The 115,343-nt window shown below is 45.5% G+C and carries 103 protein-coding genes and 1 other RNA gene (1 of these 104 running past the window's edge); 27 read left to right on the top strand and 77 right to left on the bottom strand.

All coding sequences use genetic code 11. The features are described 5' to 3' along the window. The 4 genes from rpoS to surE form a co-directional block, all read right to left on the bottom strand. Positions 1 to 840 carry the 5' portion of an RNA polymerase sigma factor RpoS gene (gene rpoS, locus ACO0K1_RS06875; protein WP_423024052.1) on the bottom strand. 207 nt of this gene lie to the left of the window's left edge, so the window shows 840 of its 1,047 coding nt (coding positions 1–840); its start codon is at positions 838 to 840; its stop codon lies off the left edge, out of view. Positions 841 to 1,014: 174 nt separating this feature from the next. After that, the gene (locus ACO0K1_RS06870) at positions 1,015 to 1,959 is read right to left on the bottom strand and encodes a peptidoglycan DD-metalloendopeptidase family protein (RefSeq protein ID WP_423024050.1); all 945 of its coding nucleotides are present in this window, start codon (positions 1,957 to 1,959) and stop codon (positions 1,015 to 1,017) included. A 73-nt stretch (positions 1,960 to 2,032) separates the two neighbouring features. Beyond that, positions 2,033 to 2,887, bottom strand: coding sequence for a protein-L-isoaspartate(D-aspartate) O-methyltransferase (locus ACO0K1_RS06865; RefSeq protein ID WP_423024048.1), 855 nt, complete (start codon positions 2,885 to 2,887; stop codon positions 2,033 to 2,035). Next, the gene (gene surE, locus ACO0K1_RS06860; RefSeq protein WP_423024046.1) at positions 2,884 to 3,621 is read right to left on the bottom strand and encodes a 5'/3'-nucleotidase SurE; all 738 of its coding nucleotides are present in this window, start codon (positions 3,619 to 3,621) and stop codon (positions 2,884 to 2,886) included. The genes ACO0K1_RS06865 and surE overlap by 4 nt, the downstream gene beginning before the upstream one ends. Positions 3,622 to 3,724: 103 nt before the next feature. Here surE and ACO0K1_RS06855 point away from each other — a divergent pair, with 103 nt between their 5' ends. Next, positions 3,725 to 4,705 (top strand): NADPH:quinone oxidoreductase family protein, encoded by a 981-nt coding sequence (locus ACO0K1_RS06855; protein WP_423024044.1) that lies wholly within the window; start codon positions 3,725 to 3,727, stop codon positions 4,703 to 4,705. Between the two features lie 156 nt (positions 4,706 to 4,861). Here the strand turns inward: ACO0K1_RS06855 and ACO0K1_RS06850 are convergent, their stop codons facing one another. From ACO0K1_RS06850 to ACO0K1_RS06775, 16 genes are all read right to left on the bottom strand, one after another. Next, positions 4,862 to 6,091, bottom strand: coding sequence for an HD-GYP domain-containing protein (locus ACO0K1_RS06850; protein ID WP_423024042.1), 1,230 nt, complete (start codon positions 6,089 to 6,091; stop codon positions 4,862 to 4,864). A gap of 96 nt (positions 6,092 to 6,187) precedes the next feature. Continuing rightward, complete coding sequence (locus tag ACO0K1_RS06845; protein WP_423024040.1) at positions 6,188 to 6,910, bottom strand: uracil-DNA glycosylase; 723 nt, start codon at positions 6,908 to 6,910, stop codon at positions 6,188 to 6,190. 95 nt (positions 6,911 to 7,005) lie between these two features. Further along, on the bottom strand, positions 7,006 to 7,620 hold the full coding sequence (locus ACO0K1_RS06840; protein ID WP_423024038.1) for a type II secretion system protein N: 615 nt from the start codon (positions 7,618 to 7,620) through the stop codon (positions 7,006 to 7,008). Between the two features lie 11 nt (positions 7,621 to 7,631). Continuing rightward, the gene (gspF, locus tag ACO0K1_RS06835; protein WP_423024036.1) at positions 7,632 to 8,849 is read right to left on the bottom strand and encodes a type II secretion system inner membrane protein GspF; all 1,218 of its coding nucleotides are present in this window, start codon (positions 8,847 to 8,849) and stop codon (positions 7,632 to 7,634) included. Positions 8,850 to 8,854: 5 nt separating this feature from the next. Then, complete coding sequence (gspE, locus tag ACO0K1_RS06830; RefSeq protein ID WP_423024034.1) at positions 8,855 to 10,285, bottom strand: type II secretion system ATPase GspE; 1,431 nt, start codon at positions 10,283 to 10,285, stop codon at positions 8,855 to 8,857. 3 nt (positions 10,286 to 10,288) lie between these two features. Further along, complete coding sequence (gspD, locus tag ACO0K1_RS06825) at positions 10,289 to 12,433, bottom strand: type II secretion system secretin GspD (protein ID WP_423024032.1); 2,145 nt, start codon at positions 12,431 to 12,433, stop codon at positions 10,289 to 10,291. A gap of 29 nt (positions 12,434 to 12,462) precedes the next feature. Beyond that, entirely contained in the window at positions 12,463 to 13,245 is a 783-nt protein-coding gene (locus ACO0K1_RS06820) for a type II secretion system protein N (protein ID WP_423024030.1), read from the bottom strand. 9 nt (positions 13,246 to 13,254) lie between these two features. Then, positions 13,255 to 13,755 carry a type II secretion system protein GspM gene (gene gspM, locus ACO0K1_RS06815; protein ID WP_423024028.1) on the bottom strand — a complete coding sequence of 167 codons (501 nt, stop codon included), beginning with the start codon at positions 13,753 to 13,755 and terminating at the stop codon, positions 13,255 to 13,257. Further along, complete coding sequence (gene gspL, locus ACO0K1_RS06810) at positions 13,755 to 15,008, bottom strand: type II secretion system protein GspL (protein WP_423024026.1); 1,254 nt, start codon at positions 15,006 to 15,008, stop codon at positions 13,755 to 13,757. Before gspL ends, gspM begins: the two co-directional genes overlap by 1 nt. Before the next feature lie 7 nt (positions 15,009 to 15,015). After that, the gene (gspK, locus tag ACO0K1_RS06805; protein WP_423024024.1) at positions 15,016 to 16,035 is read right to left on the bottom strand and encodes a type II secretion system minor pseudopilin GspK; all 1,020 of its coding nucleotides are present in this window, start codon (positions 16,033 to 16,035) and stop codon (positions 15,016 to 15,018) included. A gap of 2 nt (positions 16,036 to 16,037) precedes the next feature. Continuing rightward, entirely contained in the window at positions 16,038 to 16,718 is a 681-nt protein-coding gene (locus tag ACO0K1_RS06800) for a PulJ/GspJ family protein (RefSeq protein ID WP_423024022.1), read from the bottom strand. After that, a complete protein-coding gene (gene gspI / locus ACO0K1_RS06795) occupies positions 16,708 to 17,088 on the bottom strand; it encodes a type II secretion system minor pseudopilin GspI (RefSeq protein WP_423024020.1) in 381 nt (126 codons plus the stop codon). Before gspI ends, ACO0K1_RS06800 begins: the two co-directional genes overlap by 11 nt. 1 nt (position 17,089) lies before the next feature. Then, positions 17,090 to 17,551, bottom strand: a complete 462-nt coding sequence (locus tag ACO0K1_RS06790) for a GspH/FimT family pseudopilin (RefSeq protein WP_423024018.1) — start codon at positions 17,549 to 17,551, stop codon at positions 17,090 to 17,092. Between the two features lie 10 nt (positions 17,552 to 17,561). Then, a complete protein-coding gene (gspG, locus tag ACO0K1_RS06785; protein ID WP_423024016.1) occupies positions 17,562 to 18,035 on the bottom strand; it encodes a type II secretion system major pseudopilin GspG in 474 nt (157 codons plus the stop codon). 273 nt (positions 18,036 to 18,308) lie between these two features. Then, positions 18,309 to 20,576 carry a molybdopterin cofactor-binding domain-containing protein gene (locus ACO0K1_RS06780; RefSeq protein ID WP_423024014.1) on the bottom strand — a complete coding sequence of 756 codons (2,268 nt, stop codon included), beginning with the start codon at positions 20,574 to 20,576 and terminating at the stop codon, positions 18,309 to 18,311. Between the two features lie 103 nt (positions 20,577 to 20,679). Then, positions 20,680 to 20,868 carry a DUF1289 domain-containing protein gene (locus tag ACO0K1_RS06775; RefSeq protein WP_423024012.1) on the bottom strand — a complete coding sequence of 63 codons (189 nt, stop codon included), beginning with the start codon at positions 20,866 to 20,868 and terminating at the stop codon, positions 20,680 to 20,682. A gap of 402 nt (positions 20,869 to 21,270) precedes the next feature. On the opposite strand from ACO0K1_RS06775, the gene ACO0K1_RS06770 reads away from it, so the two are divergent. Next, positions 21,271 to 21,873 (top strand): MarC family protein, encoded by a 603-nt coding sequence (locus ACO0K1_RS06770; RefSeq protein WP_423024010.1) that lies wholly within the window; start codon positions 21,271 to 21,273, stop codon positions 21,871 to 21,873. Between the two features lie 245 nt (positions 21,874 to 22,118). On the opposite strand, the gene ACO0K1_RS06765 is transcribed toward ACO0K1_RS06770, so the two are convergent. The 5 genes from ACO0K1_RS06765 to ACO0K1_RS06745 all read right to left on the bottom strand — a co-directional run bounded on the left by ACO0K1_RS06765 (position 22,119) and on the right by ACO0K1_RS06745 (position 27,431). Next, positions 22,119 to 23,360, bottom strand: coding sequence for a CaiB/BaiF CoA transferase family protein (locus ACO0K1_RS06765; RefSeq protein WP_423024008.1), 1,242 nt, complete (start codon positions 23,358 to 23,360; stop codon positions 22,119 to 22,121). A gap of 147 nt (positions 23,361 to 23,507) precedes the next feature. After that, complete coding sequence (gene recR / locus ACO0K1_RS06760) at positions 23,508 to 24,104, bottom strand: recombination mediator RecR (RefSeq protein ID WP_423024006.1); 597 nt, start codon at positions 24,102 to 24,104, stop codon at positions 23,508 to 23,510. 2 nt (positions 24,105 to 24,106) lie between these two features. After that, a complete protein-coding gene (locus tag ACO0K1_RS06755) occupies positions 24,107 to 24,433 on the bottom strand; it encodes a YbaB/EbfC family nucleoid-associated protein (protein WP_423024004.1) in 327 nt (108 codons plus the stop codon). Between the two features lie 123 nt (positions 24,434 to 24,556). After that, positions 24,557 to 26,767 carry a DNA polymerase III subunit gamma/tau gene (locus tag ACO0K1_RS06750; RefSeq protein ID WP_423024002.1) on the bottom strand — a complete coding sequence of 737 codons (2,211 nt, stop codon included), beginning with the start codon at positions 26,765 to 26,767 and terminating at the stop codon, positions 24,557 to 24,559. Between the two features lie 37 nt (positions 26,768 to 26,804). Further along, positions 26,805 to 27,431, bottom strand: coding sequence for a TetR/AcrR family transcriptional regulator (locus tag ACO0K1_RS06745; RefSeq protein WP_423024000.1), 627 nt, complete (start codon positions 27,429 to 27,431; stop codon positions 26,805 to 26,807). A gap of 108 nt (positions 27,432 to 27,539) precedes the next feature. Here ACO0K1_RS06745 and ACO0K1_RS06740 point away from each other — a divergent pair, with 108 nt between their 5' ends. Then, on the top strand, positions 27,540 to 29,189 hold the full coding sequence (locus ACO0K1_RS06740; protein WP_423023998.1) for an isovaleryl-CoA dehydrogenase: 1,650 nt from the start codon (positions 27,540 to 27,542) through the stop codon (positions 29,187 to 29,189). Positions 29,190 to 29,217: 28 nt separating this feature from the next. Here ACO0K1_RS06740 and ACO0K1_RS06735 read toward each other — a convergent pair whose 3' ends face one another. The 3 genes from ACO0K1_RS06735 to ffs form a co-directional block, all read right to left on the bottom strand. Beyond that, a complete protein-coding gene (locus ACO0K1_RS06735; protein ID WP_423023996.1) occupies positions 29,218 to 30,051 on the bottom strand; it encodes a potassium channel family protein in 834 nt (277 codons plus the stop codon). Between the two features lie 344 nt (positions 30,052 to 30,395). Then, positions 30,396 to 30,857, bottom strand: a complete 462-nt coding sequence (locus ACO0K1_RS06730; RefSeq protein WP_423023994.1) for a cache domain-containing protein — start codon at positions 30,855 to 30,857, stop codon at positions 30,396 to 30,398. Positions 30,858 to 31,100: 243 nt separating this feature from the next. Then, positions 31,101 to 31,199: signal recognition particle sRNA small type (gene ffs, locus ACO0K1_RS06725), an RNA gene on the bottom strand. Positions 31,200 to 31,475: 276 nt separating this feature from the next. Between ffs and ACO0K1_RS06720 the strand changes: the two genes are divergently transcribed. From ACO0K1_RS06720 to ACO0K1_RS06710, 3 genes are all read left to right on the top strand, one after another. Further along, positions 31,476 to 32,393 (top strand): ABC transporter ATP-binding protein, encoded by a 918-nt coding sequence (locus ACO0K1_RS06720; protein ID WP_423023992.1) that lies wholly within the window; start codon positions 31,476 to 31,478, stop codon positions 32,391 to 32,393. A 9-nt stretch (positions 32,394 to 32,402) separates the two neighbouring features. Continuing rightward, entirely contained in the window at positions 32,403 to 35,978 is a 3,576-nt protein-coding gene (locus tag ACO0K1_RS06715; RefSeq protein ID WP_423023990.1) for a M1 family aminopeptidase, read from the top strand. Between the two features lie 135 nt (positions 35,979 to 36,113). Further along, on the top strand, positions 36,114 to 36,524 hold the full coding sequence (locus tag ACO0K1_RS06710; protein ID WP_423023988.1) for a hypothetical protein: 411 nt from the start codon (positions 36,114 to 36,116) through the stop codon (positions 36,522 to 36,524). Between the two features lie 110 nt (positions 36,525 to 36,634). On the opposite strand, the gene ACO0K1_RS06705 is transcribed toward ACO0K1_RS06710, so the two are convergent. Then, the gene (locus ACO0K1_RS06705) at positions 36,635 to 37,513 is read right to left on the bottom strand and encodes a LytR/AlgR family response regulator transcription factor (RefSeq protein ID WP_423023986.1); all 879 of its coding nucleotides are present in this window, start codon (positions 37,511 to 37,513) and stop codon (positions 36,635 to 36,637) included. Between the two features lie 244 nt (positions 37,514 to 37,757). Between ACO0K1_RS06705 and ACO0K1_RS06700 the strand changes: the two genes are divergently transcribed. Next, complete coding sequence (locus ACO0K1_RS06700; RefSeq protein ID WP_423023984.1) at positions 37,758 to 39,521, top strand: FAD-dependent oxidoreductase; 1,764 nt, start codon at positions 37,758 to 37,760, stop codon at positions 39,519 to 39,521. A gap of 182 nt (positions 39,522 to 39,703) precedes the next feature. Here the strand turns inward: ACO0K1_RS06700 and purL are convergent, their stop codons facing one another. From purL to ACO0K1_RS06595, 21 genes are all read right to left on the bottom strand, one after another. Next, positions 39,704 to 43,705 carry a phosphoribosylformylglycinamidine synthase gene (gene purL / locus ACO0K1_RS06695; protein ID WP_423024091.1) on the bottom strand — a complete coding sequence of 1,334 codons (4,002 nt, stop codon included), beginning with the start codon at positions 43,703 to 43,705 and terminating at the stop codon, positions 39,704 to 39,706. Between the two features lie 135 nt (positions 43,706 to 43,840). Then, positions 43,841 to 45,313 carry an ArnT family glycosyltransferase gene (locus tag ACO0K1_RS06690; RefSeq protein ID WP_423023982.1) on the bottom strand — a complete coding sequence of 491 codons (1,473 nt, stop codon included), beginning with the start codon at positions 45,311 to 45,313 and terminating at the stop codon, positions 43,841 to 43,843. Positions 45,314 to 45,654: 341 nt separating this feature from the next. Next, on the bottom strand, positions 45,655 to 46,869 hold the full coding sequence (locus ACO0K1_RS06685) for an EAL and HDOD domain-containing protein (RefSeq protein WP_423023980.1): 1,215 nt from the start codon (positions 46,867 to 46,869) through the stop codon (positions 45,655 to 45,657). Between the two features lie 43 nt (positions 46,870 to 46,912). Continuing rightward, on the bottom strand, positions 46,913 to 47,545 hold the full coding sequence (gene cheZ / locus ACO0K1_RS06680; protein WP_423023978.1) for a protein phosphatase CheZ: 633 nt from the start codon (positions 47,543 to 47,545) through the stop codon (positions 46,913 to 46,915). 27 nt (positions 47,546 to 47,572) lie between these two features. Then, complete coding sequence (gene cheY / locus ACO0K1_RS06675; RefSeq protein ID WP_423023976.1) at positions 47,573 to 47,968, bottom strand: chemotaxis response regulator CheY; 396 nt, start codon at positions 47,966 to 47,968, stop codon at positions 47,573 to 47,575. Between the two features lie 99 nt (positions 47,969 to 48,067). Next, positions 48,068 to 49,147, bottom strand: a complete 1,080-nt coding sequence (locus tag ACO0K1_RS06670) for a protein-glutamate methylesterase/protein-glutamine glutaminase (RefSeq protein WP_423023974.1) — start codon at positions 49,145 to 49,147, stop codon at positions 48,068 to 48,070. A gap of 77 nt (positions 49,148 to 49,224) precedes the next feature. After that, on the bottom strand, positions 49,225 to 49,833 hold the full coding sequence (gene cheD, locus ACO0K1_RS06665; RefSeq protein WP_423023972.1) for a chemoreceptor glutamine deamidase CheD: 609 nt from the start codon (positions 49,831 to 49,833) through the stop codon (positions 49,225 to 49,227). Continuing rightward, positions 49,830 to 50,726, bottom strand: coding sequence for a CheR family methyltransferase (locus ACO0K1_RS06660; protein WP_423023970.1), 897 nt, complete (start codon positions 50,724 to 50,726; stop codon positions 49,830 to 49,832). The genes cheD and ACO0K1_RS06660 overlap by 4 nt, the downstream gene beginning before the upstream one ends. Positions 50,727 to 50,802: 76 nt before the next feature. Then, complete coding sequence (locus ACO0K1_RS06655) at positions 50,803 to 52,512, bottom strand: methyl-accepting chemotaxis protein (protein WP_423023968.1); 1,710 nt, start codon at positions 52,510 to 52,512, stop codon at positions 50,803 to 50,805. Positions 52,513 to 52,575: 63 nt separating this feature from the next. Then, complete coding sequence (locus tag ACO0K1_RS06650; protein ID WP_423023966.1) at positions 52,576 to 53,091, bottom strand: chemotaxis protein CheW; 516 nt, start codon at positions 53,089 to 53,091, stop codon at positions 52,576 to 52,578. A 38-nt stretch (positions 53,092 to 53,129) separates the two neighbouring features. Next, positions 53,130 to 55,178, bottom strand: a complete 2,049-nt coding sequence (cheA, locus tag ACO0K1_RS06645; RefSeq protein WP_423023964.1) for a chemotaxis protein CheA — start codon at positions 55,176 to 55,178, stop codon at positions 53,130 to 53,132. A gap of 52 nt (positions 55,179 to 55,230) precedes the next feature. After that, the gene (locus ACO0K1_RS06640; protein ID WP_162020889.1) at positions 55,231 to 55,596 is read right to left on the bottom strand and encodes a response regulator; all 366 of its coding nucleotides are present in this window, start codon (positions 55,594 to 55,596) and stop codon (positions 55,231 to 55,233) included. A 56-nt stretch (positions 55,597 to 55,652) separates the two neighbouring features. Next, complete coding sequence (locus ACO0K1_RS06635) at positions 55,653 to 56,201, bottom strand: chemotaxis protein (protein ID WP_423023962.1); 549 nt, start codon at positions 56,199 to 56,201, stop codon at positions 55,653 to 55,655. A 49-nt stretch (positions 56,202 to 56,250) separates the two neighbouring features. Continuing rightward, positions 56,251 to 57,180 carry a flagellar motor protein MotB gene (motB, locus tag ACO0K1_RS06630; RefSeq protein WP_423023960.1) on the bottom strand — a complete coding sequence of 310 codons (930 nt, stop codon included), beginning with the start codon at positions 57,178 to 57,180 and terminating at the stop codon, positions 56,251 to 56,253. Positions 57,181 to 57,201: 21 nt separating this feature from the next. Beyond that, the gene (gene motA / locus ACO0K1_RS06625; RefSeq protein ID WP_423023958.1) at positions 57,202 to 58,062 is read right to left on the bottom strand and encodes a flagellar motor stator protein MotA; all 861 of its coding nucleotides are present in this window, start codon (positions 58,060 to 58,062) and stop codon (positions 57,202 to 57,204) included. Positions 58,063 to 58,199: 137 nt separating this feature from the next. Further along, on the bottom strand, positions 58,200 to 59,006 hold the full coding sequence (locus ACO0K1_RS06620; protein ID WP_423023956.1) for a class I SAM-dependent methyltransferase: 807 nt from the start codon (positions 59,004 to 59,006) through the stop codon (positions 58,200 to 58,202). Positions 59,007 to 59,024: 18 nt separating this feature from the next. After that, on the bottom strand, positions 59,025 to 59,579 hold the full coding sequence (gene flhC / locus ACO0K1_RS06615) for a flagellar transcriptional regulator FlhC (protein ID WP_423023954.1): 555 nt from the start codon (positions 59,577 to 59,579) through the stop codon (positions 59,025 to 59,027). 33 nt (positions 59,580 to 59,612) lie between these two features. After that, complete coding sequence (flhD, locus tag ACO0K1_RS06610; protein ID WP_176801927.1) at positions 59,613 to 59,930, bottom strand: flagellar transcriptional regulator FlhD; 318 nt, start codon at positions 59,928 to 59,930, stop codon at positions 59,613 to 59,615. 632 nt (positions 59,931 to 60,562) lie between these two features. Further along, entirely contained in the window at positions 60,563 to 61,273 is a 711-nt protein-coding gene (dnaQ, locus tag ACO0K1_RS06605; protein WP_423024089.1) for a DNA polymerase III subunit epsilon, read from the bottom strand. 56 nt (positions 61,274 to 61,329) lie between these two features. Next, positions 61,330 to 62,724 (bottom strand): tRNA lysidine(34) synthetase TilS, encoded by a 1,395-nt coding sequence (tilS, locus tag ACO0K1_RS06600; protein WP_423023952.1) that lies wholly within the window; start codon positions 62,722 to 62,724, stop codon positions 61,330 to 61,332. Beyond that, a complete protein-coding gene (locus ACO0K1_RS06595) occupies positions 62,721 to 63,695 on the bottom strand; it encodes an acetyl-CoA carboxylase carboxyltransferase subunit alpha (RefSeq protein WP_423023950.1) in 975 nt (324 codons plus the stop codon). The genes tilS and ACO0K1_RS06595 overlap by 4 nt, the downstream gene beginning before the upstream one ends. A 564-nt stretch (positions 63,696 to 64,259) precedes the next feature. On the opposite strand from ACO0K1_RS06595, the gene ACO0K1_RS06590 reads away from it, so the two are divergent. From ACO0K1_RS06590 to ACO0K1_RS06570, 5 genes are all read left to right on the top strand, one after another. Then, positions 64,260 to 65,306, top strand: a complete 1,047-nt coding sequence (locus ACO0K1_RS06590; protein ID WP_423023948.1) for a L,D-transpeptidase Cds6 family protein — start codon at positions 64,260 to 64,262, stop codon at positions 65,304 to 65,306. After that, the gene (locus ACO0K1_RS06585; protein ID WP_423023946.1) at positions 65,306 to 66,574 is read left to right on the top strand and encodes a L,D-transpeptidase family protein; all 1,269 of its coding nucleotides are present in this window, start codon (positions 65,306 to 65,308) and stop codon (positions 66,572 to 66,574) included. Before ACO0K1_RS06590 ends, ACO0K1_RS06585 begins: the two co-directional genes overlap by 1 nt. Positions 66,575 to 66,686: 112 nt before the next feature. Beyond that, positions 66,687 to 67,277, top strand: a complete 591-nt coding sequence (locus ACO0K1_RS06580) for a peptidylprolyl isomerase (RefSeq protein ID WP_423023944.1) — start codon at positions 66,687 to 66,689, stop codon at positions 67,275 to 67,277. Between the two features lie 56 nt (positions 67,278 to 67,333). Beyond that, a complete protein-coding gene (locus ACO0K1_RS06575; RefSeq protein ID WP_423023942.1) occupies positions 67,334 to 67,822 on the top strand; it encodes a peptidylprolyl isomerase in 489 nt (162 codons plus the stop codon). A gap of 39 nt (positions 67,823 to 67,861) precedes the next feature. Further along, on the top strand, positions 67,862 to 68,647 hold the full coding sequence (locus tag ACO0K1_RS06570) for a UDP-2,3-diacylglucosamine diphosphatase (protein WP_423023940.1): 786 nt from the start codon (positions 67,862 to 67,864) through the stop codon (positions 68,645 to 68,647). Here ACO0K1_RS06570 and ACO0K1_RS06565 read toward each other — a convergent pair. Further along, positions 68,644 to 69,354, bottom strand: a complete 711-nt coding sequence (locus ACO0K1_RS06565) for an ABC transporter ATP-binding protein (protein ID WP_423023938.1) — start codon at positions 69,352 to 69,354, stop codon at positions 68,644 to 68,646. The two genes, ACO0K1_RS06570 and ACO0K1_RS06565, sit on opposite strands and share 4 nt — an antisense overlap. Between ACO0K1_RS06565 and ACO0K1_RS06560 the strand changes: the two genes are divergently transcribed. Together ACO0K1_RS06560 and mnmH are read left to right on the top strand one after the other, a co-directional pair. Next, a complete protein-coding gene (locus ACO0K1_RS06560) occupies positions 69,353 to 70,003 on the top strand; it encodes an arylesterase (protein WP_423023936.1) in 651 nt (216 codons plus the stop codon). The genes ACO0K1_RS06565 and ACO0K1_RS06560 overlap by 2 nt on opposite strands. 4 nt (positions 70,004 to 70,007) lie before the next feature. Further along, on the top strand, positions 70,008 to 71,069 hold the full coding sequence (mnmH, locus tag ACO0K1_RS06555; RefSeq protein ID WP_423023934.1) for a tRNA 2-selenouridine(34) synthase MnmH: 1,062 nt from the start codon (positions 70,008 to 70,010) through the stop codon (positions 71,067 to 71,069). Positions 71,070 to 71,075: 6 nt separating this feature from the next. Here mnmH and ccoS read toward each other — a convergent pair whose 3' ends face one another. The 7 genes from ccoS to ACO0K1_RS06520 all read right to left on the bottom strand — a co-directional run bounded on the left by ccoS (position 71,076) and on the right by ACO0K1_RS06520 (position 77,548). Further along, the gene (ccoS, locus tag ACO0K1_RS06550; RefSeq protein WP_423023932.1) at positions 71,076 to 71,219 is read right to left on the bottom strand and encodes a cbb3-type cytochrome oxidase assembly protein CcoS; all 144 of its coding nucleotides are present in this window, start codon (positions 71,217 to 71,219) and stop codon (positions 71,076 to 71,078) included. Positions 71,220 to 71,254: 35 nt separating this feature from the next. Continuing rightward, positions 71,255 to 73,486, bottom strand: coding sequence for a heavy metal translocating P-type ATPase (locus ACO0K1_RS06545; protein WP_423023930.1), 2,232 nt, complete (start codon positions 73,484 to 73,486; stop codon positions 71,255 to 71,257). A gap of 39 nt (positions 73,487 to 73,525) precedes the next feature. After that, the gene (locus tag ACO0K1_RS06540; protein WP_423024088.1) at positions 73,526 to 73,738 is read right to left on the bottom strand and encodes a heavy metal translocating P-type ATPase metal-binding domain-containing protein; all 213 of its coding nucleotides are present in this window, start codon (positions 73,736 to 73,738) and stop codon (positions 73,526 to 73,528) included. A 517-nt stretch (positions 73,739 to 74,255) separates the two neighbouring features. Then, a complete protein-coding gene (locus ACO0K1_RS06535; protein WP_423023928.1) occupies positions 74,256 to 75,236 on the bottom strand; it encodes a S49 family peptidase in 981 nt (326 codons plus the stop codon). Positions 75,237 to 75,282: 46 nt separating this feature from the next. Continuing rightward, positions 75,283 to 75,648 carry a Rieske (2Fe-2S) protein gene (locus tag ACO0K1_RS06530; RefSeq protein WP_423023926.1) on the bottom strand — a complete coding sequence of 122 codons (366 nt, stop codon included), beginning with the start codon at positions 75,646 to 75,648 and terminating at the stop codon, positions 75,283 to 75,285. Positions 75,649 to 75,660: 12 nt separating this feature from the next. Continuing rightward, a complete protein-coding gene (locus ACO0K1_RS06525) occupies positions 75,661 to 76,320 on the bottom strand; it encodes an HAD-IA family hydrolase (RefSeq protein ID WP_423023924.1) in 660 nt (219 codons plus the stop codon). A gap of 214 nt (positions 76,321 to 76,534) precedes the next feature. Next, a complete protein-coding gene (locus tag ACO0K1_RS06520) occupies positions 76,535 to 77,548 on the bottom strand; it encodes an RluA family pseudouridine synthase (RefSeq protein ID WP_423023922.1) in 1,014 nt (337 codons plus the stop codon). Between the two features lie 504 nt (positions 77,549 to 78,052). On the opposite strand from ACO0K1_RS06520, the gene ACO0K1_RS06515 reads away from it, so the two are divergent. The 5 genes from ACO0K1_RS06515 to ACO0K1_RS06495 all read left to right on the top strand — a co-directional run bounded on the left by ACO0K1_RS06515 (position 78,053) and on the right by ACO0K1_RS06495 (position 84,366). After that, positions 78,053 to 78,193 (top strand): hypothetical protein, encoded by a 141-nt coding sequence (locus ACO0K1_RS06515; RefSeq protein WP_423023920.1) that lies wholly within the window; start codon positions 78,053 to 78,055, stop codon positions 78,191 to 78,193. 3 nt (positions 78,194 to 78,196) lie between these two features. Next, positions 78,197 to 81,118, top strand: a complete 2,922-nt coding sequence (locus ACO0K1_RS06510) for an Rne/Rng family ribonuclease (RefSeq protein ID WP_423023918.1) — start codon at positions 78,197 to 78,199, stop codon at positions 81,116 to 81,118. Between the two features lie 360 nt (positions 81,119 to 81,478). After that, positions 81,479 to 82,603, top strand: coding sequence for a GTP 3',8-cyclase MoaA (gene moaA / locus ACO0K1_RS06505; protein ID WP_423023916.1), 1,125 nt, complete (start codon positions 81,479 to 81,481; stop codon positions 82,601 to 82,603). Between the two features lie 65 nt (positions 82,604 to 82,668). Further along, positions 82,669 to 83,286: a molybdenum cofactor guanylyltransferase MobA gene (gene mobA, locus ACO0K1_RS06500; RefSeq protein ID WP_423023914.1), complete on the top strand. Its 618-nt coding sequence runs from the start codon at positions 82,669 to 82,671 to the stop codon at positions 83,284 to 83,286. A gap of 201 nt (positions 83,287 to 83,487) precedes the next feature. Further along, a complete protein-coding gene (locus tag ACO0K1_RS06495; RefSeq protein ID WP_423023912.1) occupies positions 83,488 to 84,366 on the top strand; it encodes a peptidylprolyl isomerase in 879 nt (292 codons plus the stop codon). Between the two features lie 127 nt (positions 84,367 to 84,493). Here ACO0K1_RS06495 and ACO0K1_RS06490 read toward each other — a convergent pair whose 3' ends face one another. Beyond that, on the bottom strand, positions 84,494 to 85,537 hold the full coding sequence (locus ACO0K1_RS06490) for a questin oxidase family protein (protein ID WP_423023910.1): 1,044 nt from the start codon (positions 85,535 to 85,537) through the stop codon (positions 84,494 to 84,496). Between the two features lie 106 nt (positions 85,538 to 85,643). On the opposite strand from ACO0K1_RS06490, the gene soxR reads away from it, so the two are divergent. After that, positions 85,644 to 86,126 (top strand): redox-sensitive transcriptional activator SoxR, encoded by a 483-nt coding sequence (gene soxR / locus ACO0K1_RS06485; protein WP_423023908.1) that lies wholly within the window; start codon positions 85,644 to 85,646, stop codon positions 86,124 to 86,126. Between the two features lie 5 nt (positions 86,127 to 86,131). On the opposite strand, the gene rmuC is transcribed toward soxR, so the two are convergent. The 7 genes from rmuC to ACO0K1_RS06450 all read right to left on the bottom strand — a co-directional run bounded on the left by rmuC (position 86,132) and on the right by ACO0K1_RS06450 (position 95,086). Beyond that, complete coding sequence (gene rmuC / locus ACO0K1_RS06480; RefSeq protein ID WP_423023906.1) at positions 86,132 to 87,610, bottom strand: DNA recombination protein RmuC; 1,479 nt, start codon at positions 87,608 to 87,610, stop codon at positions 86,132 to 86,134. Positions 87,611 to 87,670: 60 nt separating this feature from the next. Further along, complete coding sequence (locus tag ACO0K1_RS06475) at positions 87,671 to 88,063, bottom strand: group II truncated hemoglobin (protein WP_423024086.1); 393 nt, start codon at positions 88,061 to 88,063, stop codon at positions 87,671 to 87,673. 117 nt (positions 88,064 to 88,180) lie between these two features. Continuing rightward, a complete protein-coding gene (yfcF, locus tag ACO0K1_RS06470; RefSeq protein ID WP_423023904.1) occupies positions 88,181 to 88,822 on the bottom strand; it encodes a glutathione transferase in 642 nt (213 codons plus the stop codon). 44 nt (positions 88,823 to 88,866) lie between these two features. After that, the gene (locus ACO0K1_RS06465; RefSeq protein WP_423023902.1) at positions 88,867 to 91,377 is read right to left on the bottom strand and encodes an ABC transporter permease; all 2,511 of its coding nucleotides are present in this window, start codon (positions 91,375 to 91,377) and stop codon (positions 88,867 to 88,869) included. A 196-nt stretch (positions 91,378 to 91,573) separates the two neighbouring features. Continuing rightward, positions 91,574 to 92,815, bottom strand: a complete 1,242-nt coding sequence (locus ACO0K1_RS06460; RefSeq protein WP_423023900.1) for a cystathionine gamma-synthase family protein — start codon at positions 92,813 to 92,815, stop codon at positions 91,574 to 91,576. A gap of 132 nt (positions 92,816 to 92,947) precedes the next feature. Next, on the bottom strand, positions 92,948 to 94,057 hold the full coding sequence (locus ACO0K1_RS06455) for a patatin-like phospholipase family protein (RefSeq protein ID WP_423023898.1): 1,110 nt from the start codon (positions 94,055 to 94,057) through the stop codon (positions 92,948 to 92,950). 126 nt (positions 94,058 to 94,183) lie between these two features. Next, positions 94,184 to 95,086: an alpha/beta fold hydrolase gene (locus tag ACO0K1_RS06450; protein ID WP_423023896.1), complete on the bottom strand. Its 903-nt coding sequence runs from the start codon at positions 95,084 to 95,086 to the stop codon at positions 94,184 to 94,186. Positions 95,087 to 95,391: 305 nt separating this feature from the next. Here ACO0K1_RS06450 and ACO0K1_RS06445 point away from each other — a divergent pair, with 305 nt between their 5' ends. After that, complete coding sequence (locus ACO0K1_RS06445) at positions 95,392 to 97,071, top strand: acyl-CoA synthetase (protein WP_423024084.1); 1,680 nt, start codon at positions 95,392 to 95,394, stop codon at positions 97,069 to 97,071. Between the two features lie 24 nt (positions 97,072 to 97,095). Here ACO0K1_RS06445 and ACO0K1_RS06440 read toward each other — a convergent pair whose 3' ends face one another. Next, positions 97,096 to 97,719, bottom strand: a complete 624-nt coding sequence (locus tag ACO0K1_RS06440) for a flagella assembly protein FlgT middle domain-containing protein (protein ID WP_423023894.1) — start codon at positions 97,717 to 97,719, stop codon at positions 97,096 to 97,098. A 304-nt stretch (positions 97,720 to 98,023) separates the two neighbouring features. Between ACO0K1_RS06440 and ACO0K1_RS06435 the strand changes: the two genes are divergently transcribed. Together ACO0K1_RS06435 and ACO0K1_RS06430 are read left to right on the top strand one after the other, a co-directional pair. Continuing rightward, positions 98,024 to 98,599, top strand: coding sequence for a GNAT family N-acetyltransferase (locus ACO0K1_RS06435; protein WP_423023892.1), 576 nt, complete (start codon positions 98,024 to 98,026; stop codon positions 98,597 to 98,599). Positions 98,600 to 98,762: 163 nt separating this feature from the next. Continuing rightward, entirely contained in the window at positions 98,763 to 99,398 is a 636-nt protein-coding gene (locus ACO0K1_RS06430) for a GIN domain-containing protein (RefSeq protein ID WP_423023890.1), read from the top strand. A gap of 190 nt (positions 99,399 to 99,588) precedes the next feature. On the opposite strand, the gene ACO0K1_RS06425 is transcribed toward ACO0K1_RS06430, so the two are convergent. Next, a complete protein-coding gene (locus ACO0K1_RS06425) occupies positions 99,589 to 100,365 on the bottom strand; it encodes a ferritin-like domain-containing protein (protein ID WP_423023888.1) in 777 nt (258 codons plus the stop codon). Between the two features lie 219 nt (positions 100,366 to 100,584). Between ACO0K1_RS06425 and ACO0K1_RS06420 the strand changes: the two genes are divergently transcribed. Together ACO0K1_RS06420 and hslO are read left to right on the top strand one after the other, a co-directional pair. Further along, positions 100,585 to 101,109 carry a gamma carbonic anhydrase family protein gene (locus ACO0K1_RS06420; protein WP_423023886.1) on the top strand — a complete coding sequence of 175 codons (525 nt, stop codon included), beginning with the start codon at positions 100,585 to 100,587 and terminating at the stop codon, positions 101,107 to 101,109. 73 nt (positions 101,110 to 101,182) lie between these two features. Then, on the top strand, positions 101,183 to 102,127 hold the full coding sequence (hslO, locus tag ACO0K1_RS06415; protein ID WP_423023884.1) for an Hsp33 family molecular chaperone HslO: 945 nt from the start codon (positions 101,183 to 101,185) through the stop codon (positions 102,125 to 102,127). 107 nt (positions 102,128 to 102,234) lie between these two features. Here the strand turns inward: hslO and ACO0K1_RS06410 are convergent, their stop codons facing one another. Beyond that, positions 102,235 to 102,537, bottom strand: coding sequence for a helix-hairpin-helix domain-containing protein (locus ACO0K1_RS06410; RefSeq protein ID WP_423023882.1), 303 nt, complete (start codon positions 102,535 to 102,537; stop codon positions 102,235 to 102,237). 124 nt (positions 102,538 to 102,661) lie between these two features. On the opposite strand from ACO0K1_RS06410, the gene ACO0K1_RS06405 reads away from it, so the two are divergent. Beyond that, the gene (locus tag ACO0K1_RS06405) at positions 102,662 to 103,708 is read left to right on the top strand and encodes a MerR family transcriptional regulator (RefSeq protein ID WP_423023880.1); all 1,047 of its coding nucleotides are present in this window, start codon (positions 102,662 to 102,664) and stop codon (positions 103,706 to 103,708) included. 10 nt (positions 103,709 to 103,718) lie between these two features. Beyond that, positions 103,719 to 105,047 carry an MFS transporter gene (locus ACO0K1_RS06400; protein ID WP_423023878.1) on the top strand — a complete coding sequence of 443 codons (1,329 nt, stop codon included), beginning with the start codon at positions 103,719 to 103,721 and terminating at the stop codon, positions 105,045 to 105,047. 91 nt (positions 105,048 to 105,138) lie between these two features. Here the strand turns inward: ACO0K1_RS06400 and ACO0K1_RS06395 are convergent, their stop codons facing one another. The 8 genes from ACO0K1_RS06395 to ACO0K1_RS06360 all read right to left on the bottom strand — a co-directional run bounded on the left by ACO0K1_RS06395 (position 105,139) and on the right by ACO0K1_RS06360 (position 114,799). Beyond that, positions 105,139 to 106,314 (bottom strand): acyl-CoA dehydrogenase, encoded by a 1,176-nt coding sequence (locus ACO0K1_RS06395; protein ID WP_423023874.1) that lies wholly within the window; start codon positions 106,312 to 106,314, stop codon positions 105,139 to 105,141. Between the two features lie 595 nt (positions 106,315 to 106,909). After that, positions 106,910 to 107,305 carry a RidA family protein gene (locus tag ACO0K1_RS06390; RefSeq protein ID WP_423023872.1) on the bottom strand — a complete coding sequence of 132 codons (396 nt, stop codon included), beginning with the start codon at positions 107,303 to 107,305 and terminating at the stop codon, positions 106,910 to 106,912. 3 nt (positions 107,306 to 107,308) lie between these two features. Continuing rightward, positions 107,309 to 108,502, bottom strand: a complete 1,194-nt coding sequence (locus ACO0K1_RS06385) for an acyl-CoA dehydrogenase family protein (RefSeq protein ID WP_423023870.1) — start codon at positions 108,500 to 108,502, stop codon at positions 107,309 to 107,311. Between the two features lie 2 nt (positions 108,503 to 108,504). Further along, positions 108,505 to 109,359, bottom strand: coding sequence for an enoyl-CoA hydratase family protein (locus ACO0K1_RS06380; protein WP_423023868.1), 855 nt, complete (start codon positions 109,357 to 109,359; stop codon positions 108,505 to 108,507). A gap of 3 nt (positions 109,360 to 109,362) precedes the next feature. After that, a complete protein-coding gene (locus ACO0K1_RS06375) occupies positions 109,363 to 109,896 on the bottom strand; it encodes a MarR family winged helix-turn-helix transcriptional regulator (protein ID WP_423023866.1) in 534 nt (177 codons plus the stop codon). Then, the gene (locus tag ACO0K1_RS06370; protein WP_423023864.1) at positions 109,893 to 110,696 is read right to left on the bottom strand and encodes an SDR family NAD(P)-dependent oxidoreductase; all 804 of its coding nucleotides are present in this window, start codon (positions 110,694 to 110,696) and stop codon (positions 109,893 to 109,895) included. Before ACO0K1_RS06370 ends, ACO0K1_RS06375 begins: the two co-directional genes overlap by 4 nt. A gap of 8 nt (positions 110,697 to 110,704) precedes the next feature. Beyond that, positions 110,705 to 113,098 carry a bifunctional salicylyl-CoA 5-hydroxylase/oxidoreductase gene (locus tag ACO0K1_RS06365; protein ID WP_423023862.1) on the bottom strand — a complete coding sequence of 798 codons (2,394 nt, stop codon included), beginning with the start codon at positions 113,096 to 113,098 and terminating at the stop codon, positions 110,705 to 110,707. 78 nt (positions 113,099 to 113,176) lie between these two features. Further along, complete coding sequence (locus ACO0K1_RS06360; RefSeq protein ID WP_423023860.1) at positions 113,177 to 114,799, bottom strand: benzoate-CoA ligase family protein; 1,623 nt, start codon at positions 114,797 to 114,799, stop codon at positions 113,177 to 113,179. Between the last annotated feature and the right edge of the window lie 544 nt (positions 114,800 to 115,343).

Below are 115,343 nucleotides of genomic sequence, written 5' to 3'. Positions count from 1 at the left end.
CCTTACGAGAATAGTCATTTCGTGATGCTCAGCCCGAATATCCGGACCATCATCACTATCACCTGGCAACATATCCATCAGGCTCGATTGAGGATCGTTATCCAATGGCGTATCAAGAGAGGTTGCATGTTCAGACAATGCCAGGATATCCTGCACCTCATCAACCGGCCTATCGACCAATAGCGCAATATCCTCCAAATTGGCGTCACGACCATCCCGTCGCTGAGATTCCAAATGATATTTGGCTCTGAGTATTTGATTTAACTCTCTCACCATATGCACCGGCAAACGTATGGTACGTGCCTGGTTCATAATCGCTCGCTCTATGCTCTGACGTATCCACCAAGTTGCGTAGGTTGAAAAACGAAATCCACGCTCTGGTTCAAACTTGTCGATCGCGTGCATCAAGCCTAAATTACCTTCCTCGATCATATCCAAGAGTGCAACGCCACGATTAATATAGTGCTTAGCGATAGACACAACCAATCTCAAGTTGTGCTCTATCATTTTTTGCCTTGCTTCAAAATCTCCCTGTTTTGCCAGGGTAGCAAAATGCAATTCTTCTTTAGAGTCAAAAAGTGGCCGAGTGCCAATCTGATTTAAATAATATTGTGTTGTATCCGTGGAAAGTTCAGCAGCAAGGACATTTTTCAGCTCATCAATTGGAGCAACGATGAGAGATGCCGGATCAACACCTTGGGCCTCAGCTCCCTCAATTTCTACATCCACTGCTTCAACAACACTTTCATTGTCAACATTGTCATCAACCTCAAACGAGGAAGCATCAGCCTCTCCGAAAGTGGGAACATCTAACTTTTGGTTGAGCGCATTTTTTTGCATAGCTTTTAGAGTTGTGAATACTAAATATGATTAAACCCGGAAGTACATCAAAACAATTATTCACCTGCTAAACTAAAATTTATATTACAGCGATTACCAAACTATTGCCAACATTTTAACTATCAAACGCAATCCAAGAGCAAAATTCCCCACAACAACATTTTGAGTTACTTTTTAACGTGCCGGCAAGTATTTCAGCGGATCAACCGGCTTACCCTGCAATCGAATTTCAAAATGCAGTTTCACACTATCACTATCAGAATTCCCCATTTCGGCAATTTTTTGCCCTTTAGTAATTGTCTGCCCCTCTTTTACGAGGATGGTTTTATTATGCGCATAAGCAGAAAGCAGGTTGGTGCTGTGCTTAATAATGACCAAATTCCCATATCCTCGAATTCCGCTACCCGCATACATGACTTTACCAGCACCAGCAGCCAATATATCCTGCCCCATCTTACCCGATAAATCCAATCCCTTATTCTTCGCATCATCAAATCCAGACAGCACTTTGCCTTCGACTGGCCACATCCAATCGACCATATCCGGATCGACGACCAGTTTTTCTGTCGTTTTATCAGATGGTTTAACCACAACAGCTGTATCGTTTTTCAACGATGCTGTCGCGACGCCATCAGTTTTTTGCATTTCAGCTAAAACACTTTCAGAATACGGGCGCTTTTCGCCCTTTGGCGCATTTTTATTCGCTGAACTTATCGTCGGCATGGACTTGACGTCAATCTGCGCGACCGGAACAGGGCTCACTTGTGTACTCATACTACTAGCCACGTCAGGTGGTGCCACTCGCAAAACTTGATCAACCTTAATATCGTTCGGGTTTTTGAGGCTGTTCCACGCCACCAAATCACTATAGCTTTGGCCATGATCGAGCGCAATACGATATAAAGTATCACCACGTTTTACAACATAATTACCTCTTGCTACTTCAGGTGCTTTGATAACAAGCTTCGCCACAGGAGTGACGTTAATTGTTTCTGCAACTACAGGCAGAGAACTGCGCTCTATCACAGGAGCCTTATTTGGCGCGGTACTACAAGCAGATAGAAATAGGCAAAAGCAATTGATGCCCAATATATGTTTTACGTAATTTATTTTTCTCATTCTCATTACAGATTGCCAGTAAATTCCTGTCTAAAATTATTCCCAATTAAAGCTATCGTAGTGATCTTACTTGTTAGATGATGCCAGAATGCAATGGAACAAAGTGGCAATTTTCGACCACCACACTACTCCATTCGGAATCGGAGACACGTTCAATTAATTGCAGGACTTGCTGACGCCCACCAACAGGAGCAATTAACCGACCACCAACTTTTAATTGTGTTAAGAGTGCCTGGGGCACCTCCATCCCAGCCGCAGCCAGTATGATACCGTCAAATGGTGCCACTTGAGGCAATCCCAACATCCCATCTCCATAATGCAGGCGGATATTCGCTATTCGCATAGGTCGCAAGTTATTTTTTGCCAATTCATGCAACGCTTTTATTCGTTCAATGGAATACACATTTTGAGCAACTAAAGAAAGAACCGCAGCTTGATACCCACAACCTGTGCCAATCTCCAACACATTATCCAACTTATTACCATTCCGAAGGATCTCCACCATTCGCGCCACAATATAGGGCTGCGAAATTGTTTGGTGGTGACCAATAGGCAATGAGGCATCAATATACGCCTGACTAGCGAGCCCAGACTCCAAAAACAAATGCCTGGGCACTGCTCGCATCGCCTCCAATACGACCCCATCTTTTACGCCCTGCTGCGCTATTCTTACCACCATCGCCCGCCTTACCGCTTCCGACACCAAAGGGCTTTCAGAAGTATTCAATATCTCCGTCCTCTGCTGTTTCCCGATGCCATGATCAGTGGTCGGCGCGGAACGATTCGAACTTTGAAAATCACGTCCAAGGTTTTGAATTGCAGTTTGTGTGGAAACACTTGTCGCTATGCGATTGCGGCCAGCATTATCCTTTCTCTCGACGACAGAGGACAGAGGCAATGGAAAACGTTTTTCTTTTGCCGTCGTCATTCGAATGTCATGGCCAGCATGTCCAATTGTTTGTAGTTAGTCAAATCCACTTGTAGGGGCGTTACTGATACATATGATTTTGCTGTGACGTCAAAATCCGTCCCATCGCCTCCATCACGAACGCCACCGGGTGGACCAATCCAGAATAATTCGCGCCCTTGTGGATCAAGCATGGGAATCACTGGCTCGGAAGCATGTCTTTTTCCTAAACGTGATTTACGCACACCTTTAATTTCATTAAACGGAAGATTTGGTATATTCACATTCAGCAAGTAAGGGCGTGGCAACTCAGGGAAACCAAACTTCACTAAATTACAGGCGTATTTGACGGCAACATCAAGGTGCGCCCATCCCTTATGCACTTGTGAAAAAGCAATCGCTGGGATACCAAACAAGAACCCCTCAGTCGCAGCTGCCACCGTCCCAGAGTACAAGGTATCGTCGCCCATATTCTGACCTTGATTGATACCAGAGACGATCAAATCTGGCATCTCCTTCAGGATAGAAGTGAGAGCGACGTGCACGCAATCTGATGGCGTACCATTAACAAAGTAAAAACCATTCTCAGCACGGTGCACAGTCAAAGGACGGTCTAGCGTCAAAGCATTCGATGCGCCCGATCGATTACTATCTGGCGCAACCACAGTCACGTCAGCAAACTCTGCCAAAGCAGCGGATAGCATCACAATGCCGGGGGCAAGGTAACCATCATCATTACTAATTAGGATTTTCATAATCCACATTCTAACCGAAGGACAAAAACAAATTTCTACCTATGTGACTTTTTTACGGCATAATAAAAATAAACGATCGTACTATTTTCAATGGAGACAAAAAATGAAAGCTGCGGTTTGCAAAGCGTGGGGCCTACCAGATACCCTTGAAATCATGGAATTACCAGATTTAGTTCCTGGATCTGGCCAGGTTGGTATTCAGGTTAAAGCTGCGGGGGTTAATTTCCCCGATGTTTTAATCATTCAGAACAAATATCAATTTAAGCCAGAGCTACCATTTTCTCCTGGCAGTGAACTTTCAGGTGAAATTTACGCAGTCGGAGAAGGTGTTACACATCTCAAAAAAGGCGATAAAGTTATTGCCTTTATTGGTCACGGTGCGTTCGCTCAGCAAGTTTTGGCGCCAGCTGCTTCTGTGATGCCAATGCCACCAGGAATGGATTTCGACACTGCAGCCGCAATTACTCTCACCTATGGCACATCGCATCACGCCATCGTCGATAGAGCTCAGCTTAAGTCCGGCGAGACTATGCTGGTATTGGGCGCCGCTGGTGGCGTAGGCTTGGCGGCAATAGAAATTGGCAAAGCGTTAGGTGCAAAAGTCATCGCAGCGGCCTCTTCCGAAGAAAAACTTGACATATGCCGACAGCACGGTGCTGATATATTAATTAATTACAGCACTGCTGATTTACGTGAGGCGATTAAAGCTGCAACTGACGGCAAAGGCCCAGATGTAATTTATGATCCAGTTGGCGGCATCTACGCGGAACCAGCTTTCCGATCGATTGCATGGCGTGGTCGTTATCTGGTCGTGGGCTTTGCGAATGGCGAAATTCCTAAGCTTCCGCTTAACTTAACGTTACTAAAAGGCGCCTCATTAGTTGGCGTATTTTGGGGCGAATTTGCTAAGCGTGAGCCAAAAAATAATTTAGCTGCAATGAGAGAGCTATTAGGATGGCTCAATGAAGGAAAAATTAAACCACATATTTCTAAGCGTTATACACTGAATGAAACTGCACAGGCGCTCAATGACCTTGCAGCTCGCAAGGTGACGGGTAAAATTGTTATTCACCCTGAGGAATGATAAATCTCATCAATTGAAGAAATTTTAAAAAATTTTAAAGTTTAAAGTTCAAAGTTCAAAGTTCAAAGTTCAAAGTTTAAAGTTTAAAAATTTGATTAAAACTTCATTTTTCATCATGAAGTTTTAATCATTATTTAGTCAAACAAACCCTACTACTCAGTGTGGTGCAGCATCACCGAGCCAATACTGGTCGATATCTTTGAGATTCCACTTTGCTGCGTCTTCACGATTTGCAATTCTATCCTGCAACCCTGCCCCCGCCAGGTCGAGTAGCTCTGGTGCAATGTAAGACATTGACTTGATCGAGAAGAAAACTCTGACTTTTGGCGCCAACAACGACTTACCGACTTGTTGCTCAACCACCACGCCCAGACGGCCAGAATCGAGGCGAACAAGTGTGCCGACGGGATATATCCCAATACTTTTAACAAATGCCTGAAAGATTTTTTCATCAAAATGGCCTTTACTCCACTCGGCCATTTTGCGAATCGATTCCGCTGGACACCAGCCCTGCTTATAGGGACGATTAGACGTAATCGCATCATAAACATCACAGACCGCCCCCATGCGAGCAAGCAAACTAATTTGTTCGCCTTTAAGACCCTCAGGGTACCCGGTACCATCCATTTTTTCGTGATGATGCAAACAAACATCCAGTGCAACTGGACTTACACCGTTAGACTCTAGCAAGATTTTATGTCCTGCGGAAGGATGCTCTTTCACTGAAACAAACTCATCATCAGTCAACTTTCCAGGCTTATTTAGAATTTCGCCTGGCACCATCATTTTACCTATATCGTGCAACAATCCAGCCAGACCAGCCTCGCGAGTGTCATCCTCACTCAGCCCTAATTGCTTAGCTAACGATACCATCAATGCACACACGGCGATTGAGTGCATGTATGTGTAATCATCTTTGGTTTTTAGTCTTGCCAACCCAATTAAGGCGCCTGGGTTTCGCATCACTGAATCTGCGATCTCCTCGACCAATTCTTTGGCGTTACCGACGTCAACAGCCTTCCCCATGCGCGCTTCGCTAAACATAGAAAATACGGCTTCTTTCGACTTACTGACTATACGTGACGCCCGCCCCAGTTCATCACCCATCGATACCGGTGCCACTTCCGTTACCACGATGGGCTTTTCCACAACCACCACCGGTTCTTTCACAGGCGGTGGCAATTGTTCACTTTCTTGAAATACGTCCAAGCCCTTGCTTGTATCAATCCAAGCTTCACGAATTTTTGTTTTTTGAATTTCCGTTAATTCAGCTTGCTCACTAAGAAGAAACGACTTCTTCCAAAATGGACTGTCCATCCACGAACCACACAGTTCATGGACATACATACCAAGTCTCATTTGCGAAATTTCAATTTTTTTTAACATAACGACTTAGGTAATATTCTGTTTGGAGACGTTACTCAAACGCAATACCTTAATTATTCTACAAAGCTGCCAACTAAGCCATCAAAAGCTTGAGTTCTAACAAAATTTTTCCTTCTGGCAACTATTCAACAACCGCATCGGTCTGAATAATTCGTGCATTGAGGGATTTTTTATGAAGGTCAAGTTATATGGATGCTCTGCAAGAATCTGGGGAAGCACCGCAAGTTCAGAAATATTTTTCAACGACTCAGCAATCTTACCCCACAAAATCAATGATGGCATTGATCCAGGTGAAACAGAATGGAATTTATAAAGTGACGCACAAATCGATCTAAAAAATGGCTGCCAAGATTTACCATCTTTTACTGGCGCAACTGTGGTTCTAAAGACCAGCGACGCATTTAGCAAAAGAATTCCCTGGCTGGATAGATTTTTTTGCAATTCGGGCAAGGTTTGTATGAAACCAAATTCGGGATGAATTGCTTTTCGAGCAATCTCTGCCATAGCCGCACCTGAGGTAGCATCTTTATCAAGATCTCCAGACGCCACCAGTAGCATTTTTATAAAGTTCCGTAAGGAGGTAGCACGATTAACTGGCTTTGAAAGACCGCTTCCATCGCTTGACCAAAGTGAAGTCACGGCACCATCCATAAAACACACGCCGGTGGCACTTTCTTCTCTCGGGTAAGGCCCTTCTCCTACCAATACATAACGAACCATATCAATGGGTAACTCGAAAGCCGCGAACAATCGCCCCTTAGTTGGATAGAACTCAGACAAAACTAATTGTTCAAAATAATCAGGTTCTTGCCGTTGCATTGCGACCAATCCTGCGACAACTGCGTCGAGCCAAGACGGATGGACACACTGCAAACCATATCGAATTTCAGCAGGTAAAAAGTCGAGGCCGACGTTCATTTCCCATTGCCAGGGTTTGGAATTGGTAATGGCGCCTCTGGAAACCCTTGAGCCACGTTTGGGGGATTCGGGTTATTCGATGGGGGTGGACCGTTCGAAGACACTGGCGGGGATTGTGGTGCCCGCGGCGGAAAGCCAACTGGTGCGATCGGTGTCCCTAGAGGCGCTTCATTGCCAGGATTACGAACCGAACCAGGCACGATATTGACGATCGCATTTTCAGGTAATGGGACTCTGCGCAACACGCCAGATTCGGAAATCATTACATACTTTTCATGCACCTCTTTGAGCACAACACCAGGGGCTATTTCTCCATTGAGTGCAACAGCTTGTGCTGTTTTACCATTAGCAGCAACAATCGCTAGGCTCTCAAGGTTTTTTCTCGCAATGATGATACCTTTAAGATCATAATTGCTCGGTGCAACTTGCCCCCCTTGAATACCGCCAAAAATCCCCCCCCATTGACCAGCACCTGGCTCAACATTCCCTTTCATTGGTGGTTCGGCAACACTACGATTGACAGGCTTAAAAACATGCAATCCCCAAAAACTCAGGGATACACAAAGTACAACAAATGCAATAAAACTCCAAAGCAAAGGCAAGCGTTTCATCTCGTTCCTTGTCAGCGTACTAGCTGATTAATTTCAATAATTGGCATCAATACTGCCAGCACAATCAGAAGCACTACACCCCCCATAGCCAGGATCAAGACCGGCTCAAGCAGACCTGCAATAGTCAATGCTCGACGCTCTAAATCTTGCTCCTGAGCACTTGATGCACGCTCAAGCATTGCCGGCAACTCACCAGTAACCTCGCCAGCCCTAATCATGTGTATCAACATCGGAGGGAAATGTTTATGCGCTGCCAATGCCCGCGCCAGCCCTACACCTTCACGGACACTTGCAGTCGCTTCCTCAACCTGTTCACGCATGGCAACATTCGATAAAGTTTCACGGCTGGTTTGCAGTGCACGTAAAATTGGCACGCCAGAACCCGTAGTAATCGCTAATGTACTCGCAAAGCGCGCAGTATTTAAGCTACGCTCAAATTTCCCGTAAACAGGTGCTGTCAAAAGCCATTTATGCCAACGCATTTTTACGTCAGGATTTTTTAGTGCCGTACGCCACCCAAAAAATGCGGCAACCAAAATCAACGCCACCAACCAACCATATGAGCGAACGAAATCAGAAATCGCGAGCATCATGACAGTCAAAAATGGCAATTTTTGCTTTGTATTCGCAAACACCGAGACAATTTGTGGAACGACGTAGGTAAGTAAGAAAATGACGATAGCAAAAGCGACGATAGTCACGATTGCAGGATACGTAAAAGCTAATTTTACTTTTTGGACCAACGCGTTCCGACGTTCAATATAATCCGCCAACCTTGACAGTACGCGGGCTAAGTGACCGATTTGTTCACCGGATGCCACCAAAGCACAGTAAATTTCCGCAAAATCATTAGGGTGCTGCTTTAAAGCGTCAGACAGGGCCGCACCAGCCATCACTTCTGATCGAATGGAAGCAATAATATCGCGTATGAAGGTTCGTTCTGATTGTTCGAGCAACGCCGTTAAGGACTGCTCCAAGGGCAAGCCTGCCTCCAGCAAGCTCGCTAGCTGGCGTGTAAATAAAGCCAATTCGACGTTCGATAGCCGCTCAGCAAACCAAGCCCGTTTTTGCCCTCCTGCGTCAGATTGACTAAGGATAGATTCAACACTCACAGGCACCAAACCTTGAGAACGCAAATCACTGCGCGCGGCTCTGGCACTATCAGCGTTTAGAACGCCTTTACTTGTAACACCATCACTCGTAATGGCTTCGTATCGAAATGCTGGCACTATTTCTATTCCTTAGTTACACGCAAAACTTCTTCTTGCGTCGTGACACCACTTCGTATCCATCGATCACCATCCTCACGCATGGTTTTCATGCCATTTTTTTGTGCAGCAACCCGAACTTCGGCCTCAGAAGCCTGGTGATGAATCTGCGCCCGAATTTCATCCGTAGTTTGCAATAACTCATAAACACCAAGTCGTCCTTGATAACCTGTGTGACCACACTGCTCACATCCAACGGCATGCCATCTTCCAGCTTCTTCACGTCGACAATGAACACACAACTTACGAACTAATCGTTGCGCCACTACGCCCAATAAAGACGAGGACAGTAAAAATGGTTCAATGCCCATATCAAGTAATCGAGTGACCGCAGCGGATGAGTCGTTAGTATGTAAAGTTGCCAATACTAAATGACCAGTTAATGACGCTTGCACCGCTATCTGCGCGGTCTCGAGATCACGAATCTCGCCGATCATGATGACATCAGGATCCTGTCGCAAAATAGCACGCAGGGCTTTCGCAAAGGTCATATCAATACGTGCGTTTACTTGTGTCTGACCAACACCAGCCAGTTCATACTCAATCGGATCTTCAACAGTCAGAATATTAGTGGTTCCTGCATTAACTCTCGACAAGGCAGCGTAAAGAGTCGTCGTTTTCCCAGAGCCAGTTGGACCAGTTACCAACACAATGCCATGTGGTTGAGAAATAAGTTTGTCAAAACTTTGCAGTACATCGTCACTCATACCGAGATTACTCAAATCTAGCCGCCCGGCTTCCTTATCCAATAGACGCAGCACTGCCCGCTCTCCGTGTCCCGTCGGCAACGTGGAAACACGCACATCAACAGGTTTACCACCTATGCGAAGTGTGATACGACCATCCTGTGGAAGTCGCTTTTCAGCGATATCCAACTGCGCCATGATTTTGATACGCGAGATCAATGATGCATGAATTGCTTTACGTGGTCGAACAACATCTCGCAGAGAACCATCAACCCGAAAACGAACCACTGATATTTGTTCAAATGGCTCGATATGAATGTCTGAAGCGCCGTCGCGCAAGGCTTGGGTAAGTAAGGCATTGATCATGCGAATCACAGGAGCATCGTCCGCTGATTCAAGTAAATCTTCAATCGCGGGCATGTCCATCAACAGCTTCGCTAGATCAAGATCTGATTCCACTTCACCAACGACATCCGCAGCATCGCCACCAGAGCCCGCATAAGCCTTGGCAATTAAGTCGCTGAGCGCTTCCGGGGAAAGGACATTGAGCTTAATTTTGCCGAATTTACGTCCTACTTCAGCAATTGCGGAGGACGCAGTTTTTGTTGATATAGAAATTTCTACAGGCGAATCGGGAACAGATGTATCCCTGCTGGCAAGCACCAAAAAATCACGCGCAAAACCATACGGCAATAAGCGATTCTCTAGCATGACTTATTTACTTTCAGCGCCGGTGGTCTTCGATGAAGGCAAAGTAAGAGTCGGAGACATTGACATCAGCTTACCTTTCTCCATCTCAGGCAACACTGTGTTAGCACTACCACTTTTTGGCACAGACATCTGAGTTCGCATGTAATCATAACGATCCAAAGAAACATTATTGCTTTCGTCCGCATTACGAATAACGGTAGGACGCAAGAAGACCATTAAGTTTGTCTTGTTTCGGGTCGAAGTCTGATACTTAAACAAATTACCGATAACCGGTATATCACCCAGCCCCGTTACTTTCTCGGTTGTGTCACCCACGGTATCTTGAATCAAGCCACCCAATGCGAGTATCGCTCCATCTTCAACCAAAACAGTTGTTGATATGGTTCGTAATGTTGTAGTTGGCCCCGAAGCGTTCGTCGCTGAACTGGCAACGACCGCTGAACTTTCCTGAAAGATCGATAATTTAACAGTACCGCCTTCGGAAATTTGCGGCTTAATTGTTAATTTCAAACCTACATCTTTTCGTTCAATTGTTTGAAAGGGGTTAACGCCCGCTGAACCCGTTGCGGCTGAAGTGGTAAATTGACCAGTGATAAAAGGGACATTTTGACCGACAATAATCTTGGCTTCCTCGTTATCCAAAGTCAGTACGTTTGGCATAGAGAGGATATTGGTGCCATCGCCACTATCCACCATATGTGCCAATGCACCTAATCCTAGCTGCCCACCGATTTGTTTGAAAATACCAACTGACAAGCCATTACTTGGAAGTGGTGTCGAACTTGTTGCCAGATTCGCCAAATTATTGTTACCAGTAGAAAAAATCGTACCTCCACCGATTCGGTAGTTACTATTGGAGTTACCCGACAAACCAGCCCACTGAACACCAAAGTCGTTTGCTTTGTCTGCATTAACTTCGATAATCAGTGCTTCGATATAAACTTGCGCGCGTCTTGCGTCAAGTTGATCAATCACTGTACGTAAATTTTTGTATACCGCTTCACTAGCAGTGATAATCAACGTATTTGTTGCTGCATCAGCCTGGATAAAACCAGCGGCTGCCCCACCACCACTGCCCTTATTAATATTTGAACTGGAAGTTGCTGAATTACCGCCAAGACCATTGCTATTACCGTTGATACTAAAGCCATTTTGTGATCCGCCATTTGCCCCACCCTGTGAAGATGTGGCTGCGCTTGACAATCCACTGCTTGCCGGCTGCTCTGATGTGTCCCCCGTAACAATAGAACGTAGCGTCTGCGCCAGTTTCACGGCTTCAGCATTGCGCAAATACACCACATGTACATTCCCGGGCAGAGCTGTTGGCTGATCTAATTTTGCAACAACCGCTTTAATCAAATGAGCACGTGCCTCAGATGGTGCTCTCAACAATAAGGAATTAGTACGCGGATCCGCCATTAAAACAGCGTGCCCAGAATCTGCCGCGCCAGCGACATTATTTTCAGTCAACTTACTCACCATCGCTGCAATGTCTGTTGCCATGGCGTATTTAACAGGAATCACATCCAAATCAACAATTGCGGGCACATCTAGTCCAGCGATAATCTTATTCAATCGTTTCAAATTATCAGCATAATCTGTGATGACAACTGAATTATTGCCAGGATTTGCGTTGATCGTATTATTTGGAGAAATCAAAGGCCGAAGTACAGTGACGATGTTGGCTGCTGATTCATAATTTAAGTGATAAATTTGTGTTGCAACCTGATCACCTTTAACCGATTCACCTTTGTCGCCGCGGATCGCTTGAGTTGGCCCAGGTTGCAATTTTGCGTCAGCTTCAGGAACTACTTTGTAGTATCCGTCTGCATACACAACGGCATAACCTTGCAAACGTAATGTCGACGTTAGCAATTTAAAGGCCTGATCTTTCGTCAATGGCTTCTCAGAGACAAGATTAACCTGCCCCTTGACTCGAGGATCAATGATAAAAGTTGTGCCTGTGTAGTGCCCGATTGCTTTTACGACAGATTCGATGTCGGCACCGACAAAATTTAAATCAGCTGTATTTTTATCAGGAGTTTGTGCCACTGCGACAGCACCAATAAAACAACCAGCACTTAACAACACCGCACCAGTGATAGCGGATAAATGATAGCGTGGTTTGCGTAAGGAATTGCGGATCATAGCTGCCCTGCTTTTTAATAGAAAAGTTTTCATTTGAACTCTAACGCGATTACATCCTTATCACCGTCTTTACGGCGTTGCCCAAGCAAATTTAACAAATTCGCCAATTTTGTTTCATGTCCATCCTGTGCCCATGCCTTGCCAGAAAATTGAAAATGTCCATCATTTAACGCACCCCTTCCGCTTAACATCATCGGCCCGCTTTCGGTGATCAGATTCACGTCAGCGTTAGTACCATGCAAATCAAACGACATTTTATAACTCCCTAGCGGCCTCACCGGAGAAAGCCTCGAGGCCATCTCGGAGAGACTTAACTGCAACTGTCCCTGAGCATTCACGACTGCCCCCTCTCTTGAAAATTGCAAATTACTCCAAGATAAATGCAAATTTCCTGAAGGTCCAATCGTATTCAATGGCGCACCCAAGCCCTCTAAACGTTCGGTTGGCAAAAGAAGAGTAGCGGGACTAATATGCAACTCAGAAAAATTTCCTCTTACCTTTATCGGCACGGATAGAGACTCTGAATTCTGCAACTCCAAATCGACTTGCGTCAATAAAATCAGGGGAGAAATCTGCCACACGAATCGTCCCGGAAATAACGGCGTCACGGGATCACTAACACCAGCGGCAACGCCAACAAAGGCCGAACCATTCCAGAATGAACCTTGCACATCCCCTAAACTTAAACGACCGTGCGTCTGACGCTCTATCAACACGCCCATCCAGCTAGCCGGCAGAAAAAAAAGTATGGTCAGCAAAAGACTAAAGATCGCTACCAAAATCCACAACAACTTCGCTGAATACTTATTCATAGTGCCACTTCATAATCCGCCACGTTGTTGCTTAAGCACCAAAGTGACCGATACCTGACCACTTTCAGGTAAAGCAAGAACACGCGCTTCTTCAACGGTCAGCCGTAATGCGCGTTGCGACTCCAACAACCAATCCATTACATTCGCATATCCTACACTTTGGATTTGAATCCTCACAATATCGTCAGTGACACTCAACGATTGTGTCTTAATGCCTCGTGCAGCTAAGCTACCTTCCATAATTTCTTTTGTCACTGGCTCGACTATTTGGGTCAGGCCAGCAGCTAATCTGGCTTGCTCTCCACCCAACGCAGACATTTCTGCAACCTGCTGACGCAGTTCAGGGATTTGCTTCTCTAGTCGCGCTTTGCCAGTAATTGCCGGGTCTAAAAAAATGAGATACAGCAAGCTAAAACCAATCAAAGCTGCAGCTGTGCCTAACATTTTTTGCTCACGTTTATCACGCGCGTTCCAAAACGATTCAAACTGTTGAATAATTTGTTGTTTCATCACTTCGCCTCTACCTGAGCGATGTGCAGCACACCGTCGGAGGTGGTTGTTAATCGCATTGCTTGTTCTTCCAAAGCAGTGCGCAACTGCTCCATTGGGATCGAGCTTACGGATTTCACTCTCACTTCTAACCCATGTTCTTTGTAATCTAAGGACGCAATTGTCGTCGTTTTACCAACCATCACTCGATCCCAGACTTGCGCAAACCGTGAAGCGAAAACAACGAAATCATCGGGTGCAAATTGTCCAGCCAACTTCTTCGTCTGATTTACTTTTTGCCTCATTTGCAACAAAGGATTGAGAATTGTTGTTTCTTTTGGAAAGCTCGTTTTGTAGGTTTGGATTAATACATCATTTAAGTTTTTAGCTGATCTCTTTAAGTTAAACCACTCGAGATTCAACGCAACAACATTCACCACTAAAATCATCGCAACTAATCGCAATGGCCAGCGCCATGAAGCCCAATCAATCGCTGGCTTATGAATTGAAGCAATATTCGACATCAGATCAGGTGTCAGCGATTGAATACCCCCCACTCTGGTCACCCATCCAAGCGGTAGAATAAACATACGTTCACCCAGTTGATTGGCGTCAATCACTGACTGATAGCCATCAATTTCATTTGCAGATACGTAGATATCGGCTTGATTTTCAGGAGCAAGGATATTAAGCATATTGATCAGACTATCCCGCTCATTCGAGGCAAGCTTAAAGCCTGCCCCTTGCAACAATCCTGTCCGCAACAATAGACTTAATCCATCATCACTATCCTCAAATACGGCTGATACCTTGCCGCTATCAGGCGATAATATCAATGCGAGCTGTGCCGGATAAGCGACTATTTTCTTTACTGGCCAGTCTTTAACAACCATCGCCAAGTGCTCAATCCAACGGCGATCACATACAGCGACCGTCGATTCACCTTCGACAATAGGACCAGCAACTAGTACTGTATCGGATGGATCACCTGTAATTTGTTCTTCGAGCAAATTGGGTAACGCAGACTTAAATTTGGCCGCAGACATCGGTGGGACTTTAGTCACGAACAAACTGACATCGCTGGCATCAACAAGCAAACTCAGTTGACGAACCTCGCCTGACAGTACTTTCAACTCGGTAAAATTTTTATGCCCGTGCTGCAAGACATTCCCCTCGGCGGAGAAGATCGCAAATGGCAACGGCTGCATGACCCAATCTGGTCTGTTTTGAACTAAAGCCCTTGCGGGTATAGAAATATAAAGTGTACTGGCCATTTTTTGTTTAATTTTCTTTTACCCAAAGTACCGTTGTCGCACCATCACTCGTTCTCGAGACCAAGGCACTAACATCAAGTGCGGAACGGTTCATTTTTACTTTACCGTTCACAACAAAATACCCTGTTTTTGTATCGATAGTTGATGCCATATCACTGCTAATCTTGCTGGAAAACCGATGTTGAAGATCTTGGAAATTATTAAAAAACGCTGTTTTTCGACTGGCGATAATAAGCGCCGCATCCCCCATACTAATATCCTCACCTCTCGCCGCAATGACTTCGGCTGGAGCGGTATTAAAATTTATCGGTGTTATTCCCGCAGTTCTGGGTAAGACCACCACAAAGGGACGTAAGTTCGCAATCATATCAGGCGTAAATCCAGATACCGCAAGTAAATCATCAACTTGGGTAAATCGCAAGAATTGTACCGTTGAATTGTTGTTGGCAGATGTTGAAATAGTTGCCGCGGCTGTGCTAGCAGGAGCCGGGCCTTGCCCGCCATTATTCCCAGAAGGTGGCCCTTGCACTTTTGACTGGGTTTGAGCAATTGCAGAGGCTGCCGCAGCTGCCAATCCTGGAGACATCTGTAAATTAGCCAACAAACGTGAAAATACAGCAACTTCGCGTGAGTCGACAATGCCATTTGTCGCAAGATTATTAAGATTGTAGGAAGCCTGCGCATCAACAATTTGCCCTGAAAGCGTCGCATCATTATTTGCAGCGTCTTGACTATCTTCTTCGACGTATTGATCTAGCCTCGTATTTTCTAACTTTACGGCCCAGGGCTCATCAAGATAATCCGCATTGGAGTGCCGCGCATCTTCACGCAAAATTAACCTTGCCCAATCAATTGCACCTCGTAAAATCCATTTTTTTTGAAGCTGCATACGCTGATTTTCTATGGATCGCACTTGTACCTGTTGTTGCCAAAACAAACTAGCAACGATCGTGATCGCCAAGGTTGTCAGCAACAGCGCCGTAACCACTGCAACGCCACTTTGACGCAGATTTTTTGAAGGTCGCATCGTTAATTTGCTCCCAACAAGAAAATCTTTTTCATTGCGCCAGAATGTCCTTGAACTTGCATAGAGACCTCAAGCCCAGCTAATGAGGCCGTTTTTGAAGACGGTGCGGCCAAGTTATTGTTCGCTGGAGGCACGTTGGTATCGGCACTAGCTAAAGTATCATCTCCGTTCACCCGCCAACCTTGCTCGCCCTGCCTCCAAGTGCGAAGATTGAATGACATAACCTGTTTTTGTAATTGAATAGCAGCTGCACCGTCAACATCCTGCACAGCACTTTGCCACTCAGCCAATAACACAGATATTTCACGGGTCGGAGCCAACGTGCGACGTGCGAGAACGCCATCAGCAACGTTATAAACGACAACCTGATAGAGAACTGGCTGTTTTTCATCAAACACTGAACGAATAATCATTAATTTGCTACCCGCGGCAGTCAATACACTTTGACCAGGTAGCATTGAGGCATCCATCACGTGCGCACAATCATTTTCGATCTGCGCAAAAGCCAATTGGATACCGCGTGTCTGCAACATCTCATCGTTCAATGTTTCGCGCGCTCTGACAATCGCGTCAAGACCACGCCATCCGAGGACAGCGACGATACCGAGAATCGTGATTGCAACCAGCAATTCAATCAATGTAAATCCGGCGGAACGACGCTGGCGAGATGTCCTAAAGCGCATTCGGAACAACCTGTGTGAGCTTAATAATACGTCTATCCGGTTTATCGTTCTCAAACACCTGCACCTCCACTCGCCTGAACGACGGATTAGGGGTTGCAATAACGTGTTCTTCACATTGAAGGATTAAATCAGCCTGAGGACATTCAAAATTGCTATCGCCCAAAGGTGGCCATTCACGCGCTAAACGAATTTGCGCAAGGCGATTTTCAGCCGACCAGGTTGCCATTAGAGACACGCGCAGATCATTACTATTTTGAGTCAGACTGCCGACCGCACGCAAGCTTGCCCCGAGCGCAGTCCCGACAATGACCAGTGCGACCAACACTTCAAGTAAGGTGAACCCTGACTGGCGGGCATAGTGTAAGCGCATCTTATTCGACTGAAAAATGGCCAATACCGTCCGCGATCACTTTTACGCTGGCGTCCGGCATTTTGAGGGTTAAAACAAAGGGTTTATCAACAGGTTCACGTCCAAATACGATACGCACGCCTGATTGATTCTGCGGTGGCTCTATACTGAGTTCGATCGGCGACACATCAAACTCTCTCTCTCGAAGCATATCGTCCTTGAGTGGCGACCAAACCCTGTCCTCACGAACCAAAAACCGATAGGAAAATTGATCAGCATCAAACGCTACGGGCAGATTCCGTAAAATGGCCTCATCTCTTGCCAATTGAAAGAGTAGCGCAATACGTTTGGCGTCATTTTGCAATTTTTGACGGGAGCTTGGCATTGCATTAAAACTCACGACTCCAAGCATCAAACCAGCAATCACCATGACCACCAGTAATTCAAGCAGTGTAAAGCCATATTGCCTGCGCCGATTTCTCATTTAGCTGGCTCTACAAGTCCCAAGAACCGATGTCCGCATCGTTACCGACACCACCTGCCTGACCATCTGCGCCATACGAAAAGACATCCACCTCACCTTTCAGACCAGGCGACAGATATTGGTAAGGATTACCCCATGGGTCTTTTGGTAATTTATCGATATAACCTCCTGTTTTCCAGCCGTTTGCGACTGGTCCGGAGGACGGTTTGACAATTAAGGCCTGTAGCCCCTGCTCAGTTGTCGGATATCGTTGATTATCAAGTCGATATAGTTTGAGGGCTTGCATAATCGTCGAAATATCCTGCTTCGCCGCAGCAATGCGAGCATCATCAGTACGCCCCATCAATTTTGGAACTACCAGGGCGGCGAGAATACCCATAATTACCACAACAACCATAATCTCGATCAGCGTAAATCCACGTGAACGACGAATTTTTGTCGAGGAAAATGAACCAGTGACAGCAACAGAGTGAAAATTGGACATAAATACTTTTAAAAAAAATTAATTTCTATTAAAACACCCGCCCCAACCGCGATGTGCACGGAAGTATAACGCCGGAATATAACACACCGATTAGTTGTTACTTAAAATAACAAAAAGCCAGTAACCCTGCGTTTCGTCGCACATCCATGAGAACAAAATTGACCACCATTCATACACCATTAATACGCCATTAATACGCCACTTTTTCTTGACGCATTTTACGTAGGTGGCAGTTTCATTTTCAATAGCATTTGAGCAAAAACTTGAAATAAATTAGCTCATTCTCAGCGGAAGGCTTCGCAAGCGCTTACCTGTGAGGGAAAACACAGCGTTTGCAACCGCAGGCGCGATCGGCGGCACGCCTGGCTCTCCAACTCCCTCAGGAGCCTCAGCGCTCTTAATAATTTCAACCTCAATCTGAGGCGCTTCATTCATCCGCAAAACAGCATAATCATGGAAATTACTCTGGACGACACGACCATCTTTAATAGTAATTTCACCATACAAGGCTGCACTCAAACCGAAAATAATCGCTGATTCCATTTGCTGAGCAATAATATTAGGATTTACAGCAATCCCACAGTCAATCACACAAACCACTTTGTGTACCTGTATTTGACCTTCTTTCACAGAAACTTCTGCTACTTGCGCCACAATGCTGCCGAACGAACGGTGCAATGCTATGCCATGTGCACGTCCTTCTGGCGCCGTGCCAGCCCGGTTCAGAGCCGCATCCAACACTGCCAGATGTCGACGATTATTACTTAATAATGCACGCCGAAAATCAACTGGAGATTTACCACTAGCATGAGCAAGTTCATCAATGAAACTTTCTTTAAAAAAGGCATTATGTGAGTGCCCTACCGAGCGCCAATAACCTAGCGGTACCGGCGTCGGTACGATGACGTGAGAAATTTTTTGGTTTTCAAATTGGTAAGGCATATCAAATTCGCCTTCCGCCGTGGTTTTATCTGGCCCAGCGCCCGGAACACCAAATGTACGCTTTAACACTTGATGAGTGACTGACCCCGAAGCAGACTTGTTCCGGTAAGCCAGCACATTCCCCTTATCATCCAAAGCTGCATTAAACCGTGCCAGAGCAGCAGGTCGATACATATCATGCGTCATATCCTCTTCGCGACTCCAGACTAATTTGACTGGCAGGCCATTTGTACGCATAGCAATCGCCACTGCTTGCAATACCATATCGACTTCAAGGCGCCGCCCAAAACCGCCACCCAGGAAGCACATGTGCAGATTGACTTTTTCAGCAGAAATACCGGCCAATTTCGCCGCCACATCAACGGCGATGCTCGGCACCTGCGTAGAAACCCATAAATCCAACACCCCATCTTTAAATTGTGCCGTGCAATTCATTGGTTCCATTGTCGCATGCGCCAAGAACGGTGCGCGGTATTCTGCAGAGATCATTTTTGCAGCAGATTTGCCCGCTAATACGCCATCGGCATCGCCCTGCTGGAAATAAGTGAATCCACTTTCGCTATCGAGTTTTTGCGCCAATTCATTAAAAACGCCATCACTCGATAACTGACTATTTTGCCCGGCATCCCATTCAACAACTAACGCATCAATCGCTTTTTTTGCCGTCCAATATGATTTAGCAACAACTGCAACACCTGCAACCGAAGTCTCACTCAAGGTTTGAGAAAAATCGACTACATGCAACACACCCGGGATGGCAAGCGCAGATTTATCATCGAACCGCTTAATCTTGCCACCAATCGTTGGACTCTGTTTCAAGGCGGCAAACAACATCCCTTCGGGATGAGCATCGATGCCGAACTGGGCAGTACCGTTGACCTTAACTAAACTATCAGTGCGCGGCTGGTACGCGCCAATCACGCGAAAATCCTTAGGGTCTTTCAAAGTGACCTGACCAGGTTTTGCGTCTACTGCTTTCGAAGCCAATTCACCGTACGACAGTTTTTTACCTGAAGAATGCGAAACAACACCAATTGCAGTACTGCATTCACTGGCCGGCACGGACCATTCTTTTGCAGCCGCGGCAACCAACATCGCACGCGCAGCCGCCCCTGCCTCCCGCATCGGCAACCAAGCATCTTTAACACTGGAAGAACCTCCCGTCACCTGCAGACCAAGCTCGCGTGCCGTTTTTGATGTCAACCACTGAGCGACATGCTTGATCGTGCCATTGTCGTCAGGGTGAAATGGAAGACCATCTGCTAACATGGCAACGTTGCCATAAATCTTGTCGATGGGGGCTGGAATAGTCCGTATCTGACTTAAAGCGACATCCAACTCCTCTGCAACTAACATTTGCAGTGCCGTATGAATTCCCTGCCCCATCTCACTTTTATGGACTGCAACGGTAACAATTCCTTCTTTGGAAATTTTTATCCACCCATTTAAAGCGACTTCGCCGTTTTCAATGGGTAAATCATGCGCGCCTTGCAGCCTTTGGCGCGGGGGTAAAACACCCCATCCGACGATCAGTGCCCCGGCGACGCCAAGGCCACCTAAAATAAAGCGACGTCTTGCTGATTTTTTTACTTCAGTCATTCTCGGTCTCCGTTTTTGCGCAGAATTTTTTATTAATTAATAACTTTAAAGCAACATTATTTAAAATATAATTTTTTCTTATGTATTTATGTAAGCAGACGAATTATTTATTTCTTCGAGGATATCCCTCGGCAAGGATCCGTTGCCAGACAATTTCTTTCTGATCTTGATTCATAAACACCCACTCAGCAACCTCTGAGACTGTTCTGCCACAACCGCGACATACGTCATCAAACGTAGTAGAACAAACCGCAACACATGGCGTATCCGGACGCTCGCTAGCCTTATTCATTTCGCCATACCATAAAGAATTTCAAGTTCAGAATTCACAGATTTACCTAATTTGATCCAAATTAACCCAAAATTAAAAAAGACGAACGTTCGCGCCTTTACAAACTAGATAATAACGCTAATCCTTTCGTTCGCACTAAACGAAGGATTCCAATTACCGATGCTGACATGCACTATAATTGACACTTGCCAGGTTTAAGCATGTAAACCAAACATTTTTCCGCAATATGCTAATTTTTAAGGCAACTTTACCAATTGAAGAAAAATTCACTTCTTCTTTGTTCATAATTTTGACCTTCTGTCATAACCAATACCGATGGTAACCGTATGCGCAATGCAAAGTATTAAATGCTTTCGCATCATTCCAACGCTCACTGACCAAATTTTAGAAAATTTTATATTTATGGCCAAAGATTTTTTACAGACACTTATATTATTGATATTAGTTACCGATCCGTTCGGTAATGTCCCAATTTTTGTGAGTGCCTTATCCCACGTATCTCCTGAACGGCGCTGGCGCGTAATCGTACGCGAGTGCGCCATTGCCTTCATTTTGTTATTGCTATTCATGTTTTTTGGGAAAAGCTTTTTGACGGCACTGCAATTGTCTGAGGTATCAATCCGCATTGGTGGTGGCGTGATTTTATTCTTGATTGCACTACGCATGGTATTTCCACAAGAAGGTGGCGTATTTGGTGATACGGAAGAAAATCATGAGCCGTTTATTGTTCCACTTGCCATCCCCGCACTTGCCGGCCCTTCAGCTTTGGCGACCGTGCTACTGTTCTCTTCTGACAATAATGTAGAAATTATGGTGCATTTGGGAGCACTCACGGCAGTCGCCATTGTATGGCTCGTCGTCTTGCTTGGTGCAGAACGTATGCAGCGTGTGCTCGGCGCACATGTCATGACCGCTTTTGAACGCTTAATGGGACTCATACTCGCGGCGATGTCAATCGAAATGCTCTTAACTGGGATTCGGGAGTATATAAAAACGCTTAGTTAATTCGGCAGTGTGAAGTGTCTCAACCAATGTTGTGGACCTGCTGCGGGCATAAATCGTTTATTTCCGCAGCAAACAATTTACCGTTAAAAGTGAAATAACCTAATAAAAACAAGACGATGGCAATCAAAAATTGCTTAAAAAATTGGCGATTCATTTTATTTCTTTCTTTTACGCTATAAAAACCCTGAGACTGAAAAAACCTGTCGAAATACGTCTACGTAAATTCCTTTTAGACACTCATGAAATTAAATGATGTTTTTTGCAGAAAGTGCAGCTATCTGGTCGTCAGTGTAGCCAAGTTCGACTAAAATTTCGCGGCTATGTTGACCCAATCGCGGCCCCAGCCACTGCGTCACGCCGGGTGTTTCGGATAGTTTTGGTGTAATGGCCGGAACCTTGACCAAAGTCCCATCTTCAAAAGCGTGTTGTTCAAACATATTTCGGGCCAAAAATTGAGGGTCGGCCATCATGTCTTTGACAGAATAAATTTTTCCAACTGGCACATCAGCGCTTTGCAGAGCAGCCAAGGCTGAGTCAATTGTTTGCGTGTCACACCACGCCTGAATTGCAGCATCAATCTCTACAGTGCGCGGAACACGTCCGTCGTTGCGCATCAATTGAGCATCATGCGCCAAATCATCACGTTGAATTGCCTTCATCAGCCGATGAAAAATCGCATCGCCATTGCCTGCAATAACAATATTTTCACTGTCTCCCGTGGTGTAAGTGTTTGATGGTACGATGCCTGGCAAAGCGCCGCCGGTACGTTCGCGTACGACACCAGCAACATCAAATTCTGGCACCAGAGACTCCATTAAATTAAACACGGACTCATACAAAGCCACATCGACCATTTGCCCTTGTCCGGCAACGCATTCATCACCAAGCTTACCGTTCCATCGACCACCTGTGACATCCCGATGACGGAGGGCCATCATTGCACCGATCACGCCATGCAATGCAGCCACCGAATCACCAATCGAAATACCAACACGCACGGGCGGTCGATCCGGATGCCCGGAGACATAGCGCAAGCCCCCCATTGATTCGCCAATTGCACCAAAACCCGGCTGATCACGCATAGGGCCCGTTTGACCGTAGCCAGAAAGGCGGACCATAATAGTTGCCGGATTGATTTTTTTTAACGCCTCGTAGCCGAGCTGCCATTTTTCCAACACACCCGGGCGATAATTTTCAATAATGATGTCAGCTTCGAGAGCCAGGCGACGGGAAATTTCCTGACCCTCTTCACTTTTCATATCGAGCGTCAGACTCTTTTTATTGCGAGCCTGAACACTCCACCACAAAGAAGTCCCATCTTTGAGTATGCGCCACTGCCGTAGCGGGTCACCACTTCCTGGCGACTCAATTTTAATGACTTCTGCACCAAATTCAGCCAACATCCTTGAGCAAAAAGGACCCGCAATTAAGGTGCCCAACTCCAGAACTTTAATGCCCGACAGCGGGCCCTGCTTTTGTGATGTCATCGTCTTAAAATTTTTATCAAAAAAGGTGGATGATTTTGATATTGCCATTCGGTAAATACATAAATACAAACAAATTTCAAATGGCACGCTTGATCTATGCAGCGTCAGAAATTTACATCACACTTACGTCAGGAATTAATTAGCTATTTACGTCGAACGCCGATCCAACATCGCCCGCGCAATGGTGCCAGCATCGACATATTCAAGTTCGCCACCAACAGGAACGCCTCGCGCCAAACGACTAACTTTCAGGCCACGTGCTTTCAGCGTTTCACTAATGTAGTGTGCGGTAGCCTCACCTTCATTCGTAAAATTCGTTGCCAGCACGACTTCACTGACGATCCCATTTGTGGCTCGGGTCATTAGTTTATCGAGATAAATGTCCTTGGGCCCAATACCATCCAATGGCGATAATCGGCCCATCAAAACGAAATACAGACCTTTAAAGGTCAGCGTCTGCTCAATCATCATTTGATCGGCAGGCGTCTCAACGACGCATAATAAATGCGGATCGCGCTCAAGATCCTGACAGGTCTCGCATACATCAACCTCGGTAAAGGTATTGCATGAAGCACAATGCTGAATTCTATCCACTGCGTTTAACAGGGCATGTCCCAGCTCTGACGCGGCCTCTCGATCATGCTGCAACAAATGGTATGCCATTCTTTGCGCAGACTTAGGCCCCACGCCGGGCAAACGCCGTAAAGCGTCCGCCAGATTTTCTAGGCTGCCGATCTTTTTCACGCTCAAAATGGCATTTTAAAGCCGGGTGGCAATGGCATACCTGCAGTCAGTCCCGCCATTTTTTCTTGCGATGTTGTCTCTGCTTTACGCACAGCGTCATTAAACGCGGCCGCAACCAAATCTTCCAGCATATCTTTGTCGTCACCTAACAAAGATGGGTCGATAGTGACGCGTTTTACATCATTTTTACAAGTCATGACCACTTTTACTAAACCTGCACCAGCTTGACCTTCAACTTCGATCAAAGCCAATTGGTCTTGCGCTTTTTTCATATTGTCTTGCATTGCTTGCGCCTGCTTCATTAAACCGGCAAGTTGATTTTTCATCATAAAATATCTCCTGATAAGAAAGGAATAGTTGATTAATTAATTAATAAGTTAGTTAATTCAAATTTGTTCAAATTTGTTCAAATTTGTTCAAATTTGGTAAAAATTAGCGGATGCAGAACCTGATTAAATCGGACGCACACTACCTGTCACGATTGCTGCGCCAAATTCGCGCATTAAGGTTTGCACAAAGGAATCATTTTGCATGGATTGCTCTGCATATTTTTGACGCACCTCGCGCTCAGCAATTGCCTTCGCATTAGCGGTCAATTCGACTGTACCAATTTTGGTTTCTACGCGAATATTTTTTGCAAAACGTTCGTTTAATACGGTGGATAATTTATCCACGCTACCAGCCGATAACAATGTAGGCAGCGGGACACGCAATTCAAAAATAAAAGTATTGCCATCCTGTTTGCAATTAATAAGTTCGCTTTGCTGTGCCAATTGTTGCGCAACACCACGCAGCGGCAAATTGGCGGCCAGATCAGGCCAATGACCATCCCATTCAAGCGCTGATACTTCCCCTTGCCACAAGGTACGATCGACAGCTGCAACCGCAGCAACTGCATCCATCGTCGCGACTCCCATTGAGGGTGAGACCGACTCAACAAGTTTCGCAGGCGGTGACGGCATAGCGACACCCACACTCACAGTGGATGTTGAATTTTCAAAAACATCCTCATCCCATGGAGGCGGCATATCATCCATGCCGATCGGCTGCATGTCAGGTAGTGGCGTTGCAAGTTTGGCTTCGCGCATGACTGGTGCAGGTGAAATCGCAACCGGCGCTTCGAGTGGCTTGAGGGTAGCTGTCGGCAGTGCCTGATCTTCTTGCACAGACGTTGTCAATTCTGGTTCAGGCGTCACAACCGCCCCCAGATTTGAAGGCGGCTGGGGCGCAATCACGGCTGACGACTTGCCACCAGCGCTTTTCGCACTGCCCGCGCGAGCAGCAGCTAATGCTGCCATTGCCGGACTCATCGGTTTTGCGGTCGATGAAGGTGATGGTGGTGGTAATATTGGCGATGAGGGCTGCGCACGTAATGCAGGCGATGGCGTTGAACTCGGGGGCACGGAAGCAACGACCACCTTCACCGCATTGTTAGCCACATTACTTACCGATAAAGCGGCAGAAGCCGGAGGTGTTGAAGATCTGGTTGGCGTTGTCGATGCGCCTATCGCCGGGCCGCGCGGCGATTGCTGCCCCGGTGGCGCATCACCGTTGCCCGACAACACTAACGCACCACCTTCAATTGGACGGAATGCGAGCATACGCAATAAAGTCATGCTAAATCCAGCATACTCATCCGGCGCCAACGCCAGCTCGTTTCGACCATGTACAGCAATCTGATAGAACAACTGCACTTCTTCTTTGCTAAATGCCATCGACAGTCGCAAAATATGCTCCCGTTCTGGCAAATCATCTGCCACCGCAGCTGGAACCATTTGTGCAATGGCAATTTGATGCAATATGGTCCCTAAGTCCTGAAGCGCTGCCTTGTATGACAAACTACGCGCAGCGATCTCATCCGCAACATCAAGTAAGCTCTTCCCATCATGGGCAGACAATGCGTCCAGAAGACGAATTAAATAGGACTGATCCAACGCACCCAACATGCCTTGCACAGCCTCCAGGCTTACCTTACCTGCAGCATAAGCAATAGCTTGATCAGTTAATGACAGCGCATCACGCATAGAACCGTGCGCACCCTGCGCTAACAGGCGCAATGCAGATTGCTCAAACTCAATATGTTCCTGGCCGAGAATATGATCAAGATGACCAACAATATGCCCAGGCGGCATTTGCTTGAGATTGAACTGCAGACAACGCGAGAGAACAGTCACTGGGATTTTCTGCGGATCCGTTGTCGCTAAAATAAATTTCACGTGCTCAGGCGGCTCTTCCAGCGTTTTGAGCATGGCATTGAACGCGTGATTAGTGAGCATGTGCACCTCATCGATCATATACACTTTAAAGCGTGCATTCGAAGGTGCGTATATTGCTTGCTCAAGCAACGATGCCATTTCATCGACACCACGATTGGATGCCGCGTCCATCTCTATGTAATCAACAAAACGCCCTGCATCAATTGCTGTACATGCCTCACAAACCCCACATGGATTAGCGGTAATGCCTTTTTCGCAATTGAAAGATTTTGCCAGAATTCGTGACAAGGTTGTTTTACCTACCCCACGTGTTCCTGTAAATAAATAGGCGTGATGCAGCCGCTGCTGCTCGAGCGCATGAGTTAATGCACGTACGACGTGCTCTTGTCCCACCAGCGTTTGAAAGCTTTTAGGACGATATTTTCGGGCGAGAACTTGATAGGACATTCTGAGATTTTACCCTATTCGGAAAGCGGAAAAGTGCTTAGCGTGACGGAATTTGCAAATATCCCATCACCAAAGCCCTTAACTGCATAGAAAACTCCGGAGACTTTAATTTTTCCGGCGTTAGCATCAAGGTTTGGTAGAGCAAACCGTACACCGCCGCATGAACAACCTGAGGTAACTTCCGAGGATAATTATGCACGTCGGAACTCGCGGCAAAAGCCTGCTCCCAAATACCCGCTATTTTATGATACAAAGCTTGAAAAACATGCTTATTTGATACTTGACGCGCCAAAAAAATCAACGCTGACCACTCTTCACTGTGCCGCCTATGGATAACGATCAGCTGATCAAGCACATATTCAACCAAGCCTAGCAATGGTGTACCTTGTACTTCTTTAATCCACTCCTCCATTTTGCAGCCGACACCATTGAAGCGTTGCTGGATACAGTGCGCTGCAATCGATTTTTTTCCCGGAAAATATTCATAAAGAGTCCCAACACCCACACCTGCAACCACTGCAATATCTCGCATGGTTAATCCAGCATACCCCTTCTCGACCAAAAGCCGAACAAAGGCATCCAGAATTGCCCCTTGCGTCATTACAGAACGCTGTTGCACCGGCTTACGCCTTGATTTCAAAGGATCTATCGTGTCACTCATCATAATTTTTCTAATTTCAAACTCGAACACTCTACCAGCATTTAAGCGCTAAACTTAGCTTCTGCATTTTCGCATCACGAACATACAAATAATTCAAATCAAGGAGATAAAATGCAATGGCAGACACACGAAGTAGTCAATCAGGTTCCTGAACTAACCGACTACAATATCTTTACGCAAGACAGCGCGTTGATGCATGCGGTGAGCTATTTTGGCGCAGACTGGCATATCGTCCAACTTAAAGAATCCGGCGCATTGTTAGGCCGTACTGAGACCCTAACATTAGGTGAACTCGCCAACCGTCACCTGCCCGAACTGCAAACCCACAACCGTATTGGCCAACGGATCGATCGTGTCGTTTTCCATCCAAGCTGGCACCAGTTACTTCAATTGCTGCTCCAACAAGGCTTGCACGCATCTCCATGGTCGAACCCAAAAGCGGGCGCGCATGTTGCACGTGCATCGTGCTATTTTTTGCAATCTCAGATTGAATCTGGTTCGCTGTGCCCCACCACCATGACATTTGCCTCAATTCCAGTTTTACAAACTGAACCAGCTTTATTTGAATTACTTAGAGATAAATTATTTAGCACCGAACACGATGCCAACGACGTACCTATTTCACAAAAAAAATCAATACTCGTTGGTATGGGAATGACTGAAAAACAAGGTGGTTCAGATGTTCGAACCAACAGCACAAGTGCCCGTCCGATTTCAAAAGAAGGTCGAGGTGAAGCGTACTTACTCACCGGACATAAATGGTTTTTTTCCGCACCTATGTGTGATGCGCATTTGGTTTTAGCAAAAACTGATAAGGGACTTTCGTGCTTCTTCGTACCCCGCTGGAGATTCGATGGAAGCAAAAATTCTATCCATATTCAACGCCTTAAAGACAAACTCGGCAACAAATCAAACTCTAGTAGCGAAGTCGAATTTCATGACGCGTTTGGTGTGATGGTAGGCGTTGAGGGTCGAGGCATTCCCACAATCATCGAAATGGCGAATCTGACTCGTCTTGATTGCGTCATCGGTAGTGCCGCTCTTATGCGACAAGCCCTATGTCAGGCGATCCATTATGCACGATATCGAAACGCCTTTGGCAAGCAATTAATCGATCAACCACTCATGCGCAACGTTCTGTCAGATTTAGCTTTAGAAAGTGAAGCTGCAACTTATCTCATGCTCAAATTAGCCCATGCATTGGATCAACCGAACGATCCGTTGCAACGCGCCTGGAAAAGAATCCTGACTCCGGCGGCTAAATTCTGGATCTGTAAACGCGCACTTGAGTTCACAGGTGAATGCATGGAAGTATGGGGTGGGAATGGCTACGTCGAGACTGGCCCAATGGCCAGACTTTATCGCGAAGCGCCGGTGAATTCAATTTGGGAAGGATCAGGCAACGTTATGTGCCTGGATGTTTTGCGAGCAATTGAAAAAGATCCAGAGGGTATGCAACTACTCATTAATCAAATGAATTGCTCGACATCACCCGCCGTCAAACAAATGGCCAGCGATCTGGAAACTGACATTAATGCAACATCGGAACAAAAAGAGATGAATGCGCGACGATTTACGCAGAAACTTGTCTTAGCAGCACAAAGTCTTTTAATGCATGAGCTTGCTCCAGCCGAGATTGCAGATGCATTTTCGCGTAGTCGTGCAGATTCTCATGGCGGCCGAGTATATGGTACGCTCAACGGCGCCGTTGGCTCTGAACTTCAGGGAAAGATACTCAGTAGAGCCTTTGCTCTCGAATAGGAAAAACAATCCGCAAAGAGCGAACAAATCAAACTTGTTCGCTCTGTATTACCGTATCAGCTAAGCCAAAATGATCCACTAAATTAGCATAAATAGCATCGCGGCTTTTCAATTCCTCCCTGAGTGCAGCGACTTCTCTGCTTAAGGCCCGGATATCACGATGTAACTCGCGCTCCATTTCAGCCTCTTCTTTACCAACAAATAAAGCAGCAATATTGGCGGTCAAAATCGAAAACATTGCATAGCCAAACAATACGATAAACACTGCAAATATTTTAGACGCTGGCGTAGAGGGAACAATATCTCCATAGCCAACCGTTGCTACCGTCGTAAAAGCCAACCAGACACCATTCGAATAACTATCAACATTCGGTTCCAACCAATAAAAGCCCGCCCCGGCGGATGTCAACATCAGCACAGCCAATCCGATCAATTGAGCGAGACGACCAGGCGTAATGTAACGCAATACCAAGGTCGCCATACGTAGCAGAATGACGACACATAGCGCCAATCTCAATATCCACTCGACCATACCCCATTCATTTGGCTTGGGTAAGGCACTAATTGTGCATCCACAAATAATGATCACATCCAGTAGCATTTTCCCGCTACGATGTTGACCAATTCTGTTTTTACGCCACTGAATAAACGTATCAATCGTCATCAGAATCGCCGCACCCCAGTAGCTCAAGCGACCGTAGAAACGCAGTGTTTCAGTTCCACCATCTAGTAGCAAGTAAAAAGCTGGTATTGAGAGCGACAATCCGAGGAGCAACAATGGACGAGACAATAAAGAAATGAAACGCTGGGTTAAGACTGAAATGCTCATTTCCCGTTGGTTATTTCTACGTTTTTTCTTCATGCTTGTCCCCACTAATTCTAATTTGCAACATGACGTTTTTATTGATTTCGGTTACTTCTTTTCAAGGTAGGCCAAGAAAGATTTCGACTATGACCATTGAAATACAAACGAGTGAAATTCAACTTAGGCGAAAATTGGTTGATCATTGGTTGATCATTGGATGAATAAGGAAAAGAAGTTCATCACCTTCTACAGAGGTGATGAACTAAAGACGAATTTACTCAACATAACAATGCGTGCTTCTTGCACCCAAAATTTTTGACGGCTTACCATCATCTCGAAATACTCACCACCAACAGCGCCTTAAAAACGGAATCAAACCATTACATAGGCCATCAAAACCGCTATTTATAAATGCCACAACCGACAAAATAATCATCTATTTTTTCTACATATGATGATTTCATTTCGAGATCTTTGGTAACGGGATTTGGCCATTGGTAGTCAACCCATCCCTTCCCCGTACTTAAAGCAACTGCAATCATCTCTTTCACGACATATTTATCACCGACTTTTAAGTCGATCAGCGGTTTTCCAATCATTTTTGGATTGTTACCATGACTCAGATTCACGCCGTTCAGGTCATAAACAAACAGGTATAAATCGCGATCATGAAAATCTTGGTTGGTCCTGTTAGCAAACTCAGAAAATGCTTTTTCTTTCCCATTCTCTTTAATGTAAGCCAAACCCTTTTTTACCATTGCAATCGCTTCGTTGGGAGTTGCTCTGTCACCGCCGGCGTTTACCGGCGCAATCAATAGAAAACCAGGCACACTGAGACAAAATTTTCGACGTGATAATGACATAGCAATCTCCTTTAATAAATTTTAAGCAATGAAATAATGGACCACTGGTACTCCAAAGCAATGTTATTCAGTAAATGTAACCCTGAACTTGCGCGTAGGCTATGAGAATTTTCAACAAATGTTTGAAGTAAGTCAGAAATTGCTAAAGAAAATCGACAGGTCTCGGGTTAAACAGAACACGGAAACGTTGAGAGGAAGCAAGAAAAACAACGAACGAGGATCATAGCGCGAGGAATTTGGGAGGTTGGCGAGCCTGATCTGCGGCACTTGTGGTAAGTGACTGTGGCTGCTTCGTTCCCGACCTGACCAGATTGGCCACGCCGCAATGCGCAGGGGCCCGCCAGCGGCAATTATAGCGCAAAGCATTGTCGTCGTGCAGGCATTTCTTAAATTGAAACCAAATTTTGCCTATGCAACCCCTCGCAACTCATTGCAACTCTTCACAACGCCTGCATCAAGGTAGGTTCCAGCACCATATTTTTGCGTTTAATACCCAAAAAACTTGATTTCGTCTGATAAATAGCACAATTGTCATTGCTTTAAGGTAAATTCTTGACATCTTAAAATCCCTGACAGGATGATAAGAATTCTTTTCAAAAAAACAATTAGGGACGAGACATGGAACTTCGCATAGAACATCTTTCCAAGCAATATAGTAATGGCGTACAAGCATTAGACGATATTACATTAACTATCCCAGCTGGCATGTTTGGTTTATTGGGGCCTAATGGCGCTGGCAAATCAACGCTAATGCGCACGCTGGCGACCTTGCAAGATGCAGATTCCGGCACTACGCAGCTAGATGCCATCGACATTCGCACTCATAAAGATGATATTCGTCGCCTTCTCGGTTATTTACCCCAAGACTTCGGTCTTTATCCCAAAGTGACCGCATATGACCTGCTAGAGCATTTTGCCGTGCTAAAAGGTATCGACAGCCGCAAAGAACGCAAAGAAGTCGTGGATGGCCTATTACATCAAACCAATTTATACAACGTCAAAAATAAGCATGTCGGCGGTTTTTCAGGTGGTATGCGCCAACGGTTTGGCATCGCACAAGCACTCATTGGCAACCCAAAATTAATCATCGTCGACGAACCAACCGCAGGGCTAGATCCAGAAGAACGAGTGCGCTTTCATAATTTACTGTCTGATATTGGCAGCGATAAAATCGTGATTTTATCGACACACATCGTCGAAGACGTCGCAGATCTTTGCAATAACATGGCCGTGATTAACAAAGGCAAAGTGATTTTGAAGGGCGAACCTTTACCCTTAATTGATGCAATTCAAGGCAAAATCTGGAAGCGCTTCATTGAAAAATCGGAGCTAGTCCAATTTCAACAAGACTACAAGGTGATATCGAGTCGCCTGACATCAGGTCGCACTTTAATCCACGTCTACGCTGACCATCAACCTGAAGGCGGATTTACGCAAGCGCATGGCAATCTGGAAGATGTATATTTCACTGCCATGGCAGGTCTGCTGGGCACAGAACCATCGGCAGCTCATAGCACCCATGCTCAAGCCGCTTAAGGAATTACTATGCTAGCTATTATGTCCTTTGAGCTGCGGCAAAAATTCCGCAGCATATCTACTTACGTCTATTTTTTGATGTTTTTCTCGCTTGCTATGCTGTGGATGGCTGCCGCAGGAGGGGTATTTTCTGGCGCCACGGTGAGCTTTGGGGGCAAAACATATATTAATGCGCCATCCTCGGTTTCACAGACCATCACGTTTCTGGGCTTCTTTGGAACGGTGATCGTTGCTGCAATGATGGGTCGCGCCATTCAACAAGATACAGAAAGCAATATCTGGCACTTCTTCTACACATCGCCGATTAACAAATTTGAATATCTATCCGGGCGCTTCTTAGGTGCTCTGTTGACATTAATCGCCATTTTTTCGAGTGTGGGACTTGGTGCCTGGCTAGGCTGCTATTTACCTGGAATAGAAGCAGTTCGTGTCGGTCCGAATCAGCCGTTGGCGTACATTTTGCCTTACGCATACTCTCTGATTCCAAACTTTTTGATTTTTGGCGCTTTGTTTTTTACGATGGGTGCCCTGTTTCGTCGCATGTTACCGGTGTATGTTGCGAGTGTGGTATTACTTATAGGCTATTTAGCATCCGGCCCATTGCTCAGTGATTTGGACAATAAAACCTTAGCGGCTTTAATTGATCCATTTGGGTCAAGGGCAATTAGTCATCTGACCGAATACTGGAGTGTCGCTGACAAAAATACCCGACTAGTTCCTTTAAGTGGGATCTATCTGACCAATCGTCTTATTTGGAGCGCGTTTGGTTTAATCATGATGGGACTGTGTTTCTGGCGCTTCAATTTTTCTGCGCCAAATGCCAACGGCAAGCAAAAGAAAGAAGGCATTCAAGCTGCCCCTGCTGTTACACAAGTGCCGGTGGTGCATACGCATTTTTCCAAACTAAATTTATTGCAAACCTTTTTTGCGCAAACAAAATTAAATCTGCGTGAAACCATCAAAAATGTTTACTTCATAGCGATTGCCTTGTGTGGCATCCTATTTATGGCATCAACGGCACCCGTTATTACCAAAATGTTTGGTACGTCAACGTATCCGGTTACTTACGCGGTGTTAGAAGTATTGAGTGGAAGCTTTGCTTTATTCATGCTGATCATTACGACGTTTTATGCTGGTGAATTGGTATGGCGCGAACGTGATGCCAGAATTTCGCAGCTATTTGATACTCTGCCTATTCCCAATGCATTGCCATTATTGTCAAAGCTGTGTTCGCTCATTCTGTTGCAAGGTATCTTGTTATTTGTCCTGATGATTTTTGGCATCGTGTTCCAAACCATCAAGGGATATCACAATTACGATATAGCAGAATATCTTTACCAATTGTTTTTGCTGCAGTGGCCCGATTATATGTTGGTCGCCATCTTGGCCGTGGCTATTCAAGTTATCGTCAACAATAAATACGTTGGTTATTTCTTGATGATTGCCTATTACGTGGCGCAAGTATCCTTACCAGGCTTGGGTTTTGAGCATCCCATGCTAGTCTATGGCAACACGCCAAGCGTGACTTATTCCGCAATCAACGGTTATGGTCACTTCCTGCCACGAGTACGTTGGAGCGAAATCTATTGGGCTGGTGTAGCACTAATTTTGGTCGCGGCTTCGATGTTATTCTGGGTCCGTGGAACCACCACCGACTGGCGTGGTCGCGTTCGTCTCGCCAAATTAAATTCCAGTAGCACAACCAGCATCATCGCAACTATTGGCGCCATCTGTTTTGTCGGCGCAGGAAGCATTCTCTTTTACTTCTATAACATTCTGAATACCTACAAAAGCACCTTTGACAAACAAACAGATCAAGCGAATTACGAAAAACAATACAAGCAATTCGAAGCACTACCGCAGCCTCGTATTACCGATGTGAAAATGAATGTCGATATTTTTCCGGACGTGCGCAGCGTACATATCAGCGGTGATTATGTCTTAACCAATCGCAGCAACGTTGCAATTAACGAGATATTTATTACTGAGTATGACGACCTCAAAATTAACGCCTTCAAATTCGATAGAGAAAGCCTTGCAAAGATCAATGATAGCGTCCATGGTTTTTATAGCTATATGCTAAAACAGCCGTTGCAAGCCGGTGAAAAAATGGCACTCCATTTTGAACTCACTGTTGATCCAAAGACGTTTCTCGGCATGAGCCAAAGTAAAACCGTGCTCTACAACGGTACATTCTTCAATAGCCAGTTAATGCCGCACATCGGCTATCAAGCAGTTGCAGAACTGACAGAAGACAAGGATCGACGTAAGCTAGGTTTAAAAGAGAAGGAGCGTATGGCGGCACGTGACGATGTCAAAGCGCTTCAAAATAACTATATCTCGAACGATGCAGATCTGATCAACTTTGATGCAGTGGTTTCAACCAACGTTGATCAGATGGCGATCGCGCCTGGCAAATTCGACCGTGAATGGATCAAAGATGGTCGCCGCTACTTCCACTACAGTCTTGAAAAACCTATCTGGAATTTCTACGCCTTCCAATCAGGAAAATACGAGGTTAAAAAAGCACAATGGAATGATGTTGCCATCGAAATCGATTACCAAAAAGGCCACGAATACAACCTCGATCGTATGATTACCGGCGTCCAGGAATCGCTCGACTATTACACCAAAAACTTTAGCCCTTACCAACACAAAATGGTCAGGATTATCGAGTTCCCAAGGTATGAGCGTTTTGCCCAAGCCTTTCCCAATACGATTCCGTTTTCTGAATCAATAGGCTTTATCGCCAAAGTGGACGACAACGATCCCAAAGATCTGGATTATCCGTTTTATGTCACCGCTCATGAGGTCGCACATCAATGGTGGGCACATCAGGTTCTTGCCGGGAATACGCAAGGGGCTACCGTGCTTTCAGAAACGCTGGCACAATATTCAGCCCTGATGGTGATGAAGCATCGATATGGTGATGCCAAAATGCGCCGATTCCTGAAATTTGAATTAGACCGTTACCTCATGGAGCGCGGCCAAGAGCGCAAAAAAGAGCTGCCTTTAGCTTTAAACGAAAATCAACAATACCTGCACTATCGCAAAGGTAGCGTTGTCATGTATCTGCTACAGGATCAGATTGGCGAAGATAAAGTCAATCAGGCTTTGCGTGATGTAATTAGCCAATATGGCGGAAAAGGCGCACCCTATCCGAACAGTAAAGTATTGGTTGATGCCATTCGCAAAGTAACACCTGCCGACAAGCAATCACTGATTGATGATCTATTTGATTCCATCATTTTGTTTGAAAACCGGGCGCTATCAGCATCCGCAAAACCACTGAGCGATGGCAGATATGAGGTCAGCATGCAAATCGAAGCCGGCAAATTCAAGGCTGACGAATTGGGCGCTGAAAAAGAAGTGCCATTGCATGAATGGATAGACATCGGCGTCGACGATAAAGACGGCAAACCCTTGTTACGGGAACGTCGCTACATCGATCGCAAAAACATGTCTTTCACCGTCGTTGTCAAAGGCGAGCCAGCCAAAGCCGGCATCGACCCGGATAACAAATACATCGACAGAAAACCGGATGACAATTTAGTTAAAGTCGATATGCTCAATAGTAAATCTTAATTAATGCAATGAAAGAGGAGGAGCAACCTTCTCTTTCATTTTGCGTAGTCTCAATTTTTACACATCAGTGATTGTTAGTTTTAATCTACCAGTGGCATATCGTCGTATTTACGCCCCAATTAATTGGAGTCACGAATGAAAAAATTTCCTATTGCATTTGCAGCCGCAGTCTCTGGATTCTTCCTGGTTTACGCAGCCATTTATATCGGAGGAATTTTGTCAGCATTGGCTATTCCAAATCAGTATTTTTCATGGTTTGGGAAACAGCATGTAACGCTAGCCCTCTCCATATTAGAAATGTCTACATTTGCACTGCCAATTTTTTTCTTTTCTTCAGCATGGACAATATCTACAACTCTCGTTTTGCGGAGGGCCCATACCATTACACCGCTAGCGTGCTTATGTGGTTTTGTTATTTCATGGCCAATCTGGAGTTCATATTTTGGCTTCAGCGCTCAAGACATTTTCTCGACTTCAAATAATCCATTGTCGATTCTCAACTCATTTGCGGCGCCGGGCGGAATTCTCTTTGCAGCATTCTCTTAAATCGATTTTATCCGCTGAAAGGCCAGACTTTATAAGTTGGTAGCTATACGGAAAAGCCGTGCACATAAGTTCTTAATCGTTTCCGATGAATTTCAATTAGCCTGCAATGTTCAAGAAGCACTGCGCATAACTTTCTTAAGTTGATCACGATATTTTCGGCTCACAGGAATTTGATGGCCATCACGCATCACTGCCTTCGCATCCCCACTTTCTTGAGGTTCGATTTCCTTAATAAAATCAACGTTGGCGATATAACTGCGATGGATCCGCACAAACCTTTTTGGGTCGACACGCTGTTCAATTCCCGCCATCGTAGATCTTAACGGATAGTCATGTCCTCGCACATGAAGATTCACATAATTACCCCATGCCTGCATCCATTCAATTTCCGCTGCTGGCAACAAGAATTCTTTTCCCAAGGTGCGCACCAAAAAACGCTCCGGACGTTCGATCGGTTCAACAGGCTTTCCAATATCCGGTTCTTGTAGCAGACTAGCCTCGCCTTGCCAGCGCAATATAAGCAAACGGTACGAAGCAACAGCAATCAATATGAAGAAATAGGTATGTATATCCTTCAGGTATTCATACCCGGATTCATGTAACCAGTCAGAAAACTCATATTCGCGATGCTGACTAAAATAAAAAAGCTTGCGGATTCCAACCATGGCAGCAACATGTAGCAACGAAAAAGGGATACTCACTAGCAAATGCCAAAGGAGATTTGGACGTAGTGTTGCCCATCTGAGAGGAAACCTTTTTTCAACCAGAATTACAATAGGTACCAGCGCGAGCAAGACCATGCAACTGCTCCATTCCCAAACGACAGGTTCCCACCACTCTGCGTGACTCTCAAAGCGAAGCTGATCCAACCAACTAATACGGCTGTTCGAAATTGCCTGTATGCAAAAAAACAAGACCCAGCAAGTGGGCTCAACAATATGTCGATATGGTTGATAGCGTGAATATAAGTCCAAATTTGGATGCGACATGTCAGCTTTACGTTCCTTGTTAGATAAATGTCACGATTATGTCCCATCAATCATCACCCAATACCATCACTTGGTCACAAAACAGTACTTATTACTAAATTCTGTCACTAAACTTTATAAAAGTAACTCTTTCAGATCTTTGATATCCGGGATCCACCGAAGTTATTTGTAAGTCAGGGCAAACCAAAACCGCTTAGCTTTAAACTACATCCAATCGATGGAATAATTAAATCAGACATTTAACATGACATTACCACAAGACAAAACAAAACCACGTCGCGACTTCTTGGGTCGTATATTGCTGACTTTGGAACTGGTTAAATTTCCTATGCAATTATCTCAAGCAAGCAACTTGAAAGAATCACAACTAAGTGCAGCCGTGAATGGACTTGGATCTCGTCTACAACCTATTACCCCCCTCAAACTCAGTAGTGGTTTGTCTAGTCGATTAAAGGACCCAGTATTTCGAGGAAGTGAGCCATCGATCGTGCAAATGGGAGGCTGGCTGGATGCATGGACTCCGAAGTTGGGACGGTGGTTTGTAAAAGCCAAATCACCTCAGGACATTGTTCATGGCATACGGTTTGCCATCGCCTCCAAGTTACCCATCGCCATACGGGGTGGAGCACATAGCTATTTTGGACAATCATGCAAAGCAGAATCCGTTGTTCTGTGGACCGCTGGCATGCGAGATATCAAAATGCAGGTGAATTTTCGTCCGGCAGGTGCACCGGATTCAGATCAGCCACAACATGTAGTTCATGTCGGCAGTGGCTGCACATGGGGTGAAGTTTACGCAGAGGTTATTGCAAAACGGGGACGTTATGTTCAAGGAGGAGGATGCACCACAGTTGGCGTTGGGGGCATGTTACAAGGCGGAGGATTTGGCAGCTTTTCCAAAGGCTTCGGCACGGTTGCGTCTAATCTTCTGGAAGCCGAGATAGTGACGGCCGACGGGCAAATCCGGATCGTTAATCCATATCGTGATCCTGAATTATTCTGGGCAATTAAGGGTGGTGGAGGCGGCACATTTGGTGTACTGACAAGAGTAACCCTACGCACGCACGATTTGCCAGAACGCTTCGGTGTGGTGCGCTTCAAATTTCAGGCTAAATCTGACCAAAAAATGGAAGAAGCCAGTACGTACGTGTTGCAACTGATTCGAGAGCAACTTCTTACACCCTATTGGGGTGAAAAAATCGTTTTCATGCCAGATAGAATCATCTCGGTTGAGACAATGTTTCAAGGAATAAGTGAGACACAAGCGAGGGACATCTGGCAACCACTCGTTAACACAATCGAGCAATATTCAGATCAGTATGAGATTCTCACGCCATTGTTCACTAGCAGCGTACCATCAAAAGATCTCTGGAACTCTCAAGTTATCAACCAGCAATTCCCTGGAGCACTTTCAATAGGTGAGACTCGCGATGGGCTCAACAAATCTGTTTTCTGGACTGGCGATGGCGAACAGGCCGGATTAGTCTGGACTGCATACGAGTCTCTCTGGCTAGATATGAGACTCCTCAAGCAAGAGAAAATTCTGGAGCTGGCAAGCACATTTGCGGCTGCTTCAAATTTCCATTCGTTCGAACTTCATCTCAATAAGGGATTGGCTGGTCTTGGTGAATCCATGCTGGCATTGTGCAATGACACGCCTGTCAATCCACAATCCTTAACTGCGTTTGCATTAATGATTGTAGCCGATGGACAAGTGCCGCTACCAGGAAATGAAGTTACCGCTAAACTGACCGAGAAACAAATCATTGACGGTCACTCAGATCGGGACAAAGTAGCCCGGGTTGCTCAAAAATTCCGTCAGCTAGCTCCAGACGCAGGTAGTTATCTGAATGAATCCAATTATTTTCACCCAGACATTGCGACCGCAGCCTGGGGAGAGAATTTTCCTCGGCTTCAAGCAGTAAAAAATCAATACGACCCTACTGATTTGTTTCACGTACATCATGGAGTTCGGCCTACTGACGGGTACTCAATATCCATCAAATGAAAGGTACAGTGCTGGCAATTCAGAAGTCAGCTGGGTTGTAAACGCAAGTGCAGTGAATTCGGTTTTAATTCGTATCGGGGCATTCCACATAAAAAAAGCTCTCGCACATAGATCGCATATATATCTCATATATATCGCATATATATGAGAGCATTTTTTTCATATTTTGAAAATCTAAAGCGTTAAGCCACCCACTTACGCGCATTGCGGAACACGCGCATCCAAGGTGAGTCTTCTGCCCAGTCATCTGGATGCCATGAATGGATAGCTGAGCGGAATACGCGTTCAGCGTGCGGCATCATGACTGTGAAGCGACCATCTGCGTTGGTGACCGACGTGATACCTTGCGGAGAACCGTTCGGGTTGTATGGATACGCCTCTGTTGCTTGTCCACGATGATCGACAAAACGCATTGCGGCTTGCACTTTAGTGATGTCACCAGTGGTTGAGAAATCAGCAAAGCCTTCACCGTGTGCCACGGCGATTGGTGTCTGCGTACCCACCATACCGTCGAACAAAATGGAATTTGATTCCAGCACTTCCACCATCGCAAAGCGGGCTTCAAATTGTTCCGATTTGTTGCGGGTAAATTTAGGCCATGCTTCTGCGCCAGGAATAATCGACTTTAAGTTACTCATCATCTGACATCCGTTACAGATGCCCAGACCAAAGGTATCGTTGCGATGGAAGAACGCTGAGAACTGTTCAGACATCATGCTGTTAAACAAAATGGTTTTAGCCCAGCCTTCACCTGCGCCCAATACGTCGCCGTAAGAGAAACCTCCAACGGCGATTAAGCCTTTAAAGTCCGCCAATTTAACACGTCCGGCAATCAAATCGCTCATGTGGACGTCAACGGATTCAAATCCTGACTTATGCATCACATAGGCAGTCTCAATGTGGGAATTGACGCCCTGCTCGCGCAGGATTGCCACTTTTGGACGCACGCCAGTTGCAATGTATGGTGCTGCTACGTCCGCTTGCATATCAAAGCTGATCTTTGGCTGCATACCTGGATCTTGCACGTCTAAAATGCGTGCATACTCTGCATCTGCACAAGCGGGGTTGTCACGCATACGTGCGATCTGCCAGCTGGTTTTACTCCAGATTTGATGCAATGAAGACCGTGCCTCAGTAAAGATTTCTTTGGCATCGCGCATGAAGCCTATATTGTCGCCCTGGTGTGCTTTGCCGATGATGTGGCTACATGCACCTAAATTATGTGCACGCAATACATCCATGACTTCAGAACGTTGTTCAGTACGAACCTGAATCACAGCACCGAGCTCCTCATTGAACAATGCGCGCAAGGTCAGATCATTGCGACGTTCAGCGACCTGCCCTGCCCAATTTTTAGCATCACCCTGATCTGCCGCGTGCTCTGCTTCCATTGTCAGGATATCGAGGTTAATCGACAGGCCTGCACGGCCAGCGAATGCCATTTCACACAGCGTCGCAAACAAGCCACCATCTGAACGATCGTGATACGCCAAGACTTTATTTTCACGATTTAATTGTTGAATCGCTGCGAAGAAGGCTTTCAAGTCTTCTGCGCCTTCCACATCAGGTGCTTGATCACCGATTGCTTGCATTACTTGCGTAAAGCAAGATGCACCGAGACGGTTTTTACCGCGGCCAAGATCAATCAGAATCAGGCTCGTATCGCCTTGATCGAGACGAATTTGTGGTGTCAGTGTTTTGCGAACATCGTACACAGGAGCAAAACCAGAAATGATCAACGATACCGGTGACATGACCGATTTATTCTGATCATCTTCTTTCCATGTAGTACGCATGGATAAAGAGTCTTTACCGACTGGAATACTAATACCCAGCGCCGGGCACAATTCCATACCGACTGCTTTCACTGTATCAAACAGCGCTGCATCTTGCCCTGGTTGGCCACACGCAGCCATCCAGTTGGCGGAGAGTTTGATATCTGAAATTTCATTGATCGGTGCTGCTGCGATGTTGGTAATTGCCTCACCCACAGCCATACGACCAGATGCCGGGGCATCAATGACTGCCAACGGAGTGCGCTCACCCATGGACATTGCTTCACCCAGATAGCCTTCAAAACTCATGGTAGTGACTGCGCAATCAGCAACAGGCACTTGCCATGGACCAACCATCTGATCACGCACGGTGGTTGCGCCAACACTACGATCACCAATCGTAATCAAGAAAGACTTATCGGCAACAGTTGGTAAGCTCAGAATGCGATGCGCAGCGTCACGCAAATCGATACCAGTCAAATCCAAAGGCGCAAATGTTTTTTCAACGCGCTCAACGATACGATGCATCTTAGGTGGTTTGCCCAACAATACATTCATTGGCATATCAACCGGAGAATTGTTATGCTCAGGATCAATAACCTTCAATTGGCGCTCTTCGGTAGCCGTACCAACCACTGCAAATGGACAACGCTCACGCTCGCAGAAACTACGGAATAATTCCAGACTTTCCGGCGCGATAGCCATGACGTAGCGTTCTTGAGATTCATTACTCCAAATCTCTTTTGGAGCCATACCGCTTTCTTCAAGATGAATTTTACGCAAGTCAAAAATCGCGCCACGTTTGGCATCATTTGTAATTTCTGGAAATGCATTCGACAAGCCACCAGCACCGACGTCATGAATCGACAAGATAGGATTGTCATCACCCATTTGCCAGCAGGAGTTAATCACCTCTTGTGCGCGACGTTCCATCTCAGGATTACCACGTTGTACCGAGTCAAAATCAAGATCTGCCGTGTTGGTGCCTGTTGCCATCGATGAGGCAGCGCTACCGCCCATACCTATGCGCATGCCTGGACCACCAAGTTGTATCAACAGACTGCCGACCGGTAAATCATTTTTGAGTGTGTGCTTGGCAGAGATATTACCGATACCACCAGCGATCATAATCGGTTTGTGATAGCCATAAACAGTACCGGCGACATTTTGCTCGTAGGTACGGAAATAACCGCCCAGGTTTGGACGACCAAATTCGTTATTAAATGCCGCGCCACCTAATGGGCCATCGACCATGATTTGCAAAGCAGATGCGATGCGATCTGGCTTGCCATATACCTCAGCAGATTTTTCGCCAGTATTACAATCGCTGGCATTTTCCCAAGCTTGTACATGACCAGGAATTTGCAAATTGGATACAGTAAAGCCGCACAAGCCTGCCTTTGGCTTTGCACCACGACCTGTTGCACCCTCATCACGTATTTCGCCACCGGCACCAGTTGACGCACCAGGGAAAGGGGAAATCGCAGTCGGGTGATTATGCGTCTCTACTTTCATCAGAATGTGAGTCAATTCTTCAGCTGCCTGATACACATTACCCTGCTCAACGTTCTTTGGATAAAAACGTTGAACCGTCGCACCTTCGATAATCGATGAGTTGTCGCTATATGCTACCACCGTCCCTTGCGGATGCAATTCGTGGGTATTTTTAATCATCTTGAACAAAGACTTGTCTTGAGTGACGCCGTCTATAGTCCAGTCTGCATTGAAAATTTTGTGACGGCAATGTTCGCTATTGGCCTGTGCGAACATCATCAACTCAACGTCGGTAGGATTTCGTTTGGCTGCATTGAATGCGTCAACCAGATAGTCGATTTCATCATCCGACAATGCAAGACCTAATGTCGTGTTCGCTTCGAGCAAGGCCTCTTTTCCGCCAGCCAGAATATCGACAAATGCCAATGGCTTAGCTTCCAACGTGCTGAACAATGCCTGTGCTTCATTGGTATGCGACAAGACCATTTCTGTCATTCGATCATGCAACAATGCAGTCACCGCATCACGGTTTGCTTGCTTGAGTTCCTTCGTACCACCCAAAAAGCCGGTTTTCATTTGCACAAAATAACTGACACCACGCTCAATCCTGCGAATCTGAGGCATACCGCAGTTGAGAGCAATTTCAGTCGCCTTACTCGCCCACGGAGAAATAGTACCGAGTCGCGGGATCACGACAAAAGTCGCGCCCTCCTCGGTTCCGCTGAATGATTCGCCATAGACCAGCAGCGCTTTCAAGCGATCAATTTCAGTTTCTTGGAGAGTAGAGCTAACATCAACAAAATGTTGATATCTTGCAGTGACGCCAACAATATTGGCATCAACTTCTTGCAAACGGTTAAGAAGATTGGAGGTACGAAAAGCAGACAGGGCGTTAGAGCCTGGCAATATCAACATGGCGTGAGAGGTATTGGGCAATAGCGAGACAGTTTCTCTCTAACTATCGCAGGTTGGACGAGAAAAACGTGATTATACCTTGATGACTTGCCTCACTCCAGAATAGAGCGAATTAAATTATCATAAATGCGAGACTTAATTTGAAAAAATGGAGGTATTCCCACGCTGGGCAACGAGTTTGAATTTGCCTGCGTAACTTTTTTGTTTAAATTCAGCTAAATTTTGCTTTATTACCAATAATGATATTTTTGACTTATCAGCTAAATTTGCAAATACGGCGTCATCAATCACAATATTATTCTTATGTAATTTATTTCCCCAAAACAAATCGCTACTATGGCTTTCGACAATTTTAACTGGCTGCTTTAAGTAAAATGGCAACGAAGATTGTTGCTCAAAAACTTGAAACAATACAACCTCATCACTAGGAAATTCACGTTGAACAAGTTCAACAGCAGCCTTAGTTGAATTAAAATCATTCATCTCGACCAGCGTTTGAAGCAAGATTGGTAAAATTACGACGGGCAGCAAAAGATAGGCAAAGATACCCACATTTTTCATTCGATAAGCCAAGAGCATACTTGCACAAGCAGAAATTAACAGCACTATCAGACTATACAAACAAAACTTGGCAGCAGGAATTCCTGCGATGACGAGTTCATTCATACCTTCATGCTGAGTTGATAAAACCCACCAAATGCCGGCAGCAAAAAAACTGCTTAACAATATTCCCGGAAATAAGATTCGGAATGATCCAGCATTAAGTTTATCCTCAACAATAAACGCGAGTTGCATAGCAGCCAAAGGCATCACAGCGACCAAATAATAATTTGCCTTAGCGCTTGAAATAGAGAAAAAAAGCACGGGCATCAACCACGCCATCAAAAAAAACAGATGCAGATTCTTATCACTTAGTTTTTTTGATTTGGCAAATAACAAACTTGGCAGGAGCAAAGACCATGGAAAAAGAAACAGAATTACCCGAGGAATGTAATACCACCAAGCACCAGCATAATAGTCATGCGGCTCACGTTTTCCCAAAAAGCGCAATAAGTGCTCATTGATAAAATAAAACCACGCAAAAATAGGCTCTGTAAGAATGGCGGCAATATGCCAAGGAGCAGAAATCAAGATAAAAACCAAGATTCCACGCCAATTAAACCATAAACCTAAGCGTGAAAAAAAGTCGGAGATTGACGTGGAACTGATTAAAATATAAGCACCGATAATGGCAACGAACAGGATAATCGAAACAAATCCCTTTGCCAACAATGCCAACGCCAGCATTGCCATAGAGCGATACAAGTAAGACTTTTGCTTCGTATTCAGGAATAAATAACCGAACATCACTGAACCAGTTAGAAATACTGTCAGCAACATGTCGAACATCAGCGTGCGAGCCATCGCGGTCACGCCTAAGCCAGAAACAAAAACAATCGCAGCAAAACGACCAGCTGCACCTCGGTTTATCTTTCTGGAAAACCACAAAATGAAACCAACACACCCTAAGCATGACAGTGCTGGAACGAGTCTGACTACCCATTCCCCCTCGCCAAATAAAGCAAACATTAAAGCAGTTAGCCAATAGAGCAAAGGAGGCTTTTCCATATACGAGAGGCCATTTAGCCGAGGAATAATCCAATGCGTCCAATCGCCGGAGCGGAGCATTTCTCTCGATATTTCTGCGTACAAACCTTCGTTATTATCAAGGACCGCATAACTACCCAGTCCAAATCCAACGAAATAAACGGCGACAACCCACACTAACCAGTTGGGTATTTCAGGAAATCGCACTGTTTTTACTGTTTGCATTCAAATAATAATTAAAAGTATCTACTCTTGACGTCTCAACTCGCGCTGAAAACAATCAAAAATATATTTTACATATGTAAATCGCAATAAAAAAATGGCAAGCGCCAAGGCTTGCCATCATAACGTATCCGAATTAATTACGCCGCCACGATATTTTTCGCCCAAACCAAGGCTGCCAAGTGCGCAGCATTTAAATCTTCAGAAGATATTTTAACGGATTCAGCAAGTGAGCCCACCAACGAACTATTCAATTCACACGCTTCAGCAAGCGCAAGATACGGTCCATACAAACCGCTTCTGGAAATCAATGCTTCCGTTACCACTTCCGGAAGTTGAATAGATGCCAACACATCTTGCATTGGCAAACCCAACAACCTATCAAGCAAAGAGAACATGCCTGCCACAAACAAATTTTCAGCCTCCACTTTGGACATTTTCATTTGCCCAAGAATTTCGGCAAAACGCCCACGGACAATTGCAGTTTCCAACAACACGGGAGAGTACCCACTTGTACTTGCGGTAGCAAGTAACACCGTGAGCCATCGATACAGAGGGCTATAACCCAACATCTGAACCGCATGCTTTAGAGACTGAACTTCAGTTCTCAATCCAAACCCAGCAGAATTAATATAACGCAGTAGTTTATACGCTAATGTAGGATCTCGCTTGACAACCAGCTCTAACTGTTGGATGTCAGCATTTTTCCGTACCATTTCCATTAATTGCAAAATAGTCGTTTGCGATGAATTCAACGTTTTAGGCGCTGAACTTGGTCTTGGCGTTAAGTGCAATTTACCAACAAAACTGTCTAAACCCAATGCAGAACACGCATCGTAATCCTGCCAAGTGGAAACATTTCTCGCCACCATCTTCACAGACGACTGCTTTAAACTTCCATACACCTTAGCCTGAGAGGCAAAATTGGATGCATTTAGCTTCACTTCAATATGCGTTACATACGCAAAAAAGGACCGTTCCAAGGTCGTGACTTCAGCACCTCGAAGGCATATTCCATAGCCTAATAGACGCAGCCTTTTGACAGCGTCCAAGGTTCCTTCGGTTGCAAAATACTTCTTGTGCAAAATAAGGACTGTATTTTTGGGAGGGAATAACTTTAATCCTTCAGCTGCAAGTAGCTCCGGTGCGGCCTCTAAAAACAGTAGGCTATCCCCAAGCAAAAAACCTTTTTCATCATTATTAAGGTGACCAGCAACAAATTCAAGCAAATGATCAAGATCGGGCAAACTTACATCGGCACTTGGATCTCGTTGTAACCAAGAAAACTGAAAACCAATGACCTTTTGTTTGGGATCAAGTAACGGTTCTCGTAAAATAAAATTATCTTCAATCATGTCGACTTTGCTAATTGTATATTAGGCGTCGCTTCTAAAATTCTTAGAAACCTAAGCTATCCAAAAGATCATCCACCTGACTTTGATTAGCAACAACGTCCGTTTTTCCGTCTGGATTGATTTGCGGACCGTTCAAAAGCCCATCGGCAACTTCCTTTTTTTTATCAGCAGGAGAGTAATCGATAAGTAATTGCACCAATTGCTGCTCAAGATTTTGCGCCAGAACTGTCACTTTCTTAATTACCTGACCAGTGAGGTCCTGAAAATCTTGCGCCATCATAATTTCCATGAGATGGGCTTTGGTCTCTGCACTATGGTTGCTGACCAAGGTCAGATATTCCAACACTTCTTTGGTTTGCTCTTGATATTTTTCTTGGGAAGCTGGCTGCAATAAAAGTACTTGCAAGGACGCGCTAATTTTCTTTGCTTCTAAATCCAACTTCTCTTGTAAGGGAATCGCAAGATCAGTTGCATTTAAAACACGCTGCGCTGCCTGCTCTGACATACGAGCAACATAATCCAAACGATCTCTGGCATCAGGAATATCTTCCGCAGCTCTTTCCAGTAATTTATCAAGCCCCAAACCGCGCAAACTATCATGCAACAACCTGGTCATGTGCCCAACTCTGGAGAGGAGATCTTCTTGTTGAGTAGTCTGATTATTATGTTGACTCATATTGTCCCCAGTACTTTGCCTATATTTTTATGTACTTTTACCCAGCTTTTCAAATATTTTAGAAAGCTTTTCATCGAGAGTTGCAGCCGTAAAAGGTTTTACGACATAACCATTAGCACCGGCCTGCGCCGCAGCAATAATGTTTTCTTTCTTTGCCTCAGCAGTCACCATTAGTACCGGCAATTTCGCCAAAGCTGGATCAGCTCGTATATGCTGGAGCATCGTCAATCCGTCCATATTGGGCATATTCCAGTCAGAAATGACGAAATCAAAGTCGCCATTTTTCAATTTAGCAAGGCCCATCGCGCCGTCCTCTGCTTCATCAACATTGGAATATCCCAATTCTTTGAGCAAATTTCTGACGATGCGGCGCATGGTAGAAAAGTCATCTACAACTAAAAATTTCAGATTTTGATCAGCCATGAATTACTCCACTATTTCTTTAATTACAGTTGTTAGTATTATCGGTCAAATTAAGTTTAAAAGGTGTTGAAATTGCAGCAAAGCATCATTTCTTCTATTTTAAACCCTTAAAGCACGGCTTCCTTGTGATGCAAGGTAATGTAACACCTTAGCAGGCAAGTCATTCAAAGAGGCAACTTCATGCGTAGCACCTGCAGCAATTGCCTCCCTAGGCATTCCAAATACGACACAACTTGCTTCATCTTGGGCAAAATTATAAGCGCCCGCATTTTTCATTTCCAACATACCTAAAGCGCCATCTTTACCCATTCCGGTCAAAATCACACCCACAGCATTTTTACCAGCACAATTTGCAGCAGATCTGAATAACACGTCAACAGATGGTCTATGACGATTGACAGGTTCACCAGCATCCAGCTGTGTTACATAGTTTGCACCACTACGACCTAACAAGAGGTGGGAATGTCCAGGCGCAATGTATGCATGACCAGGTAACACACGTTCACCGCCAGCCGCTTCTGACACAGCAATTTTGCAGAGCCCATCAAGACGCTTGGCAAAAGACCGGGTGAACCCTTCAGGCATATGCTGCGTGATTAAAATCCCCGGACAATCGGATGGCATCTGTACAAGAAAATTTTTAATTGCTTCAGTACCACCGGTCGACGCCCCAATAATGATGAGTTTCTCACTACTGGTCAAAGGATTTCGTACTAAAGGCAATGAATCTTGTGACGTTTTCGGCTGCCCAGCAACGCTCAGTATTCTCGGACGAATTTTTGCCTTTGAAGCAACTCTAATCTTATCGGTAATGAGCTCCGCATAATCAAGCATTCCGCTTTGTATTGATAATTTTGGCTTAGTTACAAAATCAACGGCACCTAACTCGAGTGCGCGCATTGTAATTTCGGAACCACGCTCAGTCAACGACGACACCATAATCACTGGCATTGGTCGCAGGCGCATTAATCGCTCTAAAAAATCCAGCCCGTCCATTTTTGGCATTTCAACATCCAAAGTCAGAACATCAGGATTCGTTTGCTTTATCAGTTCGCGCGCCACTAGTGGATCGGGTGCCACACCGACAACTTCCATATCTGCTTGACTACCAATAATTTCGTTCATCACACTTCGTATGAGTGCTGAATCATCGACAATTAATACTTTTATCTTCTTCATCAAAACCTCGTAGTCTCAAGCATGCTAGCTGAATTATCCGCTACGGCAATTACAACTATTTCTACTTTATATGCAACTTAAAACAAGTCCACATCACCGCCTACTGATGTAGATTTGAGTCGGCTCGCATAATCCTGCTCACGTCGTTTGAGAGTATCGTTATGTTCAACTTTAAGTTTTTTTACCAATACTTTCCCTGTTTTCGGGAAAAAATATACTTTTCGTGGATATATATCATTAAGATCTTCCGCAATTACCCGCATGCGTTCAGCTTTTAGGTAATCAAGTACAAATCTTGCGTTGCGCTCTCCAACGTTGATTGCAGTAAAACCACGCAACACATTCCCCCCTCCGAAAACCTTAGCCTCCATATTTTCGCGTTTAGCACCAGCTTTCAGAAGCTCATTGATTAATACTTCCATCGCATAAGTTCCATAACGCATTGACGCGGAGACAGGATTATCTGCATCACCGCCAGTATCGGGAAGCATGAAATGATTCATTCCTCCGACACCAGAAACACGATCTCGAATACATGCTGACACACACGAGCCCAAGACCGTGACAATCAACATGTCTTTATTCGTGAAGTAAAATTCACCAGGCAAAATTTTGGCAGCATCGCAATCAAATGTCCTGTCGTAATAGACATTCGTTGCAAAGTGCTCCTCACTTAATTGGCTCATAGGCTACCTTTGTGCGATTGGCTTCCGGCAATCTTTCCGCTCGCAGAGCGCAAAGTAGAAAGTTCATAGACGGTTTTTCCGCGCAACTTAAAATCATCTGACACGTACAGAAAGTTTTCTGAATGCCCTGCAAATAAAAGACCGTCAGGCTTCATCAATGGAACAAATTTCTTCAATATTGCTCCTTGCGTTGGCTTATCAAAATAAATCATTACATTACGACAAAATATCGCATCGAAAGCCCCTTTTAGAGCCCAACTATCGTCGAGTAAATTGAGTTGCTTAAAGGTGATCATGTCTCTTAATTCCTGTCTGACACGAACTAAACCGTCTTGCGCCCCTGTACCTTTAAGAAAAAACTTTTTCACACGCTCAGAAGATAATTTTTCAATTCTATCGATATTGTAAACACCCCGGGAAGCGGTATTTAAAACATTCGTATCGATATCTGTTGCAATGATCTGCGCAGGTGGGCGCAAGCTTCCAAACGCCTCACAAAGTGTCATCGCAATTGAATATGGCTCCTCACCTGTGGAACTCGCGGAACACCAAATCTGAATCTGCTCTTTTTTCTTTTGAACGTGCTCCGCCAAAATAGGAAAATGATGCTCTTCACGAAAAAAAGAAGTTAAATTGGTCGTTAATGCATTAGTAAATGCTTCCCACTCCTGGCTATCATGATCGCGCTCTAATGTATTCAGATAATCTGAAAACGAGTTCATCCCTGTAGCGCGCAAGCGCCTGGCTAATCGGCTATACACCATTTCCTGCTTGCTATCCGCAAGTGAAATTCCAGCTCGCTTATAGATGAGGTCTCGAACACGATCAAAATCTCGCGCATGAAAATCAAACTCTTTCGATCCCTCAAGCCTTTCTTTCGCTGCCATTTTCATCCTTAAGCAAAACCAAAAAACACATTAACTTCGATTCAAACACATGAACACCACGAACCCAACGTTCCATCACCGATTAAAACTCTTCCCAAGCGTCCGCATCATCGCTGCTTGAGTTTGGCTTAATTTGAGTTGGATTTGACTTTGCAGAAGTAGAACTCAGCGCTTTTGGCTGCATTTTTACAGTACTTTTCAAATTATGGCATCTCGTTGGTGCATTTGAAGCTTTGAATTGAGTGCTTCCCGCTAATTTAAATACACTAACTGCTTGCCCTAAAGCAATCGCCTGCTCTTCCATACTTTCTGCTGCTGCGGCTGCTTGCTCAACCAGCGCCGCGTTTTGTTGCGTCATTTCATCCATCTGTGTAATGGCGAGATTAACCTGCTCGATACCAGCACTTTGTTCCTGACTTGCGGCGGTAATTTCACTCATAATATCGGCGACGTGTTGAACGCTGGTCACAATTTCGTCCATTGTTTTGCCCGCTTCGTCAACCAATCTACTTCCCTGATCGACTTTATCGACTGAATCACCAATCAGTGATTTAATTTCTTTTGCGGCGCTGGCGCTGCGCTGGGCTAAATTCCGTACTTCGGCGGCAACAACAGCAAACCCCCTGCCTTGCTCACCAGCTCTCGCCGCTTCGACAGCAGCATTTAAGGCCAAAATATTGGTCTGAAACGCAATGCCATCAATGACGCCAATAATATCCACTATTTTTCGAGAACTTTCTTTGATCGATCCCATAGTACTAACAACTTGCCCCACAACCGCCCCCCCCTTAACGGCAACACTCGAAGCAGATACAACAAGTTGGTTTGCCTGGCGTGCATTGTCCGCATTTTGACGAACAGTACTGGTCAGTTCTTCCATTGAACTGGCGGTTTCTTCCAAAGAACTTGCCTGCGATTCAGTCCGGCTCGACAAATCCGCATTCCCATAGGCAATTTCCTGCGACGCAACCGTAATTGTCTCGGTACCCGTACGCACCTGGCCAACTGTTGAGGCCAGACTATCATTCATATTTTTCAGCGCCGCGAGCAACGAAGAAACTTCATCGCTTCCCTCGACGATGACTTGACTTCGCAAATCACCGCTTGCAACGGTTTCCGCTAATTCCAACGCCTCCGAAAGTGGCTTGGTAATACTATTCGTCAATATCCACGCGAAAAAAGCACCGACACCAAGCGCGCAGAGCAAAATAAAATACAAGCTATAAGTAAGCTTTGCACTGGTTTGGGCGGATGATTCAAATACGCTTTTTGATTTCGCATCCTGCAATTCAACGAGTTTATTAATCGCAGCAATGGATTTCGTACTCAAAGGTTCCAAAACCGAGGTAATAATTTTTACCGCCCCTTCGCCATTAAACGCTAACGCCTGACCGACCGCATTTTTGAATGGCTGCTCGCTCTCTTTATCTAACTTTGCGACGTCGTTCAAAATCGATTTTTCTTCGTCCGTCAGTCCGAGCAAAGATATCTTATCCTTCGCATCGTCATAGGCTTTCCGCTGCGCTCTGACTTTGGCTTCTTCTTTCTGCATTTCGCCAACATCGGATTGAATACCAATATTACGCATTGCAATACCAGCTTCATATAACGAGCTTTTCATTGAATTAGCTAACGCTTGTTTTCGACTTGCCAAACTCAGATTTTCTTCGACGTCTTTCCGATTCGAGGAGTTCATTGCATTCACAAAAAGCATGACAACAACAATACCTAAAAGGATCAGTGCGAAGCCAACTCCTAATCGGGTACCAATTTTAAGTTTGCGTAGGTTCATACACTTTTCTCCATGAATGGAACTTATTTCAGCAAAAACAAATAAAACGCTGGAAATGATCAGCTATGAAGCGTGATCAACCAATCCCATCTCTGGACTTGACATGAGCTTGTCAATATCCACCAGGATCAGCATCCTATCTTCTAAGGTTCCCAATCCAATCAAAAACTCAGTATTAAAAGTTGTCCCCATTTCCGGAGATGGGCGAACTTGCTCAGGAAGCAGAGTTGTAACATCAGAGACACTATCAACAACCATGCCCACGATACGCCCTTCAATATTTAGAATGATCACTACGGTAAATTGATCATAGGTAGGACTACCTAAGTTGAATTTAATACGCATATCAACCACAGGAACAATAATCCCACGCAGGTTAATTACACCTTTTAAGAATTCAGGTGCATTGGCAATTCGTGTTACAGCTTCATAACCACGAATTTCCTGAACCTTCAAAATATCAATGCCATACTCTTCATTCCCCAAAGTAAATGCGAGAAATTCATGACCTGAAATATCCGTTTCCAAGCGGCCATTTTGCGGATTTTGATCATTTAAAGATTGTGGAGCTTGCGCCATTTCTTGTCCTTCGTATAAATTAATTTGCCGATACAGTGCTATTTAACTGATCTTAGGAGTGCTGATACATCAAGAATAAATGCAACACCGCCATCACCTAAAATTGTCGCACCTGATATACCTGGGATCTTTTTGTAATTTGATTCGATGTTTTTCACCACCACTTGTTGCTGGCCTACCAGATCATCAACAAATAACGCTGCTTTCTTGCCGTCGACCTCAACGATAACGACAATGCCATCCGATGGATCCAAAAATTTAGGCTCAAGATCAAAACGCTGATAAAGCGGAACCAGCGGCAAGTATTCGTCACGAACCTTAATTACTTTCCCCCTGCCATTGACTTCTTTAACGTCTTCTCGAGCAGGCTGCATTGACTCAACCACGAAACCTAATGGCAAGATGTAGATTTCCTCTCCGAGCTTAATAGACATGCCATCAAGGATCGCCAGGGTTAAAGGAAGTGAAATAACAATTGTTGTTCCAAATCCTTTAGCGGAACGAATATCGACTACGCCACCCATGGCGGTAATGTTACGCTTCACGACATCCATTCCAACACCGCGCCCAGAAACATCGGTCACAATTTCTGCGGTCGAAAATCCAGGCGCAAAAATGAGCTGCCAAACCTCTGGATCAGTCATAGAATCTGGCGCAGTCAACCCATTTTGACGTGCTTTTGCAAGAATTTTATCTCTATGCAAGCCACCGCCATCATCGCTCACCTCAATGACAATATTTCCACCTTGATGAACTGCAGACAAAGACAATTGACCCGTTTCGCTCTTCCCTGCTTCCTTACGAAGAGCAGGAATTTCAATTCCGTGATCGATACTATTGCGTACCAAATGCGTTAATGGATCAACAATTCGCTCAATCAAACCTTTATCGAGTTCTGTTGATGCCCCGTAAGTGATAAATTCAACTTTCTTACCAAGCTTTGTAGCCAAATCTCGTACCATGCGCGGAAAACGCGAAAATACATAATCCATCGGCATCATGCGAATTGACATTACCGCTTCTTGCAAATCACGCGTATTACGCGTCAGGTGCGCCACACTGTTAAGTAACCGCTCATTCGCAATCGGATCTAAATCTTGCGTACGTTGCTCTAACATTGCCTGAGTAATTACAAGTTCACCAATCAGATTAATTAATTGGTCAACCTTTTCTATCCCAACCCGAATCGTTGAAGATTCCGACGTCGGTATTTTTTCATGCTCTTTTTTGGGAGTCAGTTTTTTATCGGCGACAACTGGGATGGCGGCACTTGCGGCTGTAGAAACCACGTTGACCGCTTTATTTTTTTTCTCTGACTCACCTTCGATTGGAGGAAACATGGACTCGATTGGCTCGAAAAAGCCATACCCCAACTCATCTTCCGAAAGCGCTGCAGGAACCGCATCAACCTGCCCAGGTAATGGCTCTTCGGTAATTGATAAGCAGTCAGGATTCAGAATAAACGAGCATATCGAAATGATGTCGTCTTTACCCTCATTTGTCCTCAAGTGCAGTACAACTTTACCCTCGTGCGCCTCCCCACGCGAAATTGCCCCCAACAAGCCTAACTCTGCCATTAATGCGCTGGCATCGTCCGCGCTCACTTCTGGCAACTCAATTTTATATGCAGCCTTAAACACGATCGTTCCATGATCTACGACTTCTAGCTGAATCGGTGGTGGAGGAACAAAGGAAGGCGCATCTTGCGATAAGGATTGCAGCAGCATTCTCACGTCAGCCACCGCATCCTGGTCGACGCTCGTTCCCAAACGATGACCATCTAACTGCATTTTAAGGATATCTTTTGCGATCAAAAAAGCGTCCACATGTTCGGCCGTTAGAGCCATTTCGCCTTTTCTGATTTTATCCAATAAAGATTCCAAAACATGCGTCACTTCGGTCATATCATTTAGACCAAAGGTAGATGCTCCGCCCTTTATTGAATGTGCCGCACGGAAAATAGCATTCAAATCTTCTGGATCAGGAGAAGAAACATCGACGCCAAGCAACAATTTTTCCTTCTCTGCAAGAAGCTCATCGGCCTCATCAAAGAAGACCTGGAAAAACTGACTCATGTCAATCGTCATTATTTAACTCCAAGATTTACATTGGCAATACGAAAAACCAAATAGACCATGTTTAACCGATAACTTTTTTAACGACTTCTGTTAATTTTTGCGGATCAAAAGGTTTCACTAACCACCCATTCGCTCCTGCAGCACGGCCCTTTGCTTTCATGTCATCACTCGACTCTGTCGTCAGCATCAGAATAGGCACACGTTGATAGGTCGCCAGGCCACGTAACGACTTGATTAACGTAAGTCCATCCATTCTAGGCATGTTCTGATCTGTCAAAACCAAATCAACTACCTGATTACGCGCTTTCTCAAGACCATCTTGCCCGTCTACGGCTTCAATAACTTGATATCCCGCAGCTTTTAAACTAAAAGCAACCATCTGTCTCAATGAGCCAGAATCATCAACCGCTAAAATTGTCTTGGCCATAATTACTCCGTTTTACCAATTAAAGGCAAAATGCCTTGAGAGAGAATCTTTGAAAATTAAAATAATTCAATATCACCGCTATTAAGGTGCTTTTGATGAACTGCTTTTCTTAAAAGGCTTTGCAGATCAGCGCTCTGTTTCTCCAACCGCACCGTTGTTTCTTTTAAAAGATGTGCAATATCGTCGCTTTCCGTATCCAAAGACATGTCTTCGCCAACAACACCCAATGTCAACAATACTTCACGCAATCCCTCACACCGTTGCATCGTACGAGAGATTAATTGACTGGTAAGATCTTGAAATTGCAGACTCGTGACTGCAGAATTGACATGCTGAGAAATTTCAAGCTGACTTTTTTTTAAACGTTCAATACTGTCAGCAGAAATTGAACCTGATTCAACAATGAGGTTTATCTCTTCCTGCTCTTTCAACACTGCAGAATGCAGCGCGAGAAAACTAATACCTAGTTTCTCAATTGCCTCACCAAGCAACAAAGCAGTCTGCGCCAAATCTGTTTCCACCTCAGACAGATGCGCGCTGCCATGATCCGAGACCCCAGACAACAACTGCTTTACGTGAGATCCCAACATTTTCTTTTTGGACATCTTCAACATCCTATCTGCATTATTTAAGCCACCAAAAAGACTTAAAACACTATTTTCCTGGATTAGCAGAGACTTCCGTACTTGAATCAGCCTGACTGGCAACCTCAACTGAACCGCCATCTTGCGAGGCAGATTCTTCAGCTTTTTTGTTCATCACAATAATACTGATACGGCGATTTATTGGATTTAAAGGATCATCTTTATCAAACAATACCGATGAGGACAAACCAACGACGCGAAGCACTTTTGACTCATCCATTCCGCCGTAAATCAATTCACGTCTCGACGTATTGGCACGATCAGCCGAAAGCTCCCAATTGCTGTAGCCTTTCTCACCGGATCCATAAGGCGCTGAATCTGTATGTCCTGACAAACTAATTTTGTTAGGGACATCGTTTAAAGCTTTACCAATCTCATGCAATATTTCTTTGGTGTATGGTTGCAAGTCGGCTTTTGCTGATGCAAACATTGGGCGATTCAACTCATCAACCATCTGAATCCGCAAACCTTCGGTTGTGATATCCAATAACAACTGCTTTTTATACTGTCTCAAGGTCGGATTAGATTCGATTACAGCTTCTATCCGCGCCTTTAAGCCTTTCAAACGTTCCGCATCAACCTTGGCCAAAGCGGCCTCAGCCGCCTGGAGGTTGTATGATTTTTTTTGTGCCTCAATATCGCCTTTGCGGTTTTGCCCATCACGCAGGCTGAGATCTTTACCACCACCCTTGATAACGCTTGAACTATCACCACTACCATCACCACCAGCCATTGCGACTTTCAGTGGAGTTTGGAAATATTCAGCGATACCTTGCAAATTACCTTTTGCAGTCGAGCCGAGCAACCACATCAACAAGAAAAACGCCATCATTGCCGTCACAAAATCAGCATAGGCGATTTTCCAAGCACCGCCATGATGCCCACCCGCAACTTTTTTAATTCTCTTAACAATGATGGGGCGCAACTCTTCGTTTGCCATATCTAACCTTCAACAGCCTTATTATTTTGATTTGGATTGCTTAATATGCTCTTCAAGCTCACTAAATGTCGGTCTTTCAGTCGAGTAAAGAACTTTACGTCCAAATTCCACCGCCAAAGCCGGCGCATAACCATTGAGACTTGCCAACAATGTTACCTTGATGCATTGAAAGGTCTTCGACGACTCATCCGTCTGCTGCTCCATCAAGCCTGCCAATGGGCCGACAAAGCCGTAAGCCAACAAAATACCTAAAAACGTACCAACCAAAGCATGGGCAATCAAAATACCTAATTCAGCAGGAGGAATACCGACCGACTCCATCGTATGAACAACTCCCATAACCGCGGCAACAATACCAAACGCCGGCAAACCGTCACCCAATTTTGCAATAAAATGCGCAGGAACCGCAGCTTCATGGTGATGCGTTTCTAGCTCATTATCCATCAGATTTTCAATCTGAAACGCATCCATGTTGCCTGAAACCATCAAACGCAGATAATCTCCGATAAATTCCATCATATGATGATCATGCACGATCGCAGGATATTTACTGAATAAAGGGCTCTCTTCTGGCTTTTCTATATCGCCCTCGATTGACATGAGACCTTCTTTTCTTACCTTGGTAAGAACATCAAAAAGCATTGTCATCAATTCCATGTACAAAGCTTTAGTATATTTAGAACCCTTGAATATGCCAGGAACTGCTTTCAAAGTAGCTTTTAAGCTCTTTGCATTGTTACCTACGAGAGACGCACCAACCGCCGCCCCACCGATCATTAGTAATTCCAAAGGTTGAAATAACACGGCCAAATGACCACCGGCCATTGCAAAGCCACCAAAGACCGACCCCATAACGACAATATAGCCAACGATGACTAACACGGAACTTACTCCTTGAAGGAAAATCTAACTGACATAACTTTCACCTATCATATCAGGCCATGCGATAGGTAACACTTGAATTGACGCAAATAACAGTGAAAAAGATTATTTTAGGAAACAATACAAGCCAACTTACCCTATATTTTCCACACATACAACACAGGGGCGTTTTCAGCTGTCAAAATCTCAGCGTATGCAGGAACTTCAGGAACCGAAAATTCGTAACTTAGAAAAATACTTCCAGGCACCATCTCATTCTGCACCTTAGTCCATATTTGTGGCATGACAACAGGCGATAGGTAAGTAAAAACAACGTTAAATTTTGAAAAATCGACGTCTTCATACTTACCCAGATCAAAATGTAGGTTTCTGATACCGCTTAAGCGCATCCGCAATAGGCTTGACAGCCAGGGGAAAATAGCAATTTCAACACCTGCCAATGTCCATTCAGGACGCTCTCTAGCCAAATCAAAAACCAAGCCCCCAAATCCACTTCCAACATCTAAAAAATGAATATTTTCATTAGCAGGCAGCAATTTAATAATTGCGGCCGGCAATGTCGCTTGCGACGGGTAATACGGCACTCTTGTACGTAATGTCGTACCAAAAACCATAAATAGAATTAAAAATAGCAACAAACTCGCTGCTGGAGGTAAATTCCAATGTAAAGCAACAACTATGGCAATAGGAAAAAAGAATTCGATGATCAACCACCACCACTCCAAACCCAAAAACCAGGCAAGTAAGGTCGAAGTAATTGACTGAAACGCAAGAAGCGCAAAGAAAGGGATGAGGTAACCTGAGAACTGCCTGGCGAGAACCGCCAAAGCAATAGAGCAAACAAATGCGAAGAGCTGAACAAGAAAAGCGCGTAGCGCAGGAGATTTAAGTCTTTTCATCTCCAGAGGATCATGGCGTTCACGGGTGGATGACGCTAATTCCAAGATTCCTCCTCAATGTTATTACGCCACCATCTCCAATGAAGAGTCAGCGTCTTTAGTCTTTTTCGTTTTCCCCGCTCTCGAAGGTACATGACAAAGACCACATTTATAATGATCGTGCAAATCTAAGGAATGCGCAACAAAATGCCCACCACAATCGCAACATTTAGCGAATGTTAGCATTTTTCCCTCAAAAAATCTCACCAATGTCCACGCGCGAGTCAAAGATAGAACCGCATCATCAGCAGAGACGCAACCAACCTGCTCCAAATATAATCGGTAGGCTTTAACAATGGCCTCAACGCCCGACACGTCCGCATGCTCATGAAGGTACTTATAGATATTCATAAACAATGAGGAGTGGATATTTGGCTGCCAGGTAACAAACCAGTCCGTAGAAAATGGCAGCATACCTTTAGGTGGAGAGACGCCTTTTAATTCTTTGTAGATTTTCAGCAAACGTTCGCGTGAAAGCGAAGTTTCAGATTCCAGAAGTTGCAGTCTAGCCCCCAAATTAACGAGATCAACCGCCAACTGAATTTCATGCGCCTCTGTTACAACACTTTTAATAGCCATCACATCCTCCGTCGATTGGTTCAAGAATTTTGTTCAATGAATTTCTTCAACTGGCTGTCCAGCCATCAGGATTGCCGCGTGAGAGTGTGCGAGCGCACGTTCTTTGTTGTAGTTCGTCAGCATGCAAAGGATTGAGCTATCTTCAAACCTAAAACGTGCAAGCATCATATTCGAGCCAGCAAGTTTCAAAATTTGCGAGTTATTCAAACCCTCGATTAAATCAGCAATTTCTTTGCCAATACCGAGCCGGAAAATCGCAGTCGCCTTATCGGCACGAATCATTTGCTGCGCCAACATTAAGTAGCTAAGATTTGCGTCGCGAATTTCTGCCATCATATCGTTCTGTGTCATGTTCCCACCCTCCGTTCCGTTTTTCAAAGGCCATATTTCGTTGCCAGTGAGACAGATTGTGAGCGCGCGCAAAAACGCCGTGTATAGGCCGCACACGGGATTTATTTCCAGAAAAATAGAAAAGTTCCTGTAAGAAAAAATCCTACAAGAAATATTTGAGAACGATACGTAAAAAAATATCGTTTTTAGCGAATTTTAATTTTTCTAATGATTCAGAAAAATTTCCAACAAAATCAACGACTTATAAAAATTACCCAACTATTTTTATCTCATCTACTATCATTAACGGCAAGAAAAACGAGAACTTTAGGGTATTTCGAAAAAAAATTTAAAATATTTTTTCCTACCTTTATTAACGACGGGAGATCAAAAAACTTTAATTTTTTTTTGATTTTTTTTGAAAAAAGTCACTTTAGTGCAAAATAGCAACACCAAAACGAGCTTCAAGGTGACGACTCACTCGTTAAAAGGAGTCTTTAGTTGATATTAATACAATTTTCAGGGTATGTATAAAAAGAAAGTTCGCACAGGAACCTCTTCCGGGAAACAGCCAACCTGGAACAAAGAAGTTTACTTCACATGAAAAGTTTAGACCCTATTCCTACACTCAAAATGAATAGCGTCTAATTAAACTATGCTCGCCAAATACAGGCTTGACGCAATTGCTTGTCCAAGCCAGACAAAAGAAGATCATGTTCAATTAGTTCATCACTTGCTGCATAGACAACTTGAACGTCGTCCACAGGCAAGTCCACAATCTGCGTTTCTTGATTTAGTGGCGCATCCTCTTCAGGTAAGTCAATCGCAAAACTATTTTGACCACGCGACATTGCCAAATAAACATCTGCCAGCAATTCGGCATCCAATAGAGCTCCGTGCAATTTTCGATGCGAATTGGATATTTCATATCTATCACACAAAGCATCTAGAGAATTGCGCTTACCAGGATGCAATTCCTTCGCTTGCACCAACGTGTCAATCACTGTTTCTGTGAAATCCGTAAACAAACCAATGCCCAGTCGAGCAAATTCGGCATTTAAGAACCCGACGTCGAATGGCGCATTATGAATAATGACCTCAGCCCCTTTAATAAACTCACAAAATTCCTGCGAAATTTCAGCAAATTTGGGTTTGTCGCTCAAAAACTCCGTGGTTAAGCCATGAACAGCCAACGCTCCTTCCTCAGAGTCACGCTCAGGGTTAATGTACTGATGGTAGTTATTCCCGGTTAATTTACGGTCAACTAACTCCACGCATCCAATTTCAATGACCCGATTCCCATCGCGCGTGTTTAAGCCGGTTGTTTCGGTATCCAAAACAATTTGTCTTAAATTTTTCTTCATTACCATTGCTATCACCATTACCTTATTATTTTCTGCAAGAATCAGAAGTGAAAAGTCTAATTTGCTACCCAATCAAACACAACTTGGTCAAAGCCATCGACACAAAATTGCGATTGCATCCCCACTCTTGCTGCATATATCAATTGACTACCAACAGAAACAAAAGGCAGTTGCTGTCGCACCCAAAAAGGAATCTTTAACGACTGGTAATGACTTTTCATATCGCGAGTGGATCTATTTTCACCAAGCTTTAGCCGCTCTCCACCTCTTCTTAAATGTAGGCATAGTGACTGCTGGGTTAACCATAGAGGATCCAGCCCTCGGAGATTTCTACGAAAATATAAAGTGCCATTGAACTGCGGGAATTCTATAAATTCCTCTCCAGACCAGCGAAAATCGACGTTCAAGCTTTCATTTGTAGGCTCAAGCGCTTTTTCTGAAGCATATATCTTGTTTTGATATCGATGAATGACCAATTTTTCGTGGTACACACTAATTCGAGCATCCTCCTTTGCCTCGAATAATTGCTTACGAATTTCACTTAGGCGAGATGTAGATGGCATGCGCACCCCAAGCTTACTTAACCAAAGCCTGAAAAGGTTACTCACTCGTTCTGAATCTAATAGGCGAATCGAACACAGGTTCAAGCTCGAATCATTTACATCCATGCAAGCTGAAAGGTCCTTCATTGCGAGCGCTTCGATCAAATCATGGGTTGATCGCATGTGTTTTGCAGTACGCGACATACGTCCAGCGAATCCTGGTGCAATTTGCTCCAATATCGGCATCACCTGATGGCGCAATGCGTTCCTAAGGTAATGCACGTCATCATTGGACTCATCATTGATAAAAGAAATATTGTTTTCTTGAGCAAATACTTCCAATTCCGCCCTGGAAATCCCAAGTAACGGACGCATCATCATCACATCCGGATTCTCAAACAACGTCGGCGCGTAGTTAAACGTATCCATTCCGGACAAACCAGCTATGCCAGAGCCACGAAGCATCTGCATGAGCAAAGTTTCGGCTTGATCATCCTGGTGATGAGCGGTAAGTAAAATACCGATCGACGCTGCAGCCGTCATCCTGCCAAGTGCGAGATAGCGCCCTTTTCTAGCGCTCCCCTCAACACCATCACCATCTGAATTGGAAACTACAATTTTTTCAAAGGTGAAATTAACTGCGAGTTCACGACAGACATCTGCACAGTGCTCCAGCCAAGCATCGGCATTAGGACTTAACCCATGATGAACGTGAAAAGCCGACAGCGGAATACCTTGTCGCAGGCAAATTTGAGAGCATAAAAAGAGCAATACAGACGAGTCTAAGCCACCACTGTAAGCAATAGCCAAACCATTTTCGGAAGGGACTTTTCCGGATTCCAAAAAAAAAGCATTTAAGGTCTCAGAAAAGTGGTGCATTAAGGCACCACTTATACTACGTTGACTCATTCTGCTAGCTTAGTTTCCTTGAACTTACCGTAACTCATTAATTTTTCGTGACGAGCTGCCAATAAGTCTTTCGTTTTCATACCTTGAAATTGACGAAGTGTGTCGGCAAGAGCGCGCTTCACGAGAGCACACATCTGCTTAGGATCACGATGTGCACCGCCCAGTGGTTCATTGATAATTTTATCAATCAAGCCCATCGCCTTGAGGCGGTGAGCAGTCAAACCTAAAGCTTCCGCAGCATCTGCTGCTCGGTCTGAAGTTTTCCATAAAATGGAAGCACACCCCTCAGGCGAAATGACTGAGTAAGTTGCGTATTGCAACATCAATACTGCATCACCGACCGCCAAGGCCAACGCACCACCCGAACCACCTTCACCAATAATAGTGGCGATCAAAGGCACTTTCAATTCCGCCATCACGTACAAATTATGGCCAATCGCCTCTGACTGGCCGCGTTCCTCAGCATCAATCCCCGGCCACGCACCTGTCGTGTCAACAAAGGTAAAAACGGGAATATCAAATTTTTCGGCTAACTTCATTAATCGCATTGCTTTACGATAGCCTTCAGGTTTAGGCATACCAAAGTTTCGCATTGCACGTTCTTTTGTATCGCGACCTTTTTGGTGACCGATCACCATGCACGCCTGGCCATTAAATCTTGCCAAACCACCAACAATCGATAAGTCATCAGAAAAACTCCGATCACCATGAAGTTCATGAAAATCAGTAAAAATCTGGCTAATGTAATCTAGGGTGTATGGTCGCTGCGGATGCCGAGATATCTGAGACACTTGCCATGGCGTCAATTTTGCATAGATATCTTTGGTCAACATCTGACTTTTTTTCGATAATCTATCAATTTCTTCAGAAATATCTACTGCGGAATCGTCCTGTACAAACCGCAATTCTTCAATTTTCGTTTCGAGTTCAGCAATAGATTGCTCAAAACTGAGAAATGTCGTTTTAGTCATCGTGCCTCCTTAAATCCACACGAGTTAATAAATGCGTTTTTTGGCAAAATGAGGTAAAAACTCATCAAAAAGAAGTTAGCGTGCGCCATAACCCCTTAGCTTGCAATAAAATTAATTATTGATAATATTTTAAACAAGCCTGCCAACATATATATCTATGCATCGCTGATAAGCAATTGCAAAAAATATTGAACGGGACAGATTAAATATCAAAAGCGGTCATTCTGTCCAGCTTCGCATGTTGGAAAAATTTATCCGGCAACAAATACGCCCTACTCCGTCTATTTCCGCTCATTTTCACCGGTAGATAAAAAAGATCGATCGGGCTATTTTCATAAACTCAATAAAGAAAGCCTTTTTCAACTTGCGATAAGCATTCTCAAAAACAACAAAGAACTGAATTTTTTTTAAAAAACCGGAATACGACAGCGCTATAGCATGTTTCTAAAGCCAAATACCCAACATACCCCACTTCTTTGATAATATGGCACTTTAATGTAATTCGAGTATAACATTACTGCCGTCATGTTCAGTCAACCTCTGATAAATCTAAGCCAGAACACCATGCGCCAAACTTTAAGTAGTATCTTCGTTATTTCTCAACTTTCACTTGCGCTTATCGCTGCTCCTGCATTCGCTGATGAAGCTAGTGATATCGGAAAATTGTTGCGAGCCGGACAAACGTCCGAAGCCCTTCAAAAAGTAGATCAAGCACTAACTGCAAAGCCTAAAGATGCGCAATTGCGTTTTCTGAAAGGCTTAATCATGACTGAGCAGAACAAAGGGCCGGAAGCAATTGCGATTTTTAGCAAATTAACAGACGACTATCCAGAGTTACCTGAGCCATATAATAACCTTGCGGTCCTTTACGCAGCATCAGGCCAATATGACAAAGCACGCGCTTCGTTGGAAATGGCAATCCGCACCAATCCTACGTATGGTACTGCGCACGAAAATCTGGGCGACGTTTACGCAAAACTTGCTAGTCAAGCCTACGACAAAGCGCTACAACTTGACTCGGGCAATGCAACCGCGAAATTAAAATTGACGTTGGTACGTAACTTGGTTGGCACATCGGGCGGTGTCAATCCGAAGACCAATCCATCACCAGCGACCATAGTCGCACAAGAAAAACCAGTAAAAACAACACCAACGACACCGTCCAAAGGTGAATCTGCTGCAGTACCAGCTCCAAAGACTGAAATAGCATCAACAAAAAATGATGCATCCTCAAGCAAAACAAAATCTTCCCCTACCTCAACGCAAGACAGAGATGATGATGAAGTCATAAAAACCGTCGAGAACTGGGCGAAAGCATGGAGTAGCAAAGACACGAATGGTTACCTAGCCCATTACGCCAAAGATTTTCAGACGCCAAAAGGCGAATCACGTAAAGCATGGGCTGAAGAACGACGCAACAGGATTGAAGGTAAAGGTCACATTAACGTGAAGATAGAAGGCATAAAGGTCAGCATTGATGACAATAGCGCCACTGTTAAATTCCGCCAAGTGTATACCTCAGACCAATTAACTGCGAATAGTCGTAAGACTCTCATTTTGACAAGACAAGATGGGAAGTGGCAAATTAAGCAGGAGCGCGCGGGTAGCTAATGTTTTTTTCTGCTTTTAAAAATACTTCGCCCATAACTTTGGGTGCGAAGCAGCGTTGTCGCGCCCTTTACCTCGTTTCATGTATTGCCTGGCTACTGCCAAGCATCTCAGTAGAGGCCAAAACTCATGCAAGCAAGGCAAATGTAACCGAATCAAGCTCTGACGCCCCCAATCCTGATGCCTTATTGATCGAGGTCTATCAGAATTTGGCAAACAACAAATTACAAGCTGCGCAAGTCAAAGTCGATGAATTAATCGAGGCCTATCCACACTTTCAACTAGCCCATTTGATCCGTGGCGACCTGCTCATGATGCACACGAGACCAGTCACGACTTTTGGGGGCACAGCCAACATTCAAGCAGACAAGCTCAAAGACATGCGGGACGAAGCCAGCATGAGGATTAGGTCATACCGGGAGCGTCCATCGCCGAACTTGGTTCCAAGAGTTGTAGTTCAATTGAGAGATGACCAAAAACAAGTATTAGTGGTTGATGCCACCAAATCACGGCTTTATCTCTATGAAAATGTCGGTGGGCAGCCAAAACTCGTCAGCGACCACTATATTAGCCACGGCAAGTTTGGAATCAACAAAACCAAAGAAGGCGACCAGAAAACACCGGTTGGCGTGTACTACATTACCAGCCGGCTCTCTGGCGGTAAATTGCCAGACTTCTATGGTCCTGGCGCTTTACCACTCAACTATCCAAATGAGTGGGATAAGATTAACGGGCGTAGTGGTTCAGGAATTTGGTTGCATGGCATGCCATCTGCCAATTTTAGCCGGCCACCTCTCGCATCAGATGGTTGCGTCGTATTGACCAATCCAGATTTTTTAAAAATTTCAGCGCTGGTTGATATTGGTAAAACACCGGTAATCATTAGCGATCAGGTAGAGTTTGAAAATCAAGCAAAATGGCTTGCCGACAGACAATTTTCGAGCAAGTTACTTGACGACTGGCGACTTGATATGGAAAGTAAAAATGCGAATCGAATTTTTGCCAACTATTCGCGTAATTTTAAATCCTTACAGGGTGAAGATTTAAATGCGTGGTTTACAAAACAAAGACAGAATTGGGACGCTTGGACTTCGCCAAGCATCCAACTCAAAGAAGTTACGCAATTCCGTTACCCTGGCAAAGAAGAAATGATTGTCAGCACTTTCACCCAGGAAACCCAATCAGGCAAGACAAAAACCAGCGTCAGGAAACGGCAGTATTGGATAAAAGAAGGAACGAAATGGCGAATTATTTATGAGACTACCGTCTGATAATTCATCGATCCAGTTCAGTATCAAAAAAGGAAATAAAGTGAAATCTACATATACAAAATTGATTGGCGTATTCTTTGGCTCAATCCTAGGCTGGAACGCCACGATAGCAATGGCCGAAGATTTACCAAAAGTGTCCATCAAAACCAACGTCGGTGAAATTGTCGTTGAACTTTACCCCGAAGCAGCACCGAAGACTGTCGATAATTTTTTAAAATATGTCAAAGCCGGACAATACAAAGGCACCATTTTTCATCGTGTCATTGATAACTTCATGATTCAGGGTGGCGGCTACGATAAAAACATGAAAGAGAAGCCAACGCGCAAAGCCATTCCTTCAGAAGCCGGGTTGGCTCTGGAAAAAGGCCTTAAAAACGATGTTGGAACGATCGCTATGGCGCGTACTGAAGATCCCAATTCAGCAACTGCGCAGTTCTTTATTAATGTCAGAGACAATGATTTTTTAAATCACCAGGAGCTACCAGCCGGTGATCCGGTAGAATTCAACTACCGCGGCAACATGACAAAAGCACCGCGCAACCAAGCTCTAATGGCAACGGCTGGCTATACGCCATTCGGTAAGGTCATTAAAGGAATGGACGTAGTGGAAAAAATCAAAACTGTTGAAACAGGTGATTCGCACATGATGCAGAATGTCCCTAAAAAGGACATCATCATTGAATCTGCAACTGTTATAAAATAACCCTATCGACAACATCATACTTTTTATCTTATTTCACCTCATCACCAAGGACAATTATGGCCATTCTTTTGACTACTAACCACGGCGCAATCACTATTGAGCTGGACGAAGCCAAAGCACCGAAGACAGTCGCTAACTTTCTTGCTTACGTAGCATCTGGTCATTACGCCGGCACGATTTTTCATCGTGTTATTGATGGTTTCATGATTCAAGGCGGCGGATTTGCACCAGGCATGAAACAAAAGGAAACCCTCGATGCCATCGACAATGAAGCTAACAATGGCTTGAAAAATGAGCGTTATTCCATTGCAATGGCTCGTACCGGGGCACCACATTCTGCGACCGCGCAATTCTTTATCAATACCGCCAACAACAGTTTCCTCGATTATCCAGGTCAAGATGGCTGGGGCTATTGTGTGTTTGGTAAAGTGACTGGAGGCAAAGAAATTGTCGACAAAATCAAGGCTGTCAAAACTTCACGTTCCGGTATGTTTCAAGACGTTCCAGTTGAAGACGTCGTCATCGAAAAAGTCGAAGTTATTTAATTCATCCTGCAGCCTTTTCTGAAATAATTTAAATTCAGCGTGAATCATTCCGAAAAGCAAACGACAGCGCAACCTAAAACGGTTGCGCTATTTGTTTCAGACGTACACCTCAATCCAGGAATGCCGCACACAACTGGTGCGTTTCTCCAATTCCTGAATATATACGGCACCCAAACCGAACAGCTTTTTCTACTCGGCGATCTCTTTGAATATTGGGTTGGAGATGACGACATCAGCGATAGCTGTAATTTTTCTATTGTGTCAGCGTTGCGAGAGCTCACACTGGCAGGAACGAAGGTATATTGGATCGCCGGCAATCGTGACTTCCTGATCGGGCCTGTATTTGCCGCCGCGACTGGCGCAGAGATACTTACTGACCCGAGTATCGTTCACATTGCCGGAAGAAAAATAGTCCTTTGCCACGGCGACGAGCAATGCACGGATGACACGTCCTATATGCAATTCCGCAACCAAGTTCGCAATCTAGTCTGGCAAAGCAACTTTTTAGCATTACCGCTATCGCAAAGAAAAACGATCGTTCAGGGCATGCGCCAAAGTAGCAAGAAGGAGCAAAGTCAGAAAGATTTGGCAATTATGGATGTCAATCAAGAAGCGATATCAAAACTTTTTATATCAAGTTCTTGCGATACGATGATTCATGGCCACACACATAGACCCTATCTACATACCGATGATAAAAAATATCGGTATGTATTGCCGGATTGGGACTGCGACACGGAGCAAAAACGTGGCGGCTGGATTTCAATCGATGCTAACGGAAAAATCGAACGCATTAATGTAACTAATTGTTGCGACAACCCTTAGTTAATTGGTTGCAATTGATCTGCAACTAAATGTCCAGCTGCGATGGTTAAGGTTCTGCCGCAACGTGCAGCGGTCGACAAATCATGCGTTACCAAGACGAGTGTCGAATGCCGCTCGCGATTTAAAGCAAACATGAGCTGAATGATTGCCTCCCCGGTAACTGCATCCAAACTACCTGTTGGCTCATCAGCAAATAACAAAGGGGGCTCAGTAACAAAAGCCCGGGCAAGAGCCACTCGTTGTTGCTCCCCACCAGAAAGAAACTTTGGGTAGTGTTTTAAACGCGAGACTAAACCAACACGATCCAACATCGCCTCGGCTTTCTTTCTTGCGTCTTTATCACCACGAAGTTCTAATGGAAGCATCACGTTTTCTAATGCTGTCAAATGCATCAATAATTGAAACGACTGAAAGACAAAACCCAAGTTCTCTTTGCGAAATTGCGCCCGCTCATCCTCACTTAAGCCGAATAAATCAATCCCGGCAAGCTGCACTGATCCAGAACTCGGCACATCTAATCCAGCTAAAATGCCTAATAGGGTCGATTTACCAGATCCAGATGCACCAACAATTGCAAGCGTTTCTCCGGCTTGCACGGTAAAATTAATCCCGTTAAGAATAGTTAACTGCCCACTAGCGTCGGCAACCTGTTTTACCAAATTTTTGACTTCTATTGTGGTTTGTTTCAATTCTTTAGGATGTGTCATGCTGTTTTCTTCATCGATTCGTCAATTAATTTTACTTACTTTGGTCTGCTGGTTGTTAACAGCCGCCGCAACACCTTTAGCGTACGCACATTCTGCATCAAAAACCGTCCTGGTGCTTGGAGATAGTTTATCGGCAGAATATGGTCTGGTGCGCGGACAAGGATGGGTAAGCTTACTAGAAAAAAAACTTGCCAATGCAAATATTACGGCAACCATCATCAATGCGAGTATCAGCGGAGAAACCACTAGCGGCGGAAAAACCCGCCTCCCGGCCTTAGTTGATCGCATTAAACCAGATATCGTCATTATCGAGCTCGGTGGAAATGACGCCTTACGAGGCTTATCTCTTAGCGCCTCCGAGGAAAATTTCCGCGCCATGATTACTACAGCAAAAAAAGCCAACGCGGCGGTCGTACTTATCGGGATGAAAATTCCTCCTAATTACGGCAAAGACTATACGCAACGTTTTTTCTCGCTTTATGCAAGCCTTGCCAAAGAACAAAAAGTACTGCTTGTGCCTTTCCTTTTGGATGGAATTGCTGATCGGGAAGACTTATTTCAAGCCGATCGGATTCACCCTATTGCAAGTGCGCACCCATTGATTTTAAATAATGTCTGGCCTCAGCTAGCACCTCTACTTTCAAAGTGACACAATGAAATACCCCGAAATTATCTGCTTTGATCATGTTGCTGACACTTTGAGCCAGTTCGATTGCATTATCGATGTTCGTAGTCCTGCTGAATTTGCGGAAGACCATATTCGAGGCGCAATCAACTGCCCCGTGCTCAATAACGAAGAGCGCATTGAAATAGGAACCATGTATAAACAAATAGGTTCATTTGAAGCAAAAAGACTTGGTGCCGCCTTAATCGCAAAGAATATTGGGCAGCATTTGCATTCACAATTTCAAAACCACGGTAAAACCTGGCGACCTTTAATTTATTGCTGGAGAGGTGGCAATCGTAGCGGCGCGATGGCGCATATTTTTTCAAAAATTGGCTGGCCAGTGGCACAACTTGAGGGCGGCTATAAGGCATACAGGCAGCACGTCAACCAATCCATCCCGGAATTAAGCGCAAAGATGAAGTGGACGGTGCTTTGTGGTACAACAGGCAGTGGTAAAAGCCGGCTCTTAAGAACCTTAGCAAATTTGGGAGAACAAGTACTCGATCTCGAGCATCTGGCTCAACATCGCGGTTCAGTGCTTGGGGATATTCCTTCAGAAACGCAACCTACGCAGAAAATGTTTGAAAGCCGTATCTGGACATTCTTAAAGAATGCCAATGAAGGACGGACTATCTATGTCGAAGCAGAAAGCAAAAAAGTAGGGAATTTACGTGTTCCAGAATCGATTATGCAGACAATGCGTGCGTCACACTGTATTTCGATTGAAATGCCTATCGAAATGAGAGTCGAGCTATTGATGGAAGAATACGCCCATTTTGTTGCTGATCCAGACCAACTAAATCATCAGCTAGACTTTCTCACGCATTTGCATGGCAAGGAAAAAATACTATTATGGAAAAAACAGGCGTTAACTGGAGAAATCAGAGCAGTCGTTCAAAGCCTGTTAGAAGAACATTACGACCCTGCATACAACAAATCGATCGCACGTAATTTCTCACAATTTGTCGATGCGCGACAGCTACGCCAATCCAGTCTTCGTCCGCAAGATTTTGAACTAAGCGCGAAAGAAATTATGGCCATGAAATAAAGACACTTAACCGTCCACGTCATCTAGAATGCGCTGCCCCTCCTGATCAAGCTCATCGAATTGTCGATTGTTAATCGCCCACCAAAATAAGCCGCCAATCGCAAAAACAACAACCAAGCTAAGCGGTATCAGGAGATACAAAATATCCATAAAGCATCCATAAAATGGCCAAATTCAGACCCAATTTAAATCAAATTGTCGGTCATTACATGTTCGGGTTGCGGTAACAAGTATAAGCGCAACGCGTTTAACACTACGATCAAGGAGCTCAAAGACATGCCAAGAGCTGCATGCCACGGCTCTAACCAACCGATGATCGCGGCGGGAATGGCAAACAGATTATAAGCAATTGCCCAAATCAAATTTTCGCGTATTAGCCTAAACGCTTTGGTTGCAACCACAAAGCCAAAATCAAGATCACTTAAGCGATTTGACATCAGTAAAACGTCACTGCGAGTTTGTGAAATTGGCGCGCCCTGCCCCATAGCGACAGCAACATTCGCCAACGATAGAGCCGGTCCGTCATTCATTCCATCGCCGACCATCACGACAATAGCGCCAGATTTCTGTAGAGATTGCACAATATCAAATTTATCCGCTGGACTTAAATTGGCACGAGCATCGACAATCCCACATTCTTGCGCCACATGCTGAACAACCTCATCCCGGTCACCAGACAATAATAAGATTTTCTTATGGCGCAGCTGCAATTTTTTTACTGTTTCTACTGCATCATTTCGCAAGGCATCGGCCAGAGCAAACACCAGAATCACACCATCTTCGTCAGCTAAAACAGACACTGTTGCAGTTGCCATCTCAAGAGGGACAGAAAATGTCTCCCTCGTCAACTCAGACGCAAAAGCAATACTTCCCAATCGAAATAAACGGCCATTAATTTTCGCCTCAATTCCTCCTCCAGCTATTTCTCGCATGTCTTGCACCGTCATTTCTAAGGAGGACGGGTATTGCAAAGCTAAAGCGTCAGCAATTGCTTTCGCTACTGGATGCGTCGATCCAGAAGCCAATAAAAAAGCAGTACTTTCAGCTTCTGGGGCATGTCGCTGTTCACGTTGATTCACTACACTGAGTTTACCAAGTGTTAGTGTGCCGGTTTTATCAAAGACAAAGTGTGTCGCCTCAGCCATTGTTTGAATCGCTTTGCCATTTTTTATGAGCACACCGTTTTTTGCCAACAGGCCAATTGCCGCCGACATCACACCTGGCGTTGCTAATGACAACGCACAAGGACAAGTAACGACAATGACACTAATGGCAATCCATAACGCGCGATCGGGAGCGATATAACACCAGGCAATGCCGGTGAATAAAGCGACAAAGAGAATCAAACTCAGGAAGCGACTAGCGTGTTTATCTGCCAACAACACAATGGCTGGCTTTTCAGTTGCCGCGGTTTCCATCATGCTAATCAATGACGATAAATGTGTTTCAGTACCGACTTTTTCTGCCTTGATTATGATCGCCCCGCTTGAATTTATAGCGCCAGCAATGACTTTATCACCGACATTTTTAAGTACAGGTTGGGATTCACCGGTCATTAATGATTCATCGCACTCGCTTTGCCCCTCAATTACCAAGCCGTCGGCAGGAATATGCTCTCCTGCAGCGACCAACATCAGGTCATTTACCTTTAACGACATTGCATCCAGGGATTCAACCTCACGGCTCAAGGGGTAATTGACCAATTTTTGTGCCACCACGGGAACCAATTGCGTTAAAACGCGGAGTGCAACACCGGTCTTTTTCTGCACCCTACTCTCTATGAGTCGCGCTGACAGCAACAAGAAAACAAACATGACTGCAGAATCGAAATAAACGACGCCGCCCCTAAACGTTGCCCAGACGCTCGCAAAAAAAGTCAATAAAATACCTAAAGAAACAGGCACATCCATGCCAATATGACGATTGCTGATATCACGCCATGCCGACTTAAAAAATGGTAATGCCGAAAAACCGACCACTGGAACAGTGATGAGCATACTTGCAATTTTCAGCAGTTTATCCAAATCAGGGGTCAGGTCACCATCAACCTGTGGAACCGGCACGAGATAGGCAGGAAATGCGTACATCATGATTTGCATCATCGCGAATCCAGCAATAAATAAACGCCACAAGGCTAATTTATTTTCTTTTTTCTCGAATTCGTCTGGCGATTGATTTGAAGGCAGCGCCCCGTAACCAAGGTGAATAATCGCAGAAATGATATTTTTCAAACTATTCTCTTCGGCGCTCCACACGACTTCCGCGTTATGCGTGGCGGTATTAATCTTGAAGGATTTAATCCCAGGCAATTGCCGTAAGCGAAATTCAATTAATTGTACGCAAGCAGCACAATGCATACCCGACAGGGAAAGTTTCTCAGATTGAAGAGCTTGGTGTTCGGTTGACGCGGTAGCCATTAGGGAATTGATTTTATGTGTTAATGCCCAAGGTGGCACTCATTGCGCTTCCATTTGCGTAGATCTGGCATGCAAATACTCAGAAACCATTTTGTTACGTTCAATTGTCATTAGAATAGCCTGACATCCATGACAGCAAACGGGCCTCTGTTGACCATTAAAATGGATATACAAAGCCTTTTTTTCTTTCATTCTTTCGCCACAATGATAGCACTCTATCTTTTCACCACTTGCTGTGTGAAAAGATAGCATTTCTAACAAATGAGAAAAGGTGATCGCCATAAAATTAGGGAGCCACGCATTGGACGGAATTAGCAATAATACTATCTTACTCGAATGAGCTTGTGTGATCTTTGATTTGCCGCAATGATGGCTTATTACCAGCGCTGGGCATGCAATGTGTTCGGAGACTAATATGAACACCTAATTGATGGCACATAGCAAAAAGACGATAGCATTGCACCATCGCCTTTTTGTTTCTTCATTTTTTAACTTTTATGAGGGATCTGAGAAACCTCGACTCCGTTTTACTCCACGGAAAAAATACTTCACAAATTGTCATCCATCCACTTCATACATAACCGGCAAAAACTACTGCGACCGGAGCTCAGATGCAAATTTTCCCGGATACGAAATATTCTTAATATCGACCTCCCGTTTGAACCAGTTACGCCCTCAATATAGAACAACAGCCCAATGAGTGGAAGATAATTAAAACTATGCATGAATGAAGCTAGATTGAAAAAATCAACTAAACTATTTCGCAAAATCAATGTAAAGTAAAACTCCCCGATCTGCTCACGGTTGCCATCGCGGCACTGCCTACTGACGCACCAAATTTCTTCAGCACGCGCTCTGGCAAGTCTTCTTTCTGGGTATAGTCAACGATATCTTCGGCCTTAATCACGTCTCTTGCAACTGAATCTATCGTGCCAAAATCGTCTGCCAAGCCCATTTCAACCGCCTTACTACCGACCCAAAATAATCCTGAAAAAATTTCAGGTGTCTCTTTTAAACGCTTACCACGCCCTTTTTTAACGACGTCGATAAACTGTTGATGAATTTCATTCAACATTGCTTGCGAATATGCTTTTTGCTTTTCTGTGATTGGGGAATATGGGTCCATAAACCCCTTGTTTTCACCCGCAGTCATGAGGCGTCTTTCAACACCTAATTTACTCATTAAGCCGGTAAAACCAAAACCATCGGTCAGTACGCCAATAGAACCAACAACGCTTGCTTTATTGACAAAAATTTTATCCGCTGCAGCAGCGATGTAATAACCGCCCGACGCACACATTTCTTCAACCACGACATACAACTTTTTATCAGGATATTGCTGCCTTAGCCGAACAATTTCATCATTGATCATACCAGCCTGAACCGGACTTCCTCCAGGGCTATTAATACGTAAAATAACGCCTACCGATCCTGACTCTGCAAAAGCACGGTCCAATGCTGGAATTACATCATGCGCACTACCACTTCCCTCGGTCTCAATTTCTCCATTAATTTCCACCAACGCGGTGTGGCGGGCACTATTGTCAGCATCCGGCTGAAAAAAACCACCAAATTGGTATGCGCCGAACAAGATCATGAAGATGAACACGAATTTAAAGAAAATACTCCAACGTCGTTGCAACTTTTGCTCTTTTAGTGTGGCAAATGCGAGGCGCTCCAATGTCTCACGCTCCCACTGCACTATCTTTTTTGCATTACCTTCTGCGTCGTCTCTACTCTGCTCTTCCATAATCACTTTCTACAATTACCCTTACAACTGCAAATTAGAGTGCCAGTTACGCGATGACTGGTTGAATATAATCGTCCGGATGCCAAAAAACCGTGCCATCTACTTCACTTACCTGTATTTTTCTTAGACGACTTCCGCGGCAAGGGCCACCAGAACAATGACCGGTTTCTGGTTCGTAAATTGCACCGTGCGTGGCACACATGATATACAAGCCACTGGACTCCAAAAACTCGCCCGGATTCCAGTCAAGCTCAACCGGTACATGTGCGCATCGATTCAAGTAGCCATGCACTAAACCCGCATATCGAATCACAAAACCAGTTGCATCGTCGCTGCCAGCCGTTAATGGAAAGCGTACGCCCATACCGCCTTCAATCAGTTCACTGGAGGCACATATTGAAATTGAGGTCATTCGATTCTCCAATCAAGCATTTTCATTGAGCCATTGGTGTAATTCACTAACGCTCTTGGCTGAAAACAAGGGATTCAACGGGGCTAACAATGCCGGGGCGTGTGCACCATATTCGACCGCCACGGCGCCTGCACCTGCATTCCCGGCCATTTGCAAATCATGGGTAGTATCGCCAATCATCAGAGTACGTTGCATTTCTTGCCCTAATTCTCTGGTCAGCTCATGCAACATTGCTGGATGTGGCTTAGAGAAGGTCTCATCCGAGCAGCGCGTCGCATCAAATACTGACGTCAGTTTAGCGGTGTGCAATGCTCGACTCAAACCGACTCGACTTTTACCGGTGGCAACACCTAAAAAATAGCCTTGCTGCGCCAAATCGTCGAGCATATCCCGTACACCGTTAAACAAAGGGAGCTCATGGTCCTTTGCGAGATAGTGATAACGATATCGCTCCACCATACGCGGATAATATTTCGGGTCAATACCGGGAATCGCCGCCGCCATCGCATCAGCGAGAGATAAGCCAATGACGTAGGCAGCTGCACTATCATCAGGTACCGGCAAACCGAGATCTCTGGCTGCGGACTGAATACATTTGACGATCGTGGCAGTACTATCCATTAGCGTGCCATCCCAATCAAATACAATAAAATCAAATTGCTTTTTTGCCATGATAAAAAAATGCAGTGCCTATTCAGTGGATGTTTAGAAAAAATTCATGAATTTGCTGACGAAAAAGTTGACTTATCTACAAACTTGCGAAAATGATGTTTATGCGTTTTTGTTAATCAACATCAATCAACATAAACTAACATTAATCAAAGCTAAGCAACTTTACTCATTAGATAAACGTCAAATCATATCATTTAATAAAGATATAAGCTTTTTAAGCACTTGGCAGACTCCGCAAGAAATCTTCGCATTCCCTTGGCAAAGGTGCATTTACCGTCATCAACTTTCCTGTCTCAGGATGAGTAAAAGAAATTTGATGCGCATGTAAAAACATGCGCTTAAGTGCACCTCGATCAGCTGTCGCTTTTTGCAACGCTTTATTCAATGGAAAATCACCATACTTATCATCCCCGGCAATAGCAAATCCACTGGCGGACAAGTGCACACGTATTTGATGAGTTCGACCAGTTTTCAATTCAGCCTCAAGTAACGCAAATTCTTTAAATTTTTTCTTAAGTGCAAATACCGTATGAGAAGCCATGCCGTCTGCCTGAACTCTGACGCGACGCTCACCATCACCCGTCGTGTATTTATGCAATGGCAACTTAATATGTTGACGGGCATTTTTCCAATCGCCGGCTACCAACGTAAAATAACGCTTATCCGTCAAACCATCGCGCATTTGCTCATGCAAATTAGTTAATGCAGTGCGCTTTTTGGCGATCAGCAATAACCCAGATGTTTCACGATCTAAGCGATGTACCAATTCTAAAAATTTCGCTTCTGGACGGGACGACCGCAGTTGCTCGATGACACCATAGCTAACACCGGAACCACCATGCACAGCAACACCAGCTGGTTTATCGATAATCAGTAAGTGACTATCTTCATAGACTATCGGAAATTCCAATTTAGGAACCACTTGCGTAGAAGGCTCTGCCATGCGTATAGGAGGAACTCGAACAACATCCCCCTCCACTAAACGGTATAACTGATCGATACGACCTTTATTTACCCGCACCTCACCCGACCGCAAAACACGGTAAACATGGCTTTTTGGCACTCCTTTACAGATGCGTAAAAGGAAATTATCAATGCGCTGCCCAGCCTCTTCTTCAGAGATTGTCAGCATTTGGACTTTCGGCTGTGAGGCTGAAGGCTGCTCGTGGGGAACATTTTGCACCTGTTTTTGATGCATTCCCCTATTAATTGTCGCTAAGTCCTTCATTTTGAATATATAATCATTTTCGCTTCAGCTTTTAAGCTTTAGCAGTGTAAGAGAAATAAACAGCTATTTTACACAGGGGCAAGACCATCAGCCTCGCCAGTTTGCAAATATGATGGAAAAAGATGTGTATGCGCCCTCGTTTGCGTTCCAAGGTAGCGACCAATTGTTGCTATCGGGCACAAGTAAAACGAGGTTGTATCAGAGAGTTTGAAATGTAAGGATAAGTTGGGCAAGAGATGCTGGTTTAATTGTTAATAAGCATGCTTGCCTAAGGTGGTTTTTGTAGTAAGGTCGATTCCGTCAGACACAACACAATAAGATGGTCTGACACCAAAGTTGCTCATCGCCTGGCATTTGGCTTAGTTATTGCACAAATATAACTAAGTCTGATTATGCGGGGGACATGTGCACTCGGCCTTTTTTGCTAAAACCACACGCGCCAGGCGCGACACAGAATCACTGGTTGTTCATTGCAATGCAGCTCCGCTGCACAAAGATTGCTGAATGCAAAGCTATTCTGTTGCGCCACAGGCATTTCCCACCCCCTTCAAGCCCTCCGTTCTGGCATACATCCCCGTACCAGTAAAGTTGCCTGCCTCACTGAATGAGACAGCGACAAAAGATGACCATCAGGTCACGGAGTAAAAAATGAAACGTATGTTGTTCAATGCCACGCAGCAAGAAGAATTGCGCGTCGCTATCGTCAATGGGCAAAAACTCATTGATATTGATATCGAGACCGCTGGTCGCGAATTACGTAAGTCAAACATCTACAAGGGCGTTATTACCCGTATCGAACCATCGCTTGAAGCATGCTTCGTTAACTACGGTGAAGAGCGCCACGGCTTCCTGCCATTTAAAGAAGTTGCTCGCAGTTACTTCAAAGAAGGCATCGACGTTCGCAACACTTCCATCAAAGAAGCGCTGCGTGAGGGCCAGGAAATCGTTGTTCAAGTAGAAAAAGAAGAACGCGGAAATAAGGGCGCCGCCCTGACCTCCTTTATTTCTTTGGCTGGACGTTACTTAGTATTAATGCCGAACAACCCTCGTGGCGGTGGCGTATCGCGCCGTGTAGAGGGCGAAGACCGCCAGGAATTGCGCGAAACCATGGACAAGCTCGACTTGCCAACCGGTATGTCCGTGATTGCCCGTACGGCAGGGATCGGTCGCAATGTTGACGAGTTGCAATGGGACTTAAATTACCTGATGCAACTCTGGCGTGCGATTGAAGGTGCTGGCAAATCCTCGCCAGGCGCATTCTTGATTTATCAGGAATCTTCATTGGTCATTCGTGCAATTCGCGATTACTTCCAGCCAGATATCGGCGAAATTCTGATCGATACGGACGAAATCTACGAACAAGCTCAACAGTTTATGAGCCACGTGATGCCAGACATGGTGCATCGCGTTAAGCGCTATAGCGACGATGTACCGCTATTCTCACGTTTCCAGATCGAACACCAGATCGAAACTGCGTACAGCCGCACCGTACCGCTACCTTCTGGCGGCGCGATTGTTATCGACCACACCGAAGCTTTAGTTTCCGTTGACGTCAACTCTGCCCGTTCTACACGTGGTGGCGACATCGAAACCACGGCATTCAATACCAACCTTGAAGCTGCTGAAGAAGTTGCTCGCCAGTTACGCTTGCGTGACTTGGGTGGTTTGATCGTGATCGATTTTATCGACATGGAAAACGCTAAAAACCAACGCGAAGTCGAAACCCGCCTCAAAGACGCACTGCGCTACGACCGCGCACGCGTCCAAATGGGCAAAATTTCACGCTTCGGTCTGATGGAGCTCTCACGTCAACGCTTGCGCCCATCGTTATCGGAAGGCAGTCATGTAACCTGCCCTCGTTGTAACGGCACTGGCCACATCCGCGACACAGAATCTTCTGCATTGCAAGTCCTGCGTATCATCCAGGAAGAAGCCATGAAAGAAAATTCAGCAGCGATCCATGTCCAGGTCCCCGTCGACGTAGCGGCCTTCTTGCTCAATGAAAAACGTGGCGAAATTCTGAAAATCGAAACGCGTCATCGAGTGACTGTGATTCTGATTCCAAATACACACCTGGAAACACCGCACTACAAACTGGATCGCCTTAAGCACGATGACCCACGTCTCGAAGAGCATCACGCAAGTTATGCTATGGCGGAACAGGTTGATACCGACATTGGCTACAGCAAGCGCCAAAAAGAGGATGTAAAACCACGCCAGGAAGCGATGGTCAAAAGCATTACGCCAGAAACTGCGCCTATCGTTGAACGAAAAGAAATTCCGGCACCAGTAATCAGCGCACCAGCACAGCCAAGTGGCCCTGGGTTCTTTGCAAAATTGCTGAGTTTCTTCTTTGGCAAATCAGATGATCAAGCAAAGGTGTCAGCACCAGCAATCGTCGACGAAAAACCGGCGGATCGCGATCGCAACGGCCGCAATCAACGCAATAACCAGCGCAACCGCAATCGCAATCGCAGCAATCGCGATCGTGATGACCGTGAGGAACGTCCTGCAAGCGCGAATGGTGAAAAAGTTGAACCAGCAAAAACGCCTGCCATAGAAACGCCACGCCCACCTAAGCCACCTAAACAAGCACGTGAACCACGTGAACCAAAAGAAGGCCAGGAAGGACGCCGCGAACGTCAGCAACGTCAACGTGAAGAACGCAAAGAAGCTTTACTCACCGAACCTAAGACTGAAGAGGCACTCCAGAAACATGCAGATCCAATTCCTGTTGAAGTAGTTCCTACGCAAGCCTCATTGCAAAACCTTGAACAAGGCGTGGACGACAATGCGGAGCAAAGCGAAGAACGCCGTCGTCGTCGCCGTCGCGGTGGCCGCAATCGCAACCGTCGTGAACGCGAGCCTGGCGAAACCAATGAGCAAGGCGAATTGGCAATCGAATCTGCTTCTGTAGCGCCAACTGATGCAGTGGTAACGCAAGCAGCAGTAGTTGACAGCCCAATGCAATCGACACTGGAACATGTTGAGGCAACACCAGTGCAATCACCTGCGGTATTTGAGCCGGTGGCAGCGATGACACCTGCGCCGGTGATGGTTGCAAGCAACCTGGAAACGATCGCAGTGGCGACGTTAGCGGAAGTAGCAGAAGTAACGGCAACTGAATTTTCAAGCCCAGCGCCAGAGATTGCTCCTGCGATCGTTCAAGCGACTGAAACTCCGCCTGTCATTGAAACGACGCCGGCTATTGAAGTTACGCCAATAGTCGACGTAATCACGGCACCTGTCGCTCTTGCAACTGAGGTCATCTCGGAACCAGTTCCATCGGCTGCAACTCCAGCAATGCCTGCTCCATCGGTAGTTACCGCTGAAGTAACAACACCGACAAAAGCAGCAATTGCAAGCAAATCTGCATCCATGCCGCTCGAACAGTTGAATGACATGCTAAGTGCTGCAGGTCTGCAATTGGCAAGCACCGACCCCGAAAAACTGCGTGCAGCGCAGGAAAGCGCCAGCAAACTCGTTCCTGCACCACGCGTTCCGCGTGAGCGCAAACCGTTACCAGCCGCGTCCACTGAACCGCTGATTTTGGTAGAAACACGTCGTTAATTGCAATAATTAGTGGCCAATAACAAAGCCGGCGAGACATCAACGTCTCGCCGGCTTTTTTTCGTCAAACTATTTACATAAATTTACATTATTAAAAAAGCTCTTATCAGCGCATTTACAGGCGTAGTAGACTTAAACAAAATCAAACGAAATTCTTCAGCCATAGTGAAAATGAACACCTAGATCAGGAAAAATATTCACTATCCGCGACACACAATTAATGTCTTTACAATAGACAATCCATATCCTTCTGCAGACACCACATCGAAGGTACCGATCGCCTTTACGGCTGCCTCCTCATAGTTTTAATTATCGTGGTATTGTGATGGATTGACTCGCATTCATCTCAAGTTGCAAACCATGACGGAAAAATTTATTCCGCTGATTGATGTCCGTCAGCACCAGCAAACTATTGCAATCCCGAATACGCTTTCAGCGCCGAATGGTAGTCTGATGGATAGTTTTTCTCGGCCATTGCATGACCTACGAATTTCCGTTACAGATCGCTGTAATTTCCGCTGCGTGTATTGCATGCCGAAGGAGATTTTCGATAAAGACTACCAATATCTGCCACATAAGTCGTTACTCAGTTTTGAGGAAATTACTCGAGTAGCAGCGATTTTCTTAACCCACGGTGTAAAAAAAATTCGGCTCACGGGCGGCGAACCGCTACTACGAAAAAATATAGAAGATTTAATTGCTATGTTGGCGCAATTGCGAACCGTCGATGGAAAGATGCCAGATCTTAGTCTAACGACAAATGGTTCTTTATTAGCGAAGAAAGCATACGACCTGAAAAAAGCCGGGCTCAAGCGCGTGACTGTTTCGCTCGACTCCCTGGACGATGCGATTTTTAAACGTATGAACGATGTCGATTTTGAAGTTTCCGATGTCTTGAAAGGCATTGAAGCTGCACATGCTGCAGGCCTGGGACCAATCAAAATCAACATGGTCGTGAAAGCGGGTGTCAACGACCATGAAATTATCAATATGGCACGCTATTTTAAAGATACGCCACATATTTTGCGTTTTATTGAATATATGGACGTTGGCGCATCAAATCATTGGCAACACAACGAAGTTATTACCTCAGAAGAAATCGTTCAACGACTCAATGATGCTGGCATACCTTTACAGCAACTACCAGCCAACTACGACAGCGAAACTGCGCAACGTTGGCAACATCTTGATGGCAAAGGTGAATTAGGCTTTATTTCCAGTGTGAGCAAAGCATTCTGTCAGGACTGCAGTCGAGCCAGACTTTCTACTGAAGGAAAGCTTTACACCTGCCTGTTCGCAACGAACGGCCATGATTTGCGAGCACTTTTAAGAAGCGATGAGCAATACGCCGATCTAAGTATTGCCAGTGTAATCGCTTCAATATGGCGCTCCCGCACTGATCGCTATTCAGAACTACGCAGCACACAAACAAGCAATCATGTCGTCACCGGAAAAAAAATCGAAATGTCCTATATTGGTGGCTAATCGTTAATTCCACTGACTATTTAGCAAGACTCTGATTAACACGACTCTGATTAACACGACTCACCATGATCGACAAACAACTTATTACCGGTCTCATTATCGCCGGGGGTCGTGGAACACGGATGGGCCAAGTGGATAAAGGATTGCAAAATTTTAATCACATTCCGATGACGCTGCATGTATTAAAGCGCCTATCCCCTCAAGTTGGCAAGATTATCATTAATGCAAATCAAAACATCAGTGAATATAAAAAATTTGGCGCACCAGTGTATTCAGATCGAATGAAGGATTTTGCCGGCCCTCTGGCTGGCATACAAGCGGGTCTAAGCGATTGCACGACGCCATACCTTTTAACCGCACCATGCGACAGCCCAATGCTCCCAATGAATTTAGCTCAAGCATTGTCAGACGCATTAATATCTAATAATGCTGATATCGCGGTGGCAACATCAGTGGTAACAGAGGAAAATATTACAAAAGAGCAACGACACCCCGTATTTTCCCTGATCAAACTTTCTTGCCTGGAAAGCTTAAACAACTTTTTAAGCGTAGGTGGTCGAAAAGTTGATCATTGGCTACAACAACAGTTAACGATCAATGTAATGTTCAAAGATAGCGCTAGTTTCGTCAATGTAAATACCATGCAAGAACTTCAGTTACTAGAACGAAAGCAGTCGCAATGAGCCGAAATCAAGTACTTAAGACCTAAAGCAAGTAAAAATTATTTAAAAATTATTTAAAAATAATCAAAAAAAGAAACGTTAGTACAATGATGCTAATAAAGTAAAATCTTCGTCACGCAATGTGACAAGAAAATCATAGATATTTGCAGCAAAAGGTACGGCAAGCACAGTACAATTCGTTTTTTAGTTATGGAGATCAGATTGAAAGCTTCGACATGGTTATTGGGTGCCTTTGCATCCCTCGCATTATTGAGCGGCTGCGGCGGTTCTAAATCCTCTACTGTTGTTCTCGCAACTGTTAGTAGCGTTAATATTTCTCCTACAGTTAACACATCACCGACTGTCGTAGCATATCGTCAAACGATCACCATGACCGTTAATGGTCAAAATTTGCTGCAAGGCATTAGCATCAGTAATCCGGGTTGCGCCAATCTTACTGAAACTGGCACTGGCACCAATACGACACGGACATTCACTTGCAAAATTATTCGTGTTGGTCCATTTAATATGACGATCACTAACGCTGCCAATGGTCAGTTGTACTTTGCTGCATTTAGCGTACCACTGGCTGCAAGACCGCAAGTTACCCTGACAACGACGTTAGGAAATATTGTCGTGGAACTCAACCCTGGCGCAGCGCCGATATCCGTCGATAATTATCTTAATTATGTTGAAAACAGCTTTTACGTGAACACTATTTTTCATCGTGTTGATACAAACGTTATTCAAGGTGGCGGCTACAACAGCAGCCTGACCGCGCTGACGCCAAGCTTCTCTGCCATCACACTGGAAACAACGACTGCAACTGGCCTCAGTAATACACGCGGCACGATTGGCATGGCAAGTACAAGCACCCTTAATTCCGCCACATCACAGTACTACTTCAACTTGATCAATAACAGTGCTGCATACGACGCAAACGTAACAACAGGTGCAACAGGCTATGCCGTATTTGGCACTATTGTGAGTGGTTTAGATGTCATGGACGCGATCAGCAAGGTGCCTACATCTGTACAAAATGGCTTGCCTACCGTTCCAGTTACGCCTGTAGTTATTACATCGGTTAAAAGAACGCAATAATGCGTTGATACGGGTTCGCCCATAGACGTATGAAAAAGACGTATGAAAAGTCAGAGGCGCTAAGTAATTTTTGCTTGGCGCCTTTTTTTGAATGAACCACAGCTATTTTTCATACGTCGCCGCCATCCTATGAGCGACTTTTACAGTGAATTAACTTCGTAGAATGCAAATACAAAGGATTAGGTAGACGTTGATTTTCGACAAAACAACTGTAGGTGAATTTAATCACATGATCATCATTTGACTGCACCGCAAGTTCAAGTAAATGCCGCCACTCATTCATATGAACGACTGAATCGCCCGGTGCCGAGGCGGGCAATGGGGGCGACAAAATTGGAGGGGCACCCATAGACACATAAGCGACACATAACGCCGTCCAGATATCTTCCAACAACTGCTCTGATGACAGTTCGGGAATCACTTCCAACAGTCCTACTAATGCATCTAACGCGGTCACCATATGCAAAACAGTAAAATTTTGGGTCTGTGAATAACAAAGTATGGCCAATTTGCGCATTTCAAAAAGTATGCCGTGCCGGTCAGGCAGTGCAGGACAAGCAGACTGAAAACGTGCATCGTTAAATACTGCGCGCATTTTGGTCGTAATCATCGCAGCGTCAACGCTGTATCCCTCAAATTTTGACGATAGCTGTGAAAAGCCACTTACCAGCGAGATGCATTGATCACGTCCCTGCTTTGGCAAATGAGTGCTAAAGCAGTTTGTAACCATCGCCGCCAAACCTGCAGCAACTTCACCGCGATGCGAAACCTGAACGCCATAGGACAAACGTATCAGCGCATGAAACGCACCCGTTGCCGATGCCAGAGGCAACTCTCTGATGACCTCACCTACTACATGCCTGATCCCTTCAGACTCGATGCGCTTTGAGAAAAAGTGATACAACTCTGTGAAATGCGATGATTTTCCTTTGAAATCCAGATAGTTATTGTGCGTTATCAATAATCGTTGTGTCGACACATCGGCGTCAATGGCATAAGTAGCTCTCCGGAACTCAAAAAAATCTCGCAACCGTTGATCACTCGCTCCCATGCTTGATAAGGCAATCAAGGCCATAGGACAATGGTTGGTCGTACCCTTTCCATGCAACGCAAAGTCTTTGTTCGCATCTAATAATGCAAATAAAATGTGGGAATGGTTAGTTTGTTGCATTACCCCCCCTAAATAACAAACTCGATAATAAACTCGAAGACAAGGCAGCAAGGATACAAGTTCAAGTTAACTTGAAGTCAAGCATAAATTTCACAGGGAACGCGCAATGACAGAATTAATCAGCATCGGTGATTTAGCAAAACGCGCAGGAATCACTGCCAGCGCCATCAGGTATTACGAGGAACAAGGATTAATCGCAAGCCTGACACCTGCTGGGCAACGCAGACACTATAAAAAAGATAGTCTACGGCGGATTGCGTTTATTCGCGCAGCGCAGACTGCTGGCTTGAAATTAGAAGAAATATCAGAAATTTTGAAACAATTACCTGACCAACGTACACCTGACAAAGCAGACTGGGAAAGGCTTTCTAGTGCGTGGCAACCGTTGATACAACAAAGAATTGATGCATTGATCGCATTGCGTGATCAACTAACTTCTTGTATCGGTTGTGGTTGCTTGTCGCTTAAATCCTGTGCCTTATATAATCCACATGATCAGGCTGCCCAAAAAGGCACTGGGGCACGTTATCTCTTAGGTGACCGATTAATGCAATCAGTTGGGATCGCCCCTTATAAGGCCCTAAATTAACCACCCTACTCGCTATCAGCATCCGTACCCAAATCACCCGTGCCCAGCACGTTAGTAGCTACAGAGATTGGTAACGCTTCAACATCCTTCAGCTTGCGAGTCATTTGACGAGTGCGAACTTCGGCCTGATCGATGTTTTTGGCTGCTTTTTCCAAGGTCGCTTTAGTTGCAGCCAAAACATCGCCAAATTTACTAAATTCAGTTTTAACTGCACCCAACACTTGCCATACTTCTGACGAACGTTTTTCCAAGACCAGCGTACGAAAACCCATCTGCAAACTATTTAATAGCGCTGATAAGGTCGATGGCCCGGAGATCGATACCCGACAGGTACGCTGCAATTCGTCTGCCAAGCCAGGACGTCGCATCACTTCAGCATACAAACCTTCAGTCGGCAAAAATAAAATCGCAAAATCCGTGGTTAATGGCGGTGACAAATACTTTTCTGAAATAGTTTTTGCTTCCGTTCGAATTGCTCGCTCCAATTCCTTGCCATAAGTTGCAACCCCTTCGGCATCCGCACGTTCTGCCGCATCCAGCAGACGCTCATACTGCTCCTTAGGGAATTTAGCATCGATTGGCATCCACACAGGTACGTTACCGTCCTCTTTGCCGGGCAATTTAATCGCAAATTCGACCCTCTCACCACTACCGGGAATCGTCTCGACATTCTTCGCGTATTGGTCTGGCGTCAACATTTGCTCCAGCACCATTTCTAGCTGCACCTCACCCCACGTACCACGAGTTTTGACGTTCGTCAAAACTCGCTTAAGGTCGCCGACACCAATTGCAAGTTGCTGCATCTCACCCAGACCTTGATGGACCTTTTCTAGTCGATCAGAAACCAACTTGAATGATTCTCCCAGACGCTGTTCCAACGTCGCATGGAGTTTTTCATCGACGGTTTTACGCATCTCTTCCAATTTGCTGGTATTTTCGAGCTGCAGTTGCTGAATTTTCTGTTCGAGAGTAGTGCGAATCTCCCCCATGCGTTGGGCGTTCGACTCAGTAAGACTTACCAGAGTTTGGTTTAAGGTGTCGGCAAACAGTTTCAGACTGTTTCCTTGCTCTTCACGTGCGCTCTGGCTTTGTTGAATGAGCGCCAAGCGCATTTGCTCCAGCTGTTGTGCATTGCTTTCATTCAGCCTCACCAATTGCTGCGAGAAGCCATCAATCTGCCCATTTTGCAGAGTAGCGACACTCGTTAATTGACCAGTCAAGGCTTGCTGCAGTCGTGAAAAATTACTCCCCAATTCCTGCCTTGTCCCCAAAGCCGTCGACTGCACTTGCTCACGCAAAGAGCGTTCTGTACGCTCATCATTGAGCAATTGTTGTTGCTGAGAAGTTTGAATATAGTGCTGTAAGGCTTGCAACTCCTGCGCTTGAGAATTGCTATTATGGTTCGAAACGCGGAGCAGTAAGATGACAACCAACACCAGCAATACGAGCAGGAGAGCGAGCAAAAGAATTTCAAATGGTGTCATGAAAATAGTGTTTTTTATTAAATTCGGCCAGGCCGTCAGTTGAGCCGAAACTAACGAGGGTTAACCGGGGGTATTACGCATCCAGTCAGCGGTTTGATAGAAGGATTGCATTAGGTGCTGCTGCAAGCCCGCTTCAATGCCCACGTCCTGCATCGCCCACGCCATACAACGCAACCATTGGTCACGCTCATTACTGGCAATCGCAAAAGGTAAATGCCTTGCGCGCAAACGTGGGTGTCCGAACTGACTGATATATAAATCAGGGCCACCCATCCAACCAGATAGAAACCAAAATAATTTATCCCGAGATCCATCTAACGGTGTCGGATGCATCGCCCGTATGCCAGCGAATTCTGGCTCCAGTTCCATCAGGTCATAAAACCGATCAACCATCTGGCGCAAATTGTCCGCGCCACCAATCAAGGCGTACAAATTTGACTTTTCTTCTTCCATGCCACCAGATTGCTGACCAGATTGCTGACCAGATTGTTCAACTAGCGGGCTTTGTTGCTTTGATTCTTGACTCATTGTGACTCGCAAAAATTAACCGTTAAAGGTAGCTACAATTTTCTATAACGCAGGTCTTGCCTGGTTTAACCATGCCTGAACTGCAGGACGTTCCCACTGCCTTTGCGCATACTCAACCAAGCGTGAAGGAACCGCTTCACGATGCAGTACTAATCGATTCAGCATCAGCGCCAAATCTGTATCCGCAATACTCCATTCTCCGAACAAGTTCTGCTGGCCTTCAGGCAATAGTGTCTCAACAACGTAATATAGACTCTGTGCTGCTGCCAATGCTTCTGCCGAGAGTGGCGCAAATTTTGCGTCATAAAAAATAACCTGAGTATTGCGCTCTACACGAATAGGCATCAAATCACTGCGTAACCAAGCTTGCACCTGACGCGCCCGCGCGCGTTGTTTATACTCTTTCGGGTACAGACTCGGTCCAGCAAAAACCTCGTCTATATATTCCGTAATTGCTGACGACTCGGACAAACTAAATTCACCGTGCACCAGGGTGGGGACACGACGAGTCAGGGACTTGTGCGTAAAATCGTCCTCGTGATTCTTCTTTGCCGCGAGATCCAGAGTAACCAATTCAAATGGTCGATTTTTTTCGCGCAAGGCGACAAATACCGACATCGCGTAAGGGCTGGCAAATTGGTGGTCAACGTATAAAGTCAGTGCTTCTTGTGGGTTGAAAGACATGGTATTCCTTTGAACAAATCCATTAAAAACCAATAATGCAAAAATCAAGCGTCGCGTAGACTCAACAGTGGCGGTCGATTGAGGACATTGCGCAGTCCTACCCAACCACCGAACAATGCGCACGCTGCACCAATTGCAATCCCCACTAACCACACGACAGGTGAAAAATTCCATTCAAACTGAAAACTAAATCTGGCCAATGCCCAACCGACTGCTGAAGAACCGCTGGCAGCCAACAAACCAGCGACACTACCGACAAGTGCAAACTCTATCCACTGCGCAGTCGACAATTGCTTACGCGTCGCTCCCAGAGCTCTTAGCAACGCTGCTTCTCTCTGCCGGACATCTTGCGAACCCGCCAGTGCCGCATAGAGCACCAAAATGCCTGAAGCAAGTGTAAATAAGAACAAGAATTCAACAGCAGTAATCACTTGATCCAGCACATTTTGAACTTGCTTGATCATCGCCCCTACATCAACGACGGTCAGATTCGGATAGTCTACAGTTAATTGATTCACGAAATGCAGATCGGCAGGCGGTAATCTAAAAGCAGTAATCCAGGTCGCTGGTAAGTCCGTAATCGCTTTAGGGTTAAGCACTACAAAAAAATTCACTCGCATCGAGCCCCAATCGAGCTTGCGCAAACTTGTCACTTTCGCGACAACTCGCTGACCAGCGACATCAAAGGTCAACCTGTCGCCAAGCTTAAGCCTGAGTGTTTTGGCGATACCTTCTTCGACCGATGCTTCTGGCTCTGTCGCCTTGCTATCATCGAACCAGTGACCGGCAACAATTTTATTCGACGCCGGTACGTCGTTCATTGCTGACAAATTAAACTCACGGTCTACCATGCGTTTCGCCTGATCCTCCTGATAAGTTTGCGGTGTTAATGCTGTTTCATTCAGTGCCACCAAACGACCACGTATCATCGGGTACATTCGTGGATGATCAAACTGAACCAAACGGGCTGCAATACCTGCAGTCTGATCTGGCTGAATATTAATCACAAATTGGTTAGGTGCATCTGCGGGGGTCGATTGCTTCCAGGCAGTAATCAATTCACCCCGTACCACCGTCAGCAAGAGTAACGCCATCAAGCCCAATGATAATGCGACGATTTGTATTACGGTCGCTCCCGGGCGACGCTGTAACGCTGTGACGGCAAAACGCCAGGCTGTCGCTTGAAAAACATTTCGGAGTCGTTTAAGTGAGAGCACACAGAGCCATCCAATCAAAGCAAAACCAACAACGCCAAGCAAAAACCCTCCCGCAGTGACCAATCCTAATTTCACATCACCGGTTTGCCACAGCAATAATCCAACAAACATGGCCAAACCAAGCACATAGGTCAATACTGTAAGCGCTTGCGGGGGATCTTGTTCACGTCGAATAACGCGGTTATGTGGCACGTTTCTCAGTTGCAGAATCGGTGGCAACGCAAAACCCACCAATAGCAGTAATCCAGTAGCAACGCCATGCATGGCGGGTAACCAACTTGCCGCTGGCAAATCTTTTGCCAACAAACTTCCCAACCACTCCAGCAAGACGTAATGCGCGCCATAGCCCACTGCAACTCCCGCCATGCTACCAAATAAACCGAGGATAAAAAATTCACTCAAGTACATGCGTGTGACCTGGTTTTGGGTCAGGCCAAGGCAACGTAACATCGCACAAGCATCAAGATGGCGCAACATAAAACGACGCGCTGCCATTGCGATCGCAACCGCCGCCAGCATGGCAGATAATAAACTGACGAGCGACAAAAATTGCTCTGCGCGATCGAGTGTTGCACGCATTTCCGGGCGACCAGATTCTAGCGATTCCAGCGCTATCCCTTTGAGTTTTTGTTGCTTAATGAATCCTGATAACGTGGCTTGATAATCCGCTATGGCCTTAGGTTCTCCAGCCATTAATAATCGGTAGGTCACGCGTGACCCATTTTGAACGAGATTGGTGGCCGCCAAATCAGAAGAAGCAATCATCACACGCGGCGCAAAGTTCATAAATCCCGCACCACGGTCTGGCTCGTCGGCAATGGTTTTCGTAAACTCAAACGCAACGTCACCTAAACGCAACTTATCACCCGGTTTCAAATCAAACGCGATTTGCAAAGAGGGGTCGATCCATACCGTACCAGCAGCAGGAATGTCGTTCGTCACAATCTCTTGATCGATATCCCCACGGCGCTCATTCAACTTCAATCTGCCACGCAAAGGGTAATGCGGACTCACTGCCTTCAATGAAACCAATTTGGCTTTTGCATGGTCTCCGTCACCCGAAATACCCATACTTGAAAACACCACCGTGTCAGCAATTTGCAAGCCCCGCTGCAAAGCAGCAGCGCGCCACTCAGGATTGATAGGATGATCAGCACTCACCAACAGATCTGCGCCCAACAATTGATGGGCGTCACGCTGCAAGCCACTCCGCAAGCGATCAGCAAAAAAGCCAACCGACGATAAGGATGCGACCGCTACCATTAGTGCGATTAACAAAAATCGCAGTTCGCCTGCACGCCAGTCACGCATCATCATGCGCCAAGAAAGTCGCAACATTTCTGCCTTTCACTGCCCAAAAATATGATAAATCGACGCTAAATTAATAAAATAAGCGGGTGTATAGCAATAAAAATAGATGGTCACACATCAATCAATTTGTACGGGAAGGCAAACATCCCCCCTGAGCACGAGAACAACAACACAGATTTCTGCGCGATCTGCAGTCTGTACTTCAAGAATGCAAGTGCACTATCTAGCCATTCAGAGCCGCGGCAAAATCAGCCAACAAATCTTGCGTATCTTCAATGCCAACGGAGACGCGGATCAAAGATTCGGCAATTCCCATTTCGGCACGCTGCGCTGCTCCCATTTCAAAAAATATCGTATGTGCAACAGGAATCACTAAGGTACGGGTATCACCAAGATGGGTTGCATTGATCGCCAATTTGAGGCGATTTAAATAATCGAAACAATCGATCTCAGGTTTCAATTCGATGCTCAGCAGAGCGCCGTATGCACGGAATAATTCTGTTGCCAGAGTGTGCTGTGGATGCGATGGCAACCCTGGGTAATGCACAGCAGCGACGCGGGGATCAGCTTCTAACATGTTCGCCAATGCTAAAGCGTTCGCACATTCACGCTCCATGCGCAACGCGATCGTTTCGGCACCCACTGCGATCTGATGCGCAGCATCCGGACTTAAAGTTGCACCAAAATCACGTAAACCTTTGGCTCGAATTTGTGCCATACCTTGCAGCGCTGGGGCTTGCTTACGGAAATTATCCGCAATATTCGGAAAAGCACTCCAATCAAATAAGCCAGTATCGGTCAGGGCGCCGCCAAGTACGTTGCCATGGCCAGCGATTGATTTAGTTAATGAATTGACGACCAATCCTGCATGAACCGTTTTAGGACGAAACAAGTAAGGCGAGGTCATCGTGTTATCAACCACGAATAAAATACCCCGTTCACGGCACAATTCGCCAATGCGTTTTAAATCAGCAATCTGTGTACGTGGATTTGCAATTGTCTCAACAAATACCACGCGGGTCGCGGGAGTCAGCACCGTTTCGACTTGGGCAACATCGGTCGCGTCGACCAGACTTAATTCTATCCCCTGCCCTTTTGCCGTTTGCCACAAGCTATTCGTATTACCAAATAAAAATTTCGATGAAACGACATGATCACCTTTGCGCAATAAAGCTTGAAACACAGCACCGATCGCCGCCATACCGGTCGCAAATGTGATCGTCGAAGCACCGTCTTCCATTTTGGTAATCTTATCTTCCAATGCCGACACGGTTGGGTTGCCTTGACGCCCATAACGGTAGCCAGACTGCTTACCTTGAAATACTTGCACCAGATCGCGCGCATCTTTATAGCCATACAACACTGAAGTGTGGATCGGTTTATGCACCGAGCCGTGCTCGATATCTTTTTGGCGGTCGCTATGCAAAATGGTGGTGGTAAAGCCGTAGGAAATTTTATCGTTCATCGTTAATTCATTGAAATGGAATGATCATAAAGCTGGCCAGAAATACCTGGCACCTGGCGCTTAAAGGCACAAGACCGTAAGTGTAACGCAGAAGCTGCGACTTCATTAGAAACCGATGAATCGATGAAAAATTTAAATTTTCACGTCTACTGCCAGGGCGGCAATTGTTTTTTGATAACCATACTGCCATTGCAAATTGATCATTTCAACAAAATCTTCATGGCGTTCAGGTATTTTCAACGCCAGACGATTGCGTAGCCAGAATAGCTGCTTGCTAATTTGGTGCTTCACTAGGGCTTGCTCCATATCAGCAGTATCAACCCAGTAATCAGCTTGCTGCTGAAAGACTCGATGTAAGCGCTGATTTCCATCGATACCGAGTACGAGCCGTAATGCAGGCAAATCGATCAATTTGCTGTACAAGCCCTTGCGTTCCATCATCACCTCCCGACCTAGTTTTCGGGCGATTTCAATCGGGAACAAATCCAAAACACCACCCAGGTAATGATGTTCGCCAATTTGATGGCAGCGAAAATAATACATGTCAGCAATCGATGCGCGTACGGCATCGGTGACGAGCGTTGTCGTCTCAAATACCAGATCAGGAGCGACTGCACTATGCTTCCATTCACTTCCGGCAAGTGGCGAGGACATCCCATTCAGCAAACTCGCTACACGCTCAGAAGAAAAAATGGTCTCAGCATACAGTTTGCGTGTGCCACGCAACTGTCCGACTTCAGACCTTGAAAACAGCAAACGACCCGCAACAATTGCCAGGTCAGGTGCGCCCTCGTAATTTGTATTTTCAGGTAGTGGCAACACAGCGGGAATCTCAAACAAATAATCCTGAAACAAATCGGGAATACGCTTCACGTCGTTCGCAAACAAAGCCCGTTTTGCGACGCCACCGATTGCCTTGAGTAAACTTTTTTGAGGATTCGCCTGTAGTCCGCGCCAGAATGCGTGCATTTGTGGTGAGGTCAGCCATGCCAAACGCTGTTGATTGTCCGGCAAATGGTGAATGATCGTTCCAGCGATCGTTGCGCCGCAGCTTGCCACGATCACGTCTGGTGTTTTCCCCAGTTCCTGACACGCCGCATAGATTCCCAGGTAATAACCAAAGCGAAAACCACCACCAGCCATGACAAGACACCGTTGAAACTGTTGCGGCACGTCGTCATTGCTTGACGTCCCAATCAGGCTACCGGCACTCAAACTTTTTTGTGGGCTCTGCGCTGACAAACCATTTCCTTTTAATTTTTACGCTGAGAAAATATCGCCTATTTCTGATGCAACAAATCACCGCTCAGAATTCGACAATGGGAGAGAGTTTAAAGCCTACAGTGAAAATAACGCTCAATTTGTAAATTATTTTAACAAAAAAGTCTCGATTAACTGCGCCAGCAAGGCCGGTTGATCATGGTGCAACATATGGCCAGCATCCATGATCATCTCTTTTTGTAGATTGGGAATATGCGCGAGTCGACGATCGATTTCTTTTTGCGCCTTCTCTTTTGGCCCCATCCAATGCCAGACGTTCGTATCATCGGCTTGCATCCATAGCACTGGAGCCGTAATTTGCTGCCAACATGCCATCACTTCTTCAACATGAAATAGCAAGGGACTGGTTTGCTTATGGGCCGGATCGCCTAAAATTTCCCAACGTCCTTCCGCATTTTCGCGCGCCCAATATCCAGACAAGAAGGCCGCCCGTTCATTGGTTAGTCGCGGATTGGTCTTTTGCAATCGAGCAGCCACCTCTGCCTGCGAGGCATACGTGCGCAGTAAGGGCTGTTGACGTAACTCGTCCAGCCATTTGCGGTAGCGCCCCGGGGCTTGCTCTGGGGTTGTTGTTGGCATCCCGAAGCCCTCCAGATTCACCAGCCTGCGAATCCGTTCTGACCGGACTCCCGCATACAGCCCGACCACGTTCGCCCCCATGCTATGCCCAAGCAAATTGACCTGTCCCTGCGGCACATAGTGATCCAACAATGCGTCCAGATCCCCCAAATAATCAGGAAACCAATACGTATCCGTTCCAGGTGTTTCAGTCAGCCCAAAACCACGCAGATCCGGCGCAATGACGTGCCAGTCTTGCTGCAAATGATCCACAACAAACTGAAAAGATGCTGACACATCCATCCAGCCGTGCAACATAAAAATCACCGGCGCATCATCGTTACCCCAATGACGTACGTGATATTGCAAGCCACGAATCGTGATGAATTCGGAACGAGAGGCAAAAGAAACAGCTGGGTGTGAGGATGTCATAACAAATTACAATTTTCTTCAGAAAACCACATGAGAGGCCACGCGCCGGTAGCAATATGCAGTAGGATAGACCGATATTCAGCGCAAAAAGAAATGCAGGAATCTTACTTTGCTGCATAATTCTGCAACATTCGCGGCAACATTCGAGAGCATCATTTATGCGCAAACTAAGTGAGCAACAATAGCAGCAGGTATTACGAGCATGTCATCAGCCTATTTTGCTTCAAACAACAACAATAGAACGACCGTTCGATAATTATAACGGAGACCGGATGAAGTTGCACAAATCAACATCAAACCAAGTAATACAAGATCAGTACCACACTTTATTTAATGAATTTCGATGGAATGTCCCTGAGCGCTTCAACATTGCCGATGTGTGCTGTCGACGTTGGTCAGACGAAAAAAATCGGCTTGCGATTTTGTACGAAGATAGTCATGGAAACTGCAGTAAATTAAGCTACCGCGAGCTCTACCTACAAGCAAATCAACTCTCCAATTTACTACGCCAACAAGGCGTCCAACGCGGCGATGTGGTGGCTTGCATCTTGCCACAAAGACCTGAAATGGCCATCACTGTGATAGCTTGCCTGCAAATGGGCGCCATCGTGATGCCTTTGTCGTGTTTATTTGGCCCGGACGCATTGCGTTATCGTCTGCTGCATAGCGATGCAACCACACTAATACTTGATCAATCAGGTGTTGAACCGTATGTGCAGATCGCGGACGATTGCCCAAACATTAAAACCGTCATTGGCGTTGATTGCTATAAAGTACCCAGGAACTTTGCTGCACTTGACTGGCAAGCCTATGTCGGCGAAATGGCAAAAGATTTCAAACGGGAAAAAACCCGCGCTACTGACCCTGCGATTCTCATCTACACGAGCGGTACCACGGGCGATCCCAAGGGCGCATTGATTCCACACTCAGCCATCTTGGGTAATCTTACCGGTTTTGTCGCTTCGCAAAACTGGTTCCCCGAAGAAAAGGATGTATTCTGGTCGCCCGCAGATTGGGCATGGACTGGCGGGCTAATGGATGCCTTATTACCAACGTTATACTTCGGCAAGCCGATCGTCGCTTATCAAGGACGCTTTAGTGCAGAAACCGCCTTTTACCTACTGCAAAAATACAAAATCACCAATACATTTTTATTCCCAACCGCTTTAAAAATGATGATGAAAGCGTTCCCGGAACCGCGCCAGATATACAGGCTCAAATTACGCGCCATTATGAGTGCAGGTGAATCTGTTGGTGAAACGGTGTTCAACTGGTGCAAAGACGCCTTGGGTGTCATCCCAAATGAAATGTTCGGACAAACTGAAATGAATTACGTCGTTGGCAATAGCAACCAACGTTGGCCAGCTCGTCCGGGCAGCATGGGACGCCCATATCCAGGGCATAGGGTTGCCGTGATCAACGATGCGGGAGAAGAAGTGACAATTGGTAAGGTTGGCGAAATCGCTGTCAACCGCAATGATATTCACGGCCATCCTGATCCGGTCTTCTTTCTGGGCTACTGGAAAAACAATTCAGCGACGCGCACCAAATATACGGGTGAATGGTGCAGAACCGGCGATTTGGCAACGGCAGATGAAGATGGCTATTTATGGTATCAAGGGCGCGCCGATGATATGTTCAAATCCGCTGGTTATCGTATTGGTCCTTCAGAAATTGAAAATTGTCTGATTCAGCATCCCGCAGTAGCCAATGCTGCCATCGTTCCGAAACCAGACAAAGAACGCGGCAACCTGATCAAAGCCTACATCGTTCTGAGTCCTGGCTATAAACCAAAGGATACCTTGATCAAAGAATTACAGACACATGTCAAAGGACAATTAGCACCCTACGAATACCCAAAAGAAATTGAATTTATTGACGCACTCCCGATGACCACCACCGGCAAAATCCAACGCCGATTGTTAAGGCTGAGAGAACTTGATATTGCTAGTCAACAGATCGCAAAATCATCAGAATCGACATAAACATTTTGATCTGATCAGACACCATTAAGGCCGCGCAATCAGTCTTGCTCTGATTGCATCGGCTGACTGTTCAAGCAGGTCATCGATAGTTTTTCCGAAGGGCGTCGCCCGAAAACCTTCACTATCAAAACTTCGATCTTTTCCGACAATCACATCCCCCGTCACACTGCCAGAGAATTTAAATCGTTCTATCAGACTCCCCATTTTGGCGTCATAAACACAAATTTCTATATCGATCGCCCGGACTTTTTTCTCCCATAAACCAAATACGGTCGGCACGGTATGAATACCGGCATTACGGACATCGCCGGAAATCACGTAACGCGCATCATAAGTTGCAGCGACCTGCGCCAACATTTTTGGCGTCGCCGGACTTAATTTCCAATCATAAGACAACAATTCTGGCGTCGTCCTGACGGTAAATTGTTGACCTTGCTCCAACCTTCGTGCAAGCTCACGAGGAAACCCCAAGGCGATATCATCAATATCAGTGAGTTGTGCTGGATGATTAACAGCGAAACCTGTCATCAAGACGCTACGTCCGGGATCATGTCCCGGGTTAAGTGCCTGCGCTCCACAAAGCACGGGATAAAAGCAAACCAAAAAAGCCAGATAAAAACGTAGCCAAGGCCAGTTACGCGAACGCATAGTTATCCTCATCAGATTTAAATACACTTGGATAAATGGCTACGTATAAGCTGCAAATTCGGTGGAGAAGTAGCCTTTATTGGAGTACAAAATTGCAATTTTTACATGAAGTTAAAAACTGAACCAGATGCACTAAAGCAATGTTATTACTATCCTTATCGGCGTCAATTAACATTTCATGAGTAGTCGCGCTCACAAAAATAAATTGTTTCAAATTAACTTTCAAACTAAGATCAAAAATTCTCTGTAAATTGACTAAAAGTCATCTGAACACACTCAAACTCAATTGAACTCAATTGCACACATGCCCTCGATCTTAGAAAAACAATTGCTTATCGGCCCTGCCCTGCCAAGTCAGGCCGCACCTCTACTGGCTTTTGAAATCGAGAATCGCACGCATTTTGAACAATGGATAGCCAGTCGCGGTGATGCTTTCTATTCTATCGATACCGTTCGAAGTAGCCTGGAACAAGCACAATGGGCAGCACAAGCGCAGCGCGAGTTTCATTATCTGGCATGGTTAGGAGATGAAATTATCGGTCGTATCACGCTACGAGGGATTGAGCGCGAACAGTATTTCAAGGCATCATTGGGATACCTTTTCAGCAGCAAACATGGTGGCAAAGGCTATGCGACATCAGCAGTCAATGCAGTCATTGACCACGCTTTTAACCAGCTTAAACTATGCCGAATTGAAGCGATTATCATTATTAACAACCGGCCTTCCATCGCCGTTGCTCGAAAGTGCGGCTTTACACAATATGGCCATGCCAAAGCGGCAGTGTTGCGCAATGGCACTTGGATGGATATGCTGCTGTTCGAACGACATACAGAACCTTCGACGCTAATCGACAGCGACAGCGACCGTAAATCCTGCTAAATCCTCACTTCAAGCTGCGGATTTAGCAATTCGTCGTAAGTTCATAGCGCGTATTCCCGCCTTACCTCATACTCGCCTCACCCTGAGGAAGTGCACATCAAACCGGTCGAGTTTGATCCCAACAGAACGGCTTCCCTCGATAATTAACATTAAGGAGAAACACATGCGCCCTAGCCTGACCCTACCAATATTGAGCATCAGCCTATGCATTTTTAGCAACACGGCAATAGCCGACGACCAAACCCGCACCGTTGCTGCATTTAATAGCATTAGCACTCAAAGCGCCTGCAAAATAACGGTTGAAGTTGGTAAAACGCAATCGATTACTCTGAAGGGCGATAGCAAGTTCATCGCGAGATTGACAACTGTCGTTAATGGAAATGAACTTAACATTACTGATAAAGAAAAAGGCGGTATTAAACTCGGAAATTCCGATGAAATCGTCATCACCGTCCAAGAACTGAAAAAATTTAAATTCCAAGGCGCTGGATCAAGCAAAATAAACAACCTCAATGCGGATGATTTTGAACTATCCTATGAAGGTGCTGGTAGCCTTACCGCCAATGGCAAAATTAAGCATCTGGTGATTCGTTCGCAAGGAGTTGGCTCTATCGACATGAAAGATGTCACTGCGAACGACGTTGAAGTGAAAGGCGAAGGCGTGGGATCAATCAGCGTCACTGCTATTGACAAATTAAGTGCCTCTTTGCAAGGCATAGGCAGTTTGACCTATTATGGACATCCTAAAACTGTGAGTAAGGCAGTGCAAGGGATAGGCAGTATTAAGGCAGGCGACTAAAATCGGATTAGTGATTTCAAATTAGTGATTTCAAATTAGTGATTTCAATTCTGAAGTTCTTCTGACATGCAGCGAGAATTCAGCAAGAATTCAGCAAGAAGAATGAGCATATATGTAAGTTTAGTTTAAGTAGAGTAAGGCTCTGAAGTGCCGGCTTCAGAGCCATTTTTTTGCGATGAACGATGCGTATTCACCCCTCCAGAGCTTGCAATTCAGCATCACTAAACCCCGCCGCCTTACGTGCGACGACATTGAATGGCCCACGCAATCGTGGCGCTGTGTATTGCTCCGCCAGCCGCGAGTAGGTTGCAATTGTTTCCATTCCTTGTGAATCGCAGAGTTGCTTGTACCATTCGTTGCCAATCGCCACATGACCAATTTCATCTCGGTAAATAATTCCCAGAATATCCGCTCCAGTCTGGTCACCGGCCTGCGCTAATTTTGCTGCCAAGCCAGGTGTCACATCTAAGCCGCGTGCTTCTAAAGTACGCGGCACCAGCGCCAGCCGTGCCAACAAATCACCACTGGTTTTTTCTGCCATTTCCCACAAACTATTGTGCGCCGGGAAAGATCCATAGCGATAGCCCAAGGTATGCAAATGAGCTTCGAGTAACTGAAAGTGATAGGCCTCTTCTTTTGCCACCTTTAGCCAATCACGATAAAACTTCTCTGGCATGCCAGAAAAACGCCATAAAATATCCGCCGCCAGGTTAATTGCATTCATTTCTATATGTGCCAACGCATGAATCAAAATGGCACGCCCCTCCACGGTCACCATGGAGCGGCGTCCAACTTTACCTGGTGCAATTAATTCTGGTTTTTCTGGGCGTCCCGGTATACCCACTGGCGTGTCAAATTTCCGTTCACAATCAAGATTGCCATTGCCAGCAATGGCAGCAAAAATCTCACATTTCGTTTGTGTGTCCGTAGCAAGTAAAGCTTGCAAAGCTGCAGCCCGTAATTCCATTAAAAATCCGTTTTCCAAATACTCATTTTTTGATTAATCCAACGCTAGCGCCCATGCAGCGTTAAAATAGTAAGTTAACACCCATCGGCAATGCTTAATTTTTATAAAAAAATCAACATATTTGCGGCAATGTACTAACTTTACAGTTTTTACTGCTTATTAACGCTACTAGACTCATTGTTGCGCCCAACCTATTAGCCTCTATCTTACGGAAAAATTATGCCCATCTACCAATTAGGCGATATTACCCCTGACATCGATGCCTCAGCCTACATTACGGATACCGCCAAAATTATAGGCAAAGTCAAAATCGAAGCCAAAGCCAGCATTTGGTTTGATGCCACCATCCGCGGAGACAATGAATTAATTACGATCAGTGAAAATAGCAATGTGCAAGAAGGCTGCATTTTACACACTGATCCCGGCTATCCCTTAGTTGTCGGTAAAAACGTCACCATCGGCCATCAGGCGATGTTGCATGGCTGCACCATTGGTGAAGGCTCATTAATAGGCATACAAGCCGTGATTTTAAATGGTGCAAAAATCGGTAAAAATTGCCTGGTAGGCGCTGGTGCATTGGTGACAGAAGGGAAAGAATTCCCTGACAATTCACTAATCATAGGCTCACCCGCCAAGGCAGTGCGCGAACTGAACGAGCAAGATATTCGTGGTATGCACCGGAATACCGACAACTACGCCATGCGTGGTCAATTGTACAAAACAGAACTCAAACGCATCGATTAATCCAGCGATCTGCATGATTGAAGAAGTGATTGAGTATTCAAAAAGACATACCCGTTTTAGAAAAAAGTAGAAAATGACTGACACCTTACAAAAATTCATGTTCGAAAACGCTGGCGTCCGTGGCGAGCTGGTTGAACTGGAATCTTCATGGCAACAGATGTTGTCTCATAAAGTCTACCCAAAAGCCGTGCAAACCATTTTGGGTGAACTGATGGCAGCCTCTGCCTTATTGTCAGCCAATTTAAAATTCAATGGCACCATGATTATGCAAATTCATGGCGACGGTCCGGTCAAGTTGATGGTCGTTGAGTGCGATGCTGATCTGCGCATCAGAGCAACCGCCAAATTAGCCGACGATGCAGTTATCGAAGATCACGAAACCTTGAAAGAATTGGTCCATGCCCATGGACAAGGACGCTTTGTGATCACCCTTGATCCTAATGACAAAATGCCCGGTCAACAGGCATACCAGGGCATAGTTCCACTCGATGGTGACAATGTTGCGACGGTGATTGAAAACTACATGTTGCGTTCGGAACAGCTGGACACCAAATTGTGGCTTGCCGCCAATGAAAAAGTAACACGCGGTATGTTATTGCAAAAACTGCCAGACATCGGCGGATCCGGCACGCATACCAAAGTTGGTGAAGATGGTGAAGATGGCGAAGACATGTGGAGCCACGCTGTCATGCTCGGCGACACCCTGAAACACGAAGAACTGTTAAACACCGACATAGCAACACTGATGCATCGCCTGTTTTGGGAGCAAACCTTACGCGTGTTTGATCCTTTACACCCGGTTTTTCATTGTAGCTGCACGCGTGAAAAAGTCGGCGATATGCTCAAAATGTTAGGTCAGGCAGAAGTAGAATCAGCGATAGCCGAGATCGGCAGACTTGATATTAATTGCGATTTCTGCGGAAAACATTACGGCTTTGACCAGGTTGATTGCACGCAGTTATTCGTTGCTAAAACGTTAGCCGAAGGCACCGTGGCTCCAACAGAAATCAAGCATTAAGCTTCCCGAAACCAATCAAACCGGATGGAATTTAAGCTTCACGCATTCCGTCCGGCTATCCTCCCACCACCGTTCCTCATACGCTCTGCACGTCAGCAGATCTTTCATTAGCCATCAGCTTTTCTCACTGCCAATGTCTGTTTGCGTTCTTCCGTGTACGCCCACCAGACACGCGCAGGTTCGCCATTCATGAACCGCGTTACGGACATGAATACATCGATCACACACGGATCGTGCCGCTTGCCAGTCAGCAGGCACAATTTATCGAACATTTCGTACGGACAACGGCCAACTAGTTCAGCTGGCGTATGAATACCCAGCACCCTGAAATCCTCTACACCGGCTTTACCAATATTAGGTAAGTCAGTTAACTTTTTAAGACGCTGGCGGTCAACTTTATCGGGATGCATATTTTCTTTACTCTCAGATCACAGGTCGCGAGCACTGCAGCTTAATCAGGATTCACCTAAAAATGTGCTTGACCATAACACGGTGTCAGGCTTTATAGTCTTTCAAAATCAATGGAGACGTGCCATGTTATTAAAAATTGGTGAACTTGCAAAACGTACCGGCTTGACCGTACGCATTCTGCACCACTACGACAAAATCGGGCTACTACGCCCGACAGAACGCTCTGAGTCCGATTACCGCCTGTACAACCGTGACGATATTACTCGCCTGCATAGAATACAGGCTTTACGCCGCCTGAATTTGTCCCTGGCTGAGATTGCCACACTGGTAGAGCAAGATCAAGTCGAGCTGGAGAATGTTGTCTCTGAACAGTTGGCTATGCTGGAACAACAAATTGCCAGCAGCATTGCTTTACGTGGCCATCTTCAACATCTTCAGGAATTACTTCATACCAACCAGGAACCACAACTTGATTACTGGTTAGGCGTAATGGAAATGATGAGTATCGCCGATAAATATTTTACGCGGGAAGACCTGCATAAACTAAGGCACCATAAAAATGGGAGTGTCTCTGCGGATTTGCGCATGCAAGAATTGATCAAAGAAGCCCAAAAATTATTGCAGGCTGGAGTACGCCCGGATGATGCGAAGGCGAAAGGTCTGGCGGTGCGGTGGGTTACAACGATGAATGAGACCATGCCATCAATTCCACGCTATCTCACTATTATCACCAATATGCACAGAAATGAGCCTTCGCTACAAACCCTGACTGGCGTCGACAACGAATTGATGGATTTCATTACACAAGCCAGTATTGAAGTGCGTTATAGCATTTACAGAAAATATCTGAGTGAGCACGAATTGCGTTGCTTCCGGAGTTCAATGCTAAAGCACTCTTTGGAGTGGGATTTAATTTTTTCAGAAGTGCGTGAACTCATACAAGCTGGCATACCCGCTACCTCTACGCAAACTCTCACGGTATTAAGAAAATGGCGCAGCCTATTTTTAGACGCGTGGGGTGGTGACATGGCAACCATTGCGAAAGTGAGAGAAATTCATGCCAAAGAAAGTGGGGTCTTGTTGGGTGGGAGCATAACCCAGGAACTGATGACTTATGCCAGACAAGGCCTGGTTTATTTGGAAGCAGAAATCAGACAACAATCGAATTAAAGGAAAAATCATGCAGCCACAAATAAAAAAAGAAGCAAAAGCAACTGCAACGACAACGACAACGGCGAAAGCAACTCTATTTAGTGATAAAAATTTTCGCTGGCTGATCGGCGGGAGTACGATTTCCATGTTGGGCGATCAGTTCACTATGGTCGCTCTGCCATGGTTGGTGTTAAAAATGACTGGCGACACCTTCATCTTAGGAATCGTGCTGGCAATGTTAGGTGTGCCTCGTGCATTGTTTATTTTTATCGGTGGCGCCATCGTTGATCAATATTCGCCTAAACGCGTCATGATGATCACCAAGTACATCAATACCGTATTGCTCGCCACACTTGCAGGTTTAGTTTTCTCTGGCCATTTGAGTCTATGGATGGTGTACGCTTTGGCGCTCAGCCTGGGCATCTCTACAGCATTTAGCATACCGGCTGGAACATCGATGCTCCCGCGCGTGGTCGCTCTGTCGCAGCTTCAAATAGCCAACAGCATTACGCTGAGCATACGCCAGGTCAGTATGTTTTTAGGTCCCGTCATGGCAGGTATATTGATTGCGATATGTGGGCAATCAGAGAATGCCGGAATTAAAGACTCAACTGGGCTCAGTGCGGCGTTTTTATTGGATTGCGCCAGTTACGCGATTTCAGCCTGGACCCTAAACAAAGTGATGACCAGAGACGATGCGCACAATAAATCTGACGCTGTGAGTATCTTAAAGAATGTGTTCACAGGTTTGCAATTTTGCTGGCAACAAAAAGAGTTACGTACTTGCTTCATGTATTGGTCAGCCATCGCCTTTTTTATTATGGGACCGATGCAAATTGCGATGCCTCTGCTTGCGACCAAGCTTAACAACAGCGCTGGCACCTTTGGTTTATTGGCGGGTGCTCACGGTGCAGGAACACTGTTAGGTATGGCAGTTTCTGGCATCAAACCCAATCTGCGTTTTGGCACGCTGGGTGGCACCATGTTATTGATTGATTTCATCATTGCACTTTTGTTTATGCCTTTGGGTTTGGTGCAATCTAGCTGGCAAGCAGTGTTGATATTATTGACGATAGCCAGTCTTGGTGGTTATCTGCATGTCGCGGTGTTCACCTGGATACAAACGCAGGTGCCACCTGCCCTGCTGGGCCGAGCAATGAGTATGTTTATGTTTATCTTCATGGGTATAGGGCCGATATCGGCCGCACTATCTGGTTGGATGATGCGTAGTCTGCAACTGACACAGTTATTCTTTGTTTGTGGAGCTATGTTGATGTTGATCGTTATATTTGCGCTATTTGCGTCACCGATGCGACTAGTAAAGGACAATCGTGCTAGCGCCAATCAGGCTGGCTAAGTCTTTACAAGCATAAAAGTAAGGCAATAAATAAGGCAATTACCTGCTTAGTAATTGCCTTTTTTGTTTCACTCACAATGAAGCAGAAATTTTAGAATGCAGCGATGCCTGTTTGCGCACGACCAAGTATCAGCGCGTGGATGTCATGCGTACCTTCATAGGTGTTCACGACTTCCAGATTCACCAGATGACGGGCAATGCCGAACTCATCGGAGATACCATTACCACCGAGCATATCGCGCGCCATGCGGGCGATATCCAACGATTTACCGCAAGAATTACGTTTCATGATCGACGTAATTTCGACAGCGGCAGTACCTTCATCCTTCATGCGACCTAAACGCAGACAGCCTTGCAGCGCCAGCGTGATTTCAGTTTGCATGTCGGCAAGCTTTTTCTGGATCAATTGATTAGCCGCTAAAGGACGACCAAATTGTTGACGATCCATGGTGTATTGACGTGCCGTATGCCAGCAGAACTCCGCCGCGCCCAATGCGCCCCATGCGATACCGTAACGTGCCGAATTGAGGCAAGTGAACGGGCCTTTCAAGCCTTCTACGTGTGGCATCAGGTTTTCTTCTGGTACAAACACTTCATCCATCACGATTTCGCCAGTGATAGAAGCACGTAAGCCCACTTTACCGTGGATTGCTGGTGCGGATAAGCCTTTCCAGCCTTTTTCCAGAATAAAACCGCGGATACGTCCGTCGTCAGTTTTCGCCCAGACCACAAAAACGTCAGCGATAGGGCTATTGGTGATCCACATTTTAGCGCCGGACAATGAGTAACCACCTGGAACTGTTTTAGCGCGGGTCACCATGCTACCAGGATCGGAGCCATGATTTGGCTCAGTCAGACCAAAGCAGCCTATCCATTCACCGGTCGCCAGTTTAGGCAAATATTTTTGCTTTTGCGCTTCGCTACCGAATTCATTAATAGGCACCATCACTAACGAACTTTGTACGCTCATCATAGAGCGATAGCCCGAATCGATACGCTCTACTTCGCGTGCGACAAGACCATAGCATACATAATTAAGGCCGGCACCGCCGTATTCGGTCGGAATCATAGAACCGAGCAAACCGAGTTCGCCCATTTCTCTGAAGATGGCAGGGTCAGTTTTTTCGTGGCGGAAAGCTTCCAGCACTCGTGGCGCGAGTCTCTCTTCACTGTACGCGCGTGCAGCATCTTGCACCATGCGCTCTTCGTCCGTTAACTGCGAGGACAATAACAAAGGGTCTTCCCAACTAAATACTGCCTTAGCCATCTAATTCTCCTGAATATTATTTTCTTTAAATTTTTAGAACGGTAATACTTTTATCAACTTAATCTAGTCTACATATCCCCAGGCCATGTCTATCCTGACATTTTATGGAAATTCTGACAACAACCATCTATTTGTACCCAACCTCACAAGAGCAATCTCGTACGAGACAGCACAACCTGCACCCTCGAATATGTTCTGAAACACTAATAGTATACGCGAAGCGCCAAGTTTGTCGCCGCAACTTCATAGTCCTTAAGGACACGCAAGGTCTGATACCACTATATTCTTCAGTTTCACGGTCGCGCCTAAACTCTGTAGACGTAAATCTCGAGCATTATTGACCATACCAACAACAATTCCTTGAGAAAAAGTTCAATATCATCACCTATCAACTTGATAATTTGATTAGCCAATTTGCATTGATTTAGCATCGTTTTAGACTTTAATGTGGCGTTTTTTGGTTGTTTTTTTTGGTTGTTTTTTTTCGGTTGTTTTTTCCGTTTTTTTCGGACATTTTTTACGGCTGCTTTACTAAATATCCATCATTATCTCGTTAGAGCAACATTCCTATTGTGGTTTCGCTTGCGGAGACAAATTACTCTGGGACAATGGCAGTCACTTCGATTTCCACTTTGGCACGATCTTCAATCAATGCGGCGACTTGAACCGCTGTCATCGTCGGATAATGCTTACCGATAATCTCACGATAAGCATTGCCAATTTCTTTGTAGGCACCGACATATTCTTTTTTATCGGTAACATACCAAGTCATTCGAACAATGTGCTCAGGTTGTGCATCGGCTTCGGCCAGCACTTCGACGATATTGAGCAAAGCCTGGCGTACCTGCCCGGCAAAATCGTCAGTATGGAATTGGCCCTGTGCATCCCAACCTATCATGCCGCTGACACAAACAGTACGACCGCTCGCCACCATGCCATTGGAATATCCACGCGGTCTGGCCCAGCCTTCAGGTTGAAGTATATGTATCATTTTTTACTCCTCTACTCTGTTCGCAGCAAATTCTTTGAGCAATTCTCTGCCAATAATTAATTGTTGTACTTCGCTGGCGCCCTCATAGATACGTAAAGCGCGAATCTCACGATACAAGCGTTCCACGGGCACGTCACAAACGACGCCAAGTCCACCAAACATTTGCAAGGCAGAATCGATGACCTGCTGTGCAGTTTCGGTTGCAGTGAGTTTTGCCATCGCCGCTTCTTTAGTGACCTTTTTACCTTGATCACGTTGCCATGCGGCACGATAAATCAACAAAGCGGAGCTATCGATTGCCGTCGCCATGTGCGCAAACTTCGCTTGCGTCAATTGAAAATCTGCCAACGTCTGGTTAAACATTTTGCGACTGGTCGCTCTATGCAAGGCTTCGTCTAAAGCACGTCTTGCAAAGCCCAAAGCAGCGGCTGCAACGGATGTGCGGAATACGTCTAACGTCGCCATTGCAACTTTAAAACCCTGCCCCGACTCGCCAATTCGCTGCGTAACCGGAATGCGGCACTGATTGAATTTCAAACGCGCTAAAGGATGCGGTGCAATCACATTAATACGTTCGGCAATTTCAAATCCCAAGGTATCTGCATCAACAATAAATGCTGAGATACCACGTGCGCCAGGTGCTTCACCAGTGCGCGCGAAGACGACGTAAAAGTCGGCGATACCGCCATTAGAGATCCAGGTTTTCTCACCATTCAAGATGTACTCATTGCCATCCAACACGGCGCTACACTGCATCGCTGCCACGTCAGAACCAGCATCTGGTTCCGACAATGCAAATGCGGCAATTTTCTCGCCACGGGCAACTGCATTCAAATAAATCTGTTTCTGCGCATCACTTCCAAATAAACTAATCGCCCCTGATCCCAAACCCTGCATTGCAAACGCAAAATCTGCCAAGCCTGAATGACGTGCCAATGTTTCTCGCAGCAAACACAAGGCGCGTGTATCGATGACATCTGCAACTGCACCATAAGCCTTCCCACCGATCGCATGTTTCAACCATCCAGCAGTACCTAATTGCTTCACCAGGTCGCGGCAAGCCTGATCGACATCGTGTCCATGTGCATCTGAAATCGTTGATGCTGCCCACCTATCTAACTGCTGCTGCAGGTCACGATGATGTTGATCAAAAAAGGGCCAGTCCAGATAACTACGATCTGAAAGTATGTTACTCATCCTCAGTCTCCTTGAAATACCGGCTTTTGTTTTGCAACAAATGCGTGGTAGGCGCGGTGAAAATCATTGGTCATCATGCAAATTGCTTGTGCCTGTGCTTCTGCTTCGATCGCTTCATCAACACCCATATTCCATTCTTGTTGCAGCATTTTTTTTGTCATAGCATGCGCAAAAGTTGGGCCTTCGGCGAGATTTTTCGCATATTGCTTCGCATCGGATAACACATCATCGGGCGAACTCAGGCGATTAAAAAAGCCCCAACGCTCACCTTCTTCTCCAGACATCGAACGACCGGAATACAGCAAATCTGATGCTCTACCCTGCCCTATCAAACGCGGCAATATCGAACATGCCCCCATATCGCACCCAGCCAAACCAACGCGGGTAAATAAAAACGCTGTCTTACTACGTACGGTACCAAAGCGAATATCCGACGACAAAGCCAGAATCGCGCCAGCACCTGCACAAACGCCATCCACAGCGGCAATAATGGGCTGTGGACATGCACGCATGGCTTTCACCAGATCACCCGTCATACGGGTAAAACTAAGTAAGCCTGGCATATCCAGTTTAGTGAGTGGTCCGATAATTTCATGGACATCACCACCGGAGCAAAAATTATCACCAGCACCAGAGATCAAAATGGCTTTTACATCATCCGCATAAGAGAGTGCCCGAAACAGATCGCGCAATTCAGCATAAGAATCAAATGTCAGTGGATTTTTACGCTCCGGACGGTTCAGAATAATGGTAGCAACTGATTCCGCAACTTCGAAGTAAAAATGCTTCGCTTCATAATCAGCTAAATAATGGCGACTACCTGGCAATTGGTGGGTTTGTCCCGGAAGATATTTCATGGTTTATTCCTGTTCTGACTTATTTTTTGATACGTTCAAGTGATTTTTCACCTGTGCTAACAATGCGGACAACGCGGTTTTCTGAACACCAGGCAACCCTGCAAATAATTCTGCAATCCAACCTTCATGTACTGCCGCCATGCGTTTAAAAGCAACACGTCCACTCGTCGTGAGTTTGACGCTATAAGCGCGACGGTCTTTCGGGTCCGGTACGCGCATGACCAGATTCTCCTGCTCTAATTGATCCGTAATGCCAGTAATATTGCCACCGGTGACCATCATACGTTTTGACAATTCGCCCATGCGCAGTCCATCTGGGTAACGTTCCAACTGAGCCATCAAATCAAAGCGCGGCAAGGTGATGCCAAATTCATTGCGTAATCGCGAACGAATTTCTGCTTCCACCATTACCGTGCATGACAACATGCGCAACCACAGACGCAATGAATCATGATGCTCTCCTGTCAGGCGCGTTTCCATATCGGTAGCGTTGCCCACGTCGTCACCGTTTAAATCTTGATCCACGTCTCTCCTCATGGCATCACCTCACCGCCAGCCACGGCAATGGATTGTCCGGTAATGGCATTGGCATTCGCCTGACATAACCAGGCAACTGCATTGGCGACTTCATCCGGCTGCACCAGCCGTTGCTGTGGGTTACCTGACGCTAATGCTGCCCGTGCCTGTTCTTCAGTACGTCCAGTTTTTGCCATAATGTTGGTGACGGCGTCTTTAACTATGTCCGTTTCGGTATAGCCTGGACAAACCGCGTTGACCGTAATTCCTTTTGTCGCCATTTCTAATGCTAACGAACGCGTCAACCCGATGACTGCGTGTTTAGCAGCACAATAAGCGCTAACGTACGGATAACCTACCATCCCTGCAGTGCTCGCCACATTGACAATCCGCCCCCAACCGGCCTCCAACATCATTGGCAGAGCTTGCTGCGTGCAATGGACAATTCCCATCACATTGATGTTCAACATCTGTTGCCATTGTTCGGCATTGGATTTCAAAAAGGGTGATGAATGCGCTTGCCCAGCGTTGTTGACCAGAATATCAATGGGTCCTAATTGCGTAACTGCTTGTTGGAAGCCACGATTTACCGATTCTGCATCGGCAACATCCAAAGTAACATAAGCGATCTGCGCTTGATCTAATCTATCGATATCTTGATGCAAACTCGAAAGTATTTTCACAGCGTCACGCAACGCCTTTTCATTGCGACCAGCAATCGTTACCTTAATACCCTGCGCCAGCAAAGCTTGCGCAATCGCATAGCCGATCCCCTTCCCACCGCCCGTAACGAGCGCATGTTTTTGGTTTTGCAGCAACATATCCAACCTCAGCCTTCTAATAATTTTGCAGCAATCTGTTGCGGTGTAAGTCCCGCACTGGCAGCAGCAATTTGACGTTCACGCTCCAGATTACGTTCTAACTGGAATTTGCCTGCCACATACTGCTTAGGCCAAGCGATATCTGTGACGCCCAGTTTAGCCGCTTCATGCAAAGTCCATGCAGGATCTGCCAGATGCGGTCGCGCAATCGCACATAAATCGGCACGTCCGGCGGCAATAATGCTATTTGCATGATCTGCTTCGAAGATGGCTCCAACGGCCAACGTTGGAATTTGAACTTCATTGCGAATACGATCCGCAAATGGCGTCTGAAACATACGTCCAAACACTGGCTTTTCAGCTTTACTAACTTGTCCCGACGAACAGTCGATTAAATCTGCACCAGCATTCTTAAACAAGCGGGCAATCTCTATCGCATCATCAGGCGTAATACCACCCTCCACCCAGTCATGTGCCGAAATACGCACTGAAATCGGTTTTTCTGCCGGCCATACCGCTCTGATTGCAGCAAATACTTGCAATGGAAAACGACAACGATTTTCCAGAGAGCCACCATATTCATCCTGCCGCTGATTGGTGAGTGGCGAAATAAAGCTAGACAAGAAATAGCCATGTGCACAATGTAATTCCAGCCAGTCAAATCCAGCTTGGTCTGCAGCCCGCGTTGCTTCTACAAAGTCACACAAGACTTTATCCATGTCGACCTGGGTAGCTTCACGTGCCAGTTGCGACACGTTGGGTAAATAGCGTTGTTCGGAAGCGGAAATCAAAGGCCAATTGTCACTATCTAGTGGTTGATCGATTCCTTCCCAGGCCACCCGTGTCGAACCTTTTGCCCCGGCATGCCCGAGTTGCACTGCTATTTTTGCCTCCGTGTTGGCGTGCACAAAATCGACAATACGTTTCCATGCAATCATTTGTTCGTGGCTATATAAACCAGGACAAGCAGGCGTAATCCTCGCCTCAGAAGAGACACAAGTCATTTCTGCGAATACTAAACCTGCACCGCCCATAGCGCGACTACCGAGATGCACCAGATGATAATCACCGGCTACACCATCAACAGCAGAATATTGCGCCATCGGTGAGACCACGATGCGATTTTTCAAAACGACATTACGTAATTTAAAAGGCGTTAGCATCGGCGGAATAGCTTGCGTACTTACTGGCACTGGCAACCCGGCTTTTGCATACGCTTGCTCAGCGATCCAATGCTCAAAGCTGCGAACATAAGCCGCATCTCTGACACGCAGATTCTCATGCGACAGTCGCTGGCTGCGCGTTAACATTGAATACGCAAACTGTGGTGCCTCCAGTGCTGTATAACGCGATACATTTTCAAACCATTCCATCGAGTTACGTGCGGCACTTTGAATTTTCAATACCTCGATGGAACGCAATTGCTGGTAGTGGTCAAGTACGGCCTCCATACCTTTATTACCGAACCGGGCAAAACTTTGACTCAACTCAATCGCATCTTCTAACGCCAATTTGGTCCCGGAGCCTATTGAAAAGTGGGCTGTATGAGCAGCATCGCCCATCAAAATAACAGGAACTCGTTTTTGATGAATCGTATTCCAATGCACCCAATTTTTACAAATAATACGTGGGAATTTAATCCAGTTTGCCGAGCCGCGCAAATGCGCAGCATTTGCCATCAAGGTATTACCGTCCAGGTATTTTGCAAACACGCGTTCGCAAAAGGCAATTGCTTCCTCTTGCGACATTTTATCGATACCTGCCTTCAACCAGACTTCTTCGGGTGTTTCAACAATGAAGGTCGCAGTATCGCCGTCATATTGATAAGCATGTGCCTGAAACCAGCCGTGCTCTGTTTCCTCGAATGCAAAGGTAAATGCTGAAAATAATTTTTTCGTACCTAGCCAGACAAAGCGACATTTGCGTGTATCGATGTCAGGCTGGTAGCTGGATTCATAGCGTGTTCTGATACGACTATTGAGGCCATCTGAGGCAATCACAATATCAGCGTTGTATTCTGCCGCTAAGGTCTGATCATCGAGGACATCCGTTTCAAACACGAGCTTAACCCCCAAAGCTTCGCAACGCGCTTGCAAAATATTGAGTAGACGCTTTCTGCCGATACCGCAAAATCCGTGTCCACCAGAAGTCACGACCTGCCCTTTAAAATGGGTATCAATATCATCCCAGTGATTAAAAGCCTGCAAAATCGAGCGCGCAGTATCCTCATCTGCTTTGACCAGATTACCCAGAGTTTGGTCTGAAAACACCACGCCCCAGCCAAACGTGTCATAGGGACGATTACGCTCAACGACGGTAACATGATGCGCGGGATTTTGCTTCTTCATCAACAATGCAAAATACAAACCGGCAGGTCCCCCACCGATGCAAAGAATATTCATATGCCATCCTAAAATTTTAAAATTGATGCAATGCAATGCGATGCAATTTGACCCGAGCCCATCATCGCTTCTACCAAGTTACATCGAACGCAGTTTAAAGCGTTGTAATTTCCCGGTTTCAGTACGTGGTAGCGCCGTTTTAAATTCAATTGCCCGCGGATATTTATAGGGTGCGATTGATTTTTTGACGAAATCCTGAATCTCTTTGATCAAAACATCGTTAGCAATCACGTCAGTACGGACAACGACAAATGCTTTGACAATTTGTCCTCGCTCTTCGTCCGGCACGCCTACCACCGCACACTCAGCGACTGACGGGTGCAATAAAATTGCCTCTTCAACTTCCGGACCTGCGATGTTATAACCCGCCGAAATAATCATGTCATCGGTGCGGGCGCAATACCAGAAATAGCCGTCGGCATCCATCTGATAAGCGTCGCCAGTCAAATTCCAACCGTTCAGTACATATTTCATTTGACGTTCATCGGCCAAATAACGACAACCTGTGGGACCCTTGACAGCCAATCTACCAACCACACCTGCAGCAACCTCGCATCCATCGTCATCCAAGATACATGCCTGATAGCCAGGAATAGGCTTACCCGTCGCTCCGGGACGCACCTCGTCACCAGCGGCAGAAATAAAAATATGCAACATCTCAGTAGCACCAATACCATCAATCATCGTGAGCCCGGTTGCGTGCAGCCAAGCCTCACGTGTCACAATTGGCAACGCCTCACCCGCAGAAACCGTTTTTCGTAAACTATGTAGATCAAATTGATTGACGAGCCCGGTCATCTGACGATAAAACGTCGGCGCGGTAAAACAGATCGTCGCATTGAAATCGGCTATCGCCTTCAACAATAACTCGGGCGTTAACTTTTCGAGTAAGACGGCCGTTGCCCCGACCCGCAATGGAAATAACAGCAAGCCACCTAAACCAAACGTAAATGCAAGTGGCGGTGTGCCGATAAAAACGTCGTCCGCTTGAGATTGTAAAGTGGAACGTGGAAAACAATCACAAATAGCCATCACGTCCCGATGAAAATGCATGGTGCCTTTGGGTTTGCCCGTTGTGCCTGATGTAAAACCGATAAGACAAACGTCGTCGGCCGCAGTATCTAACGCATCGAACTCAATTGGCTTAGATGCCATCCGCATTTCGAGCGCATCATCGCCGCCATTGAAATACAAAACATGCTGTAACGTCGTCTGATCCCGCACCGTCGACGCTAACTCTTCGTGCAACGAATATGAGCATAGTGCATGAGAGACTTGTGCCTTTTCAACGATGACACTTAATTCTTTTGCCCTAAGCAAAGGCATCGTTGGCACGGCAATACCGCCAGCCTTAATCACCGCCAAAAAAGACGCCGCCATCATAGGCGTATTGGTTCCCCGTAACAACACACGATTACCTGGGACCATCCCCATGTCTTCAACCAGCACATGGGCAATACGGTTCACTTTTTCCTGCAATTGCGCGTAAGTCCAACTTTCACTATACGTGCGGATAGCCACTTTTTCGCGATCACCATTCAGACAAGACCTGTCTAAAATTTCAGCAATACAATTAAGTCGTTCTGGATAAATTAACTCAGGCAATGAAAACACCAGCTCCGGCCATTGCTCACGTGGCGGTAAATTATCAAAGGCAAACGTATCCACATGCGCAGATATCGCTCGTGCAGTTAAAGCCATGTCACCTCCTGTTACTTTAGTCAAAGTGAGGAATTCAGGAATTACGCAAATAATAAAATATACTTTAAACCTAAACTATTTAAAGGTAAAGTAAATTTTTATTCCAAAAATGATAAATGCGAGAGAGGCACTCAGGAAAAGGCAAGGCAAGGAAAAGGCAAACACCAAGCAACAGTCAAAAATATAACTGGAAATTTAAATCGAACTACGCAATTTAAATTAAATGGTTTGTTTTTTTGGAGAAGGGAATTCGGGGATAAGAGGCCAGCTAATGCTGGCCTCTTTGTGCAACTGTAACATCTAGCTGAAACGCTACTTTTTATGCTTACTTAAACAAGACTTGCCGACTCAACAAAAGTAAGAAAAACATAAAAAAGTTGGACAACACTATTTTTTATTCAATGTTAAACGCCTAAAGTAGTACCGTCAAAAACACCCGGCACTACCCCAGACCTTAACGGTAGCAGAACTCAGGCATCAATTAAAAGTAAGCTTTGAGCGAGAGCATGTAGCTGCGAGGTGCCTGCCATTGGTATTGATCCAA

This window comes from Undibacterium sp. SXout20W (genome assembly GCF_049340285.1).
In the GTDB taxonomy this organism is placed as follows: Bacteria; Pseudomonadota; Gammaproteobacteria; order Burkholderiales; family Burkholderiaceae_D; genus Undibacterium.
Note: the sequence above shows the minus strand (reverse complement) of the source record. Positions and strands in the feature narration are given on the sequence as shown.

Excerpts from the sequence above, each read along its gene's own strand:
- ACO0K1_RS06870 (WP_423024050.1), bottom strand. The coding sequence starts at position 1,959 with ATGAGAAAAATAAATTACGTAAAACATATATTGGGCATCAATTGCTTT.
- ACO0K1_RS06865 (WP_423024048.1), bottom strand. The coding sequence starts at position 2,887 with ATGACGACGGCAAAAGAAAAACGTTTTCCATTGCCTCTGTCCTCTGTC.
- surE (WP_423024046.1), bottom strand. The coding sequence starts at position 3,621 with ATGAAAATCCTAATTAGTAATGATGATGGTTACCTTGCCCCCGGCATT.
- ACO0K1_RS06855 (WP_423024044.1), top strand. The coding sequence starts at position 3,725 with ATGAAAGCTGCGGTTTGCAAAGCGTGGGGCCTACCAGATACCCTTGAA.
- ACO0K1_RS06850 (WP_423024042.1), bottom strand. The coding sequence starts at position 6,091 with ATGTTAAAAAAAATTGAAATTTCGCAAATGAGACTTGGTATGTATGTC.
- ACO0K1_RS06845 (WP_423024040.1), bottom strand. The coding sequence starts at position 6,910 with ATGCAACGGCAAGAACCTGATTATTTTGAACAATTAGTTTTGTCTGAG.
- ACO0K1_RS06840 (WP_423024038.1), bottom strand. The coding sequence starts at position 7,620 with ATGAAACGCTTGCCTTTGCTTTGGAGTTTTATTGCATTTGTTGTACTT.
- gspE (WP_423024034.1), bottom strand. The coding sequence starts at position 10,285 with ATGCTAGAGAATCGCTTATTGCCGTATGGTTTTGCGCGTGATTTTTTG.
- gspD (WP_423024032.1), bottom strand. The coding sequence starts at position 12,433 with ATGATCCGCAATTCCTTACGCAAACCACGCTATCATTTATCCGCTATC.
- ACO0K1_RS06820 (WP_423024030.1), bottom strand. The coding sequence starts at position 13,245 with ATGAATAAGTATTCAGCGAAGTTGTTGTGGATTTTGGTAGCGATCTTT.
- gspM (WP_423024028.1), bottom strand. The coding sequence starts at position 13,755 with ATGAAACAACAAATTATTCAACAGTTTGAATCGTTTTGGAACGCGCGT.
- gspL (WP_423024026.1), bottom strand. The coding sequence starts at position 15,008 with ATGGCCAGTACACTTTATATTTCTATACCCGCAAGGGCTTTAGTTCAA.
- gspK (WP_423024024.1), bottom strand. The coding sequence starts at position 16,035 with ATGCGACCTTCAAAAAATCTGCGTCAAAGTGGCGTTGCAGTGGTTACG.
- ACO0K1_RS06800 (WP_423024022.1), bottom strand. The coding sequence starts at position 16,718 with ATGCGCTTTAGGACATCTCGCCAGCGTCGTTCCGCCGGATTTACATTG.
- gspI (WP_423024020.1), bottom strand. The coding sequence starts at position 17,088 with ATGCGCTTACACTATGCCCGCCAGTCAGGGTTCACCTTACTTGAAGTG.
- ACO0K1_RS06790 (WP_423024018.1), bottom strand. The coding sequence starts at position 17,551 with ATGAGAAATCGGCGCAGGCAATATGGCTTTACACTGCTTGAATTACTG.
- gspG (WP_423024016.1), bottom strand. The coding sequence starts at position 18,035 with ATGTCCAATTTTCACTCTGTTGCTGTCACTGGTTCATTTTCCTCGACA.
- ACO0K1_RS06780 (WP_423024014.1), bottom strand. The coding sequence starts at position 20,576 with ATGACTGAAGTAAAAAAATCAGCAAGACGTCGCTTTATTTTAGGTGGC.
- ACO0K1_RS06775 (WP_423024012.1), bottom strand. The coding sequence starts at position 20,868 with ATGAATAAGGCTAGCGAGCGTCCGGATACGCCATGTGTTGCGGTTTGT.
- ACO0K1_RS06770 (WP_423024010.1), top strand. The coding sequence starts at position 21,271 with ATGGCCAAAGATTTTTTACAGACACTTATATTATTGATATTAGTTACC.
- ACO0K1_RS06765 (WP_423024008.1), bottom strand. The coding sequence starts at position 23,360 with ATGACATCACAAAAGCAGGGCCCGCTGTCGGGCATTAAAGTTCTGGAG.
- ACO0K1_RS06755 (WP_423024004.1), bottom strand. The coding sequence starts at position 24,433 with ATGATGAAAAATCAACTTGCCGGTTTAATGAAGCAGGCGCAAGCAATG.
- ACO0K1_RS06750 (WP_423024002.1), bottom strand. The coding sequence starts at position 26,767 with ATGTCCTATCAAGTTCTCGCCCGAAAATATCGTCCTAAAAGCTTTCAA.
- ACO0K1_RS06745 (WP_423024000.1), bottom strand. The coding sequence starts at position 27,431 with ATGATGAGTGACACGATAGATCCTTTGAAATCAAGGCGTAAGCCGGTG.
- ACO0K1_RS06740 (WP_423023998.1), top strand. The coding sequence starts at position 27,540 with ATGCAATGGCAGACACACGAAGTAGTCAATCAGGTTCCTGAACTAACC.
- ACO0K1_RS06735 (WP_423023996.1), bottom strand. The coding sequence starts at position 30,051 with ATGAAGAAAAAACGTAGAAATAACCAACGGGAAATGAGCATTTCAGTC.
- ACO0K1_RS06730 (WP_423023994.1), bottom strand. The coding sequence starts at position 30,857 with ATGTCATTATCACGTCGAAAATTTTGTCTCAGTGTGCCTGGTTTTCTA.
- ACO0K1_RS06720 (WP_423023992.1), top strand. The coding sequence starts at position 31,476 with ATGGAACTTCGCATAGAACATCTTTCCAAGCAATATAGTAATGGCGTA.
- ACO0K1_RS06715 (WP_423023990.1), top strand. The coding sequence starts at position 32,403 with ATGCTAGCTATTATGTCCTTTGAGCTGCGGCAAAAATTCCGCAGCATA.
- ACO0K1_RS06710 (WP_423023988.1), top strand. The coding sequence starts at position 36,114 with ATGAAAAAATTTCCTATTGCATTTGCAGCCGCAGTCTCTGGATTCTTC.
- ACO0K1_RS06705 (WP_423023986.1), bottom strand. The coding sequence starts at position 37,513 with ATGTCGCATCCAAATTTGGACTTATATTCACGCTATCAACCATATCGA.
- ACO0K1_RS06700 (WP_423023984.1), top strand. The coding sequence starts at position 37,758 with ATGACATTACCACAAGACAAAACAAAACCACGTCGCGACTTCTTGGGT.
- purL (WP_423024091.1), bottom strand. The coding sequence starts at position 43,705 with ATGTTGATATTGCCAGGCTCTAACGCCCTGTCTGCTTTTCGTACCTCC.
- ACO0K1_RS06690 (WP_423023982.1), bottom strand. The coding sequence starts at position 45,313 with ATGGAAAAGCCTCCTTTGCTCTATTGGCTAACTGCTTTAATGTTTGCT.
- ACO0K1_RS06685 (WP_423023980.1), bottom strand. The coding sequence starts at position 46,869 with ATGATTGAAGATAATTTTATTTTACGAGAACCGTTACTTGATCCCAAA.
- cheZ (WP_423023978.1), bottom strand. The coding sequence starts at position 47,545 with ATGAGTCAACATAATAATCAGACTACTCAACAAGAAGATCTCCTCTCC.
- cheY (WP_423023976.1), bottom strand. The coding sequence starts at position 47,968 with ATGGCTGATCAAAATCTGAAATTTTTAGTTGTAGATGACTTTTCTACC.
- ACO0K1_RS06670 (WP_423023974.1), bottom strand. The coding sequence starts at position 49,147 with ATGAAGAAGATAAAAGTATTAATTGTCGATGATTCAGCACTCATACGA.
- cheD (WP_423023972.1), bottom strand. The coding sequence starts at position 49,833 with ATGAGCCAATTAAGTGAGGAGCACTTTGCAACGAATGTCTATTACGAC.
- ACO0K1_RS06660 (WP_423023970.1), bottom strand. The coding sequence starts at position 50,726 with ATGAAAATGGCAGCGAAAGAAAGGCTTGAGGGATCGAAAGAGTTTGAT.
- ACO0K1_RS06655 (WP_423023968.1), bottom strand. The coding sequence starts at position 52,512 with ATGAACCTACGCAAACTTAAAATTGGTACCCGATTAGGAGTTGGCTTC.
- ACO0K1_RS06650 (WP_423023966.1), bottom strand. The coding sequence starts at position 53,091 with ATGGCGCAAGCTCCACAATCTTTAAATGATCAAAATCCGCAAAATGGC.
- cheA (WP_423023964.1), bottom strand. The coding sequence starts at position 55,178 with ATGACGATTGACATGAGTCAGTTTTTCCAGGTCTTCTTTGATGAGGCC.
- ACO0K1_RS06640 (WP_162020889.1), bottom strand. The coding sequence starts at position 55,596 with ATGGCCAAGACAATTTTAGCGGTTGATGATTCTGGCTCATTGAGACAG.
- ACO0K1_RS06635 (WP_423023962.1), bottom strand. The coding sequence starts at position 56,201 with ATGTCCAAAAAGAAAATGTTGGGATCTCACGTAAAGCAGTTGTTGTCT.
- motB (WP_423023960.1), bottom strand. The coding sequence starts at position 57,180 with ATGGCAAACGAAGAGTTGCGCCCCATCATTGTTAAGAGAATTAAAAAA.
- flhC (WP_423023954.1), bottom strand. The coding sequence starts at position 59,579 with ATGGCTATTAAAAGTGTTGTAACAGAGGCGCATGAAATTCAGTTGGCG.
- flhD (WP_176801927.1), bottom strand. The coding sequence starts at position 59,930 with ATGACACAGAACGATATGATGGCAGAAATTCGCGACGCAAATCTTAGC.
- dnaQ (WP_423024089.1), bottom strand. The coding sequence starts at position 61,273 with ATGAAGAAAAATTTAAGACAAATTGTTTTGGATACCGAAACAACCGGC.
- tilS (WP_423023952.1), bottom strand. The coding sequence starts at position 62,724 with ATGAGTCAACGTAGTATAAGTGGTGCCTTAATGCACCACTTTTCTGAG.
- ACO0K1_RS06595 (WP_423023950.1), bottom strand. The coding sequence starts at position 63,695 with ATGACTAAAACGACATTTCTCAGTTTTGAGCAATCTATTGCTGAACTC.
- ACO0K1_RS06590 (WP_423023948.1), top strand. The coding sequence starts at position 64,260 with ATGCGCCAAACTTTAAGTAGTATCTTCGTTATTTCTCAACTTTCACTT.
- ACO0K1_RS06585 (WP_423023946.1), top strand. The coding sequence starts at position 65,306 with ATGTTTTTTTCTGCTTTTAAAAATACTTCGCCCATAACTTTGGGTGCG.
- ACO0K1_RS06580 (WP_423023944.1), top strand. The coding sequence starts at position 66,687 with ATGGCCGAAGATTTACCAAAAGTGTCCATCAAAACCAACGTCGGTGAA.
- ACO0K1_RS06575 (WP_423023942.1), top strand. The coding sequence starts at position 67,334 with ATGGCCATTCTTTTGACTACTAACCACGGCGCAATCACTATTGAGCTG.
- ACO0K1_RS06560 (WP_423023936.1), top strand. The coding sequence starts at position 69,353 with ATGCTGTTTTCTTCATCGATTCGTCAATTAATTTTACTTACTTTGGTC.
- ACO0K1_RS06565 (WP_423023938.1), bottom strand. The coding sequence starts at position 69,354 with ATGACACATCCTAAAGAATTGAAACAAACCACAATAGAAGTCAAAAAT.
- mnmH (WP_423023934.1), top strand. The coding sequence starts at position 70,008 with ATGAAATACCCCGAAATTATCTGCTTTGATCATGTTGCTGACACTTTG.
- ccoS (WP_423023932.1), bottom strand. The coding sequence starts at position 71,219 with ATGGATATTTTGTATCTCCTGATACCGCTTAGCTTGGTTGTTGTTTTT.
- ACO0K1_RS06545 (WP_423023930.1), bottom strand. The coding sequence starts at position 73,486 with ATGGCTACCGCGTCAACCGAACACCAAGCTCTTCAATCTGAGAAACTT.
- ACO0K1_RS06540 (WP_423024088.1), bottom strand. The coding sequence starts at position 73,738 with ATGCTATCTTTTCACACAGCAAGTGGTGAAAAGATAGAGTGCTATCAT.
- ACO0K1_RS06535 (WP_423023928.1), bottom strand. The coding sequence starts at position 75,236 with ATGGAAGAGCAGAGTAGAGACGACGCAGAAGGTAATGCAAAAAAGATA.
- ACO0K1_RS06530 (WP_423023926.1), bottom strand. The coding sequence starts at position 75,648 with ATGACCTCAATTTCAATATGTGCCTCCAGTGAACTGATTGAAGGCGGT.
- ACO0K1_RS06525 (WP_423023924.1), bottom strand. The coding sequence starts at position 76,320 with ATGGCAAAAAAGCAATTTGATTTTATTGTATTTGATTGGGATGGCACG.
- ACO0K1_RS06520 (WP_423023922.1), bottom strand. The coding sequence starts at position 77,548 with ATGAAGGACTTAGCGACAATTAATAGGGGAATGCATCAAAAACAGGTG.
- ACO0K1_RS06515 (WP_423023920.1), top strand. The coding sequence starts at position 78,053 with ATGCAAAGCTATTCTGTTGCGCCACAGGCATTTCCCACCCCCTTCAAG.
- ACO0K1_RS06510 (WP_423023918.1), top strand. The coding sequence starts at position 78,197 with ATGAAACGTATGTTGTTCAATGCCACGCAGCAAGAAGAATTGCGCGTC.
- moaA (WP_423023916.1), top strand. The coding sequence starts at position 81,479 with ATGACGGAAAAATTTATTCCGCTGATTGATGTCCGTCAGCACCAGCAA.
- mobA (WP_423023914.1), top strand. The coding sequence starts at position 82,669 with ATGATCGACAAACAACTTATTACCGGTCTCATTATCGCCGGGGGTCGT.
- ACO0K1_RS06490 (WP_423023910.1), bottom strand. The coding sequence starts at position 85,537 with ATGCAACAAACTAACCATTCCCACATTTTATTTGCATTATTAGATGCG.
- soxR (WP_423023908.1), top strand. The coding sequence starts at position 85,644 with ATGACAGAATTAATCAGCATCGGTGATTTAGCAAAACGCGCAGGAATC.
- rmuC (WP_423023906.1), bottom strand. The coding sequence starts at position 87,610 with ATGACACCATTTGAAATTCTTTTGCTCGCTCTCCTGCTCGTATTGCTG.
- ACO0K1_RS06475 (WP_423024086.1), bottom strand. The coding sequence starts at position 88,063 with ATGGAAGAAGAAAAGTCAAATTTGTACGCCTTGATTGGTGGCGCGGAC.
- yfcF (WP_423023904.1), bottom strand. The coding sequence starts at position 88,822 with ATGTCTTTCAACCCACAAGAAGCACTGACTTTATACGTTGACCACCAA.
- ACO0K1_RS06465 (WP_423023902.1), bottom strand. The coding sequence starts at position 91,377 with ATGTTGCGACTTTCTTGGCGCATGATGATGCGTGACTGGCGTGCAGGC.
- ACO0K1_RS06460 (WP_423023900.1), bottom strand. The coding sequence starts at position 92,815 with ATGAACGATAAAATTTCCTACGGCTTTACCACCACCATTTTGCATAGC.
- ACO0K1_RS06450 (WP_423023896.1), bottom strand. The coding sequence starts at position 95,086 with ATGACATCCTCACACCCAGCTGTTTCTTTTGCCTCTCGTTCCGAATTC.
- ACO0K1_RS06440 (WP_423023894.1), bottom strand. The coding sequence starts at position 97,719 with ATGCGTTCGCGTAACTGGCCTTGGCTACGTTTTTATCTGGCTTTTTTG.
- ACO0K1_RS06435 (WP_423023892.1), top strand. The coding sequence starts at position 98,024 with ATGCCCTCGATCTTAGAAAAACAATTGCTTATCGGCCCTGCCCTGCCA.
- ACO0K1_RS06430 (WP_423023890.1), top strand. The coding sequence starts at position 98,763 with ATGCGCCCTAGCCTGACCCTACCAATATTGAGCATCAGCCTATGCATT.
- ACO0K1_RS06425 (WP_423023888.1), bottom strand. The coding sequence starts at position 100,365 with ATGGAATTACGGGCTGCAGCTTTGCAAGCTTTACTTGCTACGGACACA.
- ACO0K1_RS06420 (WP_423023886.1), top strand. The coding sequence starts at position 100,585 with ATGCCCATCTACCAATTAGGCGATATTACCCCTGACATCGATGCCTCA.
- hslO (WP_423023884.1), top strand. The coding sequence starts at position 101,183 with ATGACTGACACCTTACAAAAATTCATGTTCGAAAACGCTGGCGTCCGT.
- ACO0K1_RS06410 (WP_423023882.1), bottom strand. The coding sequence starts at position 102,537 with ATGCATCCCGATAAAGTTGACCGCCAGCGTCTTAAAAAGTTAACTGAC.
- ACO0K1_RS06405 (WP_423023880.1), top strand. The coding sequence starts at position 102,662 with ATGTTATTAAAAATTGGTGAACTTGCAAAACGTACCGGCTTGACCGTA.
- ACO0K1_RS06400 (WP_423023878.1), top strand. The coding sequence starts at position 103,719 with ATGCAGCCACAAATAAAAAAAGAAGCAAAAGCAACTGCAACGACAACG.
- ACO0K1_RS06395 (WP_423023874.1), bottom strand. The coding sequence starts at position 106,314 with ATGGCTAAGGCAGTATTTAGTTGGGAAGACCCTTTGTTATTGTCCTCG.
- ACO0K1_RS06390 (WP_423023872.1), bottom strand. The coding sequence starts at position 107,305 with ATGATACATATACTTCAACCTGAAGGCTGGGCCAGACCGCGTGGATAT.
- ACO0K1_RS06385 (WP_423023870.1), bottom strand. The coding sequence starts at position 108,502 with ATGAGTAACATACTTTCAGATCGTAGTTATCTGGACTGGCCCTTTTTT.
- ACO0K1_RS06380 (WP_423023868.1), bottom strand. The coding sequence starts at position 109,359 with ATGAAATATCTTCCGGGACAAACCCACCAATTGCCAGGTAGTCGCCAT.
- ACO0K1_RS06375 (WP_423023866.1), bottom strand. The coding sequence starts at position 109,896 with ATGAGGAGAGACGTGGATCAAGATTTAAACGGTGACGACGTGGGCAAC.
- ACO0K1_RS06370 (WP_423023864.1), bottom strand. The coding sequence starts at position 110,696 with ATGTTGCTGCAAAACCAAAAACATGCGCTCGTTACGGGCGGTGGGAAG.
- ACO0K1_RS06365 (WP_423023862.1), bottom strand. The coding sequence starts at position 113,098 with ATGAATATTCTTTGCATCGGTGGGGGACCTGCCGGTTTGTATTTTGCA.
- ACO0K1_RS06360 (WP_423023860.1), bottom strand. The coding sequence starts at position 114,799 with ATGGCTTTAACTGCACGAGCGATATCTGCGCATGTGGATACGTTTGCC.